Origin of the sequence: Streptomyces mesophilus, assembly GCF_011044995.1 — a bacterium.
GTDB lineage: Bacteria > Actinomycetota > Actinomycetes > Streptomycetales > Streptomycetaceae > Streptomyces > Streptomyces mesophilus.
Map to the genome: position 1 here is coordinate 57,672 of NZ_JAAKZW010000005.1, position 86,962 is coordinate 144,633.

83 protein-coding genes and 2 pseudogenes (1 of these 85 running past the window's edge) are annotated in these 86,962 nt (G+C 69.4%); 41 read left to right on the forward strand and 44 right to left on the reverse strand.

Annotation, left to right across the window (positions count from 1 at the left end; genetic code table 11):
- Positions 1-432, reverse strand: partial view of a UDP-N-acetylmuramoyl-tripeptide--D-alanyl-D-alanine ligase gene (locus G6045_RS03245; protein WP_165330226.1) — the 5' end (the start) only. It extends 912 nt beyond the left edge of the window; only the first 432 of its 1,344 coding nucleotides appear in the window; it begins with the start codon at positions 430-432; the stop codon falls past the left edge of the window.
- Between the two features lie 338 nt (positions 433-770).
- Here G6045_RS03245 and G6045_RS03250 point away from each other — a divergent pair, with 338 nt between their 5' ends.
- The 4 genes from G6045_RS03250 (at position 771) to G6045_RS03265 (ending at position 4,360) form a co-directional block, all read left to right on the forward strand.
- Entirely contained in the window at positions 771-1,739 is a 969-nt protein-coding gene (locus tag G6045_RS03250; RefSeq protein ID WP_235967514.1) for a D-isomer specific 2-hydroxyacid dehydrogenase family protein, read from the forward strand.
- Positions 1,732-2,778, forward strand: a complete 1,047-nt coding sequence (gene vanA / locus G6045_RS03255; RefSeq protein ID WP_165330227.1) for a D-alanine--(R)-lactate ligase — start codon at positions 1,732-1,734, stop codon at positions 2,776-2,778. Before G6045_RS03250 ends, vanA begins: the two co-directional genes overlap by 8 nt.
- Complete coding sequence (gene vanX / locus G6045_RS03260; RefSeq protein WP_165330228.1) at positions 2,775-3,383, forward strand: D-Ala-D-Ala dipeptidase VanX; 609 nt, start codon at positions 2,775-2,777, stop codon at positions 3,381-3,383. The genes vanA and vanX overlap by 4 nt, the downstream gene beginning before the upstream one ends.
- Positions 3,384-3,619: 236 nt before the next feature.
- Positions 3,620-4,360 carry an alpha/beta hydrolase gene (locus G6045_RS03265; protein WP_165330229.1) on the forward strand — a complete coding sequence of 247 codons (741 nt, stop codon included), beginning with the start codon at positions 3,620-3,622 and terminating at the stop codon, positions 4,358-4,360.
- Between the two features lie 109 nt (positions 4,361-4,469).
- Here G6045_RS03265 and G6045_RS03270 read toward each other — a convergent pair whose 3' ends face one another.
- The 7 genes from G6045_RS03270 to G6045_RS03300 form a co-directional block, all read right to left on the reverse strand.
- Positions 4,470-5,528: an endonuclease/exonuclease/phosphatase family protein gene (locus G6045_RS03270; RefSeq protein ID WP_165330230.1), complete on the reverse strand. Its 1,059-nt coding sequence runs from the start codon at positions 5,526-5,528 to the stop codon at positions 4,470-4,472.
- Positions 5,529-5,699: 171 nt separating this feature from the next.
- A complete protein-coding gene (locus G6045_RS03275) occupies positions 5,700-6,029 on the reverse strand; it encodes a hypothetical protein (protein WP_165330231.1) in 330 nt (109 codons plus the stop codon).
- A 148-nt stretch (positions 6,030-6,177) separates the two neighbouring features.
- Complete coding sequence (locus tag G6045_RS03280) at positions 6,178-7,644, reverse strand: sensor histidine kinase (RefSeq protein ID WP_328707638.1); 1,467 nt, start codon at positions 7,642-7,644, stop codon at positions 6,178-6,180.
- Positions 7,641-8,330: a response regulator transcription factor gene (locus tag G6045_RS03285; RefSeq protein WP_165330232.1), complete on the reverse strand. Its 690-nt coding sequence runs from the start codon at positions 8,328-8,330 to the stop codon at positions 7,641-7,643. Before G6045_RS03285 ends, G6045_RS03280 begins: the two co-directional genes overlap by 4 nt.
- 74 nt (positions 8,331-8,404) lie before the next feature.
- Entirely contained in the window at positions 8,405-9,256 is an 852-nt protein-coding gene (locus G6045_RS03290; RefSeq protein ID WP_165330233.1) for an ABC transporter permease, read from the reverse strand.
- On the reverse strand, positions 9,256-10,191 hold the full coding sequence (locus G6045_RS03295) for an ABC transporter ATP-binding protein (protein WP_165330234.1): 936 nt from the start codon (positions 10,189-10,191) through the stop codon (positions 9,256-9,258). Before G6045_RS03295 ends, G6045_RS03290 begins: the two co-directional genes overlap by 1 nt.
- 177 nt (positions 10,192-10,368) lie before the next feature.
- A complete protein-coding gene (locus G6045_RS03300) occupies positions 10,369-11,091 on the reverse strand; it encodes a carbon-nitrogen hydrolase family protein (protein ID WP_165330235.1) in 723 nt (240 codons plus the stop codon).
- Positions 11,092-11,208: 117 nt separating this feature from the next.
- Here G6045_RS03300 and G6045_RS03305 point away from each other — a divergent pair, with 117 nt between their 5' ends.
- From G6045_RS03305 to G6045_RS42310, 3 genes and pseudogenes are all read left to right on the forward strand, one after another.
- A complete protein-coding gene (locus G6045_RS03305; RefSeq protein ID WP_165330236.1) occupies positions 11,209-11,793 on the forward strand; it encodes a TetR family transcriptional regulator in 585 nt (194 codons plus the stop codon).
- A gap of 81 nt (positions 11,794-11,874) precedes the next feature.
- On the forward strand, positions 11,875-12,417 hold the full coding sequence (locus G6045_RS03310) for a dihydrofolate reductase family protein (protein WP_165330237.1): 543 nt from the start codon (positions 11,875-11,877) through the stop codon (positions 12,415-12,417).
- A gap of 194 nt (positions 12,418-12,611) precedes the next feature.
- Positions 12,612-12,821, forward strand: a pseudogene (locus G6045_RS42310) (HAD-IA family hydrolase); the annotation flags it as partial.
- Positions 12,822-12,900: 79 nt separating this feature from the next.
- Here G6045_RS42310 and G6045_RS03320 read toward each other — a convergent pair.
- The 3 genes from G6045_RS03320 to G6045_RS03330 all read right to left on the reverse strand — a co-directional run bounded on the left by G6045_RS03320 (position 12,901) and on the right by G6045_RS03330 (position 15,104).
- The gene (locus tag G6045_RS03320) at positions 12,901-13,401 is read right to left on the reverse strand and encodes a DUF402 domain-containing protein (RefSeq protein ID WP_165330238.1); all 501 of its coding nucleotides are present in this window, start codon (positions 13,399-13,401) and stop codon (positions 12,901-12,903) included.
- 111 nt (positions 13,402-13,512) lie between these two features.
- The gene (locus G6045_RS03325) at positions 13,513-14,601 is read right to left on the reverse strand and encodes an SPFH domain-containing protein (RefSeq protein ID WP_165330239.1); all 1,089 of its coding nucleotides are present in this window, start codon (positions 14,599-14,601) and stop codon (positions 13,513-13,515) included.
- A 65-nt stretch (positions 14,602-14,666) separates the two neighbouring features.
- Positions 14,667-15,104, reverse strand: coding sequence for an NfeD family protein (locus G6045_RS03330; RefSeq protein ID WP_165330240.1), 438 nt, complete (start codon positions 15,102-15,104; stop codon positions 14,667-14,669).
- Between the two features lie 205 nt (positions 15,105-15,309).
- On the opposite strand from G6045_RS03330, the gene G6045_RS03335 reads away from it, so the two are divergent.
- The gene (locus tag G6045_RS03335; protein ID WP_165330241.1) at positions 15,310-15,750 is read left to right on the forward strand and encodes an ester cyclase; all 441 of its coding nucleotides are present in this window, start codon (positions 15,310-15,312) and stop codon (positions 15,748-15,750) included.
- 34 nt (positions 15,751-15,784) lie between these two features.
- Positions 15,785-16,273, forward strand: a complete 489-nt coding sequence (locus G6045_RS03340) for an isochorismatase family protein (protein ID WP_165330242.1) — start codon at positions 15,785-15,787, stop codon at positions 16,271-16,273.
- A gap of 59 nt (positions 16,274-16,332) precedes the next feature.
- Here the strand turns inward: G6045_RS03340 and G6045_RS03345 are convergent.
- Positions 16,333-17,724 (reverse strand): annotated as a pseudogene (locus G6045_RS03345) (cytochrome P450).
- Between the two features lie 142 nt (positions 17,725-17,866).
- Here G6045_RS03345 and G6045_RS03350 point away from each other — a divergent pair.
- The 4 genes from G6045_RS03350 to G6045_RS03365 all read left to right on the forward strand — a co-directional run bounded on the left by G6045_RS03350 (position 17,867) and on the right by G6045_RS03365 (position 20,149).
- Complete coding sequence (locus G6045_RS03350) at positions 17,867-18,268, forward strand: VOC family protein (protein WP_165330243.1); 402 nt, start codon at positions 17,867-17,869, stop codon at positions 18,266-18,268.
- Positions 18,269-18,336: 68 nt separating this feature from the next.
- Positions 18,337-18,954, forward strand: a complete 618-nt coding sequence (locus G6045_RS03355; protein ID WP_165330244.1) for a DinB family protein — start codon at positions 18,337-18,339, stop codon at positions 18,952-18,954.
- Positions 18,955-18,983: 29 nt separating this feature from the next.
- Complete coding sequence (locus G6045_RS03360) at positions 18,984-19,460, forward strand: macro domain-containing protein (protein ID WP_165330245.1); 477 nt, start codon at positions 18,984-18,986, stop codon at positions 19,458-19,460.
- 140 nt (positions 19,461-19,600) lie between these two features.
- Positions 19,601-20,149 carry a hypothetical protein gene (locus tag G6045_RS03365; protein ID WP_165330246.1) on the forward strand — a complete coding sequence of 183 codons (549 nt, stop codon included), beginning with the start codon at positions 19,601-19,603 and terminating at the stop codon, positions 20,147-20,149.
- Between the two features lie 91 nt (positions 20,150-20,240).
- On the opposite strand, the gene G6045_RS03370 is transcribed toward G6045_RS03365, so the two are convergent.
- Together G6045_RS03370 and G6045_RS03375 are read right to left on the reverse strand one after the other, a co-directional pair.
- Positions 20,241-21,575 (reverse strand): LCP family protein, encoded by a 1,335-nt coding sequence (locus tag G6045_RS03370; RefSeq protein ID WP_165330247.1) that lies wholly within the window; start codon positions 21,573-21,575, stop codon positions 20,241-20,243.
- Between the two features lie 121 nt (positions 21,576-21,696).
- Positions 21,697-22,623 (reverse strand): aminoglycoside phosphotransferase family protein, encoded by a 927-nt coding sequence (locus G6045_RS03375; protein ID WP_165330248.1) that lies wholly within the window; start codon positions 22,621-22,623, stop codon positions 21,697-21,699.
- Positions 22,624-22,730: 107 nt separating this feature from the next.
- Between G6045_RS03375 and G6045_RS03380 the strand changes: the two genes are divergently transcribed.
- Complete coding sequence (locus tag G6045_RS03380) at positions 22,731-23,702, forward strand: zinc-binding dehydrogenase (protein ID WP_165330249.1); 972 nt, start codon at positions 22,731-22,733, stop codon at positions 23,700-23,702.
- A gap of 68 nt (positions 23,703-23,770) precedes the next feature.
- Here G6045_RS03380 and G6045_RS03385 read toward each other — a convergent pair whose 3' ends face one another.
- From G6045_RS03385 to G6045_RS03415, 7 genes are all read right to left on the reverse strand, one after another.
- Positions 23,771-24,283, reverse strand: coding sequence for a hypothetical protein (locus G6045_RS03385; protein WP_165330250.1), 513 nt, complete (start codon positions 24,281-24,283; stop codon positions 23,771-23,773).
- A 191-nt stretch (positions 24,284-24,474) separates the two neighbouring features.
- On the reverse strand, positions 24,475-24,768 hold the full coding sequence (locus tag G6045_RS03390) for a mycothiol transferase (protein ID WP_328707639.1): 294 nt from the start codon (positions 24,766-24,768) through the stop codon (positions 24,475-24,477).
- Between the two features lie 203 nt (positions 24,769-24,971).
- Positions 24,972-25,847: a hypothetical protein gene (locus G6045_RS03395; RefSeq protein WP_165330251.1), complete on the reverse strand. Its 876-nt coding sequence runs from the start codon at positions 25,845-25,847 to the stop codon at positions 24,972-24,974.
- A gap of 140 nt (positions 25,848-25,987) precedes the next feature.
- Positions 25,988-26,794, reverse strand: a complete 807-nt coding sequence (locus G6045_RS03400) for a hypothetical protein (RefSeq protein WP_165330252.1) — start codon at positions 26,792-26,794, stop codon at positions 25,988-25,990.
- A 135-nt stretch (positions 26,795-26,929) separates the two neighbouring features.
- Positions 26,930-27,811: an SDR family oxidoreductase gene (locus G6045_RS03405; RefSeq protein ID WP_165330253.1), complete on the reverse strand. Its 882-nt coding sequence runs from the start codon at positions 27,809-27,811 to the stop codon at positions 26,930-26,932.
- A gap of 86 nt (positions 27,812-27,897) precedes the next feature.
- Complete coding sequence (locus G6045_RS03410; protein ID WP_165330254.1) at positions 27,898-28,497, reverse strand: flavodoxin family protein; 600 nt, start codon at positions 28,495-28,497, stop codon at positions 27,898-27,900.
- A gap of 72 nt (positions 28,498-28,569) precedes the next feature.
- Positions 28,570-29,484, reverse strand: a complete 915-nt coding sequence (locus G6045_RS03415; RefSeq protein WP_328707640.1) for an SDR family oxidoreductase — start codon at positions 29,482-29,484, stop codon at positions 28,570-28,572.
- A gap of 99 nt (positions 29,485-29,583) precedes the next feature.
- Here G6045_RS03415 and G6045_RS03420 point away from each other — a divergent pair, with 99 nt between their 5' ends.
- A complete protein-coding gene (locus G6045_RS03420; protein ID WP_165330256.1) occupies positions 29,584-30,069 on the forward strand; it encodes an NUDIX hydrolase in 486 nt (161 codons plus the stop codon).
- 68 nt (positions 30,070-30,137) lie between these two features.
- Here the strand turns inward: G6045_RS03420 and G6045_RS03425 are convergent, their stop codons facing one another.
- Both G6045_RS03425 and G6045_RS03430 read right to left on the reverse strand, forming a co-directional pair.
- The gene (locus tag G6045_RS03425; protein ID WP_165330257.1) at positions 30,138-32,666 is read right to left on the reverse strand and encodes a polysaccharide lyase family 8 super-sandwich domain-containing protein; all 2,529 of its coding nucleotides are present in this window, start codon (positions 32,664-32,666) and stop codon (positions 30,138-30,140) included.
- Between the two features lie 106 nt (positions 32,667-32,772).
- On the reverse strand, positions 32,773-34,008 hold the full coding sequence (locus G6045_RS03430; RefSeq protein WP_165330258.1) for an LLM class flavin-dependent oxidoreductase: 1,236 nt from the start codon (positions 34,006-34,008) through the stop codon (positions 32,773-32,775).
- Between the two features lie 222 nt (positions 34,009-34,230).
- Here G6045_RS03430 and G6045_RS03435 point away from each other — a divergent pair, with 222 nt between their 5' ends.
- Both G6045_RS03435 and G6045_RS03440 read left to right on the forward strand, forming a co-directional pair.
- On the forward strand, positions 34,231-34,875 hold the full coding sequence (locus G6045_RS03435; RefSeq protein ID WP_165330259.1) for a CoA-transferase: 645 nt from the start codon (positions 34,231-34,233) through the stop codon (positions 34,873-34,875).
- Positions 34,876-34,877: 2 nt separating this feature from the next.
- Positions 34,878-36,641, forward strand: coding sequence for a cation:proton antiporter (locus G6045_RS03440; protein WP_165330260.1), 1,764 nt, complete (start codon positions 34,878-34,880; stop codon positions 36,639-36,641).
- Between the two features lie 85 nt (positions 36,642-36,726).
- Here the strand turns inward: G6045_RS03440 and G6045_RS03445 are convergent, their stop codons facing one another.
- The 8 genes from G6045_RS03445 to G6045_RS03480 form a co-directional block, all read right to left on the reverse strand.
- On the reverse strand, positions 36,727-38,046 hold the full coding sequence (locus G6045_RS03445; protein WP_165330261.1) for a carbohydrate-binding protein: 1,320 nt from the start codon (positions 38,044-38,046) through the stop codon (positions 36,727-36,729).
- 140 nt (positions 38,047-38,186) lie between these two features.
- The gene (locus G6045_RS03450; protein WP_235967508.1) at positions 38,187-39,098 is read right to left on the reverse strand and encodes a polysaccharide lyase; all 912 of its coding nucleotides are present in this window, start codon (positions 39,096-39,098) and stop codon (positions 38,187-38,189) included.
- A 51-nt stretch (positions 39,099-39,149) separates the two neighbouring features.
- A complete protein-coding gene (locus G6045_RS03455) occupies positions 39,150-39,929 on the reverse strand; it encodes a sugar phosphate isomerase/epimerase family protein (protein WP_165330262.1) in 780 nt (259 codons plus the stop codon).
- Positions 39,926-40,966, reverse strand: a complete 1,041-nt coding sequence (locus G6045_RS03460) for a Gfo/Idh/MocA family protein (protein ID WP_165330263.1) — start codon at positions 40,964-40,966, stop codon at positions 39,926-39,928. The genes G6045_RS03455 and G6045_RS03460 overlap by 4 nt, the downstream gene beginning before the upstream one ends.
- Positions 40,967-41,133: 167 nt before the next feature.
- A complete protein-coding gene (locus G6045_RS03465) occupies positions 41,134-41,898 on the reverse strand; it encodes a carbohydrate ABC transporter permease (protein WP_235967510.1) in 765 nt (254 codons plus the stop codon).
- Positions 41,899-42,004: 106 nt separating this feature from the next.
- Positions 42,005-42,946: a carbohydrate ABC transporter permease gene (locus G6045_RS41170; protein WP_206343209.1), complete on the reverse strand. Its 942-nt coding sequence runs from the start codon at positions 42,944-42,946 to the stop codon at positions 42,005-42,007.
- Positions 42,947-42,981: 35 nt separating this feature from the next.
- A complete protein-coding gene (locus tag G6045_RS03475) occupies positions 42,982-44,328 on the reverse strand; it encodes an ABC transporter substrate-binding protein (RefSeq protein ID WP_165330265.1) in 1,347 nt (448 codons plus the stop codon).
- A 75-nt stretch (positions 44,329-44,403) separates the two neighbouring features.
- Positions 44,404-45,513: a substrate-binding domain-containing protein gene (locus tag G6045_RS03480; RefSeq protein ID WP_235967511.1), complete on the reverse strand. Its 1,110-nt coding sequence runs from the start codon at positions 45,511-45,513 to the stop codon at positions 44,404-44,406.
- Positions 45,514-45,688: 175 nt separating this feature from the next.
- Here G6045_RS03480 and G6045_RS03485 point away from each other — a divergent pair, with 175 nt between their 5' ends.
- From G6045_RS03485 to G6045_RS03505, 5 genes are all read left to right on the forward strand, one after another.
- Positions 45,689-46,900: a mandelate racemase/muconate lactonizing enzyme family protein gene (locus G6045_RS03485; protein ID WP_206343210.1), complete on the forward strand. Its 1,212-nt coding sequence runs from the start codon at positions 45,689-45,691 to the stop codon at positions 46,898-46,900.
- Positions 46,901-46,934: 34 nt separating this feature from the next.
- Positions 46,935-47,612: a VOC family protein gene (locus G6045_RS03490; RefSeq protein ID WP_165330268.1), complete on the forward strand. Its 678-nt coding sequence runs from the start codon at positions 46,935-46,937 to the stop codon at positions 47,610-47,612.
- 73 nt (positions 47,613-47,685) lie between these two features.
- Positions 47,686-49,101: a NarK family nitrate/nitrite MFS transporter gene (locus G6045_RS03495; RefSeq protein ID WP_165330269.1), complete on the forward strand. Its 1,416-nt coding sequence runs from the start codon at positions 47,686-47,688 to the stop codon at positions 49,099-49,101.
- Between the two features lie 218 nt (positions 49,102-49,319).
- The gene (locus G6045_RS03500) at positions 49,320-50,549 is read left to right on the forward strand and encodes an RNA-guided endonuclease InsQ/TnpB family protein (protein WP_165330270.1); all 1,230 of its coding nucleotides are present in this window, start codon (positions 49,320-49,322) and stop codon (positions 50,547-50,549) included.
- A gap of 25 nt (positions 50,550-50,574) precedes the next feature.
- Positions 50,575-51,504, forward strand: coding sequence for a TIGR01777 family oxidoreductase (locus G6045_RS03505; protein ID WP_328707643.1), 930 nt, complete (start codon positions 50,575-50,577; stop codon positions 51,502-51,504).
- 76 nt (positions 51,505-51,580) lie between these two features.
- On the opposite strand, the gene G6045_RS03510 is transcribed toward G6045_RS03505, so the two are convergent.
- On the reverse strand, positions 51,581-52,549 hold the full coding sequence (locus tag G6045_RS03510; RefSeq protein WP_165330272.1) for an AraC-like ligand-binding domain-containing protein: 969 nt from the start codon (positions 52,547-52,549) through the stop codon (positions 51,581-51,583).
- 261 nt (positions 52,550-52,810) lie between these two features.
- Here G6045_RS03510 and G6045_RS03515 point away from each other — a divergent pair, with 261 nt between their 5' ends.
- A complete protein-coding gene (locus G6045_RS03515; RefSeq protein WP_165330273.1) occupies positions 52,811-53,299 on the forward strand; it encodes a peptidoglycan-binding domain-containing protein in 489 nt (162 codons plus the stop codon).
- A gap of 34 nt (positions 53,300-53,333) precedes the next feature.
- On the opposite strand, the gene G6045_RS03520 is transcribed toward G6045_RS03515, so the two are convergent.
- A complete protein-coding gene (locus G6045_RS03520; protein ID WP_165330274.1) occupies positions 53,334-54,506 on the reverse strand; it encodes an epoxide hydrolase family protein in 1,173 nt (390 codons plus the stop codon).
- 104 nt (positions 54,507-54,610) lie between these two features.
- On the opposite strand from G6045_RS03520, the gene G6045_RS03525 reads away from it, so the two are divergent.
- Entirely contained in the window at positions 54,611-55,192 is a 582-nt protein-coding gene (locus G6045_RS03525) for a CGNR zinc finger domain-containing protein (RefSeq protein WP_165330275.1), read from the forward strand.
- Between the two features lie 28 nt (positions 55,193-55,220).
- Here G6045_RS03525 and G6045_RS03530 read toward each other — a convergent pair whose 3' ends face one another.
- Both G6045_RS03530 and G6045_RS03535 read right to left on the reverse strand, forming a co-directional pair.
- Positions 55,221-56,492, reverse strand: coding sequence for an alpha-L-fucosidase (locus G6045_RS03530; RefSeq protein WP_165330276.1), 1,272 nt, complete (start codon positions 56,490-56,492; stop codon positions 55,221-55,223).
- Complete coding sequence (locus G6045_RS03535) at positions 56,489-56,656, reverse strand: hypothetical protein (protein ID WP_165330277.1); 168 nt, start codon at positions 56,654-56,656, stop codon at positions 56,489-56,491. The genes G6045_RS03530 and G6045_RS03535 overlap by 4 nt, the downstream gene beginning before the upstream one ends.
- 163 nt (positions 56,657-56,819) lie before the next feature.
- Here G6045_RS03535 and G6045_RS03540 point away from each other — a divergent pair, with 163 nt between their 5' ends.
- The 6 genes from G6045_RS03540 (at position 56,820) to G6045_RS03565 (ending at position 66,259) form a co-directional block, all read left to right on the forward strand.
- Positions 56,820-57,938, forward strand: a complete 1,119-nt coding sequence (locus tag G6045_RS03540; protein WP_165330278.1) for a LacI family DNA-binding transcriptional regulator — start codon at positions 56,820-56,822, stop codon at positions 57,936-57,938.
- A 275-nt stretch (positions 57,939-58,213) separates the two neighbouring features.
- Positions 58,214-59,194, forward strand: a complete 981-nt coding sequence (locus G6045_RS03545) for an ABC transporter permease (protein WP_165330279.1) — start codon at positions 58,214-58,216, stop codon at positions 59,192-59,194.
- Positions 59,194-60,171, forward strand: a complete 978-nt coding sequence (locus G6045_RS03550) for a carbohydrate ABC transporter permease (protein WP_165330280.1) — start codon at positions 59,194-59,196, stop codon at positions 60,169-60,171. The genes G6045_RS03545 and G6045_RS03550 overlap by 1 nt, the downstream gene beginning before the upstream one ends.
- Positions 60,172-60,258: 87 nt before the next feature.
- On the forward strand, positions 60,259-61,935 hold the full coding sequence (locus tag G6045_RS03555) for an extracellular solute-binding protein (RefSeq protein ID WP_165330281.1): 1,677 nt from the start codon (positions 60,259-60,261) through the stop codon (positions 61,933-61,935).
- Positions 61,936-62,077: 142 nt separating this feature from the next.
- Positions 62,078-64,945: a fibronectin type III domain-containing protein gene (locus G6045_RS03560; RefSeq protein WP_165330282.1), complete on the forward strand. Its 2,868-nt coding sequence runs from the start codon at positions 62,078-62,080 to the stop codon at positions 64,943-64,945.
- Positions 64,946-65,062: 117 nt separating this feature from the next.
- A complete protein-coding gene (locus G6045_RS03565; RefSeq protein ID WP_165330283.1) occupies positions 65,063-66,259 on the forward strand; it encodes a hypothetical protein in 1,197 nt (398 codons plus the stop codon).
- Between the two features lie 51 nt (positions 66,260-66,310).
- Here G6045_RS03565 and G6045_RS03570 read toward each other — a convergent pair whose 3' ends face one another.
- Together G6045_RS03570 and G6045_RS03575 are read right to left on the reverse strand one after the other, a co-directional pair.
- A complete protein-coding gene (locus G6045_RS03570) occupies positions 66,311-67,582 on the reverse strand; it encodes an alpha-L-fucosidase (RefSeq protein WP_165330284.1) in 1,272 nt (423 codons plus the stop codon).
- A 78-nt stretch (positions 67,583-67,660) separates the two neighbouring features.
- Positions 67,661-68,233 (reverse strand): TetR/AcrR family transcriptional regulator, encoded by a 573-nt coding sequence (locus G6045_RS03575; protein ID WP_165330285.1) that lies wholly within the window; start codon positions 68,231-68,233, stop codon positions 67,661-67,663.
- Positions 68,234-68,342: 109 nt separating this feature from the next.
- Between G6045_RS03575 and G6045_RS03580 the strand changes: the two genes are divergently transcribed.
- Positions 68,343-69,224 (forward strand): NAD(P)-dependent oxidoreductase, encoded by an 882-nt coding sequence (locus tag G6045_RS03580; protein ID WP_165330286.1) that lies wholly within the window; start codon positions 68,343-68,345, stop codon positions 69,222-69,224.
- Positions 69,225-69,337: 113 nt separating this feature from the next.
- Here the strand turns inward: G6045_RS03580 and G6045_RS03585 are convergent, their stop codons facing one another.
- On the reverse strand, positions 69,338-69,931 hold the full coding sequence (locus G6045_RS03585) for an ATP-binding protein (protein ID WP_165330287.1): 594 nt from the start codon (positions 69,929-69,931) through the stop codon (positions 69,338-69,340).
- A gap of 222 nt (positions 69,932-70,153) precedes the next feature.
- Here G6045_RS03585 and G6045_RS03590 point away from each other — a divergent pair, with 222 nt between their 5' ends.
- Positions 70,154-70,366 (forward strand): DUF397 domain-containing protein, encoded by a 213-nt coding sequence (locus G6045_RS03590; RefSeq protein WP_165330288.1) that lies wholly within the window; start codon positions 70,154-70,156, stop codon positions 70,364-70,366.
- A gap of 43 nt (positions 70,367-70,409) precedes the next feature.
- Here the strand turns inward: G6045_RS03590 and G6045_RS03595 are convergent, their stop codons facing one another.
- On the reverse strand, positions 70,410-71,006 hold the full coding sequence (locus G6045_RS03595; protein WP_165330289.1) for a TetR/AcrR family transcriptional regulator: 597 nt from the start codon (positions 71,004-71,006) through the stop codon (positions 70,410-70,412).
- 92 nt (positions 71,007-71,098) lie between these two features.
- Between G6045_RS03595 and G6045_RS03600 the strand changes: the two genes are divergently transcribed.
- The 4 genes from G6045_RS03600 (at position 71,099) to G6045_RS03615 (ending at position 74,683) form a co-directional block, all read left to right on the forward strand.
- Positions 71,099-72,325 (forward strand): metal-dependent hydrolase family protein, encoded by a 1,227-nt coding sequence (locus G6045_RS03600; RefSeq protein ID WP_165330290.1) that lies wholly within the window; start codon positions 71,099-71,101, stop codon positions 72,323-72,325.
- The gene (locus tag G6045_RS03605; RefSeq protein WP_165330291.1) at positions 72,322-73,176 is read left to right on the forward strand and encodes an alpha/beta hydrolase; all 855 of its coding nucleotides are present in this window, start codon (positions 72,322-72,324) and stop codon (positions 73,174-73,176) included. Before G6045_RS03600 ends, G6045_RS03605 begins: the two co-directional genes overlap by 4 nt.
- Positions 73,177-73,259: 83 nt before the next feature.
- On the forward strand, positions 73,260-73,877 hold the full coding sequence (locus tag G6045_RS03610) for a histidine phosphatase family protein (RefSeq protein ID WP_165330292.1): 618 nt from the start codon (positions 73,260-73,262) through the stop codon (positions 73,875-73,877).
- A 17-nt stretch (positions 73,878-73,894) separates the two neighbouring features.
- Complete coding sequence (locus G6045_RS03615) at positions 73,895-74,683, forward strand: endo alpha-1,4 polygalactosaminidase (protein ID WP_328707642.1); 789 nt, start codon at positions 73,895-73,897, stop codon at positions 74,681-74,683.
- 39 nt (positions 74,684-74,722) lie between these two features.
- Here G6045_RS03615 and G6045_RS03620 read toward each other — a convergent pair whose 3' ends face one another.
- Positions 74,723-76,285, reverse strand: coding sequence for a class I adenylate-forming enzyme family protein (locus G6045_RS03620; protein WP_165330293.1), 1,563 nt, complete (start codon positions 76,283-76,285; stop codon positions 74,723-74,725).
- Positions 76,286-76,502: 217 nt separating this feature from the next.
- Between G6045_RS03620 and G6045_RS03625 the strand changes: the two genes are divergently transcribed.
- Entirely contained in the window at positions 76,503-77,429 is a 927-nt protein-coding gene (locus tag G6045_RS03625) for a D-alanyl-D-alanine carboxypeptidase family protein (protein ID WP_165330294.1), read from the forward strand.
- Between the two features lie 3 nt (positions 77,430-77,432).
- Here the strand turns inward: G6045_RS03625 and G6045_RS03630 are convergent, their stop codons facing one another.
- Positions 77,433-77,972, reverse strand: coding sequence for a hypothetical protein (locus G6045_RS03630; protein WP_165330295.1), 540 nt, complete (start codon positions 77,970-77,972; stop codon positions 77,433-77,435).
- Positions 77,973-78,270: 298 nt separating this feature from the next.
- On the opposite strand from G6045_RS03630, the gene tdh reads away from it, so the two are divergent.
- From tdh to G6045_RS03645, 3 genes are all read left to right on the forward strand, one after another.
- Positions 78,271-79,299: an L-threonine 3-dehydrogenase gene (tdh, locus tag G6045_RS03635; RefSeq protein WP_165330296.1), complete on the forward strand. Its 1,029-nt coding sequence runs from the start codon at positions 78,271-78,273 to the stop codon at positions 79,297-79,299.
- Between the two features lie 80 nt (positions 79,300-79,379).
- Entirely contained in the window at positions 79,380-80,588 is a 1,209-nt protein-coding gene (locus G6045_RS03640) for a glycine C-acetyltransferase (protein ID WP_165330297.1), read from the forward strand.
- 21 nt (positions 80,589-80,609) lie between these two features.
- Positions 80,610-81,524, forward strand: coding sequence for a LysR family transcriptional regulator (locus G6045_RS03645; RefSeq protein WP_165330298.1), 915 nt, complete (start codon positions 80,610-80,612; stop codon positions 81,522-81,524).
- Here the strand turns inward: G6045_RS03645 and G6045_RS03650 are convergent.
- The 3 genes from G6045_RS03650 to G6045_RS03660 all read right to left on the reverse strand — a co-directional run bounded on the left by G6045_RS03650 (position 81,514) and on the right by G6045_RS03660 (position 84,432).
- Positions 81,514-81,990 carry a hypothetical protein gene (locus G6045_RS03650; RefSeq protein ID WP_165330299.1) on the reverse strand — a complete coding sequence of 159 codons (477 nt, stop codon included), beginning with the start codon at positions 81,988-81,990 and terminating at the stop codon, positions 81,514-81,516. The genes G6045_RS03645 and G6045_RS03650 overlap by 11 nt on opposite strands.
- A gap of 311 nt (positions 81,991-82,301) precedes the next feature.
- Complete coding sequence (locus tag G6045_RS03655; RefSeq protein ID WP_165330300.1) at positions 82,302-83,438, reverse strand: oxygenase MpaB family protein; 1,137 nt, start codon at positions 83,436-83,438, stop codon at positions 82,302-82,304.
- Positions 83,439-83,487: 49 nt separating this feature from the next.
- A complete protein-coding gene (locus G6045_RS03660; protein ID WP_165330301.1) occupies positions 83,488-84,432 on the reverse strand; it encodes a nucleoside hydrolase in 945 nt (314 codons plus the stop codon).
- 193 nt (positions 84,433-84,625) lie between these two features.
- On the opposite strand from G6045_RS03660, the gene G6045_RS03665 reads away from it, so the two are divergent.
- Complete coding sequence (locus G6045_RS03665; RefSeq protein ID WP_165330302.1) at positions 84,626-86,578, forward strand: M13 family metallopeptidase; 1,953 nt, start codon at positions 84,626-84,628, stop codon at positions 86,576-86,578.
- Positions 86,579-86,962 lie beyond the last annotated feature (384 nt).

Sequence of the window (86,962 nt, forward strand, 5' to 3'; positions counted from 1 at the left end):
CGGCACGCCGAGCTCGTTGTTCAGCGAACCGATGGTGGCGATGGTCGGCGCGGCACTCGAAAGCACCGCTGCGATCAGGTCCTTGGTGCCGGTCTTGCCCTGCGAACCGGTCACGCCCACCACCGTCAGACCCGGGCGCAGCCGGGCCACGACATGGGCGGCCAGTCGCTGCAGCGCGGCCTGGACATCCTGGACGACGACCGTCGGCAGCGGAGTGGCGCGGGAGCCGAGTACGGCCACTGCGCCGGCCCGGCCCGCCGCGGCGGCGTAGTCGTGACCGTCGACGTTCTCGCCGCTGAAGGCGACGAACAGGCCGCCGGGGTCCGCCTGCCGGCTGTCGAGCGTGGCCGGCGCGGTCACCGTCACCGTGCCGTCGCCCTCCACGGTCCCGCCGACCATCTCGGCGATCTCGCGCAGGCTGAGCGGGATCACGCCGACGTCCCGACGGTGCGCGGGAGGCCGAGCCGGAGCGGTCCGGCCAAGAGGGCAGGGGCGATGGCTCGTTCGCTGGAAGTCATGACTTCAGGCAAAGGGGCACGGTGTTGTCCGCGCGTATGAGTTTTTCGATACGCCGACGATATGTGGACGCATCCCAGAGGAATCGTTCAACTCGATGCGGCTCACGCCCTACCCGCATATCGTCCTCGTATCAAAAAGCGCATACGTTGCGGCAACACCGTGTCTCGTTGACTGTCGGCATGACCTCCACCGAACCAGTCCGCACAGCGGTCCGCCGCACGCGAGCTCCGGATTCGTCGTCCACTCGCGCGCTGTCGACCACGGGAATCACCGTCTATGGATGCGGGCAGGACGAAGCCGTCCTGTTTCGGGAGTTGGCGCCTGGATTCGGCATCGTTCCCACCCTCACCGAGGCTGCTGTGTCGGAGTCCCACGCTGAACTCGCCCGCGGAAACCGGTCCATCAGCGTCGGCCACAAGACTCCCGTCAGCCGTGCGACGCTCGTCGCTCTGCACCGCGTCGGCGTGCGGCACATCTCCACACGCAGCGTCGGTACCAACCACATCGACCTCGCTTACGCGGACAGCCTCGGCATTTCCGTCGGGAACGTCTGCTACTCCCCCGACAGCGTGGCCGACTACACGCTGATGCTGATGCTGATGGCGATACGCGACGCGAAGTCCACCATCCGCCGTGGCGCCGTTCACGATTACCGGTTGAACGAGATACGCGGGAAGGAACTGCGCGATCTGACCGTCGGAGTGATCGGAACGGGGCGTATCGGGTCGGCGGTCATGGACCGGCTGCGGGGTTTCGGCTGCCGCATACTCGCCAACTCCCATGGCCCGCACACCGCGGCCGCGTACGTGCCGCTCGATGAACTGCTCCGGCAGAGCGACATCGTGACGCTCCACACTCCGTTGACCGCACAGACACACCACCTTCTCGACCGTCGACGTATCGAGCAGATGAAGCGCGGAGCGTTCGTCATCAACACCGGACGCGGGCCCCTGCTCGACACCGAGGCCTTGCTTTCCGGGCTGGAAAGCGGCCGGCTTGCCGGTGCTGCCCTCGATGTCCTCGAAGGCGAGGAAGGAATCTTCTACGCCGACTGCAGGGAAAAGGACATCGAGAGCAAAGCACTTCTTCGGCTTCAGGAAATGCCGAACGTCCTCATCACCCCGCACACCGCGTACTACACGGACCACGCACTCAGCGACACAGTCAAGAACTCTCTCGCCAACTGCCTTGAATTCGAAAGCAGGAACCAGCATGGATAAGCTCAAGGTCGGCATCATTTTCGGCGGCTCTTCCGAAGAGCACCCCATCTCCGTCAAGTCGGCTCAGGAAGTCGCGAAGAACCTCGATCTCGCGAAGTACGAACCGTTCTACATCGGCATCACGAAGAGCGGCGCCTGGCTGCTGTGCGAGGGCCCCGACGCGCAGTGGGAGACCGGGGACTGCCGTCCTGCCGCACTGTCGCCGGACCGGACGGTGGGTGGGCTGCTCGTCCTCGACCAGGGAAAATACGACACGATCAGGTTGGACGTCGTCCTGCCGGTGCTGCATGGCACGCTCGGCGAGGACGGTGCGATGCAGGGGCTGCTCGAGCTTTCCGGCATTCCGTACGCGGGCTGCGATGTGCAGAGTTCCGCTCTCTGCATGGACAAGTCCCTTGCGTACACCGTGGCCCGCAGCGCGGGGATAGCCACGCCGAACTTCTGGACTGTGGCGGAAATCGCCGACATCGATCCGGACACCTTCACCTATCCGGTGTTCGTGAAGCCGGCGCGTTCCGGTTCCTCGTTCGGGGTCAGCAAGGTGTCCGGGAAGGATGAACTGGCGAGCGCCATCGATTCCGCGCGGCAGTACGACGCGAAGGTGCTGATCGAAGAGGCCGTGGTCGGCAGCGAAATCGGTTGCGCCATCTTGGGTGACGGCCACGGCACCGACCTGATGGCGGGCGAAGTGGATCGGATCGCCCTGTCCCACGGCTTCTTCCGGATCCATCAGGAATCGGCCCCTGAACAGGGTTCCGACAACTCGACGGCGATCGTCCCCGCCGATATTCCCGCCGCATCCCGTGCTCTCGTCCAGGAGACCGCGAAGTCCGTCTACCGCGCCCTGGGCTGCGGCGGCCTGGCCCGCGTGGACCTGTTCCTCAAGAAGGACGGAAGCGTCGTACTCAACGAGGTCAACACCTTTCCCGGAATGACCTCGTACAGCCGCTATCCGCGGATGATGGCCGCCGCGGGCGTATCGGTTTCCGAAGTGATCGACCGGATGGTGACGTCGGCGATGGCAGGAGGCAGCAGGTGAACGACGATTTCGTATTCGTCGACGAGCATGTCCCCGGCATTCGCTGGGATGCCAAGTACGCCACCTGGGACAATTTCACCGGCAAGCCGGTGGACGGGTACCGGGCGAATCGCATCGTCGGCACCCGGGCCCTGTGCAGCGCGCTGGAAGAAGCGCAGGCGAGGGCCGAATACCTCGGCTTCGGGCTTGTGCTGTGGGACGGCTATCGGCCCCAGCGTGCCGTCGACTGCTTCCTGCGCTGGTCGGAACTGCCGGAGGACGGCCGTACGAAGCCGCGGCACTATCCGAATATCGAGCGGGCCGAGATGTTCGAGAAGGGGTACGTGGCCACCAAATCCGGGCACAGCCGCGGGAGCACGGTCGATGTGACGCTGTACCACTTGGACACCGGCGAGCTCGCCGCCATGGGCGGCGGCCATGACCTGATGGATTCCGTCTCGCATCATGGCGCCACGGGCGTCAGGCAGTTCGAAGCGCGGAACCGGCATCTCCTCCGTTCCGTCATGGAGGGGTCGGGATTCAGTGCGTACGACTGCGAGTGGTGGCACTACACCCTCAAGGACGAGCCATACCCCGACACGTATTTCGATGTCCCCATCGCCTGAGGGGACGCCCCACGGACCGTTTCCCCGGAGGTCACGCACCTCCGGGCACGGAGCCTCACCAAGAACTCGTTTGCGGGCCCCGCGCGGCCGCTGCTACGTTCTCGGAGGCCGTGCGAGAGGAAACAGGAGGTGGTACCCGTGAACGCAGTGACGACATGGGTGCTCCCCTCCGGGGTCACGGTCGGGCGATAGGTCGTCCGGGAGCGCCGCTCTGAGCCCTCCCGAAAGGCACGACCGTGCACTTCACCTCTGAACCACGCCTCGACGACGGTGTCCTCGAGCGCCCCTTCGCCCTCGGCGAGATCCCCGGCCTCCTCTGGACGCCCGCCTCTTCGTCCGCATCCGCACCGGCGCCGCTGGTCCTCCTCGGCCACCCTCCGCTCGGGCTGCCCAGGATGTACCCCCGCCTGGCGGCGCGGGCCCGGCACGCCGCGGCCGAGGGCTTCGCCTCGGCCACCATCGAGCTCCCCGGGAGCGGTGAGCGGCCCCGTTGGGCCGCTGCCGATCAGGCCCGGGCCGACCTGCGGCGGGCGATGGAGGCCGGCGAACCTGTCGGCGACGAGATCATCGACGCCCTCATCCTCCCGCTCGTCGAAAAGTCGGTCCCGGAATGGCGGGCCGCCCTCGACGCCCTGCTCGCGTTGCCCGAGATCGGTGGCCCGGTCGTGTACTCGGGAGGAGTGATCTCCATCGGCGTACGTCTCGCGGTGGTCGAGCCGCGCATCGTGGCCGCCAGCCTGTTCGCCGGGAGTTTCATCCCGCGCGCCATCCTCGAGGAAGCCCGCCAGGTCACCATTCCGCTCCACGTCCTTCTGCAGTGGGACGACGAAGGGAACGACCGGCAGGCGGCGCTGGACCTGTTCGACGCCTTCGGCTCCAAGGAGAAGACGCTGCACGCCAACATGGGCGGGCATACGGGCGTCCCACAGTTCGCGGGAGAGGACGCGGCCCGGTTCTTCGCCCGGCACCTGAAGTAGGGCCGGGGCCGCTAAGCGGGCCACACCAGGACATCGTCGGTCGGAGCGTCCGGCGCCGGTCACGGCGCCGGACGCAAGGCACCAGTCAGGTCTCGGAGTTCAAGCCCCGTCAGGCCCCGGAGTTGAGGCGGAACGTGCTCAGCACCGCCTTGTGGTCGCTCGGCCAGGTCCAGGTCGGCTCCCAGAAGGGGTCGCGGCCGGTTTCCTCGACGCGCTCGTTGCGCACGATCGTCGTCGAGGGGCCGACGACGACGCTGTCGAGGAGGCGGATGCGGCGGTCCGGGTGGTAGTAGACGAAGTCGATACGGTCGCGTTCGTCGGCCTTCGGGGCCCAGGTCAACTCGCCCGTGTCGGCGCCCGGGTTGTCGCTCGGCCAGGTGAAGCCCGGGGTGCGTACGGGATCGGGGTGGATCTCGCGGTACGTGTCGCGGAAGCCGGCGTCCTCGATGGCCCTCGTCGTCGACCAGTCGACAACGGTGCCGTTGTGGTCGAAGAGGTTGCGGGTGCGCCGGGTCCAGTCGCGGAACGACGGCTCGTTGAAGTCACCGCCCAGGATGGCGAGTCGGCCTCGACGGCGTTCGGCCGCCGCGTCGGCGAGCATCGTCTTCGTGACCGCCGTACGGCCGGAGGCCTCGTTGAGGCGCGTGATCAGGTCGACGTCGGTGATCGGTCCGGTGGGAATCTCGTCCCAGCCGTATTCGGAGGTCTCCAAGGGCGCGGGCGTGCCGCCTCCGTAGCCGCGCGGCAGGTAGTTGACGTAGTAGCGGTATTCGAGATGGCCCGAGTAGACGGCGATCTCGGTGCCGTCGACGGATATCACGGCCTTCGACCAGGAGGGGAAGGAGGCGCGGTCGACGATCGGGTAGCGGGAAATCACCGCCGGATCGGTCGGGTTGGCATTGTCGTAGAAGGTCAGTCCGCGCTCGGCGAGGTCGGCGAGCAGGTCGGCCACCCGCTGCGGGTTGGACTCGCTCAGCAGGACCACGTCCGGGCGTACCGCAGCAACGGTGTCGGCGATTCCGGCCCGTCCGCCGTCCACTCTGCTGCCACCGAGCCAGATGTTGAACTGCAGCACTTTCAGAGTGCGGCGCGCGGGCCGTTGAGTCACCTCGGCTGCCTCCGCCACACCGGCGCCGATAAGTCCCGCGCCGACGGTGGCACCTGCCATACCCAGTAGTTCACGACGTCCGACCCTGCCCATGCGACCTCCATCGATTGCATACGTACGTACGGCCCGCGCAGTGAAGTCGCAGGCCGCACGTAGTGTCGAGGGCCATTCAAGACGGAAGGTGAACGCCGGGAGAAGATCCAGGAGTGCGCGGACTGCGATTGCCGGCTCTCAGAATCCCGGGGCGGGGAGGAAGTTCGGCCACCACGGGGGCACTCCGCTGGGGCACGCCGGTGTGGCGCCCTCCCAGAAGATCGAGATGACGCACCAGACAAGACCGATGAGCGTCACCACGAGGGCCCCGGCATGGAGACGTGGGCGGTCGCCGAGCAGGGCGCCCACCGCAACCCAGGCCAGCAGCAGGACCGACCACAACCCCGGGATGAACATCCACAGCAGGAAGCCGCTGTTGGCCGCGTTGTTCACTCCCACGTCACAGGCGTTCCAAGCCCGTCCCAGGAACATGGCGGTGACCACGGCAAGAGTCAGCCCCACCGCCATCCCGAGCAATCCGTGCAGCCGCCGCCCCGCCACAGCCTCTCCCCCGTTCGTCCAACCGCGCCTCGGCCACGAGCGATCGGGCTCACGTTCCTGGCTACGTATCGGATACGAAGGCTAGCGACGGGAGCCTGAGGCGTGCCGTGCCGGCTCACTCCCCCGCGTACAACGGCAGCAGCACCCTGAACGTCGCCCCCCGTCCCGGCGCCGTACGGACCTCGACCCGGCCGCCGTGGCCGCGTACGAGGGAGTCCACGATGGCCAGGCCCAGGCCCGCTCCCCCGCCGGTGGCGCGGGCGCGGGACGTGTCGCCGCGGTAGAAGCGGTCGAAGACGCGCTCGGACTGAGCGGCGGTCATGCCCGGGCCCTCGTCCTCGAACTCCAGGACCGCGAAGGCGCCTTGGGTGCCGACGCCGATCCGTACCGCGGTGCCGGGGGGCGTGTGGGCGACGGCGTTGCCGACGAGGTTGGAGGTGACCTGGCGCAGCCGCGCCTCGTCGCCGAGGACCGGTGCGCCGCCGGGCGGGCCGCCGTCGGGACCGGTGAGCGTGACCGTACGTCCGGGGTCGAGGGCGCGCAGGTCGTGCAGGGCGTCGGCTGCCAGGGTGCGCAGATCCATAGGGGTGAGGTGGAGGGGCAGCCCGGTGTCGGCGGACCGGTCGTCCAGGCGGGCCAACAGGAGAAGTTCTTCGACGAGTTGGACGAGACGGCCCGCTTCGCCTTCGATGCGGCTCATGGAGGCGTCGACATCGGAGCGCTCGGGCATGCCGCCCATCCGGTACAGCTCGGTGAAACCCTTGATACCGGCCAGGGGCGTGCGCAGTTCGTGGCTGATGTCGGCGATGAAGCGGCGCATACGCTGCTCGGCGTCGGCGCGTGCGGCATCGCCGGCTTCGATACGGTCGAGCATCCCGTTGAGCGCCGCGGACAGGCGCCCCAATTCGGTGCCCGAACCCGCGAGTTCGGGGACACGGCGCGTCAGGTCGCCGGAGGCGATGGCGGCCGCGGTCGTCTCGATCCGGCGCAGCGGACGCAGCCCTGCGCGTACGGCGAACCAGCCGGCGAGGCCGAGGGCGGTCAGTACGATGCCGTCGATCAGCAGGACGCGTCGGGTGAGGCCGTGCATGGCGGCGTCGACATCGGCGCGCGAACCTGCCGCGACCACGCTGCCGGAGCCCTCGCCGGCCGGGCGCGGGAGAGCCACGACGCGCCATTCGCGGCCGTCGTCGGAGCGGGCGTCGAACGGTTCGCCGCCGCGTGCGGCCACCTCGGCCGTGTCGAGGGCGGGGAGTTCGGGCGGGTCGTCCGCTCCGGGGCGGATCAGCCAGGTGACCGCTCCGTCGGGAGCCGCGTCCGCCACGTACATGTCCTTCATGAGTTCCTGCTCGACGGCGTCGCGCACCTGAGGGGCCTCGTCCCCGACCTCGTCCGGCAGCGCCGGCAGCCGGGCCGCGACGGCGGCGACCGAGGCCACGCGTTCGTCGAGCTGCTCGAGGAGGTCGCGCTGGAGCTGGTCGACCAGCAATCCGGTGCTGGCCAGCAGGGCGGCGATCAGCAGCGCGAGGGTGAGCGCGAGGAGCCGGGCCCGCAGGGACAGTCCCCTGCCCAGGCGCTTCACGGCTGCGGCCTGCGCAGCACGTAGCCGGTGCCGCGGACGGTGTGGATGAGCTTGGGCTCGGTGTCGTCGACTTTGCGCCGCAGATAGCTGACGTACGAGGCGACGATGCTGTCGTCGCCGCCGAAGTCGTAGTGCCAGACGAGGTCCAGGAGCTGTTCCTTGGACAGGACTTGGCCCGCGTGTTCCATGAGCACTTTCAGGAGGCTGAACTCGGTCGGCGACAGCGCGATGCCCGCTCCCCCGCGGGTCACCTGGTGGCTGTCCGGGTCGAGCACGAGGTCGCCGACGACGAGCCGGCCGTCGGGCCGTGCTCCGCTCGTACGCCGCAGGATGGCGCGGATGCGCAGGATCAGCTCCTCCAGGTTGAACGGCTTGGTGACGTAGTCGTCGCCGCCCGCCGTCAGGCCGCTGATCCGGTCCTCGGCCGCGTCACGGGCTGTCAGGAACAGCACCGGTGGCGGGCCGTCGGCGTGCAGCGCCTTGAGTCTGCGGACGACTTCGAAGCCGTCGAAGTCCGGCAGCATCACGTCGAGAACGATCAGGTCGGGCCGGTCCTGCCGCACCGCGCTCAGCGCCTCGCCGCCCGTGGTGACCGCGCGCACCTCGAAGCCGGTCAGGCGCAGGCTCGCGGAGAGCAGTTCGCGCAGGGTGGGATCGTCCTCTACCACGAGGAGCTGTTCCGCCATCGTCGTATCACCGCCTTGCCGGTCCACTGGCTTGCCCGGGCCGTTGTCCGATCCCCGGTCGCTGCTCGATCTTCCTACGCGTCGCGCCTGCGGAAGGTGAGGAACGCGGCCACGAGCAGCACCGCGACGCATCCCGCCATCACCGCCAGACCCGGCCACGGGCCGAGAAGCGCCGGGTCGCGGTACGCGGTGACGATCTGTCCCCCGGCCGACGGCGGCCAGTACGTGGCCGTCCAGTCGGCGAGCGGGCCCGGCAGGGCCGGACCGAACGCGGGGACGATCAGCATGGTCGCGAACATCGTGGTGACGGTGGCGGTGGTGCTGCGGATCAGGGTGCCCACCGCGAAGCCGAGCAGCGCCGCGAGGGTGAGATACAGGGCGCCGCCGAACACGGCACGCAGTGCTTGAGGATCGGACAGGGTCGCGTACGGGGCTCCGGCGCTCTCGAGCGCCGACTGCCCGACGGCGAAGCCGACCACCATGGTGGCCAGGCCCGCCCCGTACGCCATCACGGCGAGGACGACCGCCTTCGCCGCGAGCACCCGGCCGCGGTGGGGTACGGCGGTGAGGGTGCTCACGATGGTGCGGCTGCCGTACTCGGCGGTGACGACCAGGCCGCCGAGCAGGGCGAGCGTGACCTGGGCCAGCATGTAGCCCTTGAGACTGGTGGCGAGGGGGTCGAAGACCGCCTGGTCCGCGGCCTGCATTGTGGCGTATTCGTCGCCGGCCGAGGCGCCGTTGAGGGAGGCGAGGCCGACTCCGATCACGAGCGTGCCGAGGATGACCCACAGCGTGGAGCGCATCGTGCGGATCTTGATCCACTCGGCGTGAAGGCTGTGCCGGAAGGTCGCCTTCTTCGGTTCGGCGGTGTCCGGGAGCGGACGGCCGGGTGCGGTGCGGCGGGTGATCACGCTGGTGAGACTCATCAGGCGGCTTCCTTGTCCGTTGCCGTGGCCGTTTCCTTTTCAGCGGCGTACTCGGTGCTGTCATGGGTGAGGCGCATGAAGGCCTCCTCCAGGGAGGTCCTGCGCGGGGCGAGCTCATGGAGTTCCACACCGCGGGCAGCAGCCAGCGCGCCGATCGCGGGGGCGGCAAGACCGGTGACCACGAGGGCGTCACCGTCGCGGTGCACAGCCGCGCCCTCGGCCTCGAGCCGGCCGGCGAACTCGGGCGCCTGGGGGCTGCGCAGGACCACTTCCCGCAGGGAGTTGGCCTCGATGAACGCGGCCATGGAGGTGTCGGCGATCAGCCGGCCCCGGCCGATGACGACCAGGTGGTCGACGGTGAGTTCGACCTCGCCCATCAAGTGGCTGGACACCATGACCGCGCGTCCTTCGGCGGCCATCCGGCGCATCAACCCCCGGATCCAGACGATGCCTTCGGGGTCAAGGCCGTTCAGCGGTTCGTCGAGCACGAGCACCGGCGGATCGCCGAGCAGGGCCGCGGCGATACCGAGGCGCTGCTTCATGCCCAGGGAGTACGTACCGGCCGGGCGGCGCGCGACGGAGCCGAGGCCCACCTCGTCGAGCACCGCGTGGACGCGGCGCCGCGGCAGCCCGTTGCCGGCGGCGAGCGCGAGGAGGTGGTGGTACGCGCTGCGGCTCGGCAGCAGCGCTCCGGCGTCGAGCAGCGAGCCGACGGCCTTGAGCGGTACGGAGTGGGCCGCGGCCGCGCGGCCGCCGATGGTGGCGGTGCCCGCGGTCGGGGCGTCGAGCCCGAGGATCATCCGCATCGTGGTCGACTTCCCCGCGCCGTTCGGCCCGAGGAAACCGGTGACCTCACCCGGAAGCACGCCGAAACTCAGCGAGTCGACGGCCGTCACCTCGCCATAGCGCTTGGTCAGCCCGCGAACCTCGATCATCACGTCTCCCGAAGGGTTGCCGGTCGGTGCACACCGTGGTGGTGCGTCCGGGAGACAGGTTCACCGGGCTGTCTGGGAGCGGGATGGGAGTTTCTGGGAGTTCCGTGTGAGTCGTGGGCGCGTCTGTGCAGGTGGGACGCTCGCGGCCGGTTTCAGCCCGCGCCCGGCGGGCCGGACTCACATGGAACGCGCACCGCCCACATCAGCGGTCACGACCATCGGCGTACGGGCATCCGCCTCGGCGAGCGCCCGCCCGTCCGGCGCCCACAGCGCGGCGCCGCCGCAGCCGGTCCAAGGGCCGGCCGCTCCCACGTGGTTGGCGAGCACGACGTACAGGCCGGCACCGCGGGCGATGCCCGGGTACACGGTGGCCCGTTCATGGACGCCGTCGCCGGTGCCGTACAGCGAACTGGCCAGATGTACGTCACAGCCGTCGGTGGCGCAGCGCGAGGTGAGCGCGTCGAAGTGGTTGTCGTAGCAGGTCGCGAGCGCGAACCGCAGCCCGCCGTAGGTGAAGCGCCCATCGCGCCGGCCTGCCGCGAAGACGTCCTGCTCGTGCTCGAAGAGGTGCTGTTTGCGGTACGTGGTGATCAGTTCGCCGTCCGGTCCGTACACGAAGGTCTCGATCGCGGGGCGCGGGCCGTCCGTCGGGGCGGCGCCGTTGACGACCGTGGCGATTCCGGTCGTACGCAGCGCGTCCAGGCGCGGGTCGTCGGGCCGGGTCAGCAGGTCGGGGTCCTTGCCGATCGCTTCCATCTCGTAGCCGGTGAGGGCCAGTTCGGGGAACACGATCAGTTCGGCGCCCCGCGCGCGGGCCTGGGCGGCCTGGCCGACCATGGTGCGGACGTTGGCGGGGATGTCCGCGGGTGCGCAGGTGAACTGGGCGGCAGCGATCTTCATCGGGCCAGGATCTCAGGCGCCGGCCGCATCAATTAATGAACGGGCATTTACAAACGAGTACCGAGGAGCTAGTTTACGAATAGGCATTCACAAACAGTCCGACGGACGGAGCGCGGCATGGCCCGACCCCGTACCACCAGCGACGAAGCGATCCTTGCTGCCGCCGCGCGCGCTGTGGGCCGGCGCGGACCCGCTGGGCTGACGCTCGCCTCGGTGGCCGAAGAGGCCGGACTTGCGCCGGCCACTTTGGTGCAGCGCTTCGGGTCCAAGCGCAACCTGCTGCTCGCCCTGGCCCGCCAGGGGCCGGCCCACACCGGCGCGGTGTACGACCACGCCCGTCGTCAGCACGACGCGCCACTGGTCGCGCTGCATGCCGCGCTGAGTGATCTGGCCTCGGGCGTACAGACTCCCGAGGAGATGGCCGGTCACCTCGGGTTCCTCCAACTGGACCTGACCGACCCTGAGTTCCGTACGCACGCAGCCGCGCAGGCGCATCGGATGCGTACGGAGACGGCTGCATTGCTCGCGGACGCCGTCGCGGACCGCGATCTTGCCGCCGGCACCGACGTCGACGACCTCGCCCGCGGCGTCCAGATCACCTACAACGGCGCCCTGCTTCTGTGGGCCGTGGAGGGCGGCGACTCTCCAAAGGAGTTGCTCCGCAACGAACTCGACCGCCTGCTGCGCCCGCACCGCACATGACGACCGACCGCCCGGCCCCTGACGACCGACCGCACCGCACCTGACGTCCCACCACATCACCGACCCAGGAGGACGCTCACCATGCCCAGCACCCACCCCTTCATCGTCTCCGTCTTCATCGGCACCAGCTTCGACGGCTTCATCGCACGCTCCGACGGCGACATCGGCTGGCTGAACAGCCGCGCCGAGGGCGCCGGCGACTATGGCTACGACGCATTCATGGCAGAGGTCGACACCGTCGTGATGGGCCGTGCCACGTACGAGGTGGTCATCGGCTTCGGACCCGAGATGTGGCCCTTCGCCGGCAAGAACGTGCACGTGCTGAGCACCCGCCTCGATGCGGACGTCGACGAGCGCGTCACCGTCCACCGCACCTTCGACCAGCTGGTGACAGCGCTCACCGAGCGGGGTGCCAAGCGCGTGTACGCGGACGGCGGACAGCTGATCCAGACGTTCCTGCGCGCCGGCCTCGTGGACGACATCACCATCACCCGCGCCCCGGTCCTGATCGGCACCGGGCTCCCGCTCTTCGGACCGCTGGACGCCGATGTCGACCTCACCCATGACTCGACGCGCGTACTCGGCGCCGGCTTCACCCAGTCCACGTATCACGTGACCCGCTGACAGCAGATCGCCGGGCGCAGGGCGCCGGCCGCCGTGATCACCGCGCGGACCGGCGTCTGGCCTGCGGCCATGATGAAGCCGATAGAACTCGTGATCTTCGACTGCGACGGCGTCCTGGTCGACACCGAACACCTCGCCGTACGCCTCCAGATCGCGCTCGGCGCGGAACTCGGCTGGCCGCTCACCGCAGACGATTCCTGCACGCCGCCCGTCGCATGGGTGTCGACCCGGCGGCGTGCGCGGTGGTCGAGGACAGCGGGCCGGGCGTCGCGGCGGCACGCGCGGCCGGGATGCGCGCCTTCGGGTACGCGGGAGGCCCGACCCCCGCCGAACGGCTCGCAGGCGCCGGCACCGTCGTCTTCGACGACATGCGCGAGCTGCCGGACCTGCTCGCCGTGCGGTGACGCTCGTCGGGGCCCCTGCCACTCCCCCAGCTTCGCCCCCTCGGAGCACAGCCGCCCGTACCCGCCGAGGAGAACAGCCCTACACACGCGCCAGCCACGGCAGATACGCCGAGGAGAACAGCTCCGCCGGGGACTGGCGACGCACCGCCTCGTACAGCCATGAACAGCTGCTTCGGGCCTCCGCGACGACATGCTCGGGATACCCGAAGTGCTCCTGGTGCACGGCGAATTCGTCCTCGTCCTCGATGTGCGGATCGACTCCCGGCAGCCGTACGACATCGAGGTCCAGGTCGACGATGCGCACCTCGGTGCCGTCCGCCGCCCACTGCGCCGGAGTGCTCACGTCGCAGTAGACCTCGGGGCCCGGCGGGCGGCAGAACGTCGCCGTCCACCAAGCGTGCTGCGGGACGCACAGGACGTACGGGAAGCGCGTGTTCCACCCGCCGTCCGCCGATTCCACGCGGATCCCCTCGGCGGTCGCGAGCCAGGTGCCGTGTGCGTCGGCGCCGAGGCGTGTCGCCGTCCAGCGTGCGCTGAGGCGGCCGTCGTACTTCCGGAACTCGACGGTGATGTCGGTCATCGGGCCGCTCCCGTTCCGGGCGGACGGCATCGCGCCCTGCCACCCTTCGCTGCGCGCGACGGCGTCTCACCAACTCCTCGCCCAGCCCCGCCGGCCATCCGAGCGTGCGGCTCAGGCACTCGCGGCCCCATCACCCCGGCCCGGCAGCCGATTCGTCTTCGCCGCCTCGGCCTCGGCCTTGGCGTCGCTGACCGCGGCGGCCGCCTGCTGCGCGACCTGATCGGCCGCTTTCGCGGCGTCCAGCGACAGCGTCGAGCTCTTCTCGAGCTCACCGGTCCCCGTTTCGCTCTCGATCGGGTCCACCTGCTCGGGTGCGGGCCGACCGCTGCTCGACTGGTCGCCGAAGGCGCTGGTGACCGTGCGGATCGCCTCCGTCAGCTCGCCCGGGATCACCCAGAAGGTGTTGTTGTCGCTGCGGGCCAAGTGCGGGAGCGTTTCGAGGTACTTGTACGCGAGGACCTTGGCGTCCGCGTTGTTGCGGTGCACGGCCTGGAAGACGCGCTCCACCGCCTTCGCCTCGCCGTCGGCCCGCAGGATCATCGCCTGCTGGGTGCCCTGCGCCTCCAGGATGTCCTTCTGTTTCGTACCCTCCGCGGTCAGGATCTTGGCCTGCCGCTCGCCCTCCGCGTGCAGGATGGCCGCGCGCTTGTCCCGCTCGGCCCGCATCTGCTTCTCCATCGCCTCCTTGATGGTGTGCGGCGGGTCGATGGCCTTGATCTCGACGCGGTTGACGCGGATGCCCCACTTGCCGGTGGCGTCGTCGAGGACCGTACGCAGCCGGGTGTTGATCTCCTCGCGCGAGGTGAGCGTCTCCTCCAGGTCCATGGAGCCGATGACGTTGCGCAGCGTGGTCACCGTGAGCTGATCGATGGCGTGCAGATAGTCGGCGACCTCGTAGGCCGCGGCCCGCGGGTCGGTGATCTGGTAGTAGAGCACCGTGTCGATGTTCACCACGAGGTTGTCCTCGGTGATCACCGGCTTGGGGTCGGAGGAGTACACCTGCTCGCGCACGTCGAGCTTGGTGTTGACGCGGTCCGCCATCGGCAGCACGAAGTTCAGGCCGGGCTGCAGCGTACGGCGGTAGCGCCCGAACCGTTCGATGTTGTAGCGACGCGCCTGCGGGACGATGCGCACCGTGGCGGCCACGAGGAACACGACGACGATCGCCGCCACGAGTATGGGGATGACCACCGGATCCATAGCTGCCTCCTCGTGATCGGTTCAGTCGTGCCTGAACTGCACTGCGTGCATGGTCATCCCGGCCTTCATGGCAGCAGCTCGCGTGGGTAGACGACGGCGGTCGCGCCGTCGATCTCCATGACGTCCACGAACGCGCCCACCGGGATCACCTGGCTTTCGTCGAGGGTGCGGGCGGACCATTCCTCGCCGGAGATCTTGATCAGGCCGCGGGTCGCGGTGACTTCCTTGAGGACCTCGGCCCGTCGGCCGACCAGCGCATCGGTGCCGTCGCGCGTCAGCGGTGCCTGTTCGATCTGGCGCAGCGCGATCGGCCGGACGACGAGAAGACCCGCGGCCGCGGCCCCACCGAGTGCGAGGAGCTGGCCGATCAGGCCGATGCCTACACCGGACACGACGGCGGCGACCAGGGCAGCGCCTGCCAGCAGCCCGAACACCAAGGTCAGAGTGAAGAACTCCGCGACACCGAGCACCCCGGCTGCGAGCAGCCACACGAACCACGGCATGGAATCAGCCTCCCTCAGGGGGACCTGCTCCCCACGCTACGCCCCGGAACCCGGCCGGAACAGACTGATCGCACGCCCTACGGCACCGGCGCGCGACGGAGGGCCGACCCGCCCGCGCCCCGTCGATGTCACAGCACACCGCCCGGGTTCGTCACAGAGGTGACAGGCAACAGTCGCCCCGACCGGCCAGCGGAGGAAGTCTCACGTGCACACCACCGACCACACCGCCACGCGCAACAAGGAAGTCTTCCGGCGCTTTCACGACGTCGTGAACAGCCGCGACGCCGAGGCGATCGACAAAACGATTCAGGAATACGTCGATCCCGAGGTCATCTTTCACGCGCCGGTGCCGACCGAGCTGCCCGGCCTCGAGGCGTTCCGCCGGGTGTGGCCGACGCTGCTGCGCGCGTTCCCCGACATCCAGGTCCACATCGAGGACCTCATCGCCGAGGGCGACAAGGTCGTCGCACGGAACACGGTGACCGGGACCCACCTGGGCGACTACCGCGGCCTTGCGCCGACCGGTCGGCCCGTCAGGTACGACGAGATCTTCATCTTCCGCTTCGCCGACGGCCGCATCGCCGAGGCGTGGGGCGTCGTCGATGTCCTCGGCCAGTTGCGGCAGTTGGGGGCGATGCCCGGCTGAGTCGTTGTCCGGGGGAGCCCTAGGATCGGGCGCTATGACCTCCGCACTGATCCTCATCGACCTGATGCCCCGCATCATCGGCCTGCCGCTCGCCCCGCACTCCGGCGAGGAAGTCCTCGCGCGCTGCCGCGAGTTGGCCACGTCGTTCCGTACGAGCGGGCGGCCGGTGGTGCAGGTGCGGGTGGATCGCCCGAACGTGACGGAGCAACCGCCCGGCAGCGACTTCGCCGAGGGTCTGGTGCACGACGGCGACATCGTGCTGGTCAAGCGCACCATCGGCGCGTTCTACGGCACCGGTCTGGACGAGCAGCTGCGCAAGCGGGAGGTGGACACCGTGGTGCTCGCCGGCCTTGTCACCACGATGGGCGTCGAATCCACCGCGCGGGCCGCGGCGGATCACGGCTACGAGGTGGAGTTCGTGACGGACGCGATGTCCGGCCTTGCCGCGGACGAGCACGAGTTCGCCGTGGAGCGCACGTTCCCGCGCTTCGGCGAAGTGCGGAACACCGCCGACTACCGCTGACGCCGGCTGCTCCGCCCAGGACCTGCGCCGGCCCCGCCCAGAACGTACGCCGGCTCCGCCTAGGACGTACGGCGGCGCACCTCCAGCGTGAAGCCCTCCGGCTTCATCGTGAGCAGTTCGGTCACCTTCAGTTCGTACGAGGGATCGCCGGACAGGTCGTAACGGTGCAGCAGAAGCCCGAGCACCAGGATCGCCTCGTGCAGCGCGAACTGGCGGCCGATGCAGGCGCGCGCACCCGTCCCCCAGGGCTTGTAGGTGTGGGCGGGACGGGCGCGCACCTCGGCGGGCGCGAAGCGGTCCGGGTCGAACGCCTCCGGGTCCGGGCCCCAGACGGACGGATCGCGGTGCAGGGCCGGGAGCAGGACAAGGGCCCAATCGCCTTTGCGCATCGCGTACTTGCCATCGAGGACGGTGTCCTCGCGCGCCTGGCGTCCGTACGCGGGGGCGGTGGGCCACAGGCGCAGGGCCTCGTCCAGTACGCGGCGGACGTAGCGGAGCTTGGGGATCTGCTCGAAGGCCGGACTCGGCGGCACCTCGCCGGGCGGTCCCCAGAGGGCGTCGACTTCGGCGCGGGCCCGGGCGAGGACTTCCGGGCTGCGGGCCAGGTAGTACAGGGCGAAGGAGAGGGCGCCCGAGGTGGTCTCGTGGCCCGCGACCAGGAAAGTGATCACCTGGTTGCGGATGTTGACCTCGTCCAGCGGGAGGCCGGTCTCCGGGTGACGGGTGTGCAGCATCAGACCGAGCAGGTCGTCCGTGCGGTCGTCGCCCGCGGTGCGCCGGGCGCGGATCACGTCGTCGATGATCTCGGTGAGGTACGTGAGGCGCTCGGCGTTGCGGCGGTCCGCGCCCCGTGCGAGCAGGTTCCCGAGACCCGGGAGGCGGACCGTCTACCGCTGGGCGTGGCGCAGGGCTCCGGTCATCGCCGTGACGAACGGGTGCGGTGCGGTGCGGTCGAAGGACCCGAAGTCGTAGCCGAAGCCGGTGCGGGCGATGGTCTCCAGGGTCAGCTTGGTCATGTCGGCGGCCACGTCCACCGGCCCTGTGGACGCGTCCCAATGGGTCAGCAGGCGGTGGGCCATCTCCCGCATGACGGGGTGGTAGGCGCGCATCGAGGACTGGGTGAAGGCGGGGGCCAGGATGTCGTGCGCCGCCTGCCAGTTGGGCTCGTGGCTGTACGCGGTGAACAGGCCGTCGCCGCCCAGCCTGCGCAGCGCTTCGATGCCGAGGCCGACGTGTTTGGCGAAGCGGCTCTCGTCGGAGAGGTCGGCGGCCGGTCCGGCGCCGCAGACGAAGACGATCTCCTTGTCGAAGATCTTCCGTACGAACAGGGGTGAGCCGAGTTCGCGGGCGATCCGGACGGAGTCCTGGACCGGTGTGCGGGGCGAGACGCCGAGGATGTCGCCGAGCACGGGGACGCGGCGGGGCGGGTGCGGTATCTGGCGGGTGTCCACGGCGCGGAATCTACCTTTCCCACGAGGCGGTCCTCCCCATCACCCTCTCAACTTGCCGCGCTCCGCTGCGAGTCAGCACCCTTGCCACACCACCCCGACCCTCATTATCTTGACGTCAAGATTCCATCACGGAGGGGACGACGTGGCTCTGGAACAGCTCGGCTGCACCCTGGTCGGTCTGCATCACGTGCAGCTCGCGATCCCGCCGGACGCCGAGGACATCTGCCGTGAGTTCTGGGGCGGCGTTCTCGGCATGACCGAGCTGGAGAAGCCACCTGTGCTGGCGGCGCGCGGCGGGTGCTGGTTCCGAGGTGGCGGTCTGGAGGTGCACTTGGGGGTCGAAGAGGACTTCCGCCCGAACCGGAAGGCTCATCCGGGCATCCTCGTGACCTCGCTGGACGCGCTCGCCGAGCGGTTGGAAGACCACGGAGTGAGTGTCACCTGGGATGACAACTTCCCTGGCCACGAACGCTTCTACGCGTTCGACGCGGTGGGCAACCGGCTCGAGTTCCTGCAACCCACCGCGATGGCCACCGTCGCTTGACCGGAGCGCCCTGCACCGCTGTGTCCGCCACGCGGCCCGTTGTCAGTGGCGGCTGCGAGACTTCCCGCATGAACGCACCGACGCCCAACGCACCGACCCCCAAGGAAGACCTCCTCGAATATCTGCAGGCGGCCCGGGATTCCCTCGTGTGGAAGCTGGACGGGCTGTCCGAGTACGACGCGCGACGGCCGCTGACACCCACGGGGACGAATCTGCTGGGCCTGGTGAAGCATCTGACGGGTGTGGAACTGGGCTATTTCGGCGACTCGTTCGGCCGCCCGTACTTCCAAGGAGATCCGCCGCCGTGGTGGTACACCGAGCTCGGCGACGACCCGCACGCGGACATGTGGGCCACCGCGGACGAGTCGCGCGAGGAGATCGTCGCGCTGTACCGGGCCGCGTGGGCGCACGCCGAGGAGACCTTCGCCGCACACGGCCTCGATGCGATCGGCCGGGTGCCGTGGTGGCCGGAGCACCGGCGGGCCACGACCCTGCACCACCTGATCGTTCGGGTGCTCTCCGACACACAGCGGCACGCCGGACATGCGGATATCGTGCGGGAGTTGATCGACGGCACGGCGGGCTGGACTCCGAACCAGAGCAGCCTGCCGACCACTGAAGCGGCCGAGTGGCAGGCGCATCGGGAGCGAGTCGAACAGGCGGCCAAGGCCGCGGACGGCCGGTGAGCCGGGGCGGGCTTCAGGAGGGGGACACCATGCGTGCACTGTCGGTCATCCGCGGAGACGCGACCGAACCGCAGGCCAAGGGGCAGAAGATCATCGCCCATGTGTGCAACGACCTGGGCGGCTGGGGCAAAGGCTTCGTGCTGGCCCTGTCCCGCCGCTGGCCCGAGCCCGAGCGCGACTACCGCCGGTGGCATCGGGAACGGTCGAAGAACGACTTCGGGCTCGGTGCGGTCCGTCTCGTCCAGGTCCGCCACGACATCCACGTCGCCAACATGGTCGGCCAGCGCGGCATGCGCACCGGCAGCGCCGGCCCACCGATCCGCTACGACGCCGTACGCCGGTGCCTCACCGCGCTCGCCGGGCACGCCACCAAGAAGGGCGCCTCCGTGCACATGCCGCGCATCGGCTGCGGCCTCGCCGGCGGCAAGTGGGAGCGGATCGAGCCGCTCATCGTGGAGGAGCTCTGCGCGCGCGACATCGCGGTGACCGTGTACGACCGGGGGTGAGGGGCGCAATCGCGGAGTGCGCTGCGCCGATCGCGGGAGTCGATCCTCCATTCAGTGCAACGCGCCTCGAGTCGGGTGGCCGACCAACGCCCCGGATTGTTCGACTGGTCGGGTCCCTGAACCCCACCAAGGAGTCGCCCATGCGTCGATCCATCGCCGCTCTCACCGCCGCTTTCGCCCTCACCGCCGGCACGGTCACCCTCGCGACCGCAGCCGAAGCACCCGCCGCCGGTGCCGCACTCCCGTGCCCCGAAATCGCGAAGCAGTTCACCGCGGCGACCGAGGCGGCCAACCGCATCACGCCCGCAAACGCGGCGACCGCGCTCACCGACTACATGCTGAGCACCAACCACGCGGCGCAGAACCTCCACGGCACCCTCCAGCAGGCTGCTTCCGGCCAGTCCCTGTGTGCGGACCCCGCCACCGAAATCCCGCTGCTGGCGGACGCGGTCACCAAGTACGCCCACACGGTCACCGGTAAGGGTGGGGTCTTCGCGACTCAGCCCTTCCTGGCTGCGCCCGTGGTCGCGATGAACCGGCAGCTTGAGCAGGCGCTGGACGTGTTCTTCGAAGCAGCTGTTGACGCGGCACCCGAGGACTCGGCCGACGCCCTCAAGGACTCCGCGCAACGGGCACAGGACGCGATCGGGAAGCTGATCGACTCGATGCAGGACCAGACCCTGATGTAGTGCGAAACCCTGACATAGCGCGAAGCACCGCAGCACGGCGAGGCCTTCACCCCCAGGGGTGGGGGCCTCGCGCCACGCGCGACGTGGGCCATCAAGGACAACGCAGCCGGTCGCCCGTGACCGGTGGGCCCTCGAAGCCCGTACGGTCGTACACCACCGGCACCACCGTGCGTCCGCCCCGGCCGACCTGTACCTCGATGGTCCGGCCGAGCCCTCGCACCATCCGCAGCCGGGCCTCGGGCAGTGCGGCGTGCAGTGCCTCGGCGTGCCGGGCGGCCGAGGGTCCGTAGAAGATCAGCGTGCTGTCCTGGTCGTGCGGCAGCGCATGGCGGGGCTCGCCGCTCAGGACGGTGAAGCCCATGCGCAGCAGCGCGAAGCCGATCGCCCCGTCGGATACGCGCAGCTGGATCGCCGGCAGCGGAACACCCACCGCGCTCGCGCCCGTCGGCTGGATGCGCCGGTCGCCGGTGACGGGGCGGTCCGCGCGCAGGGCGGACCAGAGCGCGTCGGAGCGTTCGCGGTCCCACAGGACGGTGGAGCCGTGGCCCGGGACGCGGTGGTCGGCGTCGGCGACGGGGACGTTCGTGAACTCGGTCTGCTCCGGGCGCAGTCGGCCCACCGTCAGGGCGAGTGCGGCCAGGTGCGCCGGGGTGGTCCCCGGATCCGTGCGGATCAGTCCGTGCAGCGCACCGACGGTCGCGACGGCCCGCGCCGGGCTGTCGAGAGCGCCCGAGTGCCGCAGCCGGTCGAGCAGTCCGGACACCAGCCGCTGTTGGCGGCGGACCCGGCCGCCGTCGCCGGGCGGGTTGACGTGGCGGGCCCTGACGTAGCGCACGGATTTGTTGCCGTTGATCCGGTGCGTGCCCGGGGTCAGGCGCAGTCCGGCAGCCCGGTCGTACACCATCTTCTCGGTGCAGACCGTGGCGCCGCCGAGGCGGTCGATCACACCGGCGAACCCCTGGAAGTCGGTCTCCATGTAGTGATCGATCCGTACGCCCGTGGCCTGCTCCACCGTGCGCCGGGTGAGGTCGCCGCCGCCGTGCTGCCAGGCGGCGTTGATCTTCCCCGAGTGACGCGGGTGGTCGTGTGCGGCGTACTCCACGTACGAGTCCCGCAGCACCGAGACCACGCTCAACCGCTGCTCGTCCTCGGAGAGATGGGCGAGCATCATCACGTCCGTGCAGTCGCAGGCGACACCACCCACGTGCAGCCGGTTGCGCTGTTCCACGGTCAGGCCGGAGCGGCTGTCGAGGCCGACGAGCAGGATGTTGGTGCCGTCGCTGCCCGGGGTGTCCAGGATGCGGCCGGAGCGGTCCGGATGACGGTCGGGCTCGTCCGATCCCCGTACCGGCTGGCCTGCCGCGGCCGTCACGGTGGCGCCCGCGAGGGTGGCCAGGAGCATGGCGGAAGTCAGTAGGCGGCGCATGCCAGCACGCTGCCGCACCGGTGGCTTCGCCGCCGCCGGGAGTGCGCCACACGGCGGAGCGCCCCGCTCCCGGCTGTCCGAGGACACCGCGCACCCCGTGGGAGGCACGGCGCGCCTGCGGCTAGAACGTCAGCGCCTCCGCGAGGTGGCCGGCGAGGGCGGTGAGCCGGTCGAGTTCGGGTCCGCCGCGAGCGCGCCGGAACCCGTGCCGGCGTGCCCAGTAGGCGGCTTCGACCGCATGCAGCTGCGCCCAGCGGCGCACCCGCTCCGGCTCCAGCTCCGCCGCATCCGCGAAGAGCTCCAGCGCGCGGCGGACTTCTAGGCCCGGGTCGTCGGCTGCGATGAACAGCAGACCCATGGACTTCAGCAGCGTGCCCCCGTCCCACGCCGGATCTCCCACGTACCCCTTGGGATCGACGGCGAGCCAGGGCTCCCGTTCGGCGCGCAGGATATTGCGCGGATGCAGATCACCGTGGATCAGCACTTCGGGCTGTACGGAACCGAGTTCACGCACGGTCGCCAAGGCGGCCTGGACCACCCGGCCGGGCAGGGCACCCTCGAACTCCTCGGCGTCGACGAGCAGTCGGTGCTCCCACTGTCCGGCCCGATCGCTTTGCCGCGGCAGCCCCGCGGGCGCGGGCACCGCCAGGCGTCTGCTGATCCGGCCGGCGACCACGACCATCTCATCCGGGTCGGCGCTCTGGGCGAGCGTCGAGGGCTGCGCACGCTCGAGCAGCATGGCGTACCGATCGTCGTCCCTCGCGTACAGCCGTACGGCACCGCGTCCGCCCCAGGCGACGAAGGCGTCGGGCTCGTGCACATTGCCCGGATGCGGAAAGGACACCTTCAGCACGGCAGGCCCCGTATCGGCGCTGCGCACCGGCACGATGACGCCGACCCCGCCGTGCATCACCGCCCCGTCCGGTACGCAGTCCCAGCCCTCCAGCAACTCGTCGACGATATGCGGCAGTCGGGCCACCCAGGCGGCGCCCTGTTCCCCTTCGCGGGCGACGGTGCTCTGCGCGAACTCCTCCGGAATCTCGATCATCCCGGCACCCTAGCCACGCCGCCGCCGCACTCATCGCTTGACCTCAACCTTGGTTGATCTTGCATGCTCCGTGTGTTCGCACTCGACGGGCAACAAGAGGGGGCACCATGCGAGTCGTCCAAGTGCACCGTTTCGGAGGGCCGGAGGAGCTGGTTGCGGGGCAGGCGCCGGATCCGATGGCCGGGCCGGGCCAGGTCGTGGTGGAGGTGGCGGTGGCCGGCATGACCTTCGTCGAGACGCAGATCCGGCGCGGCACCGACCCATGGCATGAGCCGCCCCAACTGCCCTATGTTCCGGGTGGTTTGGTGGCCGGCCGGGTGAGCGCCCTGGGACCGCAGGTGGATGCCACGTGGCTGGGTCGGCGCGTCCTCGCGACAACGGGAGAGACCGGCGGTTTCGCCGAGCGGGCCGTGGCATCGGCCGCCGAACTGTTTCCGGTGCCGGACGGTCTGGGCCTGCCCGAGGCGGTCGCCCTGTACAGCGACGGCAGCACGGCACAGGGCCTGGCCGAGCATGCACGCCTGCGCCGCGGTGAGTGGGTGCTGGTCGAAGCGGCGGCCGGCGGTGTGGGCAGCCTCCTGGTGCAGCTCGCCCGGATCGCGGGCGCACGGGTGATCGGGGCCGCCCGTGGCGAACAGAAGCTGGACGCGATCAGGAAGCTGGGGGCCGACGCGGCCGTCGACTACTCCGCGCCGGACTGGACCGAGCGGGTGCTCGAGGTCACCGAGGGCGCGGGCCCGGACGTCGTGTTCGACGGCGTGGGAGGCACGATCGGGCGCGCCGCGTTCGAGGTGACGGCCCGGGGCGGACGGTTCTCGGTGCACGGGGCCGCGAGCGGCGGGACCACGCTGATCGATCCCGCGGACGCGCACGCCCGAGGCGTGGAGGTCATCGGCATCGAGCAACTCTTCGGCTTCGCTCCGCACGTCCCGCGCTGGGCGGACCAGATCATGTCCCAGGCGGCGCAAGGGCTCGTACGACCGCTCATCGGGCAGACCTTCCCCTTGGACCGGGCCGCGCAGGCGCACACCGCGATCGAAAACCGCACCGCTTTGGGCAAGACCCTGCTGCTGATCTAGGCGGAGGTCCTGAGGAACGGCGGCGGCCTGCGTCCGGATGGAGCACTGGACGCAGGCCGCGTGACGGGTCAGGAAGAGCGCTGCATCCGGCGCCGCACCGTGTACGCGGTGGCGCCGAGGCCCACCGCCACCAGGGCCGCGCCCGCCGCGATCGTGCCCGGGCCCGCGTCCTCGAAGGAGCCGCCGAGACCGCCGCGTACGCCCTGCGGGGTGGTGGAGGAGCCGGTCACCGTGAAGGAACCGGTGTACTTCTGGCTGGGGTTGGAGACGTCGCAGACCACCGTGACGGTGTAGGTGCCGGCCTTGGCTCCGCTGAAGACATTCGAGGTGCCGCTGACCTCGCCGGCGCCACCGACGGCCGTCAGGGACGCGGTCGGGAACGCGTCCGAGTAGGCACGGGCCGACGCGTTGGGGTTGGCGCTCGCGCAGCCGGACGCGCCGATGCGCACGGACTGGCCGGGGCCCGCGCTGCTCGGGGTCACCGCGACCGCGCCGGCCTCGACCGCCTGGGCCGTCGGGCCCGCAAGGCCCAGGGCGGCTCCGGCGAGGAGGGTCCCGACGGCCAGAGTTCTTGCGTACATGGCGTACCTCGTTCTCAGTCCTGTGCCCTTTGCCCCCGGACTGACCGAGTCACAGCGTTGGCACCTCGTGGGGCAGCCCGCTGCTTGCGGGTGCCACGTCCAGCCGAACGCAACACGCCGAAGCCCGCACCTCGGGCCCCCCGAACGATGGAACGCCGCACCACGGTTGGCCGAACGTCACCCCTCGACGGTCACTTCGGCGGGTCCTCCCCCACCAGGCCGTCCACGGACTCCCTGATGAGGTCGGCGTGCCCGGCATGGCGGGCGTACTCCTCGAGCAGGTCGAGGAGGATGCGGCGCAGGTTGGGGCGCTCTCCGCCGGGCGTCACGTAGGCGCCCAGCTGGTCGAGGCCGCCCTGGGCGAGCGCCTTGTCGACGATCGCTCGCGAGCGGGCCACAGCGTCCCGCCACAGGGTGAGCAGTTCGGCGGGGGTGTGGTCGGCAGCCGTGCGGAACGCCCAGTCCGGGTCGCTCTTCCAGTCCACGGAGTCCCAGGGCTCGCCCGCGGGGACGGCGAGCCACAGGCGTGTGAGTGACCGTCCTCGACCTGGGCCAGGTGTCTGCGTTGTATTCGGTCATGGCGGCAGACGGTATCGAAGCGTGCCGAACACGTCCGTGGGGTGGCTCAGTTCGGATGCGCAGCTGCCAGCCGGAGCGCCAGGGGCAGGCGTAACATGGCGGGCAGCGGTCATTTGCAGAGATTCCGTTCGCTGCTCCCCGGCCACCGCTCCACCTTGCCGCCGTCCCCGCGCACGTAGGCGTTCTTCTCGTCGGCGGACAGCCACAACTCGCGCCCGTCGTGCCGCCAGCCGGTGTCGACCGCGTCGGCGGGCAGCTTCGTGTCTCCGGAGTACGCGGAGTGGAGCCGGTCGATGTCGGCCAGGGCGCCTTCGGGGTCGCGGTAGTAGCCACGCCCTTCCCTGCCCTCGCCGAGGGTGAGGAACTCCGCCGACTGCCAGTCGCAGTGCTCGGGCCCCATCGCGCTGTGCACCTTGCGGGTGTCCACCCCACGCCCCCTCACGTCGGCCCACACCCTCAGGTCCAAGTCGTCGCGCTCGCGCGCCGCGTATTCGGACGGGTCGCACAGCGCGTACGTCTCGACGGTCCAGCCGTCCGTGCCCTGCACGTCCTCGGCAGCGATCATCCCGGCGCGGGTGCGACCGTCCACGTCGTACGAGAAGAGCACCCGCTTGTCCTCGCGCTTCTCCACGCGGTAGCCGCGCTCCGGGGCGATCTGCCAGGACGGGTCCTGGTCCAGATGCTTCTGCAACGCCGCCTCCGCCGATTCCGCGCTGACGCTGCTCCCGCGGTCGTGCGGGGATCCCGCCTCGTATGGCTCCCCCGCGCACTCGAGGGTCAGCAGAGCCGCGCCCCCGCCGTCCAGCGGACTGTCCTCCCGGACCCAGCCGGGCGTACGCGCCTTCAGCGGGCCGTCGTACGAGGGCGGCGCGGACACGGCGGACTCCGGCTTCGTGACCAGCCCCTCCGAGATATCGGTTCCCCCGCACCCGCACAGCGCGATCACGCCCGCCACAACGGCGGCGAACCCTCTGCCAGCCCGCATTCCACTCCCCCGCATTCCACTCCCCGTCTCCCGGCATTCACCGCTTGGACGCGGACAGGGCAGGAAACGTTCGGCCCGCACACACAAGAGCCCGCGCCGGGGTCCCCTGTCGGGACTCCGGCGCGGGCTGTGGTCCGGCGCTACTTCGCGCCCGGTTCGTCCTTCGCGAGGCCCGGCTTCAGCGGCATGTTCTGGCCGGGGACGAACGCCGCGTTGATCTGCAGGCTGATCACGTGTTCGTCCGGCGCGATGGTGACGCCGAGCACTTCCTTGAAGAGCTTGGAGTACGGCTCGGACATCTTGAACTTCCAGTCGAGGGGGCCGGCCGAGAACTTGCCGTCGTTCATACGGGGGTTGATGAGGTCGGCGTAGAACTCGGCGGTGTTGTAGTGGGCCATCTCGATCATCATCGGGGACCGCTTCTCGTCCACGTAGATGTTGCCGCTGGCCTTGGTGATCAGGGGGAAGTCGTGCAGCCAGAAGCCGTCCGTGCGCAGCGAGCGGCCGGTCTTGGTGTTCGTGAACTTCCAGCCGCCCGGGTACCAGATCCGGCCGTTGACGAAGTTGATGTTGCTGTACCCCTCGGCGCCGACCGGGGTCCACAGGCCGGCGCCGTCCTTGAGCACGCCCACCGGGCAGATGCCTTCGGCCTTGACGCCGACCCGTTTGAACTCGGAGAGCAGTGCGGGCGCGAGAGGCAGGCTGCCGGTTCCGGACTGGGCGAAGAACCAGAAGGCCGTCTTCTTGTCCGGAGCCTCGTCGTAGTAGTGCCCGGCGGGCTTGTCCTTCTGCCCGGTCGGCGGGTTGTAGAAGGACGGCAGGCAGTTGGTGGCCGGAGGGTTCCCCTTCGGATACTCGGGGTCGGCGTCCGCGGCGGATGCGGCCGTGACGGGCAGGGACAGCAGGGCCGCGGCGGTGACGGCTACGGTCGTTCTGGCGAATCTCACGGGTGTCTCCCAGGGCATGGCGGACCCCCCTTGGTCGTGAGCACCACTCAAGGGGCAGCCACGGCCGGGCGGCGCGCTGATGCGGCCGTTGGGATGAGTTCCGTGGGGGTTGCAGTCGGCGCCGAGCCGCGGGGATCACGGCAGGGGTGTTCCTCCGGTGGCGTTCATGATCTCGGCAGTGATGAAGCTCGCGTGCTCCGATGCCAGGAACACATAGGCGGGCGCCATCTCAGCGGGCTGGGCGGGACGGCCCATCGGGGCCTGCTTGCCGAACGCCTTGGTGTCGGGCAGCGTCGCCGGGATCAGCGGCGTCCAGACCGGGCCCGGGGCAACGGCGTTGACGCGGATGCCGTTCTCGACCAGCATCTGCGCGAGTCCCTGGGTGAACGTGACGATGGCGCCCTTGGTCATGGCGTAGTCGAGCAGATGAGGGCTCGGCTTGTAGGCCTGCACCGAGGTGGTGTTGATGATGGATCCGCCCGGAGGGATGTGCGGTACGGCCATCTTGCACAGCCAGAACATGCCGTACAGGTTCGTGTGCATGACGCGGTCGAACTGCTCCGTGGTGATGTCCTGGATGCCCTGCGGCTGGGACATCTGATACGCCGCGTTGTTGACCAGAACGTCGATGTGCCCGAACTCCGCGACGGCCCGCTCGACGAGGCGACGGCACTGCTCCTCTTCCCGGATATCGCACGGCACGGCCAGGCCGCGGCGCCCTGCCTCCTCGACGAGGCCGACCGTCACCCGAGCGTCCTCCGCCTCCGACGGCAGGTAGGTGAACAGCACGTCCGCTCCCTCGCGGGCATAGGCCAGGGCAACAGCCCGCCCGATTCCGGAGTCGCCTCCGGTCACCACCGCCGCCCGGTTGTGCAGCAACCCACTGCCCCGGTAGGACTCCTCGCCGTGGTCGGGCGGCGGGTCCATGGGGCCGCTCCAGCCCGGAGGCTCCTGGTCCTGCTGAGCGAATTCCGGCTGCGGGTGCTTCGTCGTGGGGTCCTGCGGCGGGTTGCTCATCAGCGTGGTCTTCCTGTCTTGCGAGGGATACGAGGGATACGAGGGATGCGAGGGCCGTGCGCGTGCCGTGTCCGTGCTGACGGGCGTCATCCGGCCGGGTAGGGGTGCTCCCGCAGGAGCTTCGCGAGGTGAACGGTGTTCACGGCGAGGGTGTGGGTCGTGTCCGCCACGGCCTCAGGTGTTGTGTCGAGGTCCTGGTAGTCGGTGCCCTGCTGTGCTTCGCCGACCCAGTACGTGACAGCGCCGGGGGCGAGGGAGAGGCCGACGTCGTTCAGCGCCTGGAAGACGTCGGCGCTGACCTTGTGCGCGCCGTCCTCGTTGCCGACCACGGCGACCGCGGCGACTTTGCCGTACAGCAGGGGGCGCCCCTGCTCGTCGGTCTGCGAGGACTCGGCGTTCAGCCGTTCAAGAACTCGCTGGCAGACGCTGGAGGGGTGGCCCAGCCAGATCGGCGTGGCGATCACGAGGATGTCGCTGCGCAGCACCTTCTCGCGCAGGAGGGGCCAGGCGTCGCCCTCGCCCATGTCCGTCCCGATGCCGGGGCGGACATCGTGGTCGGCGACCCGGATCGTCTCGCTCGTCACGCCGAGCTTGTCGAGTTCGGCGCAGACCTGGTCCGACAGCAACAGGCTGCTGGAGGACGTGGGGGAAGCGTTGAGTGTGCAGACCAGGGAGAGGGCATGCATGGCGTGTTGCTCCTTGAACGAGGGTGGGGCAGATGAACAGGGCCGGGGTGACCCGCCGTCGTGGCCTCTGGTTCAGCGGCTGTCGGTCATTCCGCCGGTGACCGCGATGGTCTCGCCGATCGTGTAGCTGGAGTCGGCTTCCGCGGCGAGGTAGACGTAGGCCGGGGCGAGTTCCTCCGGCTGGGCGGCTCGGCCCATCGGATCGGCGGAGGCGAGATTCTGCTTCAGGTAGTCGTCGGGGAAACGCTGGCCGGCGAGGTTCAGGACGGTCCAGGTCGGTCCGGGCGCCACGACGTTCGCGCGAACACCGCGCTTGGCCAGGTGGGAGGCGATCGATTTCGTGAAGACGATCTGCGCGGCCTTCGATGCCGCGTAATCCATCATCATGTCGCTGCCCTTGAGACCCTCTTCCGATGCCGTCGCGATGATCGCGTCCCCGCGCTCCAGGTGGGGCAGGGCCGCTTGGACGAGGTGGAAGTAGGCGTAGACGTTCGTCTTGAAGGCCAGATCGAACTCCTCGAAGTTCAGGTCGTCGAGCGAGTTCTGGCTGTTGAGGCGGGCCGCGTTGCTCACCAGGATGTTGAGCCCGCCCAAGGTGTCCACCGTGGTGTCGACCGCCTCCCGGCAGAAGTCCCGATCGCACAGGTCACCCGGTATCAGCACGCACCGTCGGCCCTCGCCTTCGACCACCTCGCGGGTCTGTTCGGCGTCCTCCTGCTCCTCGGGCAGATACACGATCGCCACGTCGGCGCCCTCGCGGGCATACAGCACGGCCACCGCCCTGCCGATCCCCGAGTCGCCACCTGTGATCAGCGCCGCTTTGCCTTGGAGCTTGTCCGACCCGCGATAGCGCGGCGCCATGTAGCGAGGCGGCGTCGACATCCGTGACTCCAGACCGGGTCGCGACTGCCGCTCGAACCGGTACGGCGGCACCGGCTCGCCGGCCTCGCCCGGACGGGCAGTGGGCACTTCATGTGCGTCAGCCACCTGCTGAACCTCCAGCTCACGTATACGACGGGAATCCACCCCACGTAACCCGGCCGAACGGCCACGAAACACACCGGCACCGCCCGGTAAAGTTCCACGATGTCCTCGCTCAGGCTTCGCCATTCCGCCCGCGGCCTCATCCTCGACCCTGCCGACCGCATCCTTCTGTGCCGTTTCGACAACCCCGATCTGGTCGTGTGGTCCACGCCGGGCGGTGGCGTCGAGCCCGGCGAGACGGTGCGCGAGGCTCTGCGCCGTGAGCTGCTCGAAGAGGTCGGCCTGAAACTCGACCACGACCCGCCCCACGTATGGCGTCGCCAAGTCGTCGTGGCGGGCTACGGGCCGGGCTACGACGGAGCGCTCCAGGACTACTTCCTCGTCCGCACGCACGCGTTCGACGCGGCGGGCACCTTCACCGAGAAGCAGCTGGCCGCCGAAGGCATCGCGGAGTTCCGCTGGTGGAGCGTGCGGGAGATCGCCGACCACCCCGGCCCTGCCGTCTTCGCCCCGCGCGACCTCGCCACACCGCTCTCGGCCCTGCTCACCGAGGGCGCCCCGGAACAGCCGGTGATCCTCGGCCTGTAGGCGGGGCGGTGGCTGCATGGCACGCTGACCCACCATGGCGAGCAATGGCTCGACCAGCAGCTACTTGGTCAGCCGAGGAGCGTCGCCGTGAAGCTGCGCCCGTAAGCCTGGTGGACGTCCACCTCCACGCGCGTGCCACCCGGCACCGCGCTGACACGGATCCCTTCGTCCCCCTCGCCGAGCCGGAGCCGACGCCCGTGCAGCACCACCGAGATCGTGTCCCGGCGCGTCGTCGGATCCGCGACCGCGAGCGACGTGCGGCCGCGGCGCTCGCGACGGACGAGGACCGACGCGGGACCGTCCACGCTCACGCCCGCGGCGTGGTGGCGGCCCTGCGTAAAGGAGTTGAGGCCGAGCAGGTGCAGGCCTGAGTGCTCCACGGCTTGTAGGCGCGTGGAGTTCGACACGACCTTCAAGGGGCCACGGTCCGCATACGAGCGCAGGGCGGCGTCGGACGCGCCGGGCACCAACGCATAGGCGAGCGCAGCCGGTTCGGCGCCCGCCGCATGGTCGTACGCCGCCGAGAAGACCGAGCGTGTGACCGGCGTGTCGGGGTTGGATGTACGGACGACACGCCGTGAGCGCTTCACATTCTCCAGTCCGACGCGCACCGGTCCGCCATCGAGGAAGACATAGCCGACCGCGCTGCCGCGGGTGGTGTTCACCCAGCGCAGCCAGGACAGTTCCGCCTCCCCGGGCCCGGTGAAGGGCGTACCGTCGCGGCGTCCGCCCGTGACGGTCACCGCGTCGCCTGCCCGTGCCGTCCGCGCATCCACCGTCGTCGTTCCCGCGCGTCCTTCGGCCCCGCCAACGCCCGCCGCCAGCACCACGATCTCGTCGTCGAACAGGAACCACGACTTCGTCGCCGTCGCATTGCGGTAGACGACGAAGTCGTCCGGCAGCAGCTCCCGGTCCCGTACGCCCACATCGCTGGACTGCACCATCGCCGCCGCCCCGTACGTACCGAGCACCGCGCCTCCGCTGTGGTCGGCCAGGCCGCGCGGGAAGTAGACGTAGGCGTTCTGTGATTCCGACGAGGGCGTGAAGTTGAGCGGGTGGCCGGGGTTGTCGTAGTACGCCGTGCCGTACAACTCCGGGACGGTGCGCCGCTGTTCGACCGGCGCGGTCACCCCGGCGAGTCCGTACGGCGAGACGGTCGTGTAGTAGTCGACGCCGAAGGCCTCGGTCTGGTCCTGGCCGGCCAGATACAGGTAGTGCGCGCCGTCGCCCTGGAACCACGGCATGAGGTTCTCGCCGCTCATGTACTCGTACTTGCTGATCCGCGAGGACGAACGGGCCAGCGCGAGCGCGTAACCGGGCCTGCGGTGCACGGTCTTGTCCATCGCGTTGAAGGCGACGCTGCGGGCCGCGGGCCCCAGATCGGCCGGCGTCAGCGCACTGTCCGCCAGGATGTCCGCGTACCGCACGACACTGACCGGAGAGACGAACGTCGCCGGGTCGAGGGGCGCCTTGGACGTCGAGCGGATGTACTTGACGTACTGCCGCAGCGCCTTCGCTTCCGTCTCGGGTGCGAGCGAGGCGAGGTCGACGGCCGCTTCCACGATCACGGCGACGTCCGTGTAGCCGGTGGCGGTCCGGGAGACCGCGCGGCCCTTGACGATCTCCATCATCCAGCCCTCGAAGATGAGTGGCGCGAACCCGTCACGCACCCACGTGAAGACCGTCGGCACCAGCTCCTCGCCGTGCGCGAAGCCCGAGCCGTCCAGGATCTTCAGCGTCTGCACGACACGGGTGAGCAGCCCCTTCCCGTACGAGCCGGTGTAGGCGACCGAGCCGTGCTGGATGAACGAACCGTCCGCGTAGTGCCCGTCGGTGACGTTGTGCCGCAGGTGGTACGGGTCGATCGTGACGAACACGGTCAGCTGGTCCGTCAGGGCCTTGCGGATCCGGTTCTCGTCACCCAGGAGCGCGCCCTGCAGGATGCGGTTGGTGGTGATGTCGGCGAGGTTGGCGCCGGTGTGGAAGCGGGAGTCCAGGTTCACATCGCCGTCGGTGCCGTTGCGCAGATAGGCGTCCATCGACGCGACATACGTGGTGAGCAGATCCGGGTGGTCGGCGAGCGCGTCCGCGAGAAGGACCAGCGTCTTGGTGACGGATTGGGAGATCCCGATCTCCCAGTTGAACCAGTTGCCGTAGTAGCCCTTCGACTGGTCCCCGTAATACCGCTCGTGCAGCCAGACCAGACCGTCGAGCACGCGCCGCTGCACCGTCACGTCGCCGAGGAGTGCGCTGCCGGGGGCGCGGGTGGCCAGGGCTATCTCGTAGAGCTGGCGGTAGGCCGTGTTGAGGTTGGCGTCGTTCGTGCCGAGCACCAGGCCCTTGAACAGCTCGTCCGGGCCCGCCTCGTCCATGGACTTCAGGCCCGCTCTCGCCGTCGCGACCATCGCGGCGAGCTTGGCTGCGGTCTCGGGGCGGGCGTTGGTCTCGGCGGTTCCCGCGAAGACCGCCACGGTGTTGGCAAGCAGTTGTGCACTCCCCTCGGCTGTGGCGGCGGCGCCCGCCGGCCGCGCCGGAAGGACCGCGAGCAGTCCGGCCGCGGACAGGGCGGATATCAGCTGTCTGCGGGTGAGTTCCATGGCACGTCCTTTGCCGGTACGGGCATCAACTGGCGGCGCGGAGTCAACCAGTGATGCCCGTACGCAACAAGGGGGCCCGCAGAAACCGCTTGCCCCGGCGAGCGGCTCAGGACTCCAGCGGCAGGATCGCGCTCGGCGGGAGCACCGTGTGCTTGAGGTCCTCGGGGACCGGGTTGTTGTGCGCGGGGTACTTCGGGCCGGCGGCGTTGCGGCGGTAGATCGCCGTTGAGTGCTCGGGGTTGGTGTCGAACTCGGGGATCACCTTGTCGCCGAAGAGCTCGATCATCTCCTGGTGCTCCTCGAAGGTCATGCCGCCGGTCATGCCGAAGACCAGCTGGTCGCAGCCGACCGTCTGGTACGCGGCGACCTGCTCGCACACCTCGTCGGGCGTGCCGCAGAGCAGCAGGCCCGCCTTGATGATCTCGTCGAGGACCTCGTCGCTGCTGATGTCGTTGCCGGCGAGCTCGCCGAACGCGATCGGCGGGGTGGGCCAGGTCCGCTCGTCCATCGACTTGGGCATGGTGTCGTGGTACAGGTTCACCAGGGTGACCAGGTAGCCGATGCCCGCGTGCAGGGCTATCTCGCGAGCCCGCTTGCGGTCGTTGAGGCAGATGACCGTGTTGGTCATCATCACGTTGTTGTTCTGGTAGTCCCCGAGGATCTCCTTCGGGTTGGCCGCCGCCTCCTTGTACTGGTCGATGCGGCCCTTGAGCTCGAAGATCGGCTCGAAGTTGAAGGCGATCGCACCGATGCCGAGCGAGCCGGCCTTGGCGAACGAGGACGGGTTGCCGCAGGCCATCCAGATGGGCGGGTGCGAGTGCCCGTACGGCTTCGGCAGGATGTTGTGCGGGGTGGGCACGGTGAAGTGCTCCCCGTGGAACTCGTAGTCGTACTGCTCCCACATCCGCACGATCTCGGGAGCGACCTCGTCCCATTCGGCCTTGGTGGTCGAGGGGTCCATGATGTTGAAGGACTTCAGCTCATGGCTGCCCGCGCCACGGCCCGTGCCGTACTCGAAGCGGCCTTTGGTGATGTGGTCCATCATCGCGGCCCGCTCGGCGTAACGCACCGGGTGTTCCTTGCGCGGCGAGAGGCTGTTGATGCCGGTGCCGAGGTGAATGCGCTCGGTCTGGGCGGCGACGTATCCGATCGCGACCTCGGGTGCGGACAGATGGCTGTATTCGGTGAGTGAGTGGTGCTCACCGAACCACACGTATTTCCAGTTGTGCTTGTCCGCCTTGATCGCGAGCTCCAACTCGCGCATCAGGGCGGTGTGTTCCGACGGGCGGTGGTGGGCCGCCATGCCAGGGATGAACCCGTTGAGGAAGAGTCCGAACTCCATGAGGAGCCCTCCCGTATCGATCACGCTCCACGGGCACTGCCCGGGCGCTGCTGTCCGCTTATGTCGATGGCGCTCTGTCACTGATGTTGATCAAGCCGATCACTATGGCTGGGCGGAGGATGCACCAGAAGCCTGCAAGGGGCCATGGGTAGGACAGATCGAAATACGAAATCGGCCGTGGCCTTGGCCACTGCACGGGCGTGCGTCGCGGAGAATCCGCCCATGGACAAACTGGTCACCGCGTCCGCGGCCGTCTCCTCGATCCCCTCGGGCAGCACGCTGGTGCTGCCGGACCCCGGCGGCGCGGGCTTTCCCGGCCGGCTCGTGACGGCGCTGGGTTCGGTGCCCGCCGAGGGGTTCACCGTGATCTGCCCGGGCGCGCCGCGCGCCGCCGAGGGCCTGCGCAAGTGGCTCGGCAGCGGCCAGATCACCCGGCTGATCGTCGACAGCGAGGCACCCGGCGGCCGACTGGAGGGAGTGGAGGCCGAGTTCGTGCCACCCGCCCTCCTGAAGCAGCGGCTGCAGGCGAGCGCGGCGGGCACGCCCACGTTCCTCGGTCCGGTCGGCACCCATGAGCGCCCGGTCGAGGACGGTGCGCGGGCGATGTTCTTCGGCGACGACGAGTTCGGTCCCGTGCCCGCACTCACCCCGGACTTCGCCCTGGTCCGTGCCGAACAAGGCGACCCGAAGGGCAATCTCGTCTTCGCCGACGAGGTACGGGAAGCGGTCCTTTCGGTGGCCAGGGCCGCGCACCGCACGTTGGCCGAAATCGACACACTGATCCCCGTACTGCATCCACGGCTCGTACAGCTGCCCGCGCGCCATGTGCAGTCCGTGGTCGGGGCGGCTGCGAAGGTGCGCGGCTGACCATGGAGTTCACCCTTGTCGCCGTGCTCGGCGTGATCAGCATCGTCGCGGTCGCGGCCTTCTCCGAACGGCTCGGGCTCGCGGCCCCGCTCAGTCTGGTGCTCGTCGGGATCGGCCTGAGCTTCATCCCGGGCGTGCCGCATCCGGACGTCGAACCCGAGCTGATCCTGGCCGGGGTCCTGCCGCCCCTGCTGTATTCCGCCGCGGTGAACATGCCGGTGACCGATTTCCGGCGCAATCTGGGGGCCATCAGCGGGCTCGCGGTCACCTTGGTGGCGCTCTCCACGCTCGGGGCCGGTGTGCTGTTCCACTGGCTGCTGCCGGAGATCGGCTGGCCCGCCGCGTTCGCGCTCGGCGCCGTGATCAGCCCCACCGACGCGGTCGCCGCCACCTCCGTCGGCAAACGCCTCGGCCTGCCGAACCGCCTGCTCACCGTGCTCGAAGGCGAGGGCCTGGTGAACGACGCCTCCGCCCTGGTCCTGCTGCGCACGGCCGTCGCCGCCTTCGCCGGATCCTTCTCGATCTGGGCCACGGTCGGCGAGTTCCTGTACGCGGTGGTGGTGGCGGTCGCCGTCGGTCTGGTCGTCGGCCTGGTCAACGTACGGCTGCGGGCGCTGCTCAACGATGCCGTGCTCAATACGGCCATCTCGTTCGTGGTGCCGTTCCTCGCGTATCTGCCCGCCGAGGAACTCAACGCCTCGGGAGTCCTCGCGGTCGTGATCGCCGGTCTGGTCACCGGACATCAGAGCCCGCGCTATCTGCGGGCGAACGACCGTATCGCCGAGTCGACGAACTGGCATACGGCGGCGTTCCTGCTCGAGAGCGGAATGTTCCTGCTCATGGGCCTGAGCGTGAAGACCCTCGTCGACGAGGTGCGTGCCGAGGACCTGAGCGTCTCCCGGGCCCTCCTGATCGGTCTCGTGGCGGCGGCGTTCGTCATGCTCGCGCGGATGCTCTTCATCGTCCCGCTGGTGGCGGGGATGCGGCGGGACGTGGCGAAGGCCTCGCAGTCCAAGGAGCGGATCGAGGCGCTGCAGCAGGTCCTGAAGAACCCCGATGACAATCCGGACTTCGCCGAACGGATGCGCAATCTCCCGGAGAAGCGCATCGAAGGCTTCAGGAAACGGGTCACGAAGAAATCCGCCGACATCGAGTTCACCGTCAACCAGTACTTCGGCGCACGCGGCGGCCTGATCCTCGGCTGGGCGGGGATGCGCGGAGCGATCACGGTGGCGGCGGCGCAGACGCTCCCCGAGGACACCCCCGACCGCGCCCAGCTCATTCTGATCGCCTTCGTGGTGGCGGCCACCACGCTGCTGCTCCAAGGGCTGACGCTGCCGATGGTGATCCGCAAAGTGGGCGTGCCCGAGGACGATCCTCAGCAACTGCGCGAGGAAGGCGCCCGGCTGATGAACTCGCTGGGCGAGTCCGCCACCGACTTCCTCGAAAACCCGGCCCTCACCGACAAGGCGGGCGAGCCCTATCCGCAGCGGCTCATCGAGTTCGTCCGCACCGACGCCCGTGTGGAGGCCCAGCGCAAGGCCGGGGACGGCCGCAAGACGGGGGACGGTGCGCCGAGCAGGTACGAGGCCGGCAGCCGCGACCAGTTTCTGGAACTGCGGCTGCGGGTCCTTGCGGTGCAACGCGAGGAGCTCCTCAAGGCCCGCTCATCGGGCACCTACAGCTCCCTCACGCTCGGCAAGGCACAGCATGTCCTCGATGTGGACGCGGCACGGTTCGAGCAGTTGGAGAGCTCCGGGCACTGACGCTGTCTCGCGACGGCCCGGCGCACGGACCGAGGGGCTCTCTTCCCGGGAGAGCCCCTCGGTCGCTGTGCCGGCTCCTGACCGGTCAGGAGATCTGGGTGATCTTCCACCAGTTGAGGTCGAAGCCGCCGGTCACGGCGTACAGGCCGAACTGGTGTGTTCCGGCGGGGAGTTCCACTTCACGGGAGATGGTCCGGTAGCTGTCATAGCTCCCGGTGTTGGGTACGGAGACGTTGCCGAGCGCGGTCGCCCCGCCGCCGAGGTCGAGGGAGAGGGTGCCGCCGTTGTGCGGTGAGGCGACCCGGTACTCGACGAGATAGCGGCCGGCCTTGGGGATCGCCACGTTCTGGAAGGCGATCCAGTCGGTGCTGTCGAAACTGCCGACCGCCTGCCCGCCGCCCGTGTCGGACGTCGTCTTCTTCGTGACGCCCTTCATGGCCGAGTAGTCCTCGGCCTGGAAGCTGCGGGAGTGACAGCCGCCGGAGGCGAGTTCGCAGACGTCCGAGCGCTGGGTGGACACCTTGAGGTCGTCGTACCAGATGTACGAGTCGTTCGTGGGGGCGAACGACGGCGTGGCCCCGCCGAAGAAGGACGAGAAGTACGCGCGGTCCACCAGGTCGCCGTTGCGGACGAAGCGCAGCCCGCGGATCGTGGCCGCCTGGGCGCCGTTGTACCAGATGTCGATCTCGCCGTCGGGGTTGGCGTTGCCGCCGCTGACGGTGTTGACCTTGACGCGCTGGACCACGTTGGCCCACTGGCCGCGGGGCCAGTTGATGAGGTTCCCCGAGGCGTCCTTCAGGTCCACGTAATCGCCGTACTGGCCCTCGTGACCCATGTGGTAGTAGTAGATCGCCGCCTTGCCGCCGGACCGCCAGATCATCCGCGAGCTGAAGCCGTTGTAGCCGTCGCAGACCTGTCCGCCGGAGCACGAGGCGCCGCCCGCCAGGCCGATGCCGACCTTCCCGGCGTATTCGGTGGTGCCCCAGCTGAAGTCGCTGCTGAAGCGCACCCAGTAGGAGAGGTAGTACTCGCGGCCGGGGTTGAGCTGCAGAGGCGCCTGGGCGCCCGAATCGGCCGGGCCGATCTTCCCCTTCGGGTAGAACACCCGCAGCGATTTCCCGCCCGAGTGGTGGAAGTTGTAGCCGTCGATCCAGGTGCGCGTGCTCATGCCCTCCTCCCATGGGGCGTACCAGCCGTCCTGGGACCACTGGCCGAGGTCGTACGCGCTGCCCCGTTCGGGACGTTCGAAGGTGTTGTACCTGAAGGAGGGCGAGGCGGCCGCGGTCGCGGTGTCGCCGGGCGGCGAGGGGTCCTCGGCCGAGGCGGTGCCGGCGACGAGGGTGGCCAGGAGCGTGGCGAGCAGTGCTGCCTTTCTGAGCAACGTCGTTCTCTTCGTCGTTCTCATGGATCACTCCGCTTCACGAGCTGTTACCACTGCAGGGACGGTGCGGTGGTGCGGTGACCTCCTTTTGAAGTCGGCCCTGCGGGGAGACAGACGGCACGGCAGGCGTGGTGGCCGATCTCCCCGCGCGGCGAACGGCACGGTCAGGGACGGCCCTTGAGCTCGGGAATGTCCGCCCGGTTGGTGGAGATCGTGATGTCGTCGTACCAGATGTAGCTGTCGTTCTGCGGCGCGAACTCCCAGGTGGCGCCGCCGGCGAAGCTGGAGAAGTAGGCCCGGTCGACCTTGTCGTCGTTGGTGACGAAGCGCAGGCCGGTCACCTTGGCCGCGGGCTTGCCGTTGTAGAAGACCTCGATCTCGCCGTCGGGATTGGCCTGTCCGTCGGTGACGGTGTTGACCCTGACCCGCTGGACGACGTTGACCCACTCCCCCTTGGGCCAGTGGACGGTCTCGCCGTTCTGCCGCAGCGTGACGTAGTCGCCGTACTGGCCCTCGTGGCCCATGTGGTAGTAGTACAGCGCCGCTTCACCGGTGTTGAGCCGCCAGATGAAGCGGGAGCTGAAGCCGTTGGTGCCGTCGCAGACCTGCCCGCCGGAGCAGGAGGCGCCGCCCGCGAGGCCGATGCCGACCTTGCCGGCGTTGTACACCGTCCCCCAGCTGAAGTTCTCGTCGAACTTGACCCACTGGGACACGTAGTACTGCCGCGCCTTGTCGAGCCGGAACGGGGCCTGGGCGCCGGAGTCCTCCGGGCCGATCCTGCCCTCCGGGTAGAGGACGCGCAGCGACTTGTCGCCGCTGTGGGCGGGTTCGGTGTCGTCGACCACGGTCCGGGTGTCCATGCCCTGCTGCCAGGGCGCGGTGAACCCTTCCTTCGCCCATTCGTCGAGCGTGTACGGGCCTCCGGCGGGCGGCCGCTCGAAGGAGTTGGTCAGGTGGGAGCCGGGCTTGCCCTCGACCTCCACGGTGGTGCCCGACGCCAGCTGCGGGTACAGCAACGCGGGGGCGAGCAGGGCCGTGGCCATGGCGGTGGTGAGGGTCAGTTTTCTGCGGTTCAACGGGGGCCTCGCTTCGGGTTGTTGGTGGTAAGGCGTCTTGGGTGGTGAGGTTCAGGCGGTGTCGTCCATCAAGGCGCGGAAGGCTGAGAGGGCTTGGTCGAGCGGCGCCGCCTGCGGATACCAGGCGGCCTCCCATTCGAGGGAGAACCAGCCGCTGTAGCCGATCTCGTCGAGCAGCCGGCGGAACGCCTCGAGCGGCACGGCGCCCGACGCAGGCAGGACGGGGGCCAGGTCCTGCGGAGAGGCGACATCCTTCAGCTGTACGTGAGTGAGCAGCCCGGTCAGCGCGGCGGCGGTGTCGGCCAGGGACTCGCCGACCCGCCACGGGTTGACCACGTCCCAAAGGGCGCCCAGCTGCGGCGGGTTGCCGGCCCGGTGCAGGACGTCGGCGACCGCGCGTCCGGTGAGGAAGGCGTCGTGGGTCTCGAGCAGAATCCGTACGCCGGTGTCCGCGGCGAACTCGACTGCCCCCGCGAGCCGTTCGGCGGCGAGGTCGGCGGCACCGGAGTCGTCCGGGTCCCCGCCGAAGACCCGCAGGTACGGGGCGCCCGCGGCGCCAGCCAACTCCAGGTGCCGTTGCAGGACTTCGCCCGTTGCGGGGGCGCGGGCGCCGACCTGGACGTAGGAGGCGAGGCAGATGACGTCGATGCCCGCGTCGGCGAGCTGTCGGCCGACGGTCCCGGCGTGCTCGTGCGTGGCGTCGGGCGGCAGGATCTCACCGTCGGCGCAGCGCAGTTCGATGCCACCGCAGCCGTGCCGACCGGCGAGGTCGGCCACATACCCCACCGGGGCGCCCGGGCAGCCCAGGGTGCTGAACGCGAGGCGGTTCATGCGGAGTTCCGCAGCAGGTCGCCGGGGAGCGGATGCGGTCCGCCGGTCACGGACTCGGTCCGGCCGCTGAGTGCGGACTCGTACACGGCAAGGACCGTCGCCACGACCGAGCGTCCGTAACGGCCGTCCACGATGGGCGGCCGTCCGGTGCGGCAGGCCTCGGTGAAGTCCGCCAGCTGGGCCGTGAAGGCGTCGGCCGGCTCCTCGTCGGGCGGGGCGAGCAGGGTCTCCGCCGCGCCGCGGCTCACCCAGATACCTTCGGGCGCCGACCAGCGCAGGGAGCCCTGCTCGCACAGCACCACGGTCTCGTCGGTGTACGGGACCGGGGCGCTGGTGAGGTGGAAGTCCGCCTTCACCCCGTTGGCCAGGTCGACCAGGCCCATCGCGTCCGTCTCGATCTCCAGACCGCCACGGCTCCAGGTGTGCGCGTGCACGGACTCGGCGGCGCTCCCGGCCAGCCATTGGATGCGGTCGAGGCCGTGGGTGCCGACGTTCATCACGATGCCGCCGCCCGCCATCACGGGATCGAAGAACCAGTCGGGGCGCGAGCCCTTGGCGTAGTGCGAGGTGCGCCGGTGGGAGATGGCGCGCACCGGGCCGAGCTCGCCCGAGCGCAGAATCGCCTCCGCGCGGCGGGCGCCTGCGCCGAAGCGCACGACGTGTCCGACCGCCAGCACCACGCCTGCCGCGTCACAGGCCTCGACCATCGCCGTGCAGTCCGCGACGGAGGTCGCCATCGGCTTCTCGACCAGGACGTGCACCCCGGCCGCCGCGGCGGCGAGCGTCATCTGCGCGTGCAGGGCGTGCGGCGCGGTGATGATCACGCCGTCGAGCGGTTCGCGGGCCAGCATGTCCTCGTGGCGGGTGTACGCGGCGGCGCCGGCCTGCCGTGCCATCGCCTGGGCGGCGTCGGCCCTGATGTCGCAGACCGCGGCCACGGTGACGCCGGGCAGCGCACGCGCCGCCTGGACGTGCAACGCGCCGACGATGCCTGTGCCGATGATGCCGAGCCTGAATCCGGGCTCGTTGGTTCGCACCGATGACTCCTTGGGTTCTTTGCGGGTGGTGGCTCTTTGCGCGTGGTGGTTCTTTGCGCGTGGTGGTTCTTTGCGCGTGGTGGTTCTTTGCGCGTGGTGGTTCTTTGCGCGTGATGGTTCTTTGCGCGTGATGGTTCTTAGCGTCCAGCCGTCCGGCCGCGACGCGGTCAGCCCTTCACCCCGGCCGACATGGCTCCGCGTACGAAGTAGCGCTGAGCGACGACGAAGAGGACGAGGATGGGCACCAGCGACATCAGCGCCGCGGCCGTCACCAGCTGGTCGTTGCCGACGAACTGGCCGCGCAGTCCCATCACTCCGAGCGGCAGGGTCAGCTTGTCGGGCGAGGTCAGGTACACCGTCGGCTCGAGGACGGCGCCCCAGGACGCCATGAACGTGAACACGCTCAGGGTCGCCAACGCCGGTTTGACCAGCGGCAGATGGATCCGTGTGAAGATCCGCCAGGGTCCGGCGCCGTCGAGGGTGGCCGCCTCCTGGAAGTCCTGCGGGATCGCCAGGAACGACTGCCGCATCAGGAAGATCCCGAACGGTGTCGCCAGCCAGAACGGCACGATCAGCGGCAGGAACGTGTCCAGCCAGCCGAACTCCCGGAACATCAGGAACGACGGGATGATGGTGACCACCGTGGGCAGCATCAGCGTGCCCAGCGCCGCCGTCAGAAGCGCGCCGCGTGCGGGCAGCCGCATCCGGGCCAGCGCATGGCCGACCATCGCGCTGCTGAGGACATTGCCGACGGTCGCCGCCGTAGCGATGACGAAGCTGTTGAGGGCGTACGTGCCGAACGGTGCGCGGTCCCACACCTGCGAGTAGTTCGACCACTGCGGTGGGTCCGGCAGGATGACCGGCGGCACCTCGATGTACTGCGCGTGCGACTTCAGGGAGTTGAACAGCGCCGCCAGGAACGGCAGCACCATGAGCAGGGCGCCCGATCCTACGAAGAGGTAGGCGGCAACCCGCCCGAACCGGATCCGGGTCCGAGGCCGAATTCGAGGCCGGACGCGGGGTTGCTCGACGAGGGCCTCAGGCATAGTGCACCCACCGCTTCTGGAGCCGCAGTTGGATCAGGGTGAGGACGAGGATCACCGCGAACAGCACCCAGGCGATCGCCGCCGCGTAACCCATCTGGAAGTACTCGAAGCCCTGCCGGTACATGTAGAGCACCGTCAGCTCGCTCGCGTCGCCAGGGCCGCCGCCCGTCATGACGAAGACCTGCTCGAAGGCTTGCAGGGTGGTGATGGTGGACAGGACGAGCACGAGGAACGTCGTCCCGGAGACGCCCGGCACGGTGATGTGCCGGAACCGGCCCCAGGCGCCGGCCCCGTCGACCCGGGCCGCCTCGTAGCGCTCCTGCGGGATCGCCTGCAGGGCCGCGAGGAACAGCACCATCATGTAGCCGGCGCCCTTCCACACCGCGATCAGCGCCAGCGTCGGGATCACAAGGACGGGACTGTCCAGCCACATCAGCGGGTCGATGCCGAACCAGTCGAGGACCGCGTTGGCGCTGCCGAGGCGGGGGTTGAACACCGCGTCGGCGACGTACGCCATCACCACCCAGGACGACACGACGGGCACGAAGTACGCGCCGCGAAGCAGCGGCATGAACCGCAGCTTCTGGTTCAGCGCGACGGCCAGGGCCAGCGCCACCACGGTCTGCAGCGGTACGAAGATCAGCGCGAAGTAGCCGGTGTTGAGCAGGCTCGTCCAGAACGCCTCGTCGCCGAGGAGCCGGGAGTAGTTGTCCAAGCCGGTCCAGCTAGGTGAGGACACGGTGTCGTAGTCGGTGAAACCGAGGTAGGCGAGGGCAAGCACCGGCCAGGCCGTCAGCAGGACGAGATGGGCCAGGTACGGAGTGGCGAAGAGCATCGCCCATCGGCGTTCGACGCGTCGCGCGGAGTGTGCGGGGCGGTCCGAGCGAGGGGCGCGGCGCGGTGTACGGAGGGTCTTGCGGGGTGCGCCCGCCACGTCGCGCCTCCTCCTCTGCTCGGTGGCGAGGGGCGTCATCCGGCGGGCCGGAAGCGGTCGATGGCCGACTGCGCCTCGTCCTGCCCGGTCTTCAGAGCGTCGGGGACGGAGGACTCCTTGTTCAGCGCACCGGTGACGGCCTCGGCGAGCGCCGTCGTGTACTCGCTCCACACCGGGTTGAGGCCCAAGTCGTCGGCGTCGGCCAGGGAGTCGAGGAACACTTTGCGCTCCGCGGGCGGGGTCTCGGGGCTCAGGAAGGCGGGCGTCTGCGTGACCTTCTTGTTGATCGGGATCGCTTCGCCGATCGCGGTCCAGTCGGTCTGCGGCTTCTCGCCGGAGAAGAACTCGATCCACTTCCAGGCGGCTTCGGCCCGGGCGTCCGGTGCGGCCCGGTTGATCACCCAGGCGTTGATGTTGGCGAGGTCACCGCGCTGTCCGTCCGGGCCCTTGGGCAGCGGGGCCACTCCGAAGTCGACCTTGCCCTGGTTGGCGGTCTGGATCCGGGCGTAGATGCCGAACTGCATCGCCACCACGCTGCTGGGGAACAGGGTCTGGGACTTGCCGAGGGCCTCGGTCGTGACCGGGTCGGGTGCGACCTTGTCCTCGTACATCGTCTTGAGCATCCAGTCGAAGGCCTCGCGGCTCCCCGGGCTGTCGATCGCGACCTTGCCGTCGTCGCCGAGGACCTCGCCGCCGAAGGCCTCGACCATCGGCCACCAGCTCTCGACGAAGCTCGGGGAGTAGGAGCGGAAGCCGTAGACGTCCGGCTTGCCGTCGCCGTTGGTGTCCTTGGTCAGCTTCTTCGCCGCGGCCAGCAGATCGTCGTACGTCCAGTCGGCAGTCGGCTCCGCGACTCCGGCGTCCTTGAACAGCTTCTTGTTGTAGAACAGCGCCGTGGACTGGGCTCCTTGCGGGAATCCGTACAGGCGGCCCTTCGGATCGCCCTTCTTGATCAGGTCGACGCCCAGGTAGTCGTCGGCGTTCAGCTCGGACGCGTAACCGCTGAGGTCGCGCAGGCTGCCTCGGCCCGCGAACTCCTGGACGAGCACGCCGTCCGACAGCCACACATCGGGTGCCTTGCGGCCGGCGAGCTGGGTGCGCAGCCGGGTGTGGAACTTGTCGTAGTCGGCCGACTCGATCTTCACGCGGATCGTCGGGTTGGCCTTCTCGAACTCCTTCACCAGCTTGCGCATGGTGCCGTCGGCAGGTCCGCCGGCCTCCGCGTAGTAGCCGAGGGTGATGGTCGTCTTTCCGTCGGCGGCCCCGCCGGAGTCACCGCCGCAGGCGGTCGCGGTGAGCGCCATGGTCAGCGCGAGGGCGGATGCGGCTGTTCTGGTGCGAACTGCCCTGCGGATGGGCATGGTTGTGCTGCGGATGGGCATGGCTGATGAGCCTCTCTGCTCAGCGGGACCGGTGCGGTCCGTTTAGTCGTGGCGGGTGTGCGTGCCTCGCTCGCGTCAGGTAGTCGCGGTGACGGCGCGTGCCCGGTGGTTCGTTTCGGTGGCGGCGTCCGATCCGCCGCACGAGGCCCGTACGACGAGGCGGGGCTGGAGTTCGAGACGGCGGGCCGAGATCTCCGGCCCCTTGGTGATGCGCTGCAGCAGGAACTCGGCCGCCAGCGCGCCGATATCGGCCTTGGGCGGTGCCACCGCCGTGAGGGCGGGATCGCCGAACTCCGCGATGTCATCGTCGTAGGCGACGACCGCGAGGTCCTGCGGCACCCGCATGCCGAGCCGCCGGGCATGGCCCAGAAGCATCACCGCGTCGCGGTCGCCGTGACAGAACACGGCGGTGACGCCGCTGCCGCGGCACATGGCCGCATAGGCCTGGATCTCCTCGCTCGACCACTCCACGCGCTGGACGACCGCTTCGGGCACGGGCTCCACACCGAGGGCCGCGGCGGCGAGTTCGTAGCCCTCGGTGATCACGGCGGCGGTGCCGGTGCGCAGCCGGCCCAGGTAGCCGATCCGGGTGTGGCCGAGCGAGGTGAGATGCCGCATCGCCGCGTACACGCCGCCCACATGGTGGGTGGCCACGTACGACGTGGGGTCGTCGGGAGCCGGGGCAGGAGGACGGCGCTCAACCAGGACATAGGGAACGGGCAGCCGGTGCAGGGCGTCCACGTGCGCCTGCGGATCGTCCGCGAGGTTCAGGTTGGGTACCAGGATCAGTCCGTCGACGCCGTTGTCGAGGAGCCGTCGGGTCTGCTCCGCCTCCAGGGCGAGGCGGTTCTCGGAGCTGGCCAGGATGACGCCGGCGCCCGCGGCGGTCGCCGCCCGTTCGATCCCCTCGATGACCTGCGGGTAGTAGTACGACGTCGAGGGGACGAGGACACCGAGCAGCCGTCGTCGCGGAGTGGGCGGCAGGCTCTCCACATACGTGCCCGAGCCCTGCCGGCGCACCACGATGCCCTCGTCCACCAGGGCGCCCACCGCGCGGCGCACGGTGTTGAGCCCCACGGCGTAGGACTCCGCCAGTTCCGGCTCGGTGGGCAGCTTGGTGCCGATCCCCCAGCCTTCGTCGGAGATCCGTTGGCGCAGCGCCTCCGCGACGACCTCAGATTTCATTCCCTTGGAGAATGAATTCCGCTCACTGCTTGCTGTCATGGCCGGGATGATGCACCAGCCATTTCTTGGCCGTCAATGCTTGTGGACTAATTCCTTTCATGGTTCTCTGCGTCCTGACACCGCTCCTGACCTGCCAAAACAAGGAATGAATTCATTCCTGGAAGAAGGAGGACTGTTGACCTCCATAGCCACGCCCGCCAGCGCATTGCAGGGTCTGGTCATCGAAAGCATCGAGTGTTTTGTGCTGCCTCTGCCCACCCTGCGGGACTTTGTGATCTCCGGTGGGGTGGTGACGCGGCGCGGCGGTACGCACCCCCGCGTCCTGGTCCGCATCGGCGCGGGCGGCGCCGTCGGCTGGGGCGAGGCGACTCCCGCCCCGACCTGGACGTACGAGACGGTCGAGAGCATCGTGGCGACCATCGAGCGCTATCTCGGTCCGCCGCTCCTCAACCGGCCGGTGTGGGACATCGCCGGCGCCCACCGCGTCTTCGACCGGGCCATCAACCCCGGCTACACGACCGGCACTCCCCTGGCCAAGGCCGCACTCGATCTCGCCCTGCACGATCTCGTCGGCCGCCTTCTCGGCCTGTCCATCGGGGAGTTGTGGGGCCAGCGGCAGATCGACCGGGTGCCGCTCGCCTGGATCGTCTCCGGGGATCCGCCCACCGCGGCCGACGAGGTGGCCGAGGGACTCGACGCCGGATACGGAGCGTTCAAGATCAAGGTCGGGACGGCTCCCCTCGAGGAGGACGTCCGCCGCGTGGAGGCCGTACGGGCGGCCGCGCCCACCGCACCGCTATGGGTGGACGCCAACCAGGGCTACACCGTGAACCAGGCGCTGCAACTGTCCCGCCGCCTCCAGCCGTACGACATCGATCTGCTCGAACAGCCGCTGCGGGCCAACGACCCGCTCGGCCTGCGCCGGTTGCGTGAGCGCAGCGAGATCCCGATCGCGGTGGACGAGAGCCTGGTCCACCCCAGCGACCTGGCCGCCTTCGTCCATCTGCAGGCGCTGGACATCGCCGTGGCCAAGGTGCAGCGCACGTCAGGTCTGCATCTGTCCCGACGGTTGTGCGCGCTGGCGCAGGACTGCGGGATCGGTCTGGCGGGCTCCGGCCTCACGGACTCCGATCTGGGCCTTGCGGCGTCCCTGCACCTGTTCGCCGCCTTCGGCATGGACCGTCCGGCCGACCTCAACGGCCGCCAGTTCGTACGGTCCACGTACGTCGCGGGCCCCGGGGTCGAGGTACGCGACGGCGTCGCCATGGTGCCGACGGGGCCGGGCCTCGGCGTGGAGGTGGACGAGGAGGCAGTGCGCGGCCAGGCGGTCTACCCGTTCGACGGACTCCTGCGGCGGCGGATCACGGCGGGCGCGGGCCACCCCTAGCCTCCGCGGTGGCGGCGCTGACAGCATGAGCGCCATGGAGGCTCTCACCACCCCGGAAGTCCTGTCCGCGATCCATGACGAGTTGGGCGACTGGCGTCGGCTCGCCCAGCCACTGGCGGCTCGCTATGTGACCGAGGGCGAGGACCCGACGGTCGCCGCCTCCTTCGTCTCGGCCGTCGCCCAGGTGGCCGCGACCGCCGGCCATCCGGTGCCGGAGATCCGGCTGGGCCACGGCCGCGTCGACCTCTTCCTGTACACGGTGGACCCCGCCGGCGGGCGCTGGATCACGGCGAAGGATCTCGAACTGGCCCGCTTGATCACCGGACTTGCCGCCAAGTTCCTGCTGCGGGCCGCGCCCGCCGACGTGACCCAGGTGGAGCTCGCCCTCGACGCGGCCGACCACACGGCCGCGGGCCCGTTCTGGGCCGCGCTGCTCACCGGCGACGCGGCGAACACCGTCCACGATTCGGTCTTCGACCCCCTGAACCGCCTCCCCGCGATGTGGTTCCAGCAGACCTCACCGCACGAGACACCCCGCCAGCGCTGGCACCTGGACGTATGGCTGGCGCCCGAGGTCGTCGAGAAGCGCATCGCGGCCGCCCTGGCCGCCGGGGGCACCGTGGTGGACGCCTCCGAGGCGCCCTCGTACACCGTCCTGGCGGACCCGGAGGGCAACAAAGCCTGCGTGGCCTGCGCGACCGGTCGCGGCTGACGGGACAAGGCCGCGTAACCCATTCGGCCGACACCACGCATCACCTGGGCATACCCGCTCATACCGTAAAGAAATGAGCACCCCGAGCCCCGGCCAGGTCATCGAGGCCGACACATACAAGCCCGGCTCCACGATCAGCGACTGGCGTCCCGAGGACACCGGATTCTGGGCGTCGACCGGCCGCAAGGTGGCCAACCGCAACCTCTGGATCTCGATCCCGGCCCTGATGCTGGGCTTCGTCGTCTGGCAGGTCTGGTCCGTGACCGTGGTCAAGCTCAACGACGTGGGCTTCGGCTTCTCGAAGTCGCAGCTGTTCTGGCTGACCGCGATCCCCGGCATCACCGGCGGCACCTTCCGGATCCTGTACACGTTCATCGGGCCGATCTTCGGCGAGCGGAAGTTCACCGCCTTCTCGACGATCATCCTGGTCGCCCCGATGCTGTGGCTCGGCTTCGCCCTCCAGGACACAGGCACGCCCTACTGGGAACTGGCGCTGATCGCCGCGGTCTGCGGGATCGGCGGCGCCAACTTCGCCTCCTCGATGGCGAACATCGGCTTCTTCTTCCCGAAGAAGGAGAAGGGTTCCGCCAACGGCCTCAACGGCGGCCTGGGCAACCTCGGCGTCTCCATCGTGCAGTTGGTGGCCCCCCTGGTCATCACCGCCGCCGTACTCGGCGCCCCCGCGGGCGGCCCGCAGCACGACAGCGCCAAGAACACCGACGTATGGCTGCAGAACGGCGCCTTCCTGTGGGTGCCGCTACTCGTGATCATGGCGCTGCTCGCGTGGTTCTTCATGAACGACCTCAAGGTCGCCGCCGCGCCCTTCAGCCAGCAGAAGATCATCTTCAAGCGCAAGCACAACTGGCTGATGACCTGGCTCTACGTCGGCACCTTCGGCTCCTTCATCGGTTTCGCCGCCGGTCTGCCGCTGCTGATCAAGGACAACTTCCAGGCGCAGGGCTACCAGGCCACCACGTACGCCTGGATCGGCCCCGCGATCGGCGCCCTCACCCGCTGGCTCGGCGGCTCGCTCTCCGACAAGGTCGGCGGCGCACGCGTCACCCTGCTTTCGTTCGTCGGCATGGCCGCCTCGCTGGTCGTGGTGATCTTCGCGCTGCCGCACGGCGGCGACCAGGGGAACTTCTGGACCTTCTACATCGGTTTCCTGTGCGCGTTCTTCTTCTCCGGCATCGGCAACGGCTCGACCTTCCGCCAGATCCCGGTGATCTTCCGCGACTGGCACACCAAGGGCGCCGAGGGCAAGGGCCCGGACGCGCAGGCGGCGGCCCTCAAGCAGTCCGAGATGGAGGCCGGTGCGGTCACGGGATTCTCGTCGGCGATCGCCGCGTACGGCTTCTTCTTCATCCCCGCGATGTTCGCCAACTTCCCCGTGACCAGCGCCCTGTGGTGCTTCATCGGGTTCTACGCGACATGCCTGGTGGTCTGCTGGTGGTTCTACGCCCGCAAGGGCGCCGAGGCGCCGAGCTGACCCTGACGCCGGTGACCCCACCCCGGTTTTGAACATGTTCAACCCCCTCGGTTAGGCTCAGGCCGACACCGAGGGGGTTTTCATGCGCGTTGTCCTTCATGGACACCCCCCGCCTTCAGGCAGGGGAGGAAGCGAAGTTCCCGCGTGAGCGGGGCAGGGAATGCCAGTTCGCCCCTGGGCCGACAAGCGTTGTCAGTGGCTGCAAGTACGTTGCTCGGATGCAGCTTCGCTACTCGTTTCGTCTCGAGCCCACACCGGGTCAGCGCATGGCGCTGGCCAAGGTGTTGGGCTGTGCGCGGGTGGTGTTCAACGACGGTCTGGCGTTGCGCCGCACCGCGTGGGAGACGGACAAGTCCCGCATCGCGATGGGTGAGTTGGCACGTCGGGTGATCACGACAGCGAAGCAGACCCCGGAGCGCGGCTGGCTGGCCGAAGTGTCGGTGGACGCGTTGCAATCCGCGTTGCGCGACCTGGATGCGGCGTACGCGGGGTTTTTCGCGTCCATGACGGGCAAGCGCAAGGGGCCGCGGATCGGTCCGCCCCGGTTCAAGTCGAAGCGGGACCACCGGCAGTCGGTCCGATTCTCGAAGAACGGTTTCCGGCTGCGCGACAACGGTCGGTTGTATCTGGCGAAGATCGGCGACGTGCGGGTGCGCTGGTCCAGGGCTCTGCCGTCGGTGCCGTCGTCGGTGACCGTTGTCCGGGACGCGGCCGGCAGGTTCTTCGCGAGCTTTGTCGTCGAGGTCGCACCGGTAGTGCTGCCCGAGGCAAAGTCCGCGGTCGGGATCGACCTCGGGCTGGGGCACTTCGCCGTTCTGTCGGACGGTACGAAGGTTGACAGTCCACGGTTTCTGCGGCGGGCAGAAAAGCGGCTGAAGAAGGCGCAGCAGAGTCTCAGCCGGAAGGCGAAGGGCTCGAAGAACCGGGCGAAGGCCCGCGTCAGGGTTGCCCGGCTGCATGGCAAGGTCGCCGATGCGCGGCGCGAGTTCCACCACCAGCTCTCTACGAAGGTGATCCGCGAAAACCAAGCGGTCGCCGTGGAGGACCTGGCGGTCAAGGGTCTTGCCCGCACCACGTTGGCGAAGAGCATCCACGACGCCGGGTGGACGCAGTTCGTCGCCATGCTGGAGTACAAGGCCGCTCTGTACGGGCGGACCTTTGTGCGGATCGGCCGGTTCGAGCCCACCAGTCAGGTGTGCTCGACCTGCGGCGTCAAGGACGGCCCCAAACCCCTGAACGTCCGGCACTGGACGTGTCTCGCCTGCGGTGCGTCTCATGACCGGGACGTGAACGCCGCGATCAACATCAAAACGGCCGCCGGGCTGGCGGTGACAGCCTGCGGAGCGCAGATAAGACCGGGACCTGTTCCGGCCCAGCGCGATGAAACAGGAACCCATCCGAAGAGCCGCCCATCCGACGGGCTCAGGCGGGAAATCCCCTCCCACTAGGGATGGGGAGGATGTCAAGCGCGTGGTGATTCCAGGGGGAACCGGGCAGGTCGGCGCGATACTGCGGCGGGCGCTCGAGGCGGCGGGCCATGACGTGGTGGTGCTCAGCCGGCGTCCCGGCGGGCCGGGCGAAGTGGCTTGGGACGGACGGACGACGGGACCGTGGGTCGAGGAGATCGACGGCAGCGACGTCGTGATCAACCTTGCGGGCCGCAGTGTCAGCTGCCGCTACACCGAGGCCAATCTGCGGGCGATGATGGACTCCCGGGTGGATTCCGCGCGGGTGGTCGGTGAGGCGATCGCGGGCGCGCAACGGCCGCCGCGGGTCTGGCTGCAGATGAGTACGGCGACGATCTACGCCCACCGTTTCGATGCCGCCAACGACGAGGCGCAGGGCCTCATCGGCGGCGCCGAGGACGGAGTGCCGGACTACTGGGCGTACAGCGTCGAGATCGCCAAGCGCTGGGAGCAGACCCAGGAGGCGGCCGCGACCCCGTATACGCGGAAGGTCGCGCTGCGCGCCGCCATGGTGATGAGCCCGGACCCAGGCGGCGTCTTCTCGGTGCTGTCGCGGATGGCCAGGCTCGGGCTCGGCGGGCCGGTCGGGGGCGGGCGGCAGTATGTGTCGTGGATCCACGAGCGGGACTTCGTCCGCGCGGTGGAGTTCCTCGTCGAGCGTGAGGACATCGACGGTCCGGTGAACCTGGCCGCGCCGACGCCGCTCCCCCAGCGGGAGTTCATGCGGGAGCTGCGGACCGCTTGGCGGGTGCCGGTGGGGCTGCCGGCGACGAAGGTGATGGCGGAACTCGGCGCGTTCGCGCTGCGCTCGGACACCGAACTGCTGCTCAAGAGCCGCCGGGTGACGCCCGGTCGGCTGCTCGATGCGGGCTTCACGTTCGAGCAGCCCGAGTGGGGTGCGGCGGCCGCTGAGCTGACCGCACGGTCGCGGGCCTGAACGAACCGGCTCATGGAGGGCGTTACAGCGAACCCGCCTGCGGAGATCCTCACTACGAACCGGCCTGCGGAGGTCCTCACGCAGAGGAGCCCGGGCGGTTCTGCTCGCGCCAGTCCCGGGGTGAGATTCCGTAGGCCCGTTTGAACGCCTTGCTGAAGTGGGTCGCGTCCGTGAAGCCCCAGCTCCGTCCGATCGCCGCGATGGTGCGCAGCCGCCCGTTCGGGCCGGCCAGCTCCCGGCGGCAGGCGGCCAGGCGGCGGGTACGGATCCAGTCTCCGAGGCTGATTCCCGAGCGGGCGAGTACGGCGTAGAGGTGCCGTACGGAGATGTCATGCGCGGCGGCTGTCCGCGCCGCCGACAGATCCGGATCGGCCAGATGCCGCTGTATGTACTGCGTGATTCGCAGGCTGAGTGTCGCCTCCAACGGGGCCGCGGCCAGGCTGGAGTTGCTGTGCTGGGTGGTCAGGAGGGCGCGCAGGAGTTCGACGCTGGGTTCGACGACGGTGTGGGCGTGCGCGGCCTGGTGCAGCCGGTCGCTGCCGGCCAGTTGGGAGAAGTAGGTGTAGGCGAGGCCCGCGAGGGGGTTGTCGGATCCCAGGGTGACGGTGCTGGTGTCCCGCAGCAGCCGGTCGGGCAGCGCGAGCAACGCGCGGGGGAAGCGCAGGAAGTGGTGGTCGACTCCCTCGTCGAAGAGCAGTGTGTACGGAGAGATCGACTCGTAGACGGCCAGCTCTCCCGGCTGGAGCACGCACTCGCGGCCGTTCTGCACCACCAGGCTGGTGCCCGTCACCTGAAGGCCGAGGAAGACGGCCGGCTCCTCGTCCTGCCGGGCCAGCCGCTCCGTGCGGCGCACGGTGACCGCGGACGCCCGCGCGGAGCAGAACTTGAGGGGGCCCACGTCGCCGAGCCCTATGCGCACGGAGATGTCCTCGGCCGCGGGACGGTGGTCGATGTCGACCGCCACCAGGGATTCCCACACCGCGCCCCGGACCACTTCCTCACGGTCTCGCGGCGCTATGAACGCAGTGTCCAGGACCGGGCTCATCCAGCAGACCCTCGTTCGGTTCGGTGATCGTCGCCTCAGTCTGCCGGGCGCCTCTCGCACCGCGCAACGGCTTCCCCGACGCTCGCCTGGTCTACTCCCCTGATACGGCGCCGAGTTGACGCCGTGCACTACTGGCCAAGTTCCCTGCACGGACGGCCAAATCCGCAGCCCACGATGACCTTAGAGTCCAGGAGCGAACCCGGATAAAGGGACATCACCGGGTGCGCCGCGGCCTGTCCTCTCAAGGAAGTTGGATCGTTCATGGGAACTCGCAAACTCGCGTCAACCCTTCTCTCCGCGACCATGCTGTCGGTCGGCGTGGTGGCCCTGACACCGACGTCGGCGGCTGCCGCGACCCCCAAGTGCACCCGTCAGGTCGAGATGAAGCCGAGGGCCGGTTACTCGTACTACATGATGATCCCGAAGTCGGCCACCACGGTCAGCTGCTACATGAACAAGGGGACGCAGAACGCTGGAGTCACCGCACTGCAGACGGCGCTCGCGTACTGCTACAACGCCAACAAGGGCATTTACGGTGGATTCTTCGGCCCTGGCGATATCGACGGAATCTACGGGCGCGACACCGAGCTCGCGCTGGAGGACGTGCAGTATTCGCTCTTCCCGCAGGAATCGGACATGCACGACGGGATCTACGGCACGAGGACCGCGGCCGTCCTGAAGTTTCCGTGGCACAACCCGAGCAACGACCGGATCATGGACACGTGCACCAGGCGGGACGGGACCGGCTGACCCAGTGGGGCCTCGCCGGGTCGCCGGTCCGCGTTCACCGATGTGCGGCCAGCACTGCCGCGAGGCCCTCTTGCAGGTCCTTGACGAAATACTCGGGAACCTCAAGGGCCGCGAAATGCCCCCCGCGGTCGGGCTCCGCCCACCGGACGATCTGCCGGTATCGCTCCTGCGCCCAGGGGCGCGGGCACTTCTCGACGTCGCGGGGATACATGGTGAGCGCTGACGGGACGTCGATCCGGAGTTCGGGGTCCAGTGAGTTGTGGCTCTCGTAATAGATGCGGGCCGCCGATGCGCCGGTCCGCGTCAGCCAATACAGGGTGACGTTGTCAAGAATTCTGTCCCTGGAGATCGTCTCGAACGGGCTGTCCTCGGTGTCCGACCACTCGGCGAACTTGTCGAGGATCCAGGCGAGAAGCCCGACCGGGGAGTCGACGAGCGAGTAGCCGATGGTCTGCGGCCTGGTGGCCTGCTGTTTCGCGTACGCGGCGCGGTGGCGCCAGAAGTCGCGGGTCTCCTCGGCCCACTCGCGCTCGCCGGGCGTCAGGCCGTCCGTGGTCAATCCGGGCGGTCCCTCCGCGAACGTGGTGTGGATACCGAGCACGTGCGCTGGGAACCTGCCGCCGAGGACCGTGGTGATGTTGCCGCCCCAGTCGCCGCCGTGGGCTGCGAACGTGTCGTAGCCGAGCCGTCCCATGAGTTCGACCCATGCGGCCGCGATCTTTTCGGTTCCCCAGCCGGTCGTGGCCGGTTTGTCGCTGTAGCCGAAGCCCGGCAGCGACGGGACCACGACGTGGAACGCCGGCGCGTCCGCGTCCTTCGGATCTGCCAGCTCGTCCACCACGTCGACGAACCGGGCGATGCTGTCCGGCCAGCCGTGCGTCAGGAGCAGAGGAGTGGCGTCTGCGCGTGCGGAGCGGCGGTGCAGGAAGTGGATTCCCAGGCCGTCGATGACCGTACGGAACTGGCCGATCCCGTTGAGGCGTTCCTCGAACGCCCGCCAGTTGTAGCCGGTGCGCCAGTAGTCCACGAGATCGACGAGGTCGGCGAGCGGAACGCCTTGTGCCCATCGGCCAGGGCCCGGCGCGGCGCCATGGACCGTCTCGGCCTCCGGCAGTCGCGCGGCCGCCAGTCTCGCGCGCAGATCCTCGAGGTCGGCGTCCGTCGCGTGGGCTTCGAATGCTTGCACGTCGCTGGTGTGACGGGGCATGAGACCTCCTCGGCCGTCGCGGAGCCGGCCGCCAACCATCGCGAACCGGCTTAGACGGTTCTACCACGCCGCTGCCTCGAAATGGAACCTGCTAAGGTGGTTCCATGCCTTCCGAGTTCCCTGACTTCCGCCTCGGCACCGTGCTGGCGACCAGCTTCACGGGGACTTTGTCGGAACGTCACGGCGACTCCGTGGAGCGCATCCCCACACCGCAGCGACTCGTCGACTGGCTTGCGGTGAGCGGCCTGGCCGTGGACTCCTGCACCGCCGCGCAGCTCGAACTCGCCCGGGAACTAAGGGAGTCGATTCATGCCGCCGCGACAGCGGCCGCGATCGACGGCGCTCTCCCCGCGCCTGCCGTCCAGGTCATCAACGACTTCAGCGCCCAGGGGCGGGCCGCCGCGATCCTGACGCCCGAGGGCGAGCGGCAATGGCGGCTCAACCCGGCTTCCCGCGTGGAAGACGCCCTCGGCGTGATCGCCGCCGACGCGATCAGCATCATCGCCGGCGAACGCGACGGAAAACTGGCCTTGTGCGCCTCGCCGACCTGCCGGGCCGCTTTCTTCGATACCAGCCAGAGCCGCACCCGCAAATGGTGCGACATGAACACGTGCGGCAACCGCCAGAAGAAGGCGCGCTTCCACGCCAACCAGCGCAAGAGCCCCAGATCAGCAGGCTCGAACTAGACGCACGCGACAGTCTGCTCGGGTCCGCTCAGCCCTCCCCGCTGCCCGTGTACAGGTCGAGCTCGCCGTCCAGTTCCACGGCGAGAACCGTCGCGTACGGGTCGCTGCGCGTGGGTGCATCGATGCGCACCACACCCGGAACATTGCGGCTGGGAAACCCGCCGACGACGCGATGGGCGAGCTTTTCGCCGGTGCCCAGGACGGAGACGCTCCGCACGGCGTTGCGCAGTCCGCGCAGTTCGACGAATCCCCGCACAGCGTCGAAACAGAAGAGGAAGACGGTGCGGCGGTCCTTCGCGAGGGTGGAAGGCCCGTAGTGGTGGCCGTAGGGCAGGCCGGCCTCGGTGGGGTACACCGCGTCGGCGTTGCAGCGGATCCAGGCGCCCAATCCCTCGAGACAGGCGGCGTGTTCGCGCCGGATGCGCCCCTCGGCCGTCGGGCCGGTGTTCAGGAGCAGATTGCCGCCGTGGCCGATGGTCTCGGCGAAGACACGGACCAGTTCGCGTACGGATTTGTGGGCGGTGTCCTGCGGTTGGTAACCCCACATGTCGCCGATCGTGTAGCACAGCTCCCATGGCCCGCCGGGACGCGCGATGGGCACGCCGAGTTCGGCGGTCGTGTAGTCGCCGTGGCCGAGCATCCGCCCGTTGAGCACGGTGTCCGGCTGCGACCGCAGGATCCCGTCGCGCAGTTCCTTCATCCGCCACTGCCGCTCGTCACGCTCCCAGGCACCGTCGAACCACAGCAGGTCCGGCCCGTAGCCGTCGAGCAGTTCGCGTATCTGGCCACGGTGCACCTCGCGCAGGAACCGCTCCCAGCGTTCCGGCTCCTCCTCACCCGGTGCGGGCATGGAGCGGCGGTTGTCGACCCAGGGCCGGTGCAGGCGCGCGGGGCGCACGCTCGGGTAGTCCGGGTGACTCCAGTCGCTGTGCGAGAAGTACAGGCCGACGCGCAAGTCCTTGGCGCGCATGGCGTCCGCGAACGGGCCGACGAGGTCGCGGGCTGCCGGGGTGCGCCTGACGACGGACAGATCGGTGCAGCGGGTGTCCCACAAGGCCACGCCGTCATGGTGCTTGGTCGTCAGGACCGCGTACCGCGCGCCGGCCCGGCGGAACAGCGCGGCCCAGTCGTCCGGACGGTACCGGTCGGCGGTGAAACCGTTCAGCTGCGCCATATAGCTGTCGTACGGGACATCGCCAGCGTAGAACGACCAGGACTCGGCCACTCCGTCCACCGCGTAGATGCCCCAGTGCACGAAGATGCCGAGCTTGGCCTCGGCGAACCATGGCTGCATGGTCACGCGGTGTGCTCCAGTTCCTCGCGATGCACGGTGATGACATCGGATGTCTCGCAGAGCTCATCGAGACCTGCCTTGTGAACGCCTAGGGCCTCCGCTTCCTCGTCCCGCAGGAAGAGGTCCTGGACAAGCAGCCGAAACGCGAAGGGTCGCGTCAGTGCGGTCATGGCGGGGAACAGTATTGATCGGACGATCGATCGTCAAGATCGAACGATCGATCTTTCGAAAGCGAGCGTGGTGACCGCAGAGTAGGCTTCCACCGTCCGGCCTCCGAGGATTTCGGACCACTGCAAATCAAGCGCCGCCAAGGCAGACCAACAGGGGCACCACGTGAGGTTCACGGTCGACGAGCGCCACCAGCGCATCCTCGAACTCGTCCGCGCGCACGGCACTTTGCGTGTCGCTGAACTCGCCGACCACCTGGGCATCTCCACGGTCACCGCGCGCCGGGACGCCGAGACTCTCGCCTCGGCGGGAAAGCTCGACCGGGTGCGCGGCTCCGTGTCCTGGCCCGGCACCCCGCCGACCGGCGCACGGCGGACCGTGCTCGACCGGACACCCACAGCGGCCGCACCGGGCGACGGTCCGCTGATCGGTCTGCTCGTCCCCCAGCCCCAGCACTACTTCGCGGAGATCATCCGCGGCGTCACCGACGCGGTCCGCGAGGCCGGCGGCCGGCTGATCCTCGGCTTCTCCGCCTACGCGCCGGGCCAGGACGACGCCCAGGCCGCGCGACTACTGGAAGCCGGAGCGGAAGGACTTCTCCTGACCCCCGGCTGGATGTACGACGGCACCGAAGCGGCGGCCTCACAGCTGATCTTCGACGTCCCGGCCGTCCTGCTCGAGCGCCGGCCGGCCGCCGGCACGCAAGCGGCGGAAATGGACCACGTCTGTTCCGACCACTACGCGGGAGCCGGTCTCGCGGTGCGCCACCTGGTCGCCCGCGGACACCGCGACATCGCCCTGCTCAGCGGCCTGAGCGCGCCGGGCACCCAAGTGCGCGCCGGTTATCTCGCCGCGCTGCATTCCGCCGGCATCGAGCAGCCGCCCATCGAGCCGATCGAGCTCTACGTGGGGGCCATCGACCACGACCGGCTGATGCAGGCGGCGAAGCAGCTGCTCGACGCGGTCACCGGCGGCAAGGTCAGCGCCGCCCTCGTGCTCAGCGACGACGACGCGATCGTCCTGCTGCAGATGCTGCGCACCCTGGAGCCGCGCATCGAAGTACCCAAGGACCTGGCGCTCGTTGCGTACGGCGACGATGTGGCGGCCCTGTCCGACCAGCCTCTGACGGCTGTCGCGCCCCCCAAGAACGAGGTGGGGCGGGCTGCCGTGGAGCTGCTGCTGCGGCGCCTGCGGGAGGTGCGCGAAGGTGCGGAGCCCGCGCCCCGGACGCATCTCACCCTGCTGCCCCGGCTGCGGGTGCGGCGCTCGTGCGGCACCGCCTGAAGCACCACCGACACACACGGCTCCGCATCGAAATCGCTGAGTCCTGCATGTTTCGATCGAGATGATCGAAGGATCGAATTTCGATCCCGACCTCTTGACGGCGATCGGAGCGGTCGCCAGTATTCGGATCGTCGCTCAGGGACCGAAATTCATCGGACCTCTGAGGCTGTTCCATCGCCCGACCGCCCGCATCCGAAGTGACGATCCGCGCTGCCCGCGCGGCTCCTCACCCTGCCCGGGCGCACTGCCGGACGGGCGGCGAGAAGGGGAGCGCCATGTCGCTGACGACCAAAGAGCCGGAGCTGCGCCGCGAGGCGCCGGCTCCCGCCGAGCCGGCCGGACCGCCTGACCGCCCCGCCCGGTTGTGGCAACGCCTGCGCCGGGACCGGGCCTTGCTGTTCCTGATGGTGCCGGGTCTGGTCTACTTCGCGGTCTTCCACTACGGCGCACTGTTCGGCAACGTCATCGCGTTCAAGGACTATGTCCCCTTCATCGGCGTCGTCGACAGCCCCTGGGTGGGCTTCGAGAACTTCCAAGTGCTCTTCGAGGACCCGTCGTTCTGGGCGGCGGCCGCGAACACCGTCGGCCTGTCGTTCCTGCAGATCGTGTTCTTCTTCCCGCTGCCACTGGCACTCGCCCTGCTGTTGCACAGCGTCGTCCAGGGCAGGACACGCAAGTTCGTGCAGAGCGTCGTGTACCTGCCGCACTTCATCTCGTGGGTCATCGTCGTCGCGCTGTTCTACCAAGTCATCGGCGGTGACGGCCTGGTGAACGGACTGCTCGGCGGGGGCGACCATCTGATCGACGTGGTGGGCAATCCGGCGGGCTTCGAGCCGCTGATGGTCGCGGAGCTGATCTGGAAGGACTGCGGCTGGGGCACGATCATCTTCCTCGCCGCGCTGCACAACGTCGACGAGGGTCTGTACGAGTCCGCGGCGCTCGACGGCGCGGGACCCTGGCGCAGGTTCTGGCACGTGACGCTGCCGTCGATCCGGCCCGTGGTCATCCTGCTGCTCATCCTGCGCCTCGGCGAAATCCTCACCGTCGGCTTCGAGCAGATCATGCTGCAGCGCGACCAGTTCGGCCCGGACGTCGCCGAAGTGATCGACACCTACGTCTACTTCAACGCCGTCGAGGGCGGCCACTGGGGCGTCTCGGCCGCCGCCGCCCTGTTCAAGGGCGTGATCGCCGGCATCCTCGTCTACCTCGCGAACAAGATCGCCCACCGCATGGGCGAGCAGGGGGTGTACCGCTGATGAGCGACCTCGTCGAAACCCGCGAGGCCCAGGCCGAACCCGTGGACGAACCCGCGCGCACACCAGGTCGCCGCACAGCGCGCAAGGCAGGCAGCGAGCGGCCGGCCTGGAAGGAGAAGCCCCGCGCGATCACCCAGGTCGCGAAGGGAGCCGTTCTGCTCCTGACCGTCGCCATGGTGCTCATCCCCTTCTGGGTGGTGCTCGCCACCAGCCTCGCGCCCGGCCAGCAGATCATCGACAGCGGAGGCTGGGCGCTGTGGCCGGAGAGCTGGACCTTGGACTCGTACAGCAAAGTCCTCTCCAGCGAGGTGACCACCCGCGCGCTCATGGTCTCCGTCGGCGTGACGGTGACCGGCACCCTGTTCAGCCTCGTCTGCACGGTGATGCTCGCCTACGCGCTGGCCCGGCCGGGCGTCGTGGGCGGCAAGCCGGTCATGCTGGTCATCCTGTTCACGTTCCTGTTCCCACCCGGCTTCATCCCGACCTATCTGGTCCTGGACACGCTGGGGCTGATCGACACCTACTGGTCGTTGTTCCTGCCGGTGACGGTCAACGTCTTCAACCTCGTCGTCGTACGCGGCTTCTTCCAGGGCATCCCTGAGGAGTTGTACGAGGCCGCGCGACTCGACGGCGCCGGTGAACTGCGGACCCTCCTGACCATCGTCCTGCCGCTGTCCAAGGCCGTGATCGCGGTGGTCGGTCTGTTCTACGCCGTGGGGTACTGGAACGACTTCTTCCGCGGCGTCATGTACATCAACGACACCTCGATGTTCCCGCTGCAGACCGTTCTGCGCGGCTACGTGAGCCGCGGCGAGGGGCTGGCCAGCGAGATGAGCGTCGAGGGCACCGTCACCCAGGCGCCACAGGCCATGAAGATGGCCGTCGTCATGATCGCGACGATTCCGATCCTGTGCGTGTACCCGTTCATCCAGCGCTACTTCACCAAGGGCGTGCTCACGGGGGCCATCAAGAGCTGACCGCTCACGCCCGCCCCCTTCTTCTGCCGCTCGCCCGCATCAGCCGACTCCCCCGGTCCCGGGGCCCCTTCCCAAGGAAGTCATGTCATGAGCTCTGGAGTTTCCCGCAGATCGGTCCTGCAGGCCGCCGGCATCGGCACCGCGCTCGGCGCGACCGGATTCTCGCTGACCGGCTGCTCTTCGTCCGGTTCCAGCGGACAGAACAAGATCGGCAGCGAAGGCAAGGAGCTCGCGCCGTTCCCCGCGTACGTCCCCTGGACCAAGGGCCCGGCCGCCGACCTCCCGGGCACCGAAGAGGGCGTACAGGCCGCGTACTTGAAGTATCCGGCCGAGCCGGCCGATGCACTCGCCGAAAAGCCCGGAGACGGCTCCAAGGTCACCATCTGGATCTCGTCGTGGAACTCCTCACCGCTGCCACGGGGTAGGAACAAATTCTGGCAGGCCGCCGAGAAGGCCCTCGGCGTCGAGCTCGACGTCACCGTCGTACCGGCGATGGAGTACTCGAAGAAACTCGCCGCGCTCATGGCCAGCGGCGAGATGCCGGACATCATGCAGCTCGTGGCCACGCCCAACGAGGCGCAGTTCGTGCCGGCCAAGTGCCAGGACCTGAGCGAGTTCATCGCCGGTGACGCGGTCAAGAAGTACCCCTACCTGGCGAACATCCCCACGTACGCCTGGAAGTCGTCCGGACGGTACGCCGGCAAGATCTACGGCATCCCGGTCGAGCGGCCGCTCGCCGGCCACGGGCACATCGTGAACAAGGCGAAGTTCAAGGAAGCCGGCCTCCTCGTCCCCGAGATCGGCGGCATCGGCGTCGACGAGTTCACCCAGGGCCTGGAACAGCTCTCGCAGAAGGGGAAGGCGGCGCTCGGCGCGCAGAAGGACGGCGGCTTCGGCTTCAACGCCTGGATGCCCGCCTTCGGCACGCCCAACGTGTGGTCCGTCAAGGACGGCGCGTTCGTCAACTACATCGAGACCGATGAATTCCTTGCCGGTCTCGAACAGATGGTGAAGTGGCAGGGCAAGCGCGTCTACCGACGCGACGCCCTTGCCATCGACGGCCTTCAGGAGAAGACCGAGTTCCTCGGGCAGAAGGTGTTCTCCAAGGTCAACAGCCCGATCGACTTCAAGGGCAACGTCATCGAGGCCAAGGGTCGCTTCGAGATCGACTACGCCCTGCCCTTCAAGCCCTCCAACGGGGCGACTCCCGTGCACTGGCTGGGCGGTGGCATCTACGGCAGCGGCCAGACCGTCCTCAAGAAGGCGCCCAAGGCCCGCATCGAGATGCTCCTTCGCGTCCTCGACGCGCTCGGGGCCCCCTTCGGCACCAAGGAGTGGGAGCTGTTCAACTACGGCGTCGAGGGCACCCACTTCACCCGCGGCAAGGACGGCGGCCCGGTGCCGGCCGAGCTGGCCGTCTCCGGCGGCGACGGCCCCAACATCCTGCCCCTGTACTACCTGTCGGCCGCACCGTCGCCGCTGTACTACCCGGACCAGCCCACCGCGGTGAAGGCCCAGCACGCCTGGCAGTCCCAGGTGGTTCCGATCGGCGTGAAGAGTGCGCACCTCGGGCTGCGCACGGATGCCTGGGCCAGTGCGGAGGAGGCCCTGAACCGGCTGCGCGAAGACGCCATCAAGGACGTCGTCACCGGCCGCAAGAAGCTCTCCGACTGGCCCTCGATCGTCAAGAACCACATGAACAAGGGCGGCAAGCAGGCCGCCGAACAGCTGGCCAAGGAGTACGCGGCGGCGCAGAAGGCCTGACCCACTGAGGCGGGGGCCTTGCCCGACTCCCCGCGGGCAGGACCCCGTTCCCTGTACGCGACACCGCCCCGCCCCAAGGCAGGGTCGATCTCCTCCCCCAGCACCCTCCTGTTCAGTTCGTCTCCCTTCGGAGGAACATTCCGTGTCCAGTTCTGTCCCCCCGCGGCCGACCCGTATCGCGATAGCCGGCGCGGCGATGGCCGGTGCGCTGGCGGTCTGCGTACCGACGCTGCCCGCTTACGCCGCCACTGGCCTGGTGGTCAACGGCGACTTCGAGCAGGTCTCCACCGACGGCTCCATCGTCGGCTGGCCGCAGAGCGAGAACCGGGGCACCGGACGGGCGACCGTAGTGGACGGCGCCGGTCCCGACGGCAGCCGCGCCCTCGCGCTCGACCTCGGCGACCCGGGCGACAAGGCGGCGGTCGGACAGGACATCGCCGTCGCCGACAACACCCGCTTCCAGGCCTACCGGATCACCTTCGACGAGCGTGCCGTGGGACTGTCCGGCTACGGCGGCGACCTGTGGGCCCGCGGCTTCGGGCATGACGCCGTCGTCGGCCGGATCAGCGGTGACACGGGCTGGCGCAAGGCGAGCGCCGTCGTCCTCGCACGACCTGGGGCCAAGGCCGTCAATCTGCTGCTCGCCCTGGAACAGAGCACCGGTCGCATGCTGATCGACAACGTCAGGGTCGAGCGCATCGAGGGCAACGAGGTGGGCGCGAACGTCCAGCCGACCGGTGCCGTCCAGCTGACCTGGCACTTCGCCGCATTGGAAAACGCCCCGGCCGCATACGAAGTGCACCGCTCCACGCGGGCGGACTTCACCCCGGGGACGAAGACCCTGATCGACAGCGTGCCGAACGCGTGGACCGCCGAGGACGCCTCCGCCCGCCCCGGCACCGCGTACACCTACAAGGTCGTGGCACTCGCGGCGGACGGCAGCCGGCTCGCCACCACGTCGCCCGAGACGGTCCGCACGCCCGCCGCCTTCCTCGACGAGCAGCAGACGGATGTCCTCACGGCGACCGACACCGGCCGCGGCGCCCGACTGGCCTGGCGGCTGAAGGCGGGTACGAAGGGTGACGTGACGCTGTACGCGGGCGGCCCCGAAGTCGCCGACGGCAAGCTGCGGCAGGCCCGCAGAGTCGGCACGCACGACGGAATCCGAGGCGGGATCACTCTGTCCGACGGACACCTCAAGGAAGCCACCGGCTTCGCACTCACCGGCAGGGACGGCAAGGTCCTGGCCACCGCGCGGCTCGCCGACCTGCAGCACCCGCGGATGGGCGTCACCCCGGACAAGCTCACGAACATCCGTGCCGCGATCCAGCAGAGCGGCACCCCCAAGTCGACCTACGACAGCCTCGTGAACCGCGTCGCCAAGGGCCTGCCCGCCTACAACTACCGCCCGGGCGAGGCACAGGCGTCCTTGGCGCACGACGCGGCTCTGCTCCACCAGGTCAGCCAGGACCCGGCGTACGCACAGACCGCCTATGACGCGGTCATCGAGTCGGGCCGGACCATGCCGTTCATCAACGGCACCGCCTACGCCGGGGCCGCGCCTCTGGAGACGGCCAACGCGGCGGTGAACCTGGCCACCGCCTACGACTGGGCCTACCCGGCCTGGACCGACGAGCAGCGCACCGAGGCGCAGAAGGTGCTGCAGCGTGTGGCGGCCTACCTGGAGGTCTCCTACCATCCGAACTTCGACCTGCCGGCCAAGCAGAGCAACTGGACCGCGGTCGTGCGCGGCGCCGAGCTGGCGCTGCGGCTGGCCGTGCGCGGCGACGGACCGTTCGACCTCCAGGAGTACCGGATCCCGGTCCTTCTGGACGCGATGGGCCGCCACCTGGACACCGCGTACTCCGACCAGGGCTGGGACCAGGAGGGGATCGACTACTTCGGCTACGGCCTCGGTGTCGGCGGTCCCGGCATCACCGGTTCCATCGACGCGGGCATCGGCGCGCTGAAGGCGAAGTGGCAGCGGCCCGCGTTCGCCAACCTGGTCCTGCACAGCGCCTCCGCACAGGCCGACAACGCCCGGCTGCAGTGGGGTGTCGGCACACCCAACGGTCAAGTGCCCATCCCTGGCCTGATCTTCACCCAGGTGCCGGCCGATCAGCGCGCCGCGTGGCTGTGGCAGTACGAGAGGACGGTCGGCGGCTCGGGCGGAACGTACGGGCTGCTCAACTACCCGTACGGCGTTGCCCCGCAGGATCCCGACGAAGCTCCCACCGCGGTACGTGAGGCACTCCTCGACGACCACGGCGGCTCGTACCTCTTCCGCAACCGTTACCAGGACAAGGACGACGTCCTGGTCGGCGCCCAGAACCGCAACGACAGCCACATCGGCTGGGGCGGCTTCGACACCTTCGCCCTCTCGCTGATCGGCCAGGACGTGACCTGGGCGCGGGGGCCCGCGAAGGACTACGCCAAGCGGGAGTTGTTCTCCAAGCCGCTGATCGACGGCTTCCCGGAGAAGCGCAGCACGGACTCGGTCGCGGGCAAGGGCCGGACCCTGGAGTCACGGGCGTACGAGGGCCAGGGCGGCGGCTTCGTGTCGCTCGACGGGCACCTGAACTACGAGGTGACGCAGGCCCGACGGGATCTCGCGGTCGATCTGCGGCCGGTCGGCGGCGCGGACGCGGTGATCGCCGTCCACGACTCCTTCGCGGACGCGACGACGCACCAGTACACGTGGCAGCTCGCCCCCGAGTCCGGCACGGCGATCACCTTCGGAGTGACCGAGAGCGGAGCGCAGACCTTCCTGTTCCAAAAGGGTGACGGCTACCTCAAGGGCTGGGTCCTCGCCCCCGATGGGGCTCAACTCTCCGTTGACAAGGGCGCGTTCAAGGTGACCAGGAACGGCACGACGGCCGACTTCAAGATCGTGCTCGCCGTCGGCAAGGGCACTCCTCCCGTCGCCACCGCCGACGGGGACGTCCTGACGATCGACGGCACGTCGTACAACCTCGCCGACCTGGTCAGCCACCGGCCCGCCGAGGGCTGACCCAAGACCCCGTGGGAGTCGTCGGTTGCGGAAGCCGACGACTCCCACGGTCACGGATGCACGCCACGGGTCACGGGATCCATGCCGCGGACCCACCCCCACTCACAAGGAGACACAGTGCAAAGACGCATGCTCTCCCCTGCCTCCCGGCTCCTGCGCCGCGCGGTGGTTCTCGTCTCGGGCATCGCCTTGGCGGCCATGACGGTCACCGCCACCGCGGACACCAGGAACGCGGATACGGCCGCCCCACAGGCCACCGCACAAGCCGCCGCGTTCCCGGTGTTCCTCAACGAACGCGGCACGAACCGCCCCACCTTGGAGCAGTACGGCACAACGACACGTTCCACCGTCGTCTACGACGTCTTCGCCTTCACCTGCACCACCACCGCCTGCTACTCCAACGGCGGCGCCCTGCCGTCGCAGGCCACCTATGAGGCGAAGGTCAAGGAGTACATGGGCGCAAACCAGTTCGGCGGCGCCGCAACGGCCCCCGTCGTCCTCGACTTCGAGGCCATCGAGCTCACCCAGGTCCCGACCGGTCAGGCAGCGACCAACGCGTACAACCTCTGGCGCCAGCTGCTGACCTGGACGCGCAACGCCGCCCCGCAGGCCCCGATCTGCCACTACGGCTACGACTGGGAGACCCGCAACCAGGACCTCATCAAGCAGCTCCACACGGACAACCTGCTCAACTGCTTCGCCCCGCGCGCCTACTTCTACGACAACTGGACGCTCGCCGACTGGGACAGCCACCTCGACCGGGCCGTCGCCCGCGACCGCGCGATGGCGCCGACCCACCCCATCTACCCGTACGTGAGCCCGACCGCGTTCAACTCCGAGAGCTATGTGCCCGGCACCACCTGGGCCCACATGTTCGCGGCGGTCAAGGCGAAGACGGACGGCGTCGTCATCTGGGAGCCGAGCGTCCGCGACGCGAACGCCTGCCCCTGGCTGTCCCAGCACAGCTACGAGATGGGCGTCATCACGGGTACGGGCAGCAGCGGTCCGCTCAAGGCCACGGCGACGCTGCCGAGCGGAACCTGCGTCGTGAACCGCGGCACCACCACGAACGTCCCGGTGACGATCACCAACACCTCGGCCGGCACCACCGCGGCCACCCAGATGCAGAGCTTCACCGGAACCTCCGGCTTCTCCGGGAGCTGGAAGTACTGGAACGTGCCCGCCCTTGCCCCCGGCGCGACTTGGAGCACGGAACTGCCCCTGACGATCGCCTCCACCCAGACCGCGGGCACCGCGCTGCTGCATCTGCGCACCGGTCTGAGCGACACCCGCTGGGCCGTAATCGTGAAGTGACGATGCCCGGTGGGTTGTGCCCACTCGCAGGACCTGACCTTCGCGCGAAGGTCAGGTCCTGCCCGTGCCCCGGTACACATCGAGCTCGCCCGCGAGTTCCACGGCCAGCACCGTTGCGTACGGGTCGACGTCGGCTGCTTGTGGTGCGTCGATCCACAGCAGACCCGGGACCTCGTGGAGTCCGCCCGTGACGTGGTGCGCGAGTCCGGTGCCCGTGCCCAGGACGGTGATCTTCTCGACCGGGGTGCGCAGGCCCCGTATGCCGATCGTCTCGCGCGGGGCGTCGAAGCAGGTCAGGTACAAGGTGCGGCGGTCCGCCGAGAGCGTGCTCGGACCGTAGTGGTGCCCTGCGGGCAGGCCGGCCACCGTGCCGTACACCGCCTGGCTGTGGCGCGCGATCCAGTCGCCCAGACCCTCCAGACGCTGCGACTGCTCGGGTGTGATCGTGCCGTCCTCGCGCGGGCCGACGGCGAGCAGCAGATTGCCGCCCATGCCGATCGTCTCGGCGAAGATGCGCACCAGTTGGCGTACCGACTTGTGGTTGTCGTCCCTGTGCTGGAAGCCCCAGGAGTCGTTGACGGTCAGGCACAACTCCCAAGGGCCGTCGGGGGCTTCGACAGGTACGCCCTGCTCAGGAGTCGCATAGTCGCCGTAGCTGAGCATGCGGGCGTTGAGGATCGTTTCGGGGTTGCCCGCGAGGATCTGCTCGGACAGTTCCCGCATCCGCCACTGTTCCTCGCTGCGCTCCCACTCGCCGTCGAACCAGAGCAGGTCGGGGCGGTAGCGGGAGACGAGTTCGCCGACCTGGGCGTCCCGGTAGGCGACGTAGCGCGCCCAGGCCTCAAGGTCCTCGACACCGCCCTCGGGGGTGACGAAACGGTTGGTCCGTACGTCGTCGTTGGGGGCGTCCGGGTGGACCACGCTCGCGTAGTCGGGGTGGTTCCAGTCGGAGTGCGAGTAGTACAGGCCGACCTTGAGGCCTTGTTCGCGCAGGGCCTCGGCATACGGGCCGACGAGATCGCGTCCCGCCGGGGTGCGCTCGACGACGTTCAGCGAGGAGTGCGCAGTGTCCCAGAGAGCCACACCGTCGTGGTGGCGGGCGGTCAGCACCGCGTATTTCGCACCGGCGCGGGCGAACAGCGCGGCCCACGCCTTCGGGTCGTAGGCGGAGGCGGTGAAGCCGTCGAGCTGCTTCATGTACTGCTCGTGCGGCACATCACCGGAGTAGAAGGACCAGGACTCGGCTACGCCGTCGACGGCGTAGATCCCATAGTGGAGGAAGATTCCCAACTTCGCGTCGGAGAACCAGGGTTGCATCGGCATGCCTCGACGCTAGGCGTTCGCGGGCATACGGCGCGTGGGACAGGTTCACCTTCACTGGTCGGTTTTCACCACTTCGCGTTAGACCTCGTACGAGCCGACCAGGCGGGCGAGTTGCCGGCCCGCCACAAGCAGGGGCTCCTCGCTGCGGTTGACCTGGGCGGTGACTTCGGCGCCTTCCAGGGCGCAGATGACCATGGTCCCCAGTTCCCGTGCGCTCTCGGCGGGGAAGCCGCACCGCAGCAGCTTGTCGGCGACCAACTGCTCCCAGCCGCGCAGCGCGTCGGCGCACGCCTGCTGGATCTCCGAGTCGGTGCCGAGCGTCTCCAGGGCAGCCGCCGTGACGGGGCAGCCGTCGGTCCAGCCCGACTCCCGTAGTTCATCGGCGAGTTGCCGCGCGCAGGCCGTCACCGCCTCCGCCGGGTCCTCCTCGCTGTCCAGCGCCTTGCGCAGCAGCGCCGAGAACTCCTCGGTGCTGTGCCGGATCGCGGCGACGGCGACGGTCTCCTTGCCGCCCGGGAAGAAGTGGTAGACGGAGCCGAGGGTGGCCTGCGCCTCCTGGGCGATCTGCTTGATTCCCGTGCCCACATAGCCCTGCCGCTGCAGGAGACGTGCGGCTGCGACGACGATCCGGTCCCGAGTGCTGGTCTGCATGCCACCACCGTAGCCGCTCATTGAGTAGAGCGTTCGTTTTAGAGCTGTGCTACGTTCTCATCACGCTCTGAATAGAGCGATCGTTTTAGTGAGGGGTGGAGATCTCATCATGCGCAGCACCAAGCAGTCGGTCACCGTCATCGGCCTCGGCCCCATGGGGCAGGCCATGACCGGTGCCTTCCTCGACCGCGGATACGACGTCACGGTCTGGAACCGCACCGCGTCACGTGCGGACGAGCTCGTCGCACGCGGGGCGGTGCTCGCGCCGACCGTGGAGAAGGCCCTCGCCGCCAACGAGTTGGTGATCCTCAGCCTGACGGATTACGACGCCATGTACGCCACGCTCGAGCCCGCCGCGGCCGCACTGACCGGCCGGATCCTGGTGAACCTCAGTTCGGACACACCCGAAAAGGCCCGCGCCGCGGCGAGTTGGGCGGCCGAGCGGGGCGCCGTCCAGCTGACCGGCGGTGTCACCGTGCCACCCTCCGGCATCGGTCAGGCGGAATCGTCGACCTTCTACAGCGGCCCGCGCGCGGTCTTCGACGAGCACCGGGCGGCGCTGCAAGTGATCACGGGGCGGACCGACCACCGGGGAGAGGACCCCGGGCTGGCCGCGCTCATGTACCAGATCGGCATGGTCATGTTCTGGACCTCGATGCTGAGTTACTGGCAGGCCGTCGCCCTCGCCGATGCCAACGGCCTGGCAGCGGCGGACATCCTGCCGCACGCGGTGGAGACCGCGAACTCGCTGCCGGGGTTCTTCTCCTTCTACGCCGAGCGCATCGACGCGGGCCGGCACCTCGGCGACGTGGACCGTCTCGCCATGGGGATGGCCAGTGTCGAGCACGTCCTGCACACCAACGCGGACGCGGGAGTCGACACCACGCTGCCGGCCGCGGTCGTCGAGCTGTTCCGGCGCGGCATGGACGCCGGCCACGCAGCGGACAGTTTCTCCTCGGTGGTGGAGCTGATGAAGAAGGCCGAGGCGTAACTGCGCCTGTCCGACGGCCAGTTCACCGCCGGACACGAACCGCAGCGGCCTCAGAGGCTCCCAAGGCCGCCGAGGCCGCCGAAACAAGCTCTACGCCGACGGACCCCCGGAGTTCAGCCGCCCGCAGGCGCCAACTCCGGGGGCCCTTCGACTCCCCAGGAAGGATCGGCGAGCACCAGCCGTGGCGTGGCGCTGCCGGTGAAGACCTCTATCTGGACGAGCAGCGGATCCAGCGTGGCCATGACCGCGGCGGCCGAGCGGCGGCCCGCCCCCGGCCCGGAGAACGCGGCCCAGACCGCCTTGCCGTCGGGCCCGGGCGCCGTCCAGCCCCAGGCGTCCGCGACGGCGTCGACGCGTCGCAGACCGTACGCAGCGGTGCGGCGCGGAAGCGTTTCAGCGGGGTCGAAGACCGCGCACACCACGTCGCTGCCGGATCTCAGCAGGCAGAGCACCACCGGGCAGGGATACGCACCCGGCCCGTCCGCGTCGACGCCGTGCGCGAACGCGTTGGCGACGAGCTCACCGGCGGCCGGCAGGACCCGGGGCGCCAGGGCCCTGCAGCCCCAGCGCTCCAGCGTCGTGACCACGAACTGCCAGGCCACCTTCTCGCTGTCCGCCTCGCTCTCGAGGAGTTGGCTGGCCGTGCCCGCCGTCGCAGCCGCACCCCATGGGTCGAGCAGCGCGGTTGGGTCCGCGGTCGTGGTCACCAGGCCTCCCGAAGCGTCTGAAACGACATCAGAGCAACAATTCCCGGATGACATCCTGATGGTGTGAACTGACGGCTGCAAGCACATCTGCAAGTGCAGCCGTACGCACGTCTGCAAGTACGCCACCGCGCACGGAGGTTCGCGCAGGCAAGTGCAGGCAGGGGACAAGGGGGACGCTTCATGGGTCCGCAACACCGCTCGAAAGTGGCAAGTGACAACGGCATGTCCGCAGCTCTCCTCCCGGATGTGCACTGGCGCAAGAGCGGCCGGAGCAACCCGAACGGCGAATGCGTCGAGCTCGCGGATCTGCCCGACGGCCAGGTCGCGATGCGCAACTCCCGCTTCCCCACGGGCCCTGCTCTCGTCTATACGAGGGCGGAGATCGCCGCCTTCATCCAGGGCGCGAAGGACGGGGACTTCGACGACTTGGCGTAGGCGGCTTCGCCGGGATCAGACCGATCGATGGCGCCCGTGCCCTTCAGCGCTCCGGACGTGATCGCGGAGCGGATCGGCCCTCTCTCATGCGCAGGATCAAGGTGACCGCGTCCTGCGGGCGGGTGCCGGGAGTCAGCAGTTCCTGCAGGAGGAGGCCGCGAATCGCGGCAACGGTGACGGCGGCCACGTCCCGCGCCTCCTTCGCGTCGAGCCCTTCGCGTTCCGCGAGCGAGGCCAGCGTCACGGTCAGGTCGCCTATCGACTCCACGAACTCACGGAAGTCCTCGGGGGCGTACGCGGCCAGACCGACGACGTAGAAGAAGCCGCGGACACGCGACAGCTGCTCCGGCCGGGTGTACGTACGCCAGATCGCCCCGACGAAATCGTCGAAGGTGCCCTCCTCGGCGGCCGCCAAGAGCACCTCGTTGTCACGGGATCGCTGCGCCTTGAGCATGGCGGCCAAGACGCCCGACAGCGACCCGAAGTGGTAGCGCAGCAGGGCGTGGCTGGTCTCGATCCGGGCGGCGACCTCACGGAGCGACATCTCCGGCGGCGGAAGGGCCTCGCCGAAGGCGTCGAGAAGCCGTGCCAGGAGTCGCTCGCTCGCGCTGCCCTTGCGTTCCGAGGTTGACAGGATCACTCCCACAGTTTATCCATTGGAAAAGAAGGCTGGGTGGTTCCGTGTTGCTTCGCACATGGTCGCAGTCAGCTCGCAACGGCGGAGGATCGGCCATGGGACCTGCTCAGGTTGTCGGCGCGGCGGTCATCGACGGATCGGGGCGCGATCCCCGCACCCTCGACATCACCATCGAGCACGGCCGCATCACCCGGCTCGGTGCCGCCGGCGCGCACGGCGAGCGTCTCGATGCCGAGGGATTGACGATGACGCCCGGCCTCATCGACGCTCACGTCCACCTGGGCCTGTCGAGCGCGATCCAGCCGCACTTCTCGTTTCAGATCAGCGCTGCCGAGCTCGCGGCGGACATCTTCGCCACGGCCGGCGCGACGCTCGACGCCGGCTTCACCACCGTTCGCGACACGGGCGGGATCGACGGCGGTGTCGTCACGGCGATCGCGAAGGGCAAGGTCAGAGGGCCGCGCGTCCTGTCCTGCGGACCTGTTCAGTGCCAGATCGGCGGGCACGGCTACTACGGAGCCGCATGGGAACCGACCGAGCTGTGGCGCAGCCACCACATCCCGGGCCTGTGCGCCCTCTCCACGATGTCGGGCAACGCGGACGAGCTGCGGCACAACGTCCGCGAAGCCTTCCGCCGCGGAGCCTCCTTCCTGAAGCTCTGCGTGACCGGCGGAGTGGTGGGCGCACATGATCGACTGACCGACACCCAGTTCACCGTCGAAGAGATCGCTGTTGCCGTTCAGGAAGCCGCGGCACGGAACACCTATGTGACCGTCCACGCCCACAACAACGAGGGCATACGCAATGCGGTCGAGGCCGGGGTGCGCTGTGTCGAGCACGGCACCGCCCTGGACGAATCCACAGCGACCCTGATGGCCGCTCGCGAGGTGGCCCTCGTGCCCACGTTCGCAGTCGTCGAGCAGCTGCTGCACGACACCGCCGGAGCCGGTCTCGCCATCTCGACCCGCGACCGGGCCGAGGGCGTACGCGAGCAGATGGCGAAGGCGCTCGCTGTCGCCAAGCACGCCGGAGTACGGATCGGGCTGGGTTCCGATCTCATCGGCCCGGCCCAGGACCGGCGCGGCACAGAACTCAGCCTGCGCGCAGCCCTCGAGACGCCGATGGAAGCGCTCGTGGCGGCGACCCGCACCAACGCAGAGATCCTCGGCCTGTCCGGCCAGGTGGGTGTCATCGCTCCCGGCGCGCAGGCAGACCTCGTTCTGTGGAACGGCAACCCGCTCGAAGACCCGGAACTGTTCTCCGACCCCACCAACGCCGTCGTGGTCATCCAGGCCGGCGAAATCGTAAAGGAACTCAGATGAGCACCATGTGGCAGGGCTGCCTCCCCCACACCGACTACTTCGAGATGCGCTCCGGCGGTGGGCTCGACTACGGCGTCTGGGTCACCACGCCACCGCGCTACGACCCTGCCACGGCGCCAGCGCCTGTCGTGTACGTGCTCGACGGCAACTGGGCCGTGGGCATGACCGCCCCGCTCATCGTCACGCAACTGGACCCCATGCAGTCGATTCAGCCCTACGTCCAAGTCAGCGTGGGATACGCGGGCCAGGAAGCCGAGCACTGGGACCGGCTCCGTAACCGCGACCTCGTGCCGCCCGGCGAACCCATCGCGAAGGAGTTCATCGATGCGGTGGAGATGGGGGTCGCGGCGGGCACGACGACGCGCGAGCAAGCCGACGCCTACCTCGCCGAACTGAACGACAGCCGCGGGGACATGTTCCTGAACTTCCTCACCGACGACCTGCACCCGCGGATCGCACGCGACTACGGCACAGCCCCGAGCGGTCACGGCCTCTTCGGCTATTCCTACGGCGGACTCTTCAGCCTCTACGCCTGGCTCACCAAGAGCACCTTCTTCGAGAGCATCGGCGCGGGCAGCCCCGGCATCGTCAGCGCAGACAGTCAGGTCTTCGCCCGTCTTGAAGCAATGGGTGACGCCCTGCCCGCCACCAAGCTTCACGTGACCTTCAACGAGCAGGAGATCCTCGGAGACCTGGCGGTCTACCAGAACCTCACGCAGCACACGGCCACGTTCCTGCACCGCCTCACCGCACACGGCGGACCCGTCACCAGCGCACTCATGCACGAGACGCACGTGACCGGGCTGCAGGCATCGTTCCTCAGCTACCTCAGGACCTGCCGCGCCCAGTGAGCGCTGACGCCTCGGAACCGAGCGCCAGGGTTGCGCGTCCTCCCGCGTACGCAATGGATCTTGCAGACAAGGACGCCGCACCCATGACAGCAACCCGCTACCTCTACCTGGCCCGGCACGGCGAGGCGACGCCCGACGAGAGCGGCCTCACCGAGGCGGGCCGTGCCCAGGCCCGGTTGCTGGGCGAACGGCTGCGGGACAAGCCCCTCACCGCGGTGCACCACGGCCCGCTGCCCCGGGCCACCGAGACCGCGCGGCTGATCCGCGAGCAGCTCGGCAGCGTCGACATCCACGCCTCACCGGTGGCCGGCGACTACCTCCCGTATCTGCCCAAGCGCGAGGAACTGCCCGCGGACAGTGCGGACCGCTATCTCTCGTGGCTCGCGCAGTTCCCGGCGGCCGAACGCGAGGACGGGCCCGCGCTCGCGGCGCGGGCCCTCGCGGAGTTCACCGGTCCCATCGAGGGTGACGAGGACCGCCATCAGCTGGTCGTGACGCACAACTTCCTGGTCGGCTGGCTCGTACGGCACGCCCTGGACGCCCCCGACTGGCGCTGGCTCGGCCTCAATCACGCCAACGCGGGGCTCACCGTGATCCGTTATGCACCGGATCGCCCGGCGAATCTGCTCTGCTACAACGACACCCGGCATCTGCCCGAGGAGCTCCGCTGGACCGGGCTCCCCGCGGAGCTGCACATCTGAACGACCGAGGACCGCACGTGCCGCGCACCACCATCGCCCTGCTACTGCTCGCCCTGACCGCCTGCTCCCCCGCCTCCGCCCCGCCGGAGGTCGAGGCCCCTGAGCCCGACGCCGTCTTCGACTACCAGCTCGGCGGCCCGTACGAGCCGGACAAGGAGGTGGCGGCGGTGGCGCGCGACCGCACCGCGAAGCCCGCGCCCGGGCGCTACAACGTCTGTTATGTCAACGCCTTCCAGACCCAGCCGGGCACGTCCATCGACTGGTGGAAGGAGCATCACGACGAGCTGCTGCTGCGCAAGGACGGCGAGCTCGTGATCGACGAGGACTGGGACGAAGCGCTCCTCGACATCTCCACCGAGGACAAGCGCCAGGACCTGATGCGGATCGTCGGACCGTGGCTGGACGGCTGCGCACGCGACGGCTACGACGCGGTGGAGCCCGACAACCTCGACTCCTACACCCGTTCCGACGGGCTCCTGTCCGCCGAGGACGCGGCCGAGTTCGCCCGGCTGCTCGCCGTGCGGGCGCACGGCGAGGGTCTGGCGATCGGGCAGAAGAACACCACCGACCTGCTGCCGAGGAGCGAGAAGATCGGGTTCGACTTCGCGGTCGTCGAGGAGTGCGCGGCGTACGACGAGTGCGAGCCCTTCCGCAAGGCGTACGACAACAGGGTCTTCGCGGTCGAGTACAAGGCGGACGCCTTCGCCCGCGGCTGCCGCCGGTGGGGTGGCGAACTGTCCTTCACACTGCGCGACCTGGACGTACGGCCGCGCGGCGCCAAGGGGTATGTGTTCCGGACCTGTTGACGAGGGCTGCTCACGGGCCCGTGCACGGTTGATGGGGGGCTACTCGCGGGCCCGTGCCCGCAGGGCCTTTCGGTCGAGCTTGCCGACGCTGGTGACCGGCAGCCGGTCCAGGATGTGGATCTCCCGCGGGTACTTGTGCGCGGCGAGCTGTTCCTTCCCGTACGCGATCAACTCCTCGCTCCCGCACGGCTGATCCGGATGCAGCGCCACGAAGGCGACGACCTCCTCGCCGAGGCGCTGGTCCGGTCGGCCGACCACACCGGCCGAGGCGACGGCGGGGTGGTTGAGGAGGGCGTCCTCGACGTCGCGGGGGAACACGTTGAAGCCGCCGCGCAGGATGAGGTCCTTCTTGCGGTCGATCAGGTGGAGGGCGCCGTCCTCGTCGAACCGGCCGATGTCGCCGGTGTGCAGCCAGCCGCCCTCGAGGGTCAGCGCGGTGAGGTCGGGTGCGTTCCAGTAGCCGGCCATGACGCCGTGCGCGCGGACGCAGATCTCGCCCTCCGAACCCGGCGGCACTACCTGGTCCTTGTCGTCACGGATCTCGATCTCGTATCCGGGAATCGCCGTGCCCACGGAGCCGGGGCGGTTGCTGCCGGGCCGGTTGGTGGAGATGACGGAGCCCGACTCCGTGCAGCCGTATCCCTCGAGGATCTCGCTGCTCGGGACGGCGCGCTGCCAGGCGGCCCGGGTGTCCGGTGCGAGGGGTGCGGCGCCGCTGCTGACGTAGCGCATCTCGGAGAGGTCGGCCTCGGCGAGCGGCTGCTCGAGCAGCATCTGGATCATGCTGGGGACGAGGGTGGTGCGCTGCACGCGGTGCTCGACGGCGAGCTCGAGCCACTGCGCCGGGTCGAACCAGCGCTGCAGTACGGCCAGTTGCGGCTCCACCGCATGCCAGCCGATCAGCGTCACGATCAGTCCGTACGCATGCGACAGCGGCAGGGGCATCAGGGTGCGGGTGATGCCGTCGGTGAGGCCCTCCACGCGGGACGCGGTGAACGCGGCGGACGAGCAGGCGTGCAGATTGCGGTGGCTGAGCATGACGCCCTTGGCCCGTCCGGTGGTGCCGCCCGTGTACATCAGCGCCGCCAGATCGGCCCCACCGCGCGGCACGACGTCTGAGGGTGCGGCGGTTTCCACGTCCGCGTACGGGGTGATCGTAACGGTGGGCGGCAGCTCGGGTGCGCCCGGCGGCAGTTCGTCGACCACGATGACCTGGCTGAGGCCGGGGGCGTGCGGCGCGGCCGCCGCGACCGAGGCCATCAGATCGGCCGTGGTGACCAGGAAGCGGGCACCTGAGTCGGTCAGGATGTGCGCCAGTTCCACCGGGCTCACCAGGAACATCACCGGGGTGACCACCGCGCCCGCCCGCCAGATCGCCTGGTAAGTGATCGACACCTCCGGGCAGTTGGCCATCAGTACGGCCACACGGTCGCCGGGCCGGACCCCGAGCTCCGCGAGTCCCCCGCCCGCCCGGGTGGCGCGCTGGAACAGCTCTCCGGAGCGGTGCCGCCGGCCGCCGTAGACCAGCGACTCGTGGTCCCCGAGTCGTTCGTACGCGGATTCGGCGAGCCGTGCGAGGTGGTCGGCCTGGTCGAGCGGCATCGGGGGCACCTGCCTTGTCGTGGGCGGCGGGCGGGACGGACCGAGCGCGAGCGTTCGCCGGGAGTATGGCGCCGGGACGCGGCCGCGGCAATGGGTGCGGCATGCACTCACCGACCGGTGTGCACGGGCCCAACGGCAACACGCCCGGCCGGCGCGGAGAACCTCCGGTCGGACCACTCCGACTGCGCCCGATGATCATCAGACCTACCTTGGCTGAATGAGCGTCAGATCCCGGTTCAGGCCCGCCCTTTGCACCCTGCTCGCCCTCGCGGCGGGCTTCACCCCGGCACTGCCCGCACATGCCTCGGACACCGATCGCGTCCAGGGCCCGCCCCCGCTCCCCCGGCACCTCTCGGCGCGCGCCTGGGTAGTGGCGGACGCGGGCACCGGGCAGGTGCTCGCCGCCCGTCGGCCGCATCAGCGGCTCGCGCCCGCGAGCACGCTCAAGACCCTGTTCGCCCTCACGGTGCTGCCGCGGTTCGACAGCCGGATGCGGCACCGGGTGACGGCGAAGGAGCTCGCGGGGATCGGCGCGGGCAGCAGCCGGGTCGGAGTGCGGATCGGCGGGACGTACCGGGTCGAGGACTTGTGGCGCGGCACCTTCCTCAAGTCGGGCAACGACGCCGTGCGGGTGCTCGCCCGGATGAACGGCGGCTGGTGGCACACCGCCCGGAAGATGAACGCCAAGGCCCGGGCGCTCGGCGCCCGCAACACCCATGTGGTCTCCCCCGACGGGTACGACGCCCGCGGGCAGTTCTCCTCCGCGTACGACCTGACGCTGTTCGGCCGTGAGGGACTGCGCAACCGGGACTTCGCCTACTACTGCCGCAGTGCCTACGGCTACTTCCCGACCCCGCGGGGCTGGGTGCGCATCGACAACACGAACCGGCTGCTCGCCGGCTCGCACGGGGTGCGGCGGTATCCGGGCGTGATCGGCATCAAGAACGGCTACACCACGCAGGGCGGCAACACGCTGATCGCGGCCGCCCGGCGCGGCGGCCGGACCATCATCGTGACCGTGCTCAACCCGCAGTCCGGAGCGCGCAACGGCGTGTACCACGAGGCCCGGGCCCTGCTGGACTGGGGATTCGCCGCGCGCGGCCGGGTCAAGCCGGCCGGCTGGCTGCCGAAGTCCGGGGGCTGAGCGTCAGGCGCGCCCTTCGCCCCGCCGGCGTGCCCAGTACAGCGAGGCGCCGATCGCGCCGGCCACCAGGGCACCGCCGAGGCCGAGCTGGATCAGGTCGGACTGGTCGAAGGTGCCGCCCGAGCCGGCCTTCACGCCCTTGTGGATGGGCGGCTGCGTGCCCTGGTGCGTGGGCCAGATCGTGCCGCCGTCGTCGGCGATCTTCACGGTGACCTTCTTGGTCTGGCTCTTGCAGGTGAAGGTGACCTCGTACTCGGCGGCGGGCTTGGCGTCGTCGAAGATCCAGGCCGTCCCCGACTTGCCCTCGTTGAGCTCGACGACATCGAAGATGCCGGCCTCGGCCTTGACCGTCGGTTCCTGACAGCCGGACGAGGTGAGCGTCACCGTGCCGCCGGGCTTGACCGTGGTCGGCGAGACGGACACCTGCCAGCCCCAGTTCCCCCAGTCGTCCGCGGCCGCCGCCGGTGTCGCGCCCAGCGCGAGCACACAGCCGCTCGCCAGGATCGCCGCCGCCGTCTGACGCCTCGGTGCCACCGCGCGCATCAGAACCACTCCCGTCCTTTATGTCCCTGTTTGCCGTCTCCTTTGGCGACCCTAGGGGCAGCGTCCGCAGTACACCGCTCGGGTGGGCCCGGACGGCGTAGGGATACGCCCAGTTGACGGGCCGTCGGGCCCGGCCGCGTACGGAATCGGAGCAGGCCGCGTACGGAATCCGAATCTGCTTGCGCCAGATGAAGCACTCCTGCGGGGTGGCTTAAGAAATCGTTGATGGACTCCGCCCGCACCGCGGGGCAGATTGATGAGTGGCTCGGCATGATCACGAACTCAGGAGGCTCCCCCGGTGAAGGCACTCGTCAAGGACAAGGCGGAGCCCGGACTGTGGATGCGGGAGGTGCCCGAGCCGGTGATCGGCCCCGGCGAGGTCCTCATCAAGGTGCTGCGCACCGGGATCTGCGGCACCGACCTGCACATCCGCAACTGGGACGGCTGGGCCCAGCAGACCATCACGACGCCGCTGGTCGTCGGGCATGAGTTCGTCGGCGAGGTCGTCGAGACCGGGCGCGACGTCGAGGACATCAACGCCGGCGACCGGGTGAGCGGCGAGGGCCATCTGGTGTGCGGCAAGTGCCGCAACTGTCTGGCCGGGCGCCGGCACCTGTGCCGCGCCACGGTCGGGCTCGGTGTCGGCCGCGACGGCGCGTTCGCCGAGTACGTGGCGCTGCCCGCGTCCAACGTGTGGGTGCACCGCGTGCCCGTCGACCTCGACATCGCCGCGATCTTCGACCCGTTCGGCAACGCCGTGCACACCGCGCTGTCCTTCCCACTGGTCGGCGAGGACGTGCTGATCACCGGTGCGGGCCCGATCGGTCTGATGGCCGCCGCCGTCGCCCAGCACGCCGGCGCCCGCAACGTGGTCATCACCGACGTCAGCGAGGAGCGCCTCGAGCTCGCCCGCAAGGTCGGTGTGAGTCTCGCCCTCAACGTCGCCGAATCCTCCATCGCCGACGGCCAGCGCACCCTCGGTCTGCGCGAGGGCTTCGACGTCGGCCTGGAGATGTCCGGCAACCCGCGGGCCATGCGCGACATGGTCGCCAACATGACGCACGGCGGAAAGATCGCCATGCTCGGGCTGCCCGCCGAGGAGTTCGCGGTCGACTGGGCGCGGATCGTCACCTCGATGATCACCATCAAGGGCATCTACGGGCGCGAGATGTTCGAGACCTGGTACGCGATGTCCGTCCTCCTGGAGCGCGGCCTCGACCTCGCCCCGGTGATCACCGGCCGCTACTCGCACCGTGACTTCGAGGCGGCCTTCGACGACGCGGCGTCCGGCCGCGGCGGCAAGGTCATCCTCGACTGGACCGCCTGACCGGACCGTCGGCCGGCCTTGCCGGCCGCCGTCCCTCCTGCCTTCTTCCGAACGCCGCGACCCCCGAGAAGGAACCCCTCATGTTCGACTCCGTACGCGCACAGCTGCAGCAGACCCTCGACGAGATCGAGGCGGCGGGTCTGCACAAGCCCGAGCGCGTGATCGGCACCCCGCAGTCCGCCACCGTGGATGTCACGGCCGGCGGCCGCCCCGGTGAGGTCCTCAACTTCTGTGCGAACAACTACCTCGGTCTCGCCGACCACCCCGAGGTCGTCGCCGCCGCCCACGAGGCCCTCGACCGCTGGGGCTACGGCATGGCCTCGGTGCGCTTCATCTGCGGGACGCAGGAGGTGCACAAGGAGCTCGAGGCGCGGCTCTCGTCGTTCCTCGGCCAGGAGGACACGATCCTCTACTCCTCCTGCTTCGACGCCAACGGCGGTGTCTTCGAGACGGTGCTCGGCCCCGAGGACGCGGTGATCTCCGACGCCCTCAACCACGCCTCGATCATCGACGGCATCCGCCTGTGCAAGGCCAAGCGCTTCCGCTACGCCAACCGCGACATGGCCGACCTGGAGCACCAGCTCAAGGAGGCCGCGGCGGCCGGTGCGCGGCGCAAGCTGATCGTCACCGACGGCGTGTTCTCGATGGACGGCTATGTCGCGCCGCTGCAGGAGATCTGCGACCTCGCCGATCAGTACAACGCCATGGTGATGGTCGACGACTCGCACGCGGTGGGCTTCGTCGGCGCCGGCGGCCGCGGTACGCCCGAGCTGCACGGGGTGATGGACCGCGTCGACATCATCACGGGCACGCTCGGCAAGGCCCTCGGCGGCGCATCCGGCGGTTACGTGGCCGCCCGCGCCGAGATCGTGGCGCTGCTGCGTCAGCGCTCGCGCCCGTACCTCTTCTCCAACAGCCTCGCCCCGGTGATCGCCGCCGCGTCGCTCAAGGTCCTCGACCTCCTGGAGTCGGCTGGTGATCTGCGCGAGCAGCTCAGCGCGAACACCGCGCTGTTCCGCTCGCGGATGACCGAGGAGGGCTTCGAGATCCTGCCCGGCGACCACGCCATCGCGCCCGTGATGATCGGCGACGCGGCGAAGGCGGCGCGCATGGCGGAGCTGCTGCTCGAGCACGGCGTCTACGTGATCGCCTTCTCCTACCCGGTGGTGCCGCAGGGCGCGGCCCGTATCCGCGTACAGCTGTCGGCGGCGCACTCGACCGCGGATGTGAACCGTGCGGTGGACGCCTTCGTCGCCGCCCGTGCGGCCCTGGCGGAATCCGCGCGGTAAATCCTTGGCAGAATCGGCGGTGTGATCGACGCACGCCGGCTCCGCACGCTGCAGGCCGTGGCAGACCACCAGACGGTGACTGCCGCGGCCGCGGCGCTTTATCTGACCCCTTCCGCCGTCTCCCAGCAGATCGCCGCGCTGGAGCAGGAGTTGGGGCACAAGGTCCTGGAACGGGACAAAAGAGGCATGCGCGTGACGGGCGTGGGCCAGATCCTGCTGCGCCACGCCAGCCAGGTGCTCGCCGAGCTGGAACGGGCCGAGGCCGAGGTCGCCGCGTACACCTCGGGCGACGCCGGCGAGGTCACGATCGCCGCCTTCGCGACCGGTATCGCGGTCGTCCTCGCCCCCGCGATCACCGACCTGAGCAGCGCTCATCCCGGGCTGCGGATCCAGGTCCGGGACGCGGAGGGCGACGCGAGCCTGCCGATGGTGCTCGACGGACGCGCCGACATCGCGGTCGCGGTCGAGTACCGGGGCGCCCCGAGCGCGGACGACCGCCTCACCCGTATCCCGCTGTACGCCGAACCCTTCGACGCGGTGCTCCCGCTCGGCCACCCGCTCGCCGCCGCCGAGACCGTCGCGGTCTCCGCACTCGCCGACGAGCCGTGGATCGGCCCGTACCCCGGCAACCCCTGCCATGACGTGATGGTGCTCGCCTGCGAGTACGCGGGGTTCAAGCCCCGGCTCGAGCACTCGTCGGACGACTTCCGCGCGGTGGTCGCGCTGGCCGCGGCGGGCGCGGGCGTGGCCTTGGTGCCACGTTCGGCACTGCGCGACACCGACCTCTCGCATACGGCGGTACGGCCCGTCGACGACGTGGTCGCCACACGCAGGGTGTTCGCGGCGGTACGGCGGGGCGCGGAGGGCCATCCGCTGCTGCGGCCGGTGCTCGATGCGCTGCAGCGTGCCGCGGGGGCGATCCCGCCTAGCGCGTGACCGGCGTTCGGATACGGTCGATGGCCCGCAGGATCTCGTCGCGGTTGCCCGCCTTCGTGACCCAGCGCGGCAGCCGCGCGACGACGGTCATCTTCGCGCCCGTGTCGTACCAGGGAGCGCGCTCGCGCAAAGTGGCGGCCACGAACTCCCGTATCAGCGTGAGGTGTTCGCGGTTGTACGCCCAGAGGTGACCGTGGCGGGTCCGGATCTGCAGCCACAGGGGCAGCCCGAACCACGGGTCGACCGGTACCCCGTGGGCGAACGCCAGCACGTTGCCCTTCGTGGTGCGGGTGAGACCGCAGTGCGCGCAGGTCAGGCGGCGGGTGGACCACCACCATGTGTCCGGCGAGATCCGCGCGATCCGCGCAGGGCCGTCGCATCCCGGGCAGCGCACCAGAACCACGCCCACGAGGTAGTCGTAGGGCTTCGTCCGCGGATCGCGGAAGCGGCGGGGAGGCGGGGTCATCGCGCCAGTATCCGGCGCCCCGGCCCCTGCGTCACCGGATTTCCCGCCACCCCACCTGGACCTCCGGTCGAGTGATCCCTGACCCTCGACCTCACGTCGAGGGTCAGGGGGTGCTGTCTCACGTTGGGGGCAGGAAGCCCTGCCTCACGCCGTCACCCGCTCCGCACGGAACGTGAAGTCCCGCAGGACCAGCGCCGTCTCCATGGCGCACAGGCCCACACCGAGGGCGACATGGGCCGCGAGAGAGCTCTGCAGACCCAGCACGGTCTGGGTGAAGGTGGCCAGCAGGCGGCAGGGACGAGCCCGGCCGCTTACGCCAGGTTCGCCTCGTACGTGGTCGGGGTGTCCGGCGCCGCCAGGATCTCCTCGATCGCCGCGCGGTGGTTGCGCTGCAGGGCCGACCACTCCTCGGGCAGTTGGCGTGCCAGACGGCGGCTCTCCGCTGTGCCGAGGATCAACACCGGCAGGAGCGGGCTGAGTTCACTGGGGGTGATGCCCAGGGCGTCCGCCCTCGCGTCGCCCTGGATGAGACGGGCGAACGCGCGGATCAGCGAGCCGGTCAGGACCGGGTCGCCGAAGACCGGCGTGAGCTGCTGGATGGCGGCGCCCTGCAGTGCCTCCAGGAACGGCTTGGTGTCGGGGTCCAGTCCGTCGTCGGTCATCGCGATCAGGTCGGCGAGCTCCGCGGCCTGGTCATGGCCGGTGATATCGCCGTAGAACGCGTCGTCGATCCCGAGAAGGCGGCCCTGGTGCTGCCAGCGCCGGTAGACGTCGGCGAGCTCCTCGTCGGTGAAGTCGTAGCCCATCGCGGTCAGCGCGCGGTACGAGACCAGGGTGAAGTCGAGCCAGGTGCGCACCAGCTCGACCTGGCTGATCGGGGCTCCCCAGGTGTCCTCGTCCCAGCCCTGACCGCGCACCACGGCCCGCACCTGCGCATGCAGCAGCCGCACCATCACCGTGGCGACATAGCCGCCCGCTCCGCGCTCCAGGCCGCCCGGCAGGATCGCCTGGAGCAGCCACTTGCCCGTCTCGTCGAGCCGCCGCTTGGCCATGGAGGTCAGCCGCCCGGTGCGCCTGAGCACCGCGGCGATGACGGGCGAGGTGTACGTGTTCACCAGCGCGCCCTGGCCCAGCGCGATGTTGTGGGCGAACGGCGGCACGGTGAGCGCGACGTACGCGCCGCGGTCGATGTCGTACGGGGACGAGACCGACTCGACGTCGGCGAGCAGCGCGGCGACGGCAGGCGGTGGGGCCTCGAGGCTGTCCAGACCGTCGCGCAGGCCCGCGAGCAGGGTCCGGCGGGCGCTCGGACCCAGGTCCGCGAGTTCGGCGACGACCGCGTCCGCGAGCGGATCGCCGGTGCGCAGCGCCACGCCCAACTGCTCTGCCTGCTCGGGGTACTTGAGCTTGATCTCGGCCGCGTCGCCGCGGCGCGTGGGCCAGGTCATGTCGTAAGCCTGCAAGATGTCGCGAGCGCGCCACAACGCAAGGAATCAGTCATGCCGTATCCCGGCCAAGGACACGTACGGAGTCGACGATCAGGTCCCAGAAGCGGTCCGCGTCGACCACGGTGGCGACCTCCGCGTTGGGTGCGCGGCCGGTGACTCCGTGCAGGTCGACGACGGTGGCGCCGCGGGTGTGGGTGCCGGTGAGTTCGATGGCGACGGACGCCGGGACGAGGGTGATGAGGTCCGGGTCGATGAGGTGGGCGACGGTCAGCGGGTCGTGCAGCGGCGCTCCGGGGAGGCCGAAAACCTCCCGGTAGCGGTCGGCGAAGAAGCCGAGCATCTGCGTGCAGATGCCGGCGAGGGGCGTGCCGAGCGCGTCGAAGCGGGCGATGACGTCTTCGGTGGCGAGCACCTGATGGCTGGCGTTGAGGCCGAGCATCGTCACGGGCAGCCCGCTGGAGAAGACGAGGTCGGCGGCCTCGGGATCGCAGTGGATGTTGAACTCGGCGGCGGGGGTGGTGTTCCCGCGCCCGGTGGAGCCGCCCATCAGGACGATCCGCTCGATACGCCCGGCGAGATCCGGATACGCGAGCAGCAGGGCGGCGATGTTGGTGAGCGGTCCGGTGGGCACCAGCGTGACGGGCCGCGGGTGGGCCAGGAGAGTGTCGCGGATCAGGGTCAGGGCGTCGCGCGGGTCGAGCGGCACGGTCGGGTCCTTGAAGCCGGGACCGTCGAGTCCGGACTCGCCGTGGATCGACGCGGCCACCCGGACCGGGCCGTGCAGGGGGCGGTCCCGGCCCGCCGCGATCGGCACGCCCTCGATGCCGGCGACGGTGCAGACGCGGCGCGCGTTGAGCGTGGTCTTCTCCAGCGTCTGGTTGCCGGCGACGGTGGTGATGGCGAGCAGGTCGATCGCGGGGTGGGCGGCGGCCAGCAGGATGTTGAACGCGTCGTCGTGGCCGGGGTCGCAGTCCAAGATCACGGGGATGCCCATACGGGTGCCCTCACTGTCGTCGGGAAGTCGGCGGAGTCGGCGGACTCGAGGTCAGCGTCCCGGGGAGTGGGGTGTCGGCTCAAGAGGGCGTCCCCTGGAGCAGGGTGTCGGCTCAAGAGGGCGTACCCGCCGCACAGGACACCGGACCCCCGGCGCCCTCCAACCGCGCCGCCACCTCGCATAGGCTGCACGGATGAGCATTCTGGACGATGCCCAGGCGGGCATGAACCCCGAGATCCGACCGCAGGACGACCTGTTCGGCCACGTCAACGGCGTCTGGCTGGACACCGAGAAGATCCCCGACGACAGGTCGAGCTGGGGTCCTTTCGTACAGCTCGTGGACGTCGCCGAGCAGCAGGTCAAGGAGATCATTCAGGAGCTGGCCGAGCAGGGCGGCGAGGCCGCCGACGCCCGCCGGATCGCCGCCCTCTACGCCTCCTTCATGGACGAGGAGACCATCGCCGCCAAGGGGCTCGCCCCCGCGCGGCCGCTGCTCGACGAGGTGGCCGCGATCTCGGACACGCGGGAGCTCGCCGCGTTCCTCGGACGGTTCGAGCGCGTCGGCGGGTCCGGCCTGTTCGGGGCGTACGTCGACTCCGATGACAAGAACTCCGACCGGTACCTGTTCAACATTCTTCAGGGCGGGCTCGGCCTGCCCGACGAGTCGTACTACCGCGACGAGAAGTTCGCGGAGATCCGCGAGAAGTACGTCGGCTACCTCACCGAGCTGCTGACCCTCGCCGGCCATGAGACGCCCGCCGACTCCGCGGCCGCGATCCTGGCCCTGGAGACGAAGCTCGCCGCCGGGCACTGGGAGCGCGCGGAGACCCGCGACGTCCAGAAGACGTACAACCTCACCACGCTCGACGAACTGGTCGCGCTCGCCCCGGAGTTCGACTGGCGCGGCTACATCACCGGACTCGGCGGCAGCGACAAGACGATCGCCGAGACCTGTGTACGCCAGCCGTCTTACCTCAGCCATCTGTCGGGGCTGCTCGGCGAGGTGCCGATCGAGCAGTGGCGGGACTGGACGCTGGCCCGGGTCCTTCGCGCGTGCTCGCCGTATCTGACCGACGCGTTCGTGAACAACAACTTCGAGTTCTACGGCCGCACCCTGAATGGCACGCCCGAGCTGCGGGCCCGCTGGAAGCGCGGGGTGTCCTTCGTGGAGGGCGCGGTCGGCGAGGCCGTCGGCAAGGAGTACGTGGCGCGGCACTTCCCGCCGTCGTCCAAGGCGAAGATGGACGACCTGGTCGCCAACCTCCTGGAGGCCTACCGGCAGTCCATCAGCCGGCTCGACTGGATGACGGACGAGACCAAGGAGCGGGCGTACGAGAAGCTCGCCACGTTCCGGCCCAAGATCGGCTACCCGGACAAGTTCCGCGACTACTCCGAGCTCGAGGTCTCCGCGGACGACCTTCTGGGCAACGCCCAGGCGGCCGCGGCCTTCGAGTCGGACCGGCAGATCGGCAAGATCGGCTCTCCGGTGGACCGCGACGAGTGGTTCATGCTGCCGCAGACGGTGAACGCGTACTACAACCCGGGCACCAACGAGATCTGCTTCCCCGCGGGCATCCTGCAGAAGCCGTTCTTCTCCCCCGACGCCGACCCCGCCGAGAACTACGGCGGCATCGGCTCGGTCATCGGCCATGAGATCGGCCACGGCTTCGACGACCAGGGCGCGCAGTACGACGGCGCGGGCAACCTCAACGACTGGTGGACGGCGGACGACAAGAGCGCCTTCGAGACCAAGTCGCAGGCGCTGGTGAAGCAGTACAACGGGTTCTCGCCGCGCAATCTGCCGGGCGAGTTCGTCAACGGCCAGCTGACCGTGGGCGAGAACATCGGCGACCTGGGCGGTCTGACCATCGGCCACACCGCGTATCTGATCGCGCTCGGCGGCCAGGCGGTCCCGGAGAACGGTGGACTGACCGGTTCGCAGCGGCTGTTCATGAACTGGGCGTTCTGCTGGCGCACCAAGCGCCGCAAGGAGCAGGAGCAGCAGTACCTGACCATCGACCCGCACTCGCCGCCGGAGTTCCGCGCCAACATCGTGCGCAACCTGGACGAGTTCCACGAGGCGTTCGGCACGGCCGAGGGCGACGGCCTGTGGCTGGATCCGGCGGACCGCGTACGGATCTGGTGAAGTCCTGTTGTCGGTCGTAGGGCCCCGTCCCGCCACCTCGACGCCATGCGGCGCGGGGCGGGGCCTTTCGGCTGCGCGGCGGCGGCACGGACGGTTGCCCACGAACGGCACCGACGGCTGCCCGCAGCGTCACGGATCGCCGTACGGATTCAGCTACGTCTCGCCAACCCTTGGGGAGTTCGTGACTCCTCCCTCTCATGAATGAGGGGGCTTCTCGCTATGCCGGTCGGCGTCGCGACGGACCAGCCCGGCCCGTAGATTCCTAATGCGGTCTGTCAAGCCGCGAGGACGGTCGGTGGTGTGAGTTCGTAGCACCGTCCATCGCGCAGGAGGGCCCAGAGGACGTTCACTCGGCGTCGGGCGAGAGCGAGGACGGCCTGGGTG

What these genes read in the sequence shown, in the direction of transcription:
- G6045_RS03270 (WP_165330230.1), bottom strand. Translation starts at nt 5,528, where the DNA reads ATGGCAGGTGCCACCGTCGGCGCGGGACTTATCGGCGCCGGTGTGGCG.
- G6045_RS03545 (WP_165330279.1), top strand. Translation starts at nt 58,214, where the DNA reads ATGTCGCTGACGACCAAAGAGCCGGAGCTGCGCCGCGAGGCGCCGGCT.
- G6045_RS03325 (WP_165330239.1), bottom strand. Translation starts at nt 14,601, where the DNA reads ATGGATCCGGTGGTCATCCCCATACTCGTGGCGGCGATCGTCGTCGTG.
- G6045_RS03370 (WP_165330247.1), bottom strand. Translation starts at nt 21,575, where the DNA reads ATGCGCCGCCTACTGACTTCCGCCATGCTCCTGGCCACCCTCGCGGGC.
- G6045_RS03320 (WP_165330238.1), bottom strand. Translation starts at nt 13,401, where the DNA reads ATGACCGACATCACCGTCGAGTTCCGGAAGTACGACGGCCGCCTCAGC.
- G6045_RS03665 (WP_165330302.1), top strand. Translation starts at nt 84,626, where the DNA reads ATGAGCATTCTGGACGATGCCCAGGCGGGCATGAACCCCGAGATCCGA.
- G6045_RS03475 (WP_165330265.1), bottom strand. Translation starts at nt 44,328, where the DNA reads ATGCCCATCCGCAGCACAACCATGCCCATCCGCAGGGCAGTTCGCACC.
- G6045_RS03525 (WP_165330275.1), top strand. Translation starts at nt 54,611, where the DNA reads ATGCCTTCCGAGTTCCCTGACTTCCGCCTCGGCACCGTGCTGGCGACC.
- G6045_RS03310 (WP_165330237.1), top strand. Translation starts at nt 11,875, where the DNA reads ATGCCCAGCACCCACCCCTTCATCGTCTCCGTCTTCATCGGCACCAGC.
- G6045_RS03435 (WP_165330259.1), top strand. Translation starts at nt 34,231, where the DNA reads ATGGACAAACTGGTCACCGCGTCCGCGGCCGTCTCCTCGATCCCCTCG.
- G6045_RS03640 (WP_165330297.1), top strand. Translation starts at nt 79,380, where the DNA reads ATGTTCGACTCCGTACGCGCACAGCTGCAGCAGACCCTCGACGAGATC.
- G6045_RS03355 (WP_165330244.1), top strand. Translation starts at nt 18,337, where the DNA reads ATGAACGCACCGACGCCCAACGCACCGACCCCCAAGGAAGACCTCCTC.
- G6045_RS03375 (WP_165330248.1), bottom strand. Translation starts at nt 22,623, where the DNA reads ATGATCGAGATTCCGGAGGAGTTCGCGCAGAGCACCGTCGCCCGCGAA.
- G6045_RS03570 (WP_165330284.1), bottom strand. Translation starts at nt 67,582, where the DNA reads ATGCCGATGCAACCCTGGTTCTCCGACGCGAAGTTGGGAATCTTCCTC.
- G6045_RS03275 (WP_165330231.1), bottom strand. Translation starts at nt 6,029, where the DNA reads ATGGCGGTGGGGCTGACTCTTGCCGTGGTCACCGCCATGTTCCTGGGA.
- G6045_RS03340 (WP_165330242.1), top strand. Translation starts at nt 15,785, where the DNA reads ATGACCTCCGCACTGATCCTCATCGACCTGATGCCCCGCATCATCGGC.
- G6045_RS03590 (WP_165330288.1), top strand. Translation starts at nt 70,154, where the DNA reads ATGTCCGCAGCTCTCCTCCCGGATGTGCACTGGCGCAAGAGCGGCCGG.
- G6045_RS03655 (WP_165330300.1), bottom strand. Translation starts at nt 83,438, where the DNA reads ATGACCTGGCCCACGCGCCGCGGCGACGCGGCCGAGATCAAGCTCAAG.
- G6045_RS03510 (WP_165330272.1), bottom strand. Translation starts at nt 52,549, where the DNA reads ATGAGCCCGGTCCTGGACACTGCGTTCATAGCGCCGCGAGACCGTGAG.
- G6045_RS03410 (WP_165330254.1), bottom strand. Translation starts at nt 28,497, where the DNA reads ATGCATGCCCTCTCCCTGGTCTGCACACTCAACGCTTCCCCCACGTCC.
- G6045_RS03405 (WP_165330253.1), bottom strand. Translation starts at nt 27,811, where the DNA reads ATGAGCAACCCGCCGCAGGACCCCACGACGAAGCACCCGCAGCCGGAA.
- G6045_RS03290 (WP_165330233.1), bottom strand. Translation starts at nt 9,256, where the DNA reads ATGAGTCTCACCAGCGTGATCACCCGCCGCACCGCACCCGGCCGTCCG.
- G6045_RS03445 (WP_165330261.1), bottom strand. Translation starts at nt 38,046, where the DNA reads ATGAGAACGACGAAGAGAACGACGTTGCTCAGAAAGGCAGCACTGCTC.
- G6045_RS03500 (WP_165330270.1), top strand. Translation starts at nt 49,320, where the DNA reads ATGCAGCTTCGCTACTCGTTTCGTCTCGAGCCCACACCGGGTCAGCGC.
- G6045_RS03300 (WP_165330235.1), bottom strand. Translation starts at nt 11,091, where the DNA reads ATGAAGATCGCTGCCGCCCAGTTCACCTGCGCACCCGCGGACATCCCC.
- G6045_RS03360 (WP_165330245.1), top strand. Translation starts at nt 18,984, where the DNA reads ATGCGTGCACTGTCGGTCATCCGCGGAGACGCGACCGAACCGCAGGCC.
- G6045_RS03600 (WP_165330290.1), top strand. Translation starts at nt 71,099, where the DNA reads ATGGGACCTGCTCAGGTTGTCGGCGCGGCGGTCATCGACGGATCGGGG.
- G6045_RS03395 (WP_165330251.1), bottom strand. Translation starts at nt 25,847, where the DNA reads ATGCGGGCTGGCAGAGGGTTCGCCGCCGTTGTGGCGGGCGTGATCGCG.
- G6045_RS03550 (WP_165330280.1), top strand. Translation starts at nt 59,194, where the DNA reads ATGAGCGACCTCGTCGAAACCCGCGAGGCCCAGGCCGAACCCGTGGAC.
- G6045_RS03520 (WP_165330274.1), bottom strand. Translation starts at nt 54,506, where the DNA reads ATGCCCCGTCACACCAGCGACGTGCAAGCATTCGAAGCCCACGCGACG.
- G6045_RS03620 (WP_165330293.1), bottom strand. Translation starts at nt 76,285, where the DNA reads ATGCCGCTCGACCAGGCCGACCACCTCGCACGGCTCGCCGAATCCGCG.
- G6045_RS03330 (WP_165330240.1), bottom strand. Translation starts at nt 15,104, where the DNA reads ATGCCGTGGTTCGTGTGGCTGCTCGCAGCCGGGGTGCTCGGTGTCGCG.
- G6045_RS03625 (WP_165330294.1), top strand. Translation starts at nt 76,503, where the DNA reads ATGAGCGTCAGATCCCGGTTCAGGCCCGCCCTTTGCACCCTGCTCGCC.
- G6045_RS03580 (WP_165330286.1), top strand. Translation starts at nt 68,343, where the DNA reads ATGCGCAGCACCAAGCAGTCGGTCACCGTCATCGGCCTCGGCCCCATG.
- G6045_RS03495 (WP_165330269.1), top strand. Translation starts at nt 47,686, where the DNA reads ATGAGCACCCCGAGCCCCGGCCAGGTCATCGAGGCCGACACATACAAG.
- G6045_RS03610 (WP_165330292.1), top strand. Translation starts at nt 73,260, where the DNA reads ATGACAGCAACCCGCTACCTCTACCTGGCCCGGCACGGCGAGGCGACG.
- G6045_RS03575 (WP_165330285.1), bottom strand. Translation starts at nt 68,233, where the DNA reads ATGCAGACCAGCACTCGGGACCGGATCGTCGTCGCAGCCGCACGTCTC.
- G6045_RS03650 (WP_165330299.1), bottom strand. Translation starts at nt 81,990, where the DNA reads ATGACCCCGCCTCCCCGCCGCTTCCGCGATCCGCGGACGAAGCCCTAC.
- G6045_RS03605 (WP_165330291.1), top strand. Translation starts at nt 72,322, where the DNA reads ATGAGCACCATGTGGCAGGGCTGCCTCCCCCACACCGACTACTTCGAG.
- G6045_RS03295 (WP_165330234.1), bottom strand. Translation starts at nt 10,191, where the DNA reads ATGATCGAGGTTCGCGGGCTGACCAAGCGCTATGGCGAGGTGACGGCC.
- G6045_RS03385 (WP_165330250.1), bottom strand. Translation starts at nt 24,283, where the DNA reads ATGTACGCAAGAACTCTGGCCGTCGGGACCCTCCTCGCCGGAGCCGCC.
- G6045_RS03490 (WP_165330268.1), top strand. Translation starts at nt 46,935, where the DNA reads ATGGAGGCTCTCACCACCCCGGAAGTCCTGTCCGCGATCCATGACGAG.
- G6045_RS03430 (WP_165330258.1), bottom strand. Translation starts at nt 34,008, where the DNA reads ATGGAGTTCGGACTCTTCCTCAACGGGTTCATCCCTGGCATGGCGGCC.
- G6045_RS03630 (WP_165330295.1), bottom strand. Translation starts at nt 77,972, where the DNA reads ATGCGCGCGGTGGCACCGAGGCGTCAGACGGCGGCGGCGATCCTGGCG.
- G6045_RS03425 (WP_165330257.1), bottom strand. Translation starts at nt 32,666, where the DNA reads ATGGAACTCACCCGCAGACAGCTGATATCCGCCCTGTCCGCGGCCGGA.
- G6045_RS03440 (WP_165330260.1), top strand. Translation starts at nt 34,878, where the DNA reads ATGGAGTTCACCCTTGTCGCCGTGCTCGGCGTGATCAGCATCGTCGCG.
- G6045_RS03660 (WP_165330301.1), bottom strand. Translation starts at nt 84,432, where the DNA reads ATGGGCATCCCCGTGATCTTGGACTGCGACCCCGGCCACGACGACGCG.
- G6045_RS03420 (WP_165330256.1), top strand. Translation starts at nt 29,584, where the DNA reads ATGTCCTCGCTCAGGCTTCGCCATTCCGCCCGCGGCCTCATCCTCGAC.
- G6045_RS03285 (WP_165330232.1), bottom strand. Translation starts at nt 8,330, where the DNA reads ATGGCGGAACAGCTCCTCGTGGTAGAGGACGATCCCACCCTGCGCGAA.
- G6045_RS03305 (WP_165330236.1), top strand. Translation starts at nt 11,209, where the DNA reads ATGGCCCGACCCCGTACCACCAGCGACGAAGCGATCCTTGCTGCCGCC.
- G6045_RS03555 (WP_165330281.1), top strand. Translation starts at nt 60,259, where the DNA reads ATGAGCTCTGGAGTTTCCCGCAGATCGGTCCTGCAGGCCGCCGGCATC.
- G6045_RS03515 (WP_165330273.1), top strand. Translation starts at nt 52,811, where the DNA reads ATGGGAACTCGCAAACTCGCGTCAACCCTTCTCTCCGCGACCATGCTG.
- G6045_RS03465 (WP_235967510.1), bottom strand. Translation starts at nt 41,898, where the DNA reads ATGGTGCTGCCGTTCCTGGCGGCGCTGTTCAACTCCCTGAAGTCGCAC.
- vanA (WP_165330227.1), top strand. Translation starts at nt 1,732, where the DNA reads ATGGATAAGCTCAAGGTCGGCATCATTTTCGGCGGCTCTTCCGAAGAG.
- G6045_RS03535 (WP_165330277.1), bottom strand. Translation starts at nt 56,656, where the DNA reads ATGACCGCACTGACGCGACCCTTCGCGTTTCGGCTGCTTGTCCAGGAC.
- G6045_RS03365 (WP_165330246.1), top strand. Translation starts at nt 19,601, where the DNA reads ATGCGTCGATCCATCGCCGCTCTCACCGCCGCTTTCGCCCTCACCGCC.
- G6045_RS03455 (WP_165330262.1), bottom strand. Translation starts at nt 39,929, where the DNA reads ATGAACCGCCTCGCGTTCAGCACCCTGGGCTGCCCGGGCGCCCCGGTG.
- G6045_RS03380 (WP_165330249.1), top strand. Translation starts at nt 22,731, where the DNA reads ATGCGAGTCGTCCAAGTGCACCGTTTCGGAGGGCCGGAGGAGCTGGTT.
- G6045_RS03480 (WP_235967511.1), bottom strand. Translation starts at nt 45,513, where the DNA reads ATGAAATCTGAGGTCGTCGCGGAGGCGCTGCGCCAACGGATCTCCGAC.